The following is a 107,927-nucleotide window of genomic DNA, read 5'->3' as shown; positions in this document are numbered from 1 at the left end:
ATCTTCCTGCTCGGCTCGTCCGATTACAGCGCCCAGCTCGCCGGCGAGATCGGCTGCGGCTTCGGCTTCGCGCAGCACTTCTCCGGAATGCCGGCCGAGGCGCCGATGCTGGCCTATCGCCGCCTGTTCCGGCCGACTCGCCTCGGCGAGCGGCCCCACGCGATCCTGGCCGTTGCGGCGATCTGCGGCGCCACCGATGCGGAGGCCGAGCGTCTGGCGGCGAGCGCGCGGCTGTCGACCCTGCGGCGGGAGCGCGGCGAGTACCGCCCGCTGCCCAGCCTCGAGGAAGCCCTGGCCTACCCGTATTCCGATGCCGAGCGGGCCCAGATCGAGCGCGGCCGCGACAAGCTGCATGTCGGCGGCCCGGAGACCCTGCGGGCGACGCTCACGGATCTCGTCGCGCGGACGCAGGCCGACGAGCTGATGATCGTCACGGCGATCCCCGATCAGGCGGCCCGGCACGACTCCTATACGCGGCTGGCCCAGGCCTGGGGCCTCGGCGCGGTCTCGGAAGCAGCTTAGGGGGATTCCAAAGGGCGAGCTTTTTGGTGGGGTATCGGGGCGAAGCCCCGATGAACCAGGGCTCCGCCCTGGACCCGCACAAGGTCCCGGACCTTGTGGATCCAGGACCTCGACCAGCGTCAGCGACCGAGCAGGCGGCCGAGGCGCCCGAGCAGGCCGGGAGCCTTCTCGCCAGCGGACGGCGCGGCGGCGGCTGCCGGGGCGGCCTCGCCCTTCGGCGCCAGGACCAGCCCGAGGGCGGCCGTGTCGGTGGTCTCCCGGTCGATCAGGATCAGGCTGCCGGTCTCGCGGTTGGCCGCGTAGGCATCCACCGCCACCGGCCGGTCGAGGCGCAGGGCCACGTCCGCGATGTCGTTGGCGGCGAGGCGCTCGGCCGGACCCGGATTGCCGGTCTCGGGATCGATCCGCGAGACGATCCGCTCCACCGTGGCGTTGACCGTGGCGGTGCCGATCTTGGCGAGCAGGCTCGCCCCCGGCGCAAGCTCGGTCTCGGCCGCCCAGAACAGGCGGGCCTCGAACTGCTCCGCCACCCGCAGCGGCGCGCCAGACGCCGCGATCACCTGCCCGCGGGAGGCGTCGATCTGGTCGGCCAGCACGAGGGTCACGGATTCGTCCTCGCCGGCCTCGGGCAGGTCGCCGTCGGCGGTGTAGATCCGCGCCACCGTCGAGGTCCGGCCGGAAGGCTGGATCGTGATCGCATCGCCGGGGCGAACCCGGCCGCTGGCGATCCGCCCGCTATAGCCGCGGAACTCGGAATTCGGCCGGTTGACCCACTGGATCGCCATGCGGAACGGGGCGTTGAGCGCCTCCGCGTGCACCGGCACGGTCTCCAGGTATTCGAGCAGGGTGCCGCCGGTGTGCCAGGGGGCGGCGATGCCCGGCTCCACGACGTTGTCGCCGTTCTTGGCCGAGAGCGGGATCGCCTTCACCTCGGTGAAGTTCAGCCCGCGGGCGAAGTCGGTGAAGCCCGCCCGGATCGCGTCGAACTTGTCCTGCGACCAGCCGACCAGATCCATCTTGTTCACCGCCAGCACCACCCGGCGGATGCCCAGCATCGAGACCAGCAGGGCGTGGCGCCGGGTCTGGCGGATCAGGCCCTGGCGGGCATCCACCAGGATCACCGCCACGTCCGCGGTCGAGGCGCCGGTGGCCATGTTGCGGGTGTACTGCTCGTGGCCGGGGGTGTCGGCGACGATGAACGAGCGCTTGTCGGTGGAGAAGAACCGGTAGGCGACGTCGATGGTGATGCCCTGCTCGCGCTCGGCCTGGAGGCCGTCGACCAGCAGGGCCAGGTCCATCTCCTGCCCCTGCGTCCCGTGGCGACGGGAATCGCGCTGGAGCGCCGAGATCTGGTCGTCGAAGATCTGCTTGGTGTCGTGCAGGAGCCGGCCGATCAGGGTCGACTTGCCGTCATCCACGGAGCCGCAGGCAATGAAGCGCAGCACGGCCTTGTTCTGGTGGGCGGCCAGGAACGCCTGATAGGTGGCGGCACGGTCGCTGAACGCGGTGGGAGCCTGGTGCACCGTCATCAGAAATAGCCTTCCTGCTTCTTGCGCTCCATGGCGCCCGCGCCGTCCTTGTCGATCACCCGGCCCTGGCGCTCCGAGGTGCGCGCCGCCAGCGTCTCGCCGACGATCTCCGGGAGGGTCGCCGCGTCGCTCTCCACCGCGCCGGTGAGCGGGTAGCAGCCGAGCGTCCGGAAGCGGACGAGGCGCTGCTGCGGAACCTCCCCGGGCTCCAGCGGCAGGCGGTCGTCGTCGACCATGATCAGCTGGCCGTCGCGCTCCACCACCGGGCGTTCGGCGGCGAAGTAGAGCGGCACGATCGGAATGTTTTCCTGCTCGATGTAGAGCCAGATATCGAGCTCGGTCCAGTTCGACAGCGGGAACACCCGGAGGGACTCGCCGCGCTTCTTCTTCAGATTGTAGAGGTGCCAGGGCTCGGCGCGCTGGCGCTTGGGATCCCAGCGGTGCTGCGCGGTGCGCAAGGAGACGATCCGCTCCTTGGCGCGGCTCGCCTCCTCGTCCCGGCGGGCGCCGCCGAAGGCCGCGTCGAACTTGTGCTTGTCGAGCGCCTGGCGCAGCGCCTGGGTCTTCATCACGTCGGTATGGACCTCGGAGCCGTGGCTCACCGGCCCGATGCCGCGGGCGAGCCCGTCCGGGTTGGTGTGGACCAGGAGGTCGAGGCCGAGCTCCTTCACCCGGGCGTCGCGGAAAGCGATCATCTCCCGGAACTTCCAGGTCGTGTCGACGTGGAGCAGCGGGAACGGCAGGGTGCCGGGCGCGAAGGCCTTGAGCGCCAGGTGCAGCAGCACCGAGGAATCCTTGCCGATCGAGTAGAGCATCACCGGGTTCTCGGTCTCGGCGACCGTCTCCCGGAAGATGTGGATGCTCTCGGCCTCGAGCCGCTTCAGGTGGCTGAGGCGGTCGGCGGGGGCGCCCGGGGGCACGGGGGCGAGGGCGGCGCTCATCGGGCGAATTCCGGCTGGCGGGTCTTCACGTCTGGATTGCTCTCGAAAATCGCGGGCTCCTGGCCCGGCTGGATCGACGCGGCGGGGCGGCCGACATGCAGGCCGCACTCCTTCTTCTCTTCCTGCTCCCACCACCAGCGCCCGGCGCGTTCCGGCTCGCCGAGCTTCACGGCGCGCGTGCAGGGGGCGCAGCCGATCGACGGGAAGCCGCGATCGTGCAGCACGTTGTAGGGAATGAAGTTCTCGCGCACGAAGCTGTCAACCTGAGCCCGGGACCAGTCGGCCAGGGGGTTGAGCTTGATCAGGCCGCGGGCGGGATCGAACGCGGCGAGCGGCGTCTCGGCGCGGTTGGCGGACTGGCCGGCGCGCAGGCCGGTGAGCCAGCCGCTCGCCCCGTCGAGGGCGCGGCCCAACGGCTCGACCTTGCGGAAGCCGCAGCAGGCCTGACGGGCCGCGACCGAGCGCCGGAACCCGTTGATGCCCTCCTGGCGGACGAACGCCTCCACGGCTCCCCGTTCCGGCGCATAGGCCGCGATCCGGATGCCGTAGGCCGACTCGGTCTCGGCCCAGGTGTCGTAGGCCTCCGGGAACAGCCGGCCGGTATCGAGGGTGACGATCTCCACGCGGCCCTTCGCCAGCCCGGCCATCGCCAGCCCGTGCGTCAGCGCCTGGTCCTCGACGCCGAGGCTCGTGGTGAAGACGAGGCGGCCGGGGATCTCGGCGGCGATCAGGTGGAGCCGGCCTGGCAGGTCGAGCCCCGACAACCTTTCCGCGAGGGAGTCGGCCATCGTTCGGTCCGGACGGGTCATCGCGACATGTCCTGAGGTTGGATCGTGGGAAAGGGCGCAGACCGCGCCGCACCCTGTTGTCGAAGGGTCGAAATGTTCGCTATAACGAACGAAGTCAAGGCGCCGCGGGTTGCTTGTCGGGCATATCCGGGCGTCCTGGCGTGCGGTGGCGCACCCCGTTCCTCCGCACCCGAGACCCCGCACGACAAAAGATTCTTCTCGGCGGCCCTGTAAAACGCCTACACTTCCCGCGCGCGGCCCAGCGTGGATGGATCCCACGGAGACGACTTTGGACGCCATCGATCTGAAGATTCTGGCCCTGCTGCAGGCGGACGCGACCCTCTCCATCGCGGCGATCGGCGAGCGCGTCGGCCTGTCTCAGACCCCGTGCTGGAAGCGCATCCAGAAGCTGGAGGCCGACGGCGTGATCGACCGGCGGGTCGCGGTGCTCGACCCGGTCAAGCTCGGCCTCGGGCTCACGGTGTTCGTCTCGATCGAGACCGCCGACCACTCCCAGGAATGGCTGCAGCGCTTCGCTGCGACCATCTCGGCCATGCCGGAGGTGCTGGAATTCTACCGGATGGCCGGCGACGTGGATTATATGTTGCGCGTCGTGGTTGCCGACATGCAGGCCTATGACAGCTTCTACAAGCAGCTTATCGCGGTGCTGCCGTTGAAGAACGTCACCTCGCGATTCGCCATGGAGAAGGTCAAGTCCACCACAGCCCTGCCGCTTCCGGCCCCGCCCAAGACCGGACGCCATCTCCCCGGCACCGCCCCGGTCCTCGCCGTCGTTGGAGAATGATCTTCTCTTTTATTGCGGCGCAACGAATGCAATATCCTAGTTCAGGCGCGTTCTGCAAAAAGAACGTTTTCGATTGACACCGGCCCCGTAGGCCACGACATGGTCCCCTGATGGCACGCCAGAATCTCCTTCCGCGCACCGCCCCGTTCGGCGACGGCGAGCGCGCCAGCCTCGATGCCGTGCTCGGCAGCGCGACCCCCGTGCAGCGCGCGTGGCTCGCGGGCTTCCTGGCGGGCCTCGACGCCGCCGGGGGCCAGCCGGCCGCCGTCCCGGCCGCCCCGCCCAAGGCCGCCGAGCCGCTGACGATCGTCTACGCCAGCGAGTCGGGGAATTCCGAGGCGCTGGCCGGCAACGTCGCCAAGCTGGCGCGCAAGCAGGGCTTCAAGCCGAAGGTCGTGGATTTCTCCGATCTCGACGTCGCGACCCTGCCCAAGGCGGGCAAGCTCGTCGCCATCGCGGCCACCTGGGGCGAGGGCGAGCCGCCGGCCCGTGCCGTGCGCGCCTATGGCGAGCTGATGGGGGAGGGCGCCCCGCGCATCGACGGGGTGGAATTCGCCGTCCTGTCCCTGGGCGACACCTCCTACGCGGAGTTCTGCGCCATCGGGAAGGCGCTCGACGCGCGCTTCGAGGCCCTGGGCGGCAAGCGCGCCGCCGAGCGCGCCGACCTGGATCTCGATTTCGAGAAGCCGGCCGCCGACTGGATCAAGAACACCCTCAAGGCCCTCGCGCCGGCCGAGACGCCCGACAACGTCGTGGCGGTGGATTTCGCCCGCGCCGCCGCGGGCGAGGACGACGATGCCGAGCCGAGCCGCGAGCCGCTGGTGGTCGAGGTCGTCGAGCACGTGAACCTCAACTCCTCGCGCTCGGACAAGGAGACGATCCACCTCGCGCTCGCCTTCGAGGACGGGGCGCCCGCCTACGAGCCCGGCGATTCGCTGGAGATCTTCCCCGAGAACGACCCGCAGCTCGTGGACGAGATCCTGGGCGCCGCGGGCCTGTCGGGCGACGAGGCCCTGCGCAAGGCGCTGCTGGCCGAGCGCGACATCACCACCCTGTCGGCCGCCACGATCGAGCGCTTCGTCAAGGCAACCGGCCACGCCGACGCGCAGAAGCTGATCGACAGCGGCGAGGCCCGGGCCTGGATCGAGGGGCGGCACCTGATCGACCTGCTCGCGACCTTCCCGGCCCCGCTGACGCCTGAGCACCTCAACACCATCACCCGGCCGCTGCCGCCGCGCGCCTACTCGATCGCGTCCTCGCGCAAGGAAGTGGGCGACGAGGTCCACCTCGCCATCGTGGCGGTGCGCTACGAGACCCATGGGCGGGCCCGCTCGGGCGTCGCCTCCGTGCATGTCGCCGACCGGATCCGGGACGGCGCCAAGCTGCGGGTGCGGCTGAAGCCGAACCGGCATTTCCGCCTGCCGCAGGATCCGGCCACCGACATCATCATGGTCGGCCCCGGCACCGGCGTCGCCCCGTTCCGCGCCTTCGTGCAGGAGCGCCGCGCCATCGAGGCGCCCGGCCGCTCGTGGCTGTTCTTCGGCGACCGCCACTTCCTGCACGACTTCCTGTACCAGCTCGAATGGCAGGAGGCCCTGGAGGACGGCTCGCTGACGAAGATCGACGTGGCCTTCTCCCGGGACCAGCCGGAGAAGATCTACGTGCAGGACCGGATCACCCACAACGCCAAGGAGCTGGTCTCCTGGCTGGAGGGCGGCGCCCATTTCTACGTCTGCGGCGATGCCAAGCACATGGCCAAGGACGTGCGCGCCGCGGTGGTGCGGGCCTACGAGACCGCCAAATCCTTGAGCCCGGCCGATGCCGAGGCGCAGGTTGCGGCTCTGGAGCGCAGCCACCGCTACCAGCAGGACGTTTACTAGACCGTAGGCCGACGCAGCACGGGTCGGTCCGGGTTTCCAAAGGGCGTGTCGCCCTTTGGCGGGTTGTCAGGGCGGAGCCCTGATGCATCGGGGGGAGCCCGACGGCGGGGCTCGGCCTCGCACCCGCAGACGCTCCCGGACCTTCGAGACCAGGATGTGTGACGATCCCGCCCGCCCAGGGGGCGGGGACGCAGTCAAGACTTTGGAAGTGATCCCATGGACGACCACAGCCCCCGCGACGACGCCCCGGCCCTGGCTCCGACCCCGGCTCCCCGCGTCTACGAGACGCCGCCCAAGGACCGGCCGATCACCGATGCCGAGGCGGCCCGCGCCGCCCAGCTCGCCGCCAACGAGCACATCAAGATCGCCAGCGGCTATCTGCGCGGCGGCTTGGCCGACGGCCTGCTGAAGCACGCCACCGGGGCGATCTCCGAGGATGACGGGCAGCTCGTGAAGTTCCACGGGATGTACATGCAGGACGACCGCGACCTGCGCCCGGAGCGGACCAAGAAGAAGCTCGACAAGGCCTACAGCTTCATGATCCGCCTGCGCATCGCCGGCGGCGTGATCAGCCCCAAGCAGTGGCTGGCGCTCGACGACATCGCGGTCACCTATGCCGGCGGCGCCCTGCGGGCGACCACGCGCCAGACCTTCCAGTATCACGGCGTGATCAAGTCGAACCTCAAGCGCACGATGGCGGCCATCGACGCGGCCCTGCTCGACACGATCGCGGCCTGCGGCGACGTGAACCGCAACGTCATGGCGGCCACCAACCCGGCCCAGGTCGGTGCCCACAAGGCCGCCCACCGGCTCGCCAAGGACATCTCTGACAGCCTGCTGCCGAAGACCAGCGCCTGGCGCGAGATCTGGCTCGACGGCGAGCGCGTGGTCGGCGGCGAGGAGGAAGAGGTCGAGCCGGTCTACGGCCGCACCTACCTGCCGCGGAAGTTCAAGATCGTCGTGGCGGTGCCGCCCTCCAACGAGGTCGACATCTTCGCCCACGATCTCGGCTTCATCGCCATCCTGGACAAGAAGAACCAGGTGACCGGCTGGAACGTCACCGTGGGCGGCGGCATGGGCATGACCCATGGCGAGCCCGACACCTTCCCGCGCACCGCCGACGTGATGGGCTTCGTGGCGCCCGAGGACGCCATCAAGGTCGCCGAGGCGGTGATGACCGTCCAGCGCGACTGGGGCAACCGCAAGAACCGCAAGAACGCCCGGTTGAAGTACACGATCGAGCGCTACGGCTTGGACGCCTTCCGGGCCGAGGTGGAGACCCGGATCGGCAAGACGCTCGGCGCGCCGAAGCCCTTCACCTTCACCAACAACGGCGACCGCTTCGGCTGGACCGAAGGCGATGACGGCCGCCACCACCTGACTCTCTACATCCCCTCCGGCCGGATCAAGGATTACGAGGACGGCCCGCAATTCCTCACCGGCCTGCGCAAGATCGCCGAGGTGCACGAGGGCGATTTCCGCCTCACCGCCAACCAGAACGTGATCATCGCCAACGTCCCCGGGGCCAAGCGCGCCGCGATCGAGGCCCTGGTCGACCAGTACGGCATCACCAAGGGCGCGGGCGCGCTGCGGCGCAACTCCATCGCCTGCGTGGCGCTGCCGACCTGCGGCCTCGCCTTGGCCGAGAGCGAGCGCTACTTGCCGAGCCTGATGACCGAGCTGGAGGAGAGCCTCGCCACGCACGGGCTCGCCGAGGAGGAGATCACGATCCGCTCCACCGGCTGCCCCAACGGCTGCGCCCGCCCGTTCATCGCCGAGATCGGCCTCGTCGGCCGCGGTCCCGAGCGCTATCACCTCTATCTCGGCGCCGCCTTCGACGGCTCGCGCCTGGGCAAGCTCTACAAGGAAGACGTCGCGGCCTCCGACATCCGCGACACGCTGGATCCGCTCTTTGCCGACTTCGCCAAGGGCCGGAAGCCCGGCGAGCATTTCGGCGACTACCTGATCCGGGCCGGCCACGTCGCCCGCACGGTGAACGGGCCGGATTTCCACGACCGGACCGGCGCCCTCAAGCCGGCCGGCCACGCCTGAGCCGACACGGTTCCGGAGCCGGGGCGGCGCCCCCGGCTCCGAACGAGCGGCCTTCTTAAGGTCGGCCGGCCGCTCCGGGGCAGGGGCGGGGTGTTCCGGGGCGAGGCCTCGAACCGGATGCCCTCACCTCACTTGCGTTGACGCGGCGGCCGCCAAGCCAGGATTCGGAAACCATATCGGCTCACGGCCGCCTCCTGAGAACGAACGTTCATTGACGTGAGAATGAGCGTTCATTACGACGGAGAGGCAAGCAGGAGTGAGCCATGGCTCTGTCGCTCGAAGGCCGTTGGTCCGATCTGGATGAGGACCGGTTCGATCCGTCCGGGACGGGGGCCACGCGTCTCCTCACGACCCTTCGGGCGTTCTGCACCCCGGCGAACCTCACCTTCGCGGCCGTGCTGGTCCTCGCCTGGATGGCGCTGATCAGCTGGACCGGGGCGGGCCCGAAAGGCTGGCAGGCGCGCCTCTGCGCGGATCTGAGCCAGACGGCCCAGGCCTGCGCCGCCACCGGCTCCGCGAAGGACCAGAGCCGCGTCGCCGCGGTCGCGCAGTTCGCCCCGTGACCGTCACGGCGAGCGCCGAGGCGCGGCGGGAGCACATCCTCGACGCCGCCGAAGCCTGCTTCGTGCGCAACGGCTTTCACCGGGCCACCATGCAGGACCTCGCCCGCGAGGCCGCGATGAGCCCGGGCAACTTCTACCGCTACTTCGAATCCAAGGAGGCCCTGGTCGTCGGCCTGGTCGAGCGCGAATGCGCGCGCGGCGCCGAGCGCGTCGCCGAGATGGAGCGCAGCGGCGACCGGCGCGGGGCCCTGCTCGACATCATCGCGCGGTACTTCGTGTCGGTCACCCGCGAGGCCGCGGTGCTGCGCATGGAGATCTGGTCCGAGGCCACCCGCAACCCGGCCATCGCCGACCTGACCGCGCGGACCGAGGCGGAGACCCGCGACTGGTTCACCGCGACCTTCGCGGCGCTGGCCACCAGCCCGGATTGTGATCCGGACCATCTCTACGCGCTGCTCGCCCCGCTGATGAAGGGGATCCTGGTCAGCCGCGCGATCCTGCCCGATTACGACCCGGCCCCCGCGGTGGCCCAGCTCCACACCCTGCTGGAGATCGGCCTCGACGGCCGCCTGCCGCGCGCCACCCGCGCCGGGCCGCGGATCACCGCGCTCGCCTGAGCGGCCCCGGGCCCGATCGCCCCACCATCGGGCCCGGCCCGGACGCTCCCCGAGATCGCGCGCCCGGACGCGGCGCGCGGTAGGCCGGCCGGCCTGCAATCCCCCCCTCATGCAGGCCGGCCGGCTGCACCCAGCTGCACGGCGCGCCTCTCCCCGTTACAGGCGTGACCTGCGCCCGACGCTGATTCGAACAGCGTCACTGTTCCGGTGGGATCCGGATCGCAGTGACGGCCGGATCCACGTCTGGACGTGCACCATCGGCGATGCGCACGTTAAAGTAGGCATATCCGGTCGAATTTGAAGTTATTCCAATGGCAACGTGTGACACGCCGGTCACGCTGGATGAGATCCCGTGCCCCTGAGCGCAGCACTTACAATCAAGCATTGAAACGGAACCTCAATCGTACTCAAGGATCGAAGCGCCCCGAGGCGACGATCTTCTTGAGAACGACTAAAAACTATGCCGCAGGGTTACGACAACCGGATTTTTGCTGCAAGAACCGGACGGATTTCTTTCGCGTCTACGCCGCCGGGACTGGCAATCACCCTGCTTCTGGCATCGACGACTGTCGTTCACGCACAATCCAATGCCGTTCAGAACGAGGTCGTCCTCTCGGAGCTGAGCGTCACCGGCACCGGCCCGGCCGTGGAGCGGGCGGACAGCCCGGTCGTGGGCTACCGCGCTACGCGCTCGGCGACCGCGACCAAGACCGACACGCCAGTGCGCGACTCCCCGCAATCGATCAACATCGTCCCGCGCCAGGTAATCATGGACCAGCAGGATCTGCGCCTGACCGATGCCGTGACCAATGTCAGCAACGTGACACCCGGCAGCACCGTCCAGGGGCGCTCGCAGAACTACGTCATCCGCGGTTTCTCCACGCAGGTCTTCGCGGTCGACGGCGTCCTGACCAACCCGGCGATCAACTTCTACCCGGTGGAACGCGACCTCGCGAACGCCGAACGGGTCGAGGTGATCAAGGGGCCGGCCTCCGTGTTGTTCGGCCGGGGCGATCCGGGCGGTGTCGTCAACATCGTCACCCGCCGGCCGACCCTGGAGCCGACCGCGGATGCGAGCGTCCAGGGCGGCAGCTTCGGCTTCCGGCGGTTCCAGGGCTCGGTCTCGAGCGCGATCCCGTCCATCGACGGTCTCGCCGCGCGTCTTACCGTCGCCGCGCAGGAGGATCCGACCTTCCGCAATATCGGCGACAACACCAATCGCCGCGTCTTCATTGCACCGGCCCTGAGCTGGACGCCGAGCGCCGACACCCGGGTCTACATCAACGCGGAAGCCACCAGCCAGCGCACTCAGTACGATGAGGGACTGACCGCCTTTCGCGGGCGCGTGCCGCTCGACAACATCCGCCGCTACTACGGCGAGCCGTCCTCGCGCTATTACGGCGAGTTCAATGCGATCACGATGCGGGCCGAGCACGACGTCAATGAGAACCTGACGCTGCGGCAAGTCATCAACGGGCAATGGGGCGCCTTCAACACGTTTGCGGCCCGCGCCACCGGCGTCACCAATGCCGGCACCCAGGTCACGCGCCGCGACATCTCAGTCGACTCGCATTTCGCCGCCGTGGATACCCAGACCGAGGCGGTGATGAAGTTCGACACGCTCGGCTTCGCTCACACCGCCCTCGTGGGCTTCGAATATACCAACGGTTTTCGCCACGCCTATTCCCAGCAGGGCTCCTACACCCCGGTCAGCTTCTTCAATCCGGTCTTCGGCGGCACGCCCGGAGCGCTCTCGCTCCAGCAAGACCTGAAGCAGCGGCTCGAACTGTTCGGGTTCTACCTGCAGGACCAGATCGCCCTCACGCCCGAGTTGCAGCTCGTGCTCGGCGCCCGGTTCGACCTCGGCACGCAGTATTACTTCGCCCGCGTGCCCGGCTCGAAGACCCAGCCCCCCGAACAGGAGCTGTTCGGCGCCTCGCCGCGCGTCGGCCTGATCTATCGGCCGTTCGAGCCGCTGACCTTCTATGCCAGCTACGCCACCTCCTTCGTGCCCCAGACCGCGAACGTGCTCAACGTCGTCAACCCGGCGCCCGAGACCGGCGAGCAGGTCGAGGTCGGAACCCGCATCGACATCAGCCCCGACCTGACCTTGAGCGCGGCCGCCTTCCGGATCACCCGGGACAACGTCGCCGGCAACGACCCGGTCAACACGGGCTTTTCGGTGATCACCGGCCAACAGCGCTCGGAGGGTGTCGAGGCGGATCTGGCTGGCGAGATCCTTCCGGGCTGGAAAGTCATCGGCGGCGTCGGCTATCTCGATGCGCGGATCACCAAGGACAGGGTCTTCGCGGTCGGCAACCGCCTCGTCGGCGCGCCGGCCTTCAGCGGCAGCGTGTGGACGACCTACGATGTCCAGGCCGGTCCCCTGCGAGGGCTCGGCCTCGGGTTCGGCATCACCCATGTCGGCCAGCGCTTCGGCGACCTCAACAACAGCTACAAGGTCGGGGCATACAATCGGGTCGACGCGGCGGTGTATTACGACATCGACGCGCATTACCGGTTCTCGGTCAATGTCCGCAACCTGACCAACGCGCGTTACATCGAGCAGCCGACCAATCAGTTCAACAATACCCCCGGCGCGCCCTTCACGGTCCTGGCGACGATCACCGCGCGGATGTGAGCCGCGCGGCCGGGCCGGCCAAAGTCGTGGTTCCATAAGGTCTCGGATCTTGTGCGGGTCCAGAGCGGAGTCCTGGTATCTCGGGGCTCCGCCCCTGAACCCCGCCAAAGGGCTGAGCCCTTTGGGAACCCGGTTTTCGCCGCTCTCCTATCGACCGGTGCCGCCGACGGGCTCGCGCTGGGGGCTTGCCGCGCGTATGGGCGGCGCGGGGCGGCGCCGGCGGGCGGCGCGGCGGCGCAGGATGTAGAGGGTCAGGCCGGTGGCGGCGAAGCCCGGCAGGGACAGCGCCGCGAGGCAGAACAGCAGCGCGACCAAGCTGCCGAAGAACCGGCCGCGATGCACTTCCAGGACGTTCTCGACGATGCGCCGCCCCAGCGGCGTGTCGGCGGCGTGCTCGGTGGCGAGCAGCGCCCCCGTGGCGGCGTCGTAGCGCGCCTCGTTGCGGGCGCTCAGGGCGTCGACGCCCCGGGGCAGCCAGCGGATTCGGATCGCCTTCGTGTCGGCCCCGGGCAGGGTGAGGATCACGAGGCCGGCCTCCTGCCCCTCGCCGACCCGGAACGCCGCCCAGGCCCGGTCGAGGGCGGGCTCGGACCCGGCCTCCGGCGCCGGGGACACCTCCCGGCTTCCGGCCCTGCGGGCGGGCTTCGTTCGCTCCGGCGTCCCGGCGAGCAGCCAGGTCACCCCGTCCTTGAACGACGGGTAGGACCAGGTCAGGCCGGTCAGCGCGATCACCAGGTAGACCGGCGTCAGCCAGGTCCCGGCCACGGCGTGCAGGGACCACCAGCGCGGCCGGCCGGGCCGCGACAGGCTCGGCTTGAGCCAGATCCGCCAGCGATGGACCTTGGGCCAGCGCAGGTAGAGGCCGGTGGCCAGGAACACGATCAGCGCCAGGGTGCAGGCGCCCGTGATGGTCCGGCCCCAGCCCTTGGATCCGCCGGGGAGCAGCAGCCAGCGGTGCAGGTCCCGCACCGTCGTGAACGCCGCCTCGAGCCGCACCGGCCCGAGCACCGCGCCGTCATAGGGGTCGGCGTAGACCGAGGGCGGCCGCGCGCGGGTCTCGGGATCCCGGGCGAAGCGCACGAACACGCTGGCCTGCGGGTCGTCCGACAGGGTGAGGACGTTCACCCGGCGGCCGTCCGCCTGGGCATCGATCCGGGCGGCGAGGGCCGTGGGGGCGAGCGGCACCCGGTCCCCCGCCTCGACCCGCGTCCGGTCGCGGTTGGCGAAGGCGGTGATCGCTTCCTCGTAGCTCATCAGCGCCCCGGTCACGCCCATGAGGGCGAGCACGAAGCCGGCGGTGAGGCCGAGCGCCCAGTGCAGGCGGAAGAGAACGGTCCGGGGGGCGGGAATCGGCAGCGTCATGGCAGTGCCGGATGCCTAGCAGAGTCCGGCCGTGCATGCGACGCCCCGCCGCATGCACCCGGGCTTCAGGTGATCGGCGCCGGGTTGAACAGGGTCAGGTCGTTGAACAGGCCCCAGCGGTCGGACCAGGGCTGCTTGCGCCCGCTCGCCACGTCGAGGATCAGGTGGAACAGCTCCCAGCCGACCTGCTCGATCGTGGCTTGGCCGGTGGCGATGCGGCCGGCATCGAGGTCGATCAGGTCGGACCAGCGCTCGGCGAGCTCCGTGCGGGTCGCGACCTTGATCACCGGGGCCTGACTGAGACCGTAGGGCGTGCCGCGGCCGGTAGAGAACACCTGCAGGGTGATCCCCGAGGCGAGCTGGAGCGTGCCGCAGACGAAGTCGCTCGCCGGGGTCGCGGCGAAGATCAGCCCCTTCTCGCGCACCCGCTCGCCCGGCGCCAGGACGCCCGAGATCGCGCCGGTGCCGGATTTGGCGACCGAGCCCAGGGCCTTCTCGACGATGTTGTTGAGGCCGCCCTTCTTGTTGCCGGGCGACGGGTTGGCCCTCCGGTCGGCCTCGCCCTTGGCGAGATAGGCATCGTACCAGGCCATCTCGCGGATCAGGGCCTGGGCGACCTCCGGGTTCTTGGCCCGCGGGGTCAGGAGATGGATCGCGTCGCGCACCTCCGTGACCTCGGAGAACAGCACGGTGCCGCCGCAGCGCACCAGGAGGTCGGCCGCGAAGCCGAGCGCCGGGTTGGCGGTGACGCCCGAGAAGGCGTCGCTGCCGCCGCATTGCAGGCCGACCACCAGCTCGGAGGCCGGGCAGGTCTCGCGCCGGCGCCGGTTCAGCACTTCCAGGCGGGCTTCCGCCATGGCCAGGATGCTGTCGAGCATCGCGGAGAAACCCTGGTGGCGCTCATCCTGGAGGCGGACCACCCCGTCCCCGGCCGCGCCGCCATCGGGCAGCAGCCGCTCCGAGACGAGCTTCTCGCAGCCCAGCCCCACGACCATGACCTCGCCGCCGAAATTCGGGTTCTGGGCCAGGCTCTGCAGGGTCCGGATCGGCACCACCGCCTCGGGGGCGTTGATCGCCACGCCGCAGCCATAGGCGTGGGTCAGCCCGACCACGTCGTCGACATTGGGAAAGCGCGGCAGCAGCTCCTGCTTGATCCGCCGGATCGCCACGTCGAGGGTGCCGGCGACGCATTGCACGCTGATCGAGATCGCCAGGATGTTCTTGGTGCCCACCGACCCGTCCGGGTTGCGGTAGCCCTCAAAGGTGTAGCCCTCGAGCGGCGCTAAGGGGGCCGGCACCCGGGTGGCGAGCTCCAGCGCGTCGAGGGCGGGGGCGACCGGGGTCGCGACCCGGGATTCCTCGACCCAGGCGCCCCGCGGGATGTCCTGCGTGGCGATGCCGACCACCTCGCCGTAGCGGCGCACTTCCCCACCCTCCGGGATGTCACTGAGCGCCACCTTGTGACCCTGCGGCACGAACTCGGTGAGCCGCAGCCCGTCTGGGAAGGTCGTGCCGGCGGGCAGCCCGAAGGCGTTGACCACGATCGCGACATTGTCGCGCGCGCTCAGCCGGATCGTGCGCGGCACGTCCCCGGCCGGGCGCTCGCGGATCGCGCTGTCGGTCTCGGCCTGCATCGGGGGTTCCTCGCTCAGCCTTCGGTGCGGAAGCGGCCGGCCAGCGCCTCGGCGTTGCGCGCGAGCAGCCCCAGATCCGAGCCGACCGCGGTGAACCGGGTGCCGGCCGCGATATAGCGCTTGGCCAGCTCCTCGCTCGGCGTGAGGATGCCGGCATGCTTGCCGGCCTGCACGATCCGGCCGACCGCGTCCTCGATGGTGCGGACCACCTCGGGATGGCCCTGCTGGCCGAGATAGCCGAGGCTGGTGGAGAGGTCGCCGGGCCCGATGAACACGCCGTCCACGCCCTCGACGGCGGCGATCGCGTCCAGATTGTCGAGCGCGCGGCGCGACTCGACCTGCACGATCACGTAGATCTCGGCCTCGCAGCGCGTGTGGTAGTCCGGGATGCGGCCGAACCGGGCGGCCCGGGGGGCCTGCGAGAAGCCGCGGATGCCGCGGGGCGCGTAGCGCGTCGCCGCCACGACCCGCTCGGCCTGCGCGGCATCGTCGATATTGGGGATCATCAGCGATTGCGCGCCGGCATCCAGGATGCGCTTGATGGTGATCGGATCGTCGCTCGGCACCCGCACCACCGGGTTGGTGGCGTTCTCCATCATCGCCTGAAGCTGGACGTAGATATCCCGCAGGTCGTTGGCCGAGTGCTCCATGTCGAGGAGCAGCCAGTCGAACCCGGCGCCGGCGACGATCTCGGTGGAGATCGGGCTGGCGAGGCTGCACCACAAGCCGATCTGCTGGCGCCCCTCGCCGAGGGCGGCCTTGAAGCGGTTGGTGAGTCTGTCCATCGCGATCCCTCCGGGCGGCTCCGGGCGTCTGCGCGCCGTCTTGCCGTATCAGGCGCAGCCTTTCGGCCGCGCGTCAAAGCCAAAGGCTGGATCGATCGATGCCGGAAGCGCATGGATCAGGGCGCGGGCAGCTCCGCCAGGATCGCGACCAGCCGGGCGATCAGCGGCTCGTCCGCGTCGCGCCGCCAGGCCAGGACGAGCTCGGCGGGGCGGGGGGCGGGCAGCAGGAGCGGCCGGAACACCACGCCCTCGAAGCGCAGCCGCTCGGCCGCCGCCGGCACCAGGGCGATGCCGAGATCGGCCCGGACCAGGGCCAGGATCGAGTGAATCTGGGTGAGCCGCTGCACGATCCGGGGCTCCACCGCGGCCTCGGCGAGCAGGGCCTGAACCAGGTCGTGGAAGTAGCGGGCTTCGTTCGGCGCGTAGGCGATGAGCGGCTCGCCGCCGAGCTCGCCCGGGGTGAGATGCGCGCGCACGGCCAAAGCATTTCCGGCCGGCAGCGCCGCCAGCATGGGCTCGGCCAGCGCCCGGACGGCGATCAGGTCCGGATGGGTGACCGGCGGGCGCACCAGCGCGGCGTCGATACGGCCGGCGAGCAGCTCCTCGAGCTGATCCCGGCTGACCATCTCGCGCAGGGCGAGCGTGACGTCCGGCAAGGCCCGCCGGAGCGCGGTGACGAGGCGGGGCAGGAAGTCGTAGGCCGAGGCCGCGGTGAAGCCGAGCTTCAGCACCCCCGCGCGCCCGGCCGCCACCTGGCGGGTGACGTGGGTCGCGGTCTCGGCCAGCCGCAGGATGCGCTGCGCCTCCGGGAGGAAGCTGCGCCCGGCCGCGGTCAGCCGGACGGAACGGCTGGTGCGCTCCAGGAGCTGCACGTCGAGGATCCGCTCCAGCACCTGGATCTGCCGCGACAGGGGCGGCTGGGTCATGTTCAGCCGGGCGGCCGCGCGCCCGAAATGCAGCTCCTCGGCCACGGCGGCGAAGCACCGGAGCTGGCTGAAATCGAACATCGCTCCCCCCTTGGCGCCGCGACGTGGAGCGGGATCATAAGGCTTCGGCGCCCCACGGTCGTTCGACCGATAGAGGTACCCGCCTCCGCCGGGTCGACGCACGGGTCCCGGGATTCCAAAGGGCCCGCGGCCCTTTGGCGGGGCTCGGGGCGCGGCGCCCCGAGAACGGCGCATCCGACCGGGCGTGACCTTACGGCGTCAGCTCGTGGCCGGAATAGTCGATCTTGCCGTCCGGGCCCTTCGTCCAGACATGCATGACGTAGTCGAGCCGGGTGATGTCGCCCTTCGTGTCGTAGGCGATCGGGCCGATGACGGTCTCCACCGGCTTGCCCTGGTGCAACCAGTCGGCCAGCGCCTTGCCGTCGCTGGAGCCGGTCTCGGCCACCGCCTTGGCCAGCACCTGCACCGCCGCGTAGGCGTAGAGGGTGAAGGCCTCGGGATCGATGTTCTTGGCCTTGAACGCGGCCACCGCCGCCTGGGCGTTCGGGTTCTTGCGCGGGTCGGCCGGGAAGGTCATCAGCGTGCCCTCGGCGGCCGGGCCGGCGATCTGGGCGAATTCCTTGTCGGCCACGGCATCGCCGCCCGCCACGATCGCCTTGAGGCCCTGGTCGTGCATCTGCCGGAGGATCAGCCCGGCCTCGGTGTGGTAGCCGCCGTAATAGACCAGATCGACAGTGGCGGATTTCAGCTTGGAGACCAGCGCCGAGTAATCCTTCTCGCCCGGGTTGATGCCCTCGACCATCACGGCCTTGCCGCCCTTGGCCTTGAACGCCTTCTGGGTCTCGTCGGCCAGGCCCTTGCCGTAGGGGGTCTTGTCGTGGACGAAGGCGATGCGCTTGTCCTTGAAGTGATCGGCCAGATACGCGCCGGCGACCGCGCCCTGCTGGTCGTCCCGTCCGCAGGTGCGGAAGGTGTTCCACATCCCGCGGTCGGTGAACTTCACGTTGGTGGAGGCCGGGGTGATCTGGATGATGCCGGCGTCGAGATAGACGTCGGAGGCCGGGATCGACACGCCGGAATTGTAGGTGCCGACCACCATCTTCACCCCGGCGCCGGCGAACTTGTTGGCCACCGAGACGCCCTGCTTCGGGTCGGAGGCGTCGTCGCCGACCACGCTCTCGAAGGTCCGGCCCTTGATGCCGCCGGCCTTGTTGATGTCCTCGATCGCCTGGCTGGCGCCGTTCTTCACCTGCGCCCCGAAGGCCGCGTAGGGGCCGGTCAGCGGCGCGGCGATGCCGATCTTCACCGGTCCGCCCTTGTCCTGCGCCTGCGCGGCGCCCGCCGTCAGGAGCCCAAGGAGACAAAACGCCAGGGTTGCTCTCACGATACGCTCCCAGATCGAACAGGGCGCCCCCGGGGCAGGGCGGGGCGGTTACCCGGAACGCGCCGCAGATCCGGCGGCGCGCGCGTCACGGCGTAGCGCCGGTCCTACGGCGCGATCTCGTTGCCGGCGTAGTCGATCCGGCCGTCCGGGCCCTTCTTCCAGGCATAGATGACGTAGTCGGGCCGGGTGAGGTCGCCCTTCTTGTCGTAGGCGATCGGGCCGACCACGGTGTCGATCGTCTTGCCCTGGTGCAGCCAGTCGGCCAGCACCTTGCCCTCGCTCGAGCCGGTCTCGGCCACGGCGCGGGCGAGCACCTGCACGGCAGCGTAGGCGTAGAGCGTGTAGGCGTCGGGATCGATGTTCTTGGCCTTGAACGCGGCGACCGCCGCCTGGGCGTTCGGGTTCTTGCGGGCATCCGGCGAGAAGGTCATCAGCGTGCCCTCGGCGCCGTCGCCGGCGATCTGCACGAACTCCTTCGGGGCGAGGCCGTCACCGCCGACCATCGTCGCCTTGAGGCCCTGGTCGCGCATCTGGCGCAGGATCAGCCCCGCTTCCGTATGGAAGCCGCCGTAATAGACCACGTCGACATTGGCCGACTTCAACTTGGAGACCAGCGCCGAGTAATCCTTCTCGCCCGGGTTGACGCCCTCGAACAGCACCTCCTTGCCGCCCTTGGACTTGAGCGTCATCTGCGTCTCCTGAGCCAGGCCCTTGCCGTAGGCCGACTTGTCGTGGACGAAGGCGATGCGCTTGTCCTTCAGGTGCGCGGCCAGATACGTGCCGGCCACGACGCCCTGCTGGTCGTCCCGGCCGCAGGTGCGGAACGTGTTCCACATCCCGCGCTCGGTGAACTTCACGTTCGTGGAGGCCGGGGTGACCTGGACGATGCCGGCGTCGAGATAGACGTCGGAGGCCGGGATCGACACGCTCGAGGCGAAGGCGCCGACCACCATCTTGACCCCCTCCGCGGCGAGCTTGTTGGCCACCGAGACGCCCTGCTTCGGGTCGGAGGCGTCGTCGCCGTAGACCGCCTCGAAGAGGCGGCCCTTGATGCCGCCGGCCTTGTTGATGTCCTCGATCGCCTGGCTGGCGCCGTTCTTCACCTGCACGCCGAAGGCCGCGTAGGGCCCGGTCACGCCGGCGGAGATACCGATCTTCAGCGGGCCGCTCTTCTCCTGGGCCTGCACGGCACCGATCGTCAGAAGACCAGCGATGGCCATCGACAGTATTGTTCTCACGCCCGCCCCCGCGCTCAAAGATGAAGCCGCGCCTGCAGCCTGAGGCAACAGCGCGGCCAGACTCGTGGGTCGCCCACCGATCTGCAGCGACACAGGCTTGAGCTTGTTTTCAACCTGACCCGCCGTCAAGGCCGCAAGCATTCGGGATGCCGCGCGCGGGTTTCATCTGACGCGGTTCCGGGGCCGAAGCCGCGACGCGGGCGGGCCTGGCCCGCGGAATGAGGGTGTGGGATGGCGAGCGCCGCTCGGCGGCGGCCCGGCCCGGGAACACCCCCGAGGGCGGGCATTCAGCTCGCGAAAACGCCTCCCCGGCACGAGGCACCGAGGAGGCCCTGTCATGTCCCGTCGTCTGCGAGGGCGAGACCCATCGCGGCCTCAGCCCAGCGCGCCGGCGGTCCGGTCAGCAGCTCAGGCGGCGGCCCTCGCGACGCCCAAAGGTCCGGTAATGCGCCGCGCCGGATTCCATCTGGCCGTTCGACACCGCCCGGCGGACATCCGGGTTGCAGCGCAGGTACTCGCGCTCGTCGAACCCGCCATAGGCGCGCTCGCCGTAGCCGCGATCCCCCCGATAGCCGCGGTCACGCCCCCGGTAATCGTCGTCGCGATCCCGGCCGCCGTAATCCCGATCCCCGTAGCCGTAATCGGGGCCGCGCTGCGCCTGAGCCGGACCGAGTGCGGACATCACGCCGAAGCCGACGGCGACCGCTGCCAAAAACGCTTTCATCGTACCTGTCTCCTATCGGAGGCTTGAAACGCGGTGCGCCGCAGATGGTTCGATCGGCCTCCGGAGCCGTCTCGGGCGCGCCGGATCCGGCGGCGGCGCGGCGCATGAAAAAGGCCCGGCCGCGGTCTCCGCCACGGCCGGGCCTGCGATGGGCAACCCGGGACGCGGCCCGGGCGGCGTCCCGCCTTACATGCGGTGCATCATCTCGCGGCGCATCATGCGGTGACGCATCTCCCGGTGCATCATGCGACGCTCCATGTGCCGGCGCATCATCCGGCGCTCCATGTGGCGACGCTCCATCCGGCGCTCCATGCGGTCCATCTGGACGGTCGAGACGATGTCGGCCGGGGCGGCGACGGCGCCGGGCGCGAGCGGGGTGGCGGAGGCGGGGGTCGCGACGGCGGCGCCGAGGGCGGCCAGCAGGGCCGCGGTGAGGATCGTGGTGCGCAAAGGATGTTTCCTCTCGTGCCGCCATTGGGGGGCGGTGGTTTCTCTAGGAACCGTGAGCGGAGCAAATCCTTCCCGGGTCCAGCCCAGCAAGCCGCAGGCTGCCGAGATGGTTCCGTGGCGGCCCGGACCGGGCGCGACGCCGCGTGCCTGATCGCGAGGTCGTGACGGGCGCGGATCCCCGGCGGCCGCCGGGCCACCGCCGGAGAGGCGGTTGAGGCCGATCAGGCTTCCAGGCGCGGCACCGCGCCGGGGGTCGGCAGCGGGTGGCTCACGCTCGTCGCACCCAGATCGCCACGGGGCTGGCCGTTCAGCTCCGACGGGGCGGGGCGCGGCAGTTCCAGGGCCGGCAGCGTGATGCTTTTCGAGTCGTTGCGCAGCGTGATCTGCTTGACCGCGACGGCTTGCCGGCCCCGCATCAGCGGGTTTTGGCGCACGTAGCTGATGAATTCCTCGGCCGCCCGCAGCTTAGACTTGTTCTGCTCGGCCTCTTCCGCCCGGATCCGCTCGGCCTCGGCTTCCCGGATCTTGGCCTCCTGGGCCTGGTGCTGCAGTTCGAGCGACGCGAAAGCAAGCCCCGTCGCCGCACGATCGAAGACAGAGCTCACGCGCAATGTCGGGCTGGAGAATAAAATATAAATGCTGTTGGCGACCAGAAACGTCGTCACCAAAAACACGCCCAGATCGGCCACGTGCCCGCTGACGGTCCAGAAGACCAGCACGACCGCCAACGATAGGACGGAGAGTCCGAGAAGAATATACCGCAACGCTGACATGATCTAGCCTAAGTTCATTTTTTTGAACCGAATTGATGGAATTTATAAAGGTTTCGGCCCTGAAAGGCAAATCTAGCGGCACCTTCTGCGATCCACAGCCTTCGTTCCCGGCCTCGGCTGCGCGCCCTCGCACGCCCCGCTTCGGTGCGCCGCAGCCCTGCAACGGCCGGCCCTCCGGGACCGAACGCCGCCCCATCCATCGATGCGGACGGCGTCCCGGTCCGACGGCGCGCCGCGCCGCGCCCGAGCCAAGCGCGGCTGTTGCCGACGCGCTCTATTCGCCCGACGATTTCTGTTACATCCGGCTCATAAGCCCACGCAGGTTCAGTAACCGGCAATGCGCGGGCGTACGATACCGATATCGGGGGATATCCTGTTGGACCATTCGGACGATGTCGTCTCCGAGGCGGCCCTGATCGCGGCGCTCGACGCCTCCGGCGGCGTCGGGTTCTGGATGTGGGACATCGTCAACGACGACGCGCGCGCCGATCCGGTCACGGCGCTGCTGTTCAACATCAGCCCGGCCCGGTCGAGGGCCGGGGTGAGCCTGGCCGAGATCCTGAGGGCGGTCTATCACGAGGACCAGGCGCACATCTCGCAGGTCATCCTGGATTGCGTGCAATCCGGCGGCTCCTACACCGCGGAATACCGGGTGCAGTCCCCGGAAGGCCGCCTGCGCTGGCTCTTCACCCGCGGGCATTTCTACCTGGACGAGGCCGGCCATCCCACGACCGGCCGGGGCGTCGTCGTCGAGATCTCGGACAGCAAGCCCACCAGAACCGCCTTCGCGACCCGGGACGGGCGCACGATCGAGGACGCGCTGAACAAGACCGCCGATTTGTGCCTGTCCCTGCACAACGCCGTGTCGGAATTCGGCGACCCGCGCATCGTCGCCCTGACCGAGACCCTGCTGCTCGAGATCGGCAAGCACTTGGCCGACCGGCAGCGCTCCGGGCCGAACCCGTCCCTGCATTGACCGCGACGGGCGCGGGCCGGGGCGGCGCTCAGACCGCGTTACGCTGCTTCAGCCACAAGCCGAATTCCTGGACGACGGCCACGACCTTCTTCAGGCGCAGGCCGTCCTTGGTCAGCGCGTAATCCACCTTGACCGGCGTCGTCGGATACACGGTGCGCTTGATCAGGCCGGCGGCTTCGAGGACGCGCAGATCCAGGGTGAGCATCCGCTGCGAGATGCCCGGCATGTCGCGCCGGAGCTCGTTGAAGCGCTTCGGCCCGTCGATCAGGTAGGACACCAGGAGCAGCCGCCAGCGGCCGCCGAGCAGGTGCATCGCGTGCTCCACGGAGCAGCCCGTCACGGTCTCCCTCATCGGCATGAACCCCGGCCGGGCACAGTATAATTCTTGTGCCCAACGCTCAAACTCTTGCGTTCTTCCGCCATCATCTCGTCTGCGCTAGGCATAACTCAGGAAACCACGGTTTCCGACATCGCCGCAACAGCGCGTTTTCCGAGTCTATCCATGAAGCTGTACTACATCCCCGCGAGCTGCTCGCTCGCGCCGCACATCGTCGCCCACGAGCTCGGGCTCGACCTTACCGTCTGCCGCGTCGATCACGCCACGCACAGGACGGAGGCGGGCGAGGATTACGGCGCTATCAACCCGCACGGCTACGTCCCGGCGCTGGCCCTCGACGACGGCTCGGTCCTGCGGGAGGGCCCCGCGATCCTGCAATACCTGGCCGACTTGAAGCCGGAGGCGCGCCTGGCCCCGGAAAACGGGAGCCTCGCCCGCTACCGCCTCCAGGAAATGCTCGGATTCCTCAATTCCGAGATCCACAAGGGCTTCATTCCGCTGCTCTACGCCCGGCTGGCGGGGCGTTGGGTCGAGACCGCCAAGCCCAGGCTCGCGGCGCGCTATGCCTGGATCGACGCCCAGCTCGCCGGGCGGGACTTCCTGATGGGCGGCACGTTCACGGTCGCCGACGCCTACCTGTTCGCGCTCACCGGCTGGGGCCAGGCCCCGTGGCTGACCTCGTATTACCGGGCCGACATCCAGTTCGACGACCTGCACAACCTCCGGGCCTGGTACGGCCGGGTGCGCGGGCGCCCCGCGGTGCGGCAGGCCCTGCAGGCGGAGGGGCTGCGCTAAGCCCCGGCCGGGGCCTCAGAACGGATAGTAGCGCAGCGAGGCCAACCCGGTGACGAGGTGGGCGGAGGGCTGGGTTCCGGAAGCGCCCCGGAAGGCGTCGCGCTCCGTGTAGGAAGCCTGCGCGCCCGCCACGAGCCGCCCATACGCACCCTTGTACAGGTCGTGCCAGAAGCCCCCGGTGATCTGCCGGATGTCGCGGCTCTCCGCCTGGCAGGTCCCGCTCGCCGCCCCCTCGACGGCGCAGCCCGTGACCACCAGGGTGGGCGCGCCGTAGCCGGTGACGTTGCGGGCCCCGGCCCGCGACGCGTGCTCCCAGCCGGCATAGAGGTAGACGTCGGTGCCGGGCTGGATATGGGCGACCGCGCCGGTCAGCAGCTGGAAGGCCGGGATCGGGGCGATCGACCCGTCGGCCTTGAGGGCGAAGTCCGGCAGCTGCGCGGAGCCGTAGCGGCCGATGCCCTCGCCGACGAGGCCGCTGACCTGGACGTCGAGGACCTTGTCGATCACCGGCAGGGTCGCGGCGCCGCCGATGCCGTAGCCGAGGGCGCTGTCCGAGCGGCCGGGGAGGCGGGTCGCGGCCGTGATGTTCGTCGCGCTCAGGCGGTCGTCGAAGAAACGCACCAGCCCCTTGACCTCGTAATGGCCGAAGCCCGGCTCGACCGCGAGCTTGCCGACGATGTCGGGGGCGCTGTTGTTCGAGTAGGTGGTCGCGGTGTTGAGCAGGCCGGCACCGTCGCCGGTGTTGTTGAGGTTGACCAGGCCCGGCGCGGCGAACGGGCTCGGCGGCAGGACGCTCTGGGGCGATTCCGCCGACAGGCCGGCCCAGAGCCCCGGCGCCAGATCCTTGACCACCCGCACCTGCGGATTGCGGGTCCAGTTGAAGCCCGGCACGTATTGCGCGTCGATCGTGAGCGGGACCTGCTCCTTGAGCGCCGTGATCCCGGCGAGATCCGTGGTGATCAGGCTCCAGGCCTGGCCCGCCAGGACGTGCCAGCCGGAATCCAGGGCGTCGACCGTGGCGAAGATCTGCCGGACCCGCGGCACGTAGCTGTTGCTCTCGCGCGAGTTCGAGGTGGTCCCGGCCGCCAGGAAGTCGATCTCGTAATAGCCCGAGATCTGAAGCGTCGGCTCGACCTTGGCGGTGAACAGGCCGCTCAGCCGGCTCTGCCGGGCCGAGAACCGGAACTCGCTCTCGCGCGCTTGCGGGCTGTTGCGGAACGGGATGCCGTTGAAGTCGCTCGCGACGTCCGAGACGAGGTTGGGATTGCGGAACACGCCCGCCAGCTCGACGAAGCCCCCCGGAGTGAAGCAGATCGCCGGCCCGAGCGCGTAGCTGCCGGCGTTGCAGATCAGGTCGTTGGCGAGGATCACCGGCGTATGCTCGGAGGCGGCCGGCCGCGCCCCGCCGGGGCCGCCCACCTGCGCCACCCGCTGCTGACGCTCGGTCCGTGCGGCGAGGCGCTCCTGCTCGTGCGACAGGGCCCGGCGGGCGCGGGTCTCGCCGGCGAGCGCGCTGCGCTGCGAGCCCGCCTGCCGGCGCAGGGCCGCGAGCTCCTGCTGCATGGCCTGCATCTGCCGCTGCATCGCGTCCATCCGGGCCGCCATCGCGGCGGCGTCCTGGGCGCGGGCGGGGAGGGCGGTGAGGCCGGCGGCGAGGGCCAGGGCCCCCGAAAGACGGACGCGGGACATCGAGCGTCACCCCGTGCAGGCGCGGTCCGGCAGGCGGACCGGAGGTGGGTTTCCGGCCTTGTCGGGCTGGTTCTGCGACGCGGGCGTGACGGCACCACCTTTAATCCCCGCGCCCGGCCGGAAAGCCATCTTCTGCGCGCGGTGACCGGGTCGCTGTGACTCGGAGGCCACGCGCTCGGCGGGCGCGCCCGGGGCCGCTCGGGGCGGAGGCTGCGACCTTCCGACCGGAACTTGGCCGTGACGCCGCGGCGTTGTCCCCAAGATCGGATCGTCACGATCCACAACCATCGCGAGACAGCAGCATGACCTCTGACATACGCTCGATCTACGTCACGGCCCTCAAGAACACCCATGCCGTCGAGATGCAGGCCCTGCAGATCATGGAGCGGCAGGTCGAGCGCCTGGAGCGCTATCCGGAGATGGAGCAGGCCCTGCGCCGGCACATCCAGGAGACGCACGGCCAGCGCCAGCGCCTCGAGGAGGCCCTGCAGAGCCTGGGTGATGGCCCCTCGGCGCTGAAGGAAGGGTTCCTGGGCTTCGTCGGCAACATGATGGCGCTCGGCCACGCGCCCGCCCAGGACGAGATCCTGAAGAACACCTACGCCAACCACGCCTTCGAGAATTTCGAGATCGCGGCCTACGAGTCGCTGCTCACGATCGCGGACGCGGCCGGCCAGCAGGCCCACCGGACCGGCTTCCAGCAATCGCTGAAGGAGGAGCAGGGCATGGCCGAGGCGGTGCGGTCGCTGATCAAGCCGACCACCGAGCGCTACCTCGCGCTGACCACGGCCGGCGAGAAGGCCGACCGCTGACGCGACCGATCCCGGCCGGCCCGCTCCGGGCCGGCCGCCCATATCCCCCGCAGGAACATCGCCGCCCATGCGCGTGAGCGCGGACGCACGGACCGAGACCGGGTCATCGCCCGACGCGCAGGCGGACGACAGCGGAGGATCCGCGACAGAGCCCCTCGGCCGGTCCTGCATGCATCTCTGCGTCGACATGCAGCGCATGTTCGCCGAGCCCACCGACTGGCAGACCCCGTGGATGGCGCGCGTGCTGCCGCAGGTGCGCCGGCTGGCCGAGGCCCATCCCGACCGGACCGTCTTCACCCGCTTCATCCCGGCCGCCCGGCCCGGCGAGGGGCGCGGCACCTGGGCGACCTATTCGGAGCGGTGGTCGGGCATGACCCGCGCCGAACTCGATCCGGGGCTGATCGATCTGGTCCCGGATCTGGCCCGCCTGGTCCCGCCCGCCGCGGTGATCGACAAGACCGTCTACTCGCCCTGGCTCGAATCCGACCTCGACGCGCGCCTCCAGGCGCAGGGCGTCGACACCCTGATCGTCACCGGGGCGGAGACCGATGTCTGCGTGCTGGCCGCCGTGCTCGGCGGCGTCGATTTCGGCTACCGCATCGTGCTGGCCACGGACGGCCTGTGCAGCTCCTGCGACGAGGCCCACGACGCCCTCATGGTGATGTACCGGATGCGCTACGGGCACCAAGTCCTGACCCTCACCACCGACGAGATTCTGGAACGCTGGCCGTAAGCGCGCTGCACTGCACTGTTATAGTCAAGCTCTGACGAGATCAGGCCGGACAGGCCCCGGGGGACGAATACGCGATTCACGCCGCTTGCCGCGCGAAAAACAGTCGCGGACGGCGAACCGAATGGCAGCGTGACCGTTATGTCCTCGAACACTATTTCGGAGGGAAGGACATGGCCAAGCACGAGATCCTCGGGTACTTCGAGCACCGCCGCGACGGGGCCTGGGTGTGCGTCCGGCCGTTCACCCTCACCACGCGCGACGCCAGCGTCGATATCCGCCAGGGCATGCGCTTCGACTACGGCAAGCGCGTCGGCGGCCTCGACCTCGCCGAGTACCTGGAGCAGCTCGGCTCGCAGTTCGGCTCGTAGGAAGCGTCCCGTCCGGCCAGGCGCCGGCGGGCCCTCTTCGGACATCCCGTCTTTCGCGAGGGGCGCCGGGTCGACAGACCCGGCGCCCCTCGCCGTTTCAGGCCCCGCCCCACTGCATCGTGAGGCCGCCATCGACCACCAGCGTGTGGCCGGTGACGTAATCGGACGCGCCCAAGGCGAGATACAGGATCGCCTTGGCGATCTCCTCCGGCTGGCCGGCGCGATGAAACGGGATCCGCTCCAGGGACTGGTCAAGCACCTCGGTCTTCTCGAAGCGGTCGGCGGTCATGGGCGTCTCGATCAGGCCGGGGGCGACGTTGTTGACGTTGATCCGGTCCTCGGCGAGCTCCCGCGACAGGCTGCGGCACAGGGAGCCGAGCCCGGCCTTCGACATGCCGTAGGGGGCGCTCTCGGGCGTCGGCAGGTGCTGGGCCACCGAGGAGACGAACACGATCTTGCCGGCGCCGCCCTGCGACCGGCGCATCCCGATGAACGGGCGCGCGCAGAACAGCGGGCCCATCAGGTTCACGCGCAGGATCCGCTCCAGCACCGCGTCGTCCATCTCGGCGACCGGCATGCCGCTCATCGCCTGGCCGGCATTGGCCACCAGGATGTCGAGCGTGCCCAGCTCGCTGCCGATGCGGTCGTAGGCGGCGTTCACCGCGGCGGGATCGCCGACATCGAGCTGCAGCACCACGGCGCGGCGGCCGGCGGCCTCGACCCGGGCCGCGGTCTCGCGGATGCCGGCCTCGTCGGTGTGGTAGGTGATCGCCACGTCCGCGCCCTCCCGGGCGAACAGCTCCGCGGTCGCCTGCCCGATGCCGGAATCGGCTCCGGTGATCAGGGCTCGTTTGTCCGTCAGCATCATGATGCGCGCCTCGTTCGCTGGCCGCCCTGAAAGCGGCCGGATGCCGGGGCAATGGGTCGGGCCGGGGAGGGTTCCGAACGCGCCGACCCGCCGCAGATAATCGTCAGCCGGGGGTGGCCGGGGGTCTTTGACGCCCGGCGCGCCCGTGCCCTAGTGAGGAGCGTATGTCCCTGGAAGCCCCGACCCCTCTGCTGGCGGAGGAGAGCGCGCCCACCACCCGCTGCCGCATCCTGGCGACGGCGGCGGGCTACTTTCGCGAGATCGGCTACCAGAAGACCACCGTGGCGGACATCGCCCGGACGCTGAAGATGAGCCCAGCCAACGTCTACCGGTTCTTCGATTCGAAGAAGGCGATCAACGAGGCAGTGCTGGAGCGGCTGATCGGCGAGATCGAGGCCCTGGTCTCGGAGATCGCGGCCCGGCCGGGCCTGACCGCCACCGAGCGCCTCGTGGCGGCGATCGACCTCCTGCACCGCGACTGCACGCGGCGCTGCGAGGAATTTCCCCGGCTCCACGAGATGGTCGAGGCGGCCATGGGCGAGAGCTGGGAGGTCTGCCGCCACCACATCGCCCGGATCACCGCCGGGTTCGAGCGCATCGTCCGCGAGGGCGTGGAGCGAGGCGAGTTCGAGGCCGCCGACCCGGCGGAAGCGGCCGCCTGCATCCATGCCGGCATCGTCCGCTACACGCATCCGCTGCTGGTCGGGCAGGCGGCCCTGCAGCCGGTGCCGTCCCTCGAGGCCATGACCGCATTCCTGTTGCGGGGCCTCGCGCCGAGGGGACGATAGTCCGGCACGCGGGCCGCCGACGGAGGGATCTCTTAGATCGCGGGACGCGCCGACCGATCGAACGGCCGTCACCTCACGTCCCGGGCATTCCGTTCGGCGCCTTGACGGCCCCTCGCGCGGCGTGCCGGATCCGGCCGGGATGATCCTCCACCATCCGGATCGCGTGGAGGCAATCGGCCTCGTGATCGGTCCCGCCATGATCGCGGGCTAGCAAGGCCTTCAGCGTCGGCGTGTCGAAGCGGCCGGCCCCCGCCCCGATCCACCAATGCAGCCCGGCCTTGCTCTGGACCGCCGTTGCCCAGGACGACCCCTCGCCCCAGAGGCCGACCACCAGGAACCAATCCGTGGCGCCGATGCGGACGCGATGGTCGATACGGAAATGGTCGCCGATGCGAACATCGCTGCCGATCATGGCCTGCCAGCCGATCGTCGTACCGTCGCCGATGAAGGCGCGGGACCCGATCCTGGCGCGAACGCCGATCCGCGCGTCGACGCCGATATAGGCGCTGGACCCGATCGTGGCGCCGGTTCCGATATCGGCGTCGTTGCGGACGGTGGCACCGTCGCCGATCCGCGCCCTGTCGCCGATCCGGACGCGGGCCTCGATCTCAGCCTTCTCGCCGATGCCGGCGCGGAAACCCACGATGGCGCCGGACCGGATCCTGGCGCCGTCGCCGATGACCGCGTCGCCCAGGCAGGCCTCTTCGTTCACGATGACGTCGGCCCCGATGACGGCGCCGGGCCACACGGTGGCGCGCGCCTCCAGATACGCGGTCGGATGAACGCGGGCCGAGCACCCGACGATTGCGCCGGGCGACCCGTCCGGGTTGGGACGGCGGACGGCGTCGGCCTCGTGAAAGCCACCGAAGCGGTGGCGGAAAGACTCGGGCATGGGGAGCGCCGGGAACGTTGCGACCGGATCCGGCGGAACACCGGATCGAATCACAGTCCGTCCGGCGCCCGCGACGAGCCGGGCCGGTTACGCGACCGCGGGGCCGCAGCCAAGCCGGCATCGCACGGGATATCGACGGCCTGACCAGGCATCTCCTGCACGCGACGTGCCCAGGCAGGCGCGGGCATGCGGCGCGCGATCGCGACCCGATCTTCGACGCCGTCGCCACCGCGCTTCAGGGCCTGTCGATCCCGCACCCGGCCCGTGATGGATAGGCCCCCCTCGGACGGGAAGCCTATTCCGAGGCCCGCCCCGCCTCCGGCGCCGGCTCGGAGGTGCTCGGCTGCGGGCCGTCATAGCCCTCGATCACCAGGATCTCGGCCTCGACGCCGCCGCGCTGCTTGGCCTTGGCCGCCTGGTAGAGATCCGAGTTCCAGCAGGCGAGGGCGTCGGCGTAGCTCGGGAACTCGATCACCACGTTGCGGGACCGGGGCTGCCCCATCACCGCCTCGAAGGCGCCGCCGCGCACCAGGAAGCGCCCGCCATGCTTGGCGAAGGCGGCGCCGTTGGCGGCCACGTAATCCTTGTAGGCCTCCGCGTCGCGGACATCGACCCGCGCGATCCAGTAGCCCTTCGCCATCCTGCGCCTCATCGGTTGCGGAGGTGAGATGGATTCCGGTTGCCGGAAGGCAATGCCGGGATTCAGGCGAGTTCGGCGACGATCGCCTGCGCGACCGCGCGGGGATCGGCGGCGCCAGTGATCGGGCGCCCGACCACCACGTGGTCGATCCCGACCTTGCGGGCATCGCCGGGGGTCATCACCCGCTTCTGGTCGCCGGCCTCCGCGCCTGCCGGGCGGATGCCCGGGGTGACGATCAGCCGGTCCGGCCCGACGATGCGCCGGACCGAGGCCGCCTCGGCCGCCGAGCAGACCAGGCCGTCGACGCCGATCTCCGCGGCCTGGGCGGCGCGCTTGGCGACCAGCTCGGCCACCGGCAGGCCGTAGCCGGCCTCCGCGGCGTCGGCATCGTCGTAGGAGGTGAGCACCGTCACGGCCAGGATCCTCAGATCCGCCCCCCGCCCGCGCACGGCCGCCCGCATGGTCTGGGGATAGGCGTGCACGGTGAGGAAGGTGGCGCCCAGGCCCGAGGCCGAGCGCACGCCCTCCTCGACGGTGTTGCCGATGTCGTGCAGCTTCAGGTCGAGGAACACTTTGAGGCCGCGCGCCGCCAGCCGCTCGGCGAGCGCCAGGCCGCCCGCATAGCCCAGCCGGTAGCCGATCTTGTAGAAGGTCGCGGCATCCCCGATCCGGTCGATCAGCGCCTCGGCCTCGGCCACGCTCGGGAGATCGAGGGCCACGATCAGGCGGTCGCGGGGGTCTGCACGCACGGTCATCGGGGCGTCCTTCGGGCTGGCGGCACGGATCACGCCGCGGCGATCCCTGTCAATCCGGCCCGGGCGCGTCAGCCGCGCTTGACGGCCCTGGACCGCCGCTTGCCGCGGGCGATCCCCGCGGCCAAAGCCTCGTTCATGCGCGCCTGCCAGCCGGGACCGCCGGCCTTGTAGGCGGCGAGCACGTCGGGATCCACGCTCAGGGTGAGCTGTACGCGCCCGCTCTCAGCCTGCGAGGGGCTCCCCTGGGTCAGCGCGGCGTAGACGGCGGGCGGAAGCACGTCGCGGGCCGGGCGCAGACGCGCAAGTTCCGCATCGGTCAGTTCCTCCGAATCGGGATTGTTGGCGATGGCCGCCTGCAGGAGCGCCTCCTCGGCATCGCTGAGGGGAGGCGCCCTTCGCTTGGTCGTGTCACGCGTCGTCATAGGCCATCCGTTCCTTCCGGCTCGCCGGGCGCAGGCTGATCGCCGAAACCGCCTCGGTTCCGAGCACCGCGAAGGTGAGGGTCACGAGCTGCAAGTCCAGGAAACCGACGGCCTTGAAGCGGCGCCCGCCGGTCTTGCTCGCGTGGGTCTCGCTGACCAGGGCGGTGTCCCATTCGAAACGGGCCTGTGCATCGGCGAAATCCAGGCCATGCCCCTCGGGCGGCGGCCTGAGGTTCCTCTGACGCTTCGGCTCGTCCCAGACCATCCGCACACGATTTTGTAGCGCCCGGATGGCGGCGCCGTCGAGCCTGTTCAGCCCTGCTCCGAGACGTCTCACCCGCCCAGCACCCGCGCCACCTCCGCCTTCAGCACCGGCAGCAGCTCCGCCTCGAACCAGGGCTCGCGCTTGAGCCAGCCGTTGTTGCGCCAGGACGGATGGGGCAGGGGCAGGACCCGGGGGCGGCGGGGCTCGGCGAGGATCGTGCGCCAGCGCCGCACGGTGCCGGTCAGGCCGTCCTCCATCCGGCCCAGATGCCAGGCCTGCGCGTACTGGCCGATCACCAGGATGAGATCGAGGTTCGGCAGGCCGGAGAACAGCTCCGTGCGCCAGCGCTCCGCGCATTCCCGGCGCGGCGGCCGGTCGCCGCCCTTGGCGTCGAGGCCGGGGAAGCAGGAGCCCATCGGCACGATCGCCACCTGCGCGGGGTCGTAGAACCGCGTCTCGTCGAGGCCGAGCCAGCTCCGCAGCCGTACCCCGGACGGGTCGGTGAAGGGCAGGCCGGTGCGGTGGGCCCGGGTGCCGGGGGCCTGGCTCGCCACGCAGAGCCGCGCGCCGGTGCTGCCCTGCACGATCGGCCGCGGCTCCTGGGGCAGGGGCGGCCCGTAGAGCGGGCTGTCCCGGCAGAGGCGGCAGGCGCGCAGGCGGGCGGCAATGTCTTCGAACGGGGCGGGGGACGGCATCCGCCCAAGATGGCGAGCGGCCGCGCGGAAACCAAAACAACCGGCGCCAAAAAAAACGGCGCGGTGTCGCGCCGCGCCGTCGTCAGTCGGGTCTCTTGCCTTGGGGGGAAGGCCCCTCCCTCCTACGCCGGGGCGGACAGGCGCGCCGTGCGATTCGTCACGCGCCCTTCACGCCGGAGAGGTCGAGGGGCAGGGCGCGCAGGCGCCGGCCGGTGGCGGAGAACACCGCGTTGGCGATGGCCGGCGCCAGCACGGGCACGCCCGGCTCGCCGATACCGGTGGGCGCGGCCTGGCTCGGCACGATATGCACCTCGACCTGCGGCATCTCGCTCATCCGGGTCGGCTCGTAGGCGTCGAAATTGTGCTCCTGCACCTGCCCGTCCTTGAGGGTGATGCGGTTGCGCAGGACTGCCGACAGAGCGAAGCCGACCGCGCCCTCGACCTGGGCGCGGATCACGTCCGGGTTGACCGGGACGCCGACATCCACCGCCGCCACGATCCGGTTCACCCGGATCCCGGCCTCCTGCGCGGAGACGTCGGCCACCATGGCGACGTAGGAGCCGAAGGATTCGTGGACCGCGACCCCGAGGCCGCGGCCCTTCTCCTGCGGCTTACCCGTCCAGCCGGCCTTGTCGGCGGCGAGCTTCAGCACGCCGGAAAGCCGCGGCGCCTGCGCGAGCAGCGACAGCCGGTAGGCCACGGGATCGACGGCGGCGGCATGGGCCAGCTCGTCGATCATCACCTCCATGACGTGCGCCGTGTGGGTGTGGCCGACCGAGCGCCACCACAGGACCGGCACGCCCTCGCGGCCGTTATGGACGCCGAAGCGGTAGGCCGGCAGCGCGTAGGGCGTGTCGGAGGCGCCCTCGACGGTGGTCGAGTCGATGCCGTTCTTGACGATCATCGCCTCGAAGGGCGAGCCGATCATGATCGACTTGCCGACCATGACGTGGTCCCAGCCGACCACCGCGCCCTTGGCGTCGATGCCGGCCCGGACCTTGTGCAGCACGGTCGGGCGGTAATAGCCGCCGGCCATGTCGTCCTCGCGGGTCCAGACCAGGTGCACGGGCGTCTTCTCGCCGGTGGCCTTGAGCACGGCGGCGGCCTCCGCGAGGTAGTCGGCGGTGGGCGTCGCCCGGCGGCCGAAGGAGCCGCCGGCCCAGTTGCTGTGGAGCCGGACCCTGTCGGGGGTCACCCCGAGGATCGCCGCCATGGTCGCCTGCTCCACGGTCTGGAACTGGAAGCCGGCATAGACGTCGTAGCCGCCGTCGGCCGCCCGCTCGATCGTGGCGTTCAGGGGCTCCATCGCCGCGTGGGCGAGGTACGGGAAGGTGAACTCGGCCTCGATCACCTTGGCGGCGCCCTTGAGCGCGGCCTGCGGATCGCCGCGCTCCGAGGCGGTGAGACCGGGGCCCTTGGCCCGCTCCCGGTACTCGGCCAAGATCGCCTCGGACGAGCGGGTCTCGGCGGTGCTGTCGTCCCAGGTGACGGTCAGCGCCTCGCGGCCCTTCATGGCCGCCCAGGTGTCCCGGGCGATCACGGCCACGCCGGTGGGGACCTGGACCACGTCGAACACGCCGGCGACCTTCCGGGCCGCGGCGGCGTCGAAACCCTTCACGGTGGCGCCGAAGCGCGGCGCGCGGGCGACGACGGCGGTGACCTGGTTCGGGCGGCGGATGTCCAGGGAATAGATCGCCGAGCCGTTGGTCTTGGCCACGGAATCGAGGCGCGGCACCTTCTGGCCGATGAGTTTCCACTCGCTGGGGTCCTTGAGCCGCGGCTCGGACGGCACCGGCAGGGAGGCGGCCGAGGCGGCGAGCTCGCCGAACCGGGCCTGCCGGCCCGACGCCGCGTGGCGCACCACGCCGTCCGCGACGGTGATCTGCGAGACCGGGACCTTCCAGCGGAAGGCCGCCTCGGCCATCAGCATCTCCCGGGCGGCGGCCCCGGCCTTGCGCAGCTGGAACCAGGAATTGGCCACCGCGGTGGAGCCGCCGGTGCCCTGGATCGGGCCCATCAGGCTGTTGTTATAGAGCGTCGCGTCCGCGGGGGCGAACTCGGTGCGGACCGTCTTCCAGTCGGCGCCGAGCTCGTCGGCCAGGATCGTGGCCAGCCCGGTCGTGTTGCCCTGGCCCATGTCCAGGTGCTTGATCACCACCGTGACGGTGTCGTCCGGGGCGATCCGCACGAAGGCGTTGGGCTGGGCCTTGACGCCCGCGAGGTCCGGGCCGGCAGCGGCCCGGGCGGGTTTCGCGTCCAGCCGGAAGGCGACCACGATGGCGCCGGCGCCGGCCAGGAAGCCCCGGCGGCTGGTCCGGGCGGGGGGCGGGACTCGGTTCGGTCGACGGGCGTTCAGCATGGCGGCGATGCTCCGGTCAGGACCGCGGGGAGGGGCAGGGACTTCACGCGAGGTCGCGCGCGGCCTCGTGGATCGCGGCGCGGATGCGCTGGTAGGTGCCGCAGCGGCAGATGTTGCCGTCCATGGCGCCGTCGATGTCGCCGTCGCTGGGCTTGGCGTTGCCGGACAGGAGCCCGATCGCCGACATGATCTGCCCCGACTGGCAGTAGCCGCACTGCACGACGTCGAGCTTGCGCCAGGCGGCCTGGACGGCCTCGGCCACGCGGCCCGAGACGCCCTCGATGGTCGTCACCTGGGCGGTGCCGACATCGCCGAGCTTGGTCTGGCAGGACCGCACCGGCTGCCCGTCGAGATGGACCGTGCAGGCGCCGCATTGCGCGATGCCGCAGCCGTACTTGGTGCCGGTGGCGTCGAGGCGGTCGCGCAGGACCCAGAGCAGCGGCATGTCCGGGTCGGCGTCGACCTCGTGGGTGACGCCGTTGACGGTGAGCTTCGGCATGGTCGGCGGCCCTCGGTCGACACGCGGAATCCGGCGCGCACCGGATCGCGGCACTCGGCCCGCCACGCGTGTGGTTTACCGTAATCCGCCCCGGCCCGGCAACGATGTGTGGCAGCGCACGGACACCCGGAGCGCCTCGCGCCGGGATGAGCCCGATCCCTAAGATCCGACCGATCTCGGCAGCCGCTTCTTAAGACATCCGCCCCATCCTGGCGCGATCACCACCCCGCCCAGCTGCCTCGCCGCCGCGTTCGAGCCGAGTTTCAAGAGACCCATGTCCGATCTCACCGTCGAGATGGTGCAGCGCGGTCGCGGCCCCTCGACGGAGGAAGCGGCGCGACGCCTCGGTGTCGCCCGCGAGATCCGCTCGGCCCGCGAGAAGCTGACCTCGCAGACCGGCCTGGAGCGGGCCTTCGACCACGAGCTGCTGCGGCATTACGCTCAGTACCGGGCCGGCGCCGGCATCCCGCTGGTCCTGTTCGCCGCGGCGCTGGCCACGGCGGCGACCTTCTGGATCGCGCCCGTCGTCGCCGCCCTCTGGGCGCTCGGCGTGTTCGTGATGATCACGCTCAACACCACGCTGAGCCGCGCCTTCCTGCGGGCCGACGCGGCGACGATCCCGCTCGCCCGCTGGCGCCGCCGGTTCCTGATCGGCGAGGTGCTGCAGAGCCTGTCGTGGTCGGCGATGATCGGGCTCGGCGCCACCGGCGGCTGGACCTTCGCGCTGTTCGGCCTGGTGATCGCGGCGGCCGTCACCACCATGCTGGCCGCCACCGTGCCGGCGGCGGCGGTGACCGCCCTGTTGCCGCTGGGCCTCGCCACCGCGTCGCTGGCCGCCTTCTCCACGGGCATGGACGCGCTGCTGCTGCTGGCGATGGCCGGGGGCGCGCAGATCTTCTTCCTGGGCCTGTCCCGCCGCCTCTACGCCTCGACGGTGGGCGCCCTGCGCTCGCGGGCCGAGAAGGACGCGGTGTTCGGCGAGCTGGAGCAGGCCAAGGCCAATTCCGACGAGGCGCGCCGCCGGGCCGAGGAGGCCAACCTCGCCAAATCCCGCTTCCTCGCCACCATGAGCCACGAGCTGCGCACGCCGCTCAACGCCATCCTGGGCTTCTCGGAGGTGATGAAGAACGAGGTGTTCGGCATCCACACGGCGCCGTCCTACCGCGAGTACTCGAACGACATCCACGACAGCGGGATGCACCTCCTCAACCTGATCAACGAGATCCTCGACCTGTCGCGGATCGAGGCCGGCCGCTACGAGCTCAACGAGGAGGCGGTGCAGCTCGCCCACATCGTGGAGGAGTGCCGCCACATGATGGGGCTGCGCGCCAAGGCGAAGAACCAGACCTTCCACGACCTCGTCGACGGCTCCCTGCCGCGGCTCTGGGCGGACGAGCGGGCCCTGCGCCAGATCGTGCTCAACCTCCTGTCGAACGCCGTGAAGTTCACGCCGCCCGGCGGCGAGATCTGGCTGAAGGTCGGCTGGACCGCCTCGGGCGGGCAATACGTCTCGGTGAAGGACAGCGGCCCCGGCATCCCCGAGGACGAGCTCGGCACCGTGATGTCCTCGTTCGGCCGCGGCTCCCTGGCGATCAAGACCGCCGAGCAGGGGTCCGGCCTCGGCCTGCCGATCGTGAAGGGGCTGGTGGAGCTCCACGGCGGCCAGTTCCAGCTGTCCTCGCGGCCGCGGGAGGGCACCGAGGTGATCGTCACCCTGCCGGCCTCCCGGGTGATGGACACGCTGCCCCCGGTCGATGTCGGCGCCGACGCCTTCATGCCGGCCCGCAACGCCTTCAACCGCGCCGCCTGAGACACCAGGGCTCCGCCCTGGACCCGCAAAAGGTCTCAGACCTTTTGAAACCGGGACCTTACGGGGCCCCGGCGAGGGCGCGGACGCGGTTCCACTCGGCCTCGGTCACAGGCTGCACCGACAGGCGCGAATTGTTCACCAGCACCATGTCGGCGAGCGCCGGATCGGCCTTGATCGCGTCCAGCGTCACCGGCCGGGGCAGGGCCTCGACGGCCTTCACGTCGACCATGCCGAAGCGGCCGGTCTCGTCGGTGTGGTCGGGGTAATAGGGCCGGATCACCTCGACGATGCCGACCACCGCCTTGCCCTCGTTCGAGTGGTAGAAGAAGCCCCGGTCGCCGACCTGCATGGCCATCAGGTGCTTCTTGGCCAGGTGGTTGCGCACGCCGTTCCAGTGCGTCCCGGCCGCGCCGGCCTCGACCTGCTGGTCCCACGACCAGGTCGCGGGCTCGGATTTGAACAGCCAGTACGCCATCACGCCGTCTCTCGAGGGCCGCCCCGTCGCGGCGGCACGGCCCCCATAGCGCAGCTCTCCCCGGGGCGCACAGGCCCCTCCGGCGGCGGTTCACCGTCCGTTGCGGCCGAGCACGAGCCGGCTCGCCCCCGCGAAGGCCCAGGCGCAGAGCCCGCCATAGAGCATCACCCGGTCGAAGCCCCGGACCAGCGCCTGCCGGGCGATCGACTCGGTGAGATCCGCGACCCCGGCCACCGCGAGGTTGCCGGCGGCGACCGCTTCCGCGAGGGCGTCGAGCGCCGTCCCCTGCAGAAGCGGTTCGAGGCCGGATCGGACGCCCTGGAGCAGGAGGAAGCCCATCAGGGCGATGTTGACGGCAAGCGAAATCATCCGCGCGCTCATATCCATGCCCGAGGCCATCCCGGCGCGCTCCGGGGGCAGGGCGCCCGTGGCGGTGTTGGTGACCGGCGTGTTGGTGAGGCCGAGGCCGATGCCGGCCAGGAGGCAGCCGGGCAGCAGCGTCGGCCAGCCCGCCTGCGTGCCAATGACGGCCAGCCGCATCAGCAGGAAGCCGGCGCCGATGGTGAACAGGCCGAGCGGGATGACCAGCCCCGGGCCGTCGCGCAGGAGAAGCCGCTCCGCCAGGGGCGGCACCACCAGGGTCGGCAGCGTATAGGCCAGGAGCGCGAGGCCGGCGCCCAGGCTGTCGTAGCCCAGCACCGCCTGGAAGTAGATCGGCAGGTAGATGACGAACGGCCAGAAGCTGAAATTCATCGCGCTCGATCCGAGCAGGGCGCCCGCGAAGCGGCGGTTCCGGAAAGCCCCGAAGTCGAACATCGGCCGGGCCGCCCGGGTCTCGACGACGACGAACGCCACGAGGCTCACGGCGCCGGCGAGCGCCAGCAGGCTCGCCGGATCGTCCCAGCGGAGCGGCTGCCCGCGGGTGATCAGGTAGACCAGGCTGAACACCGCGAGCGACAGCGTCGCGATGCCGGCACCGTCGACGCGCCTGGCCTGGGGATCGGAGGATTCGACGATGCCGGCCCGTGCCAGGCCGATTGTTACCAGCGCCAGCAGGACGTGGATCAGGAACACCCATTCCCAGCTCACGGCCGCAACGGTGATGCCGCCGATCAGCGGGCCGAAGCCGAGGCCGAAGCCGAACACGATCCCCCACCAGCCGAAGGCCGTCCCGCGCTCGGGCCCGTCCCGGAACTGGTGCGACAGGACCGCGGTCTGGCAGGCCAGCATCGCGGCGGCGCTCGCCCCCTGGAGGGACCGGGCCGCGATCAGCACCGGGGCGCTCGGCGCCAGGCCGCAGGCCAGGGAGGCCGCCCCGAACGCCGCCACGCCGATCAGGAAGACGCGCCGGCGCCCGAACCGGTCGGCCAGGGTCCCCATGGCCATCAGGCAGGTGGTCATGGCTACCGTGTAGGCGTTCATGATCCACTGGAGCTGCCGGAAATCCGCCCCCAGGACCCGCTCCAGGGTCGGCAGGATCGACGGGATGCTGGAGATCTCCAGCCCCAGCATCAGGGCGGACAGGCATAGGGCCGCCAGCGCCAGGCTGTTTTCGGTCTTGCGATCGACCCGAACGGGATCCGGCCCGGCCCCGCACAGGGAATCGCGAACGTCTTGAAGGTCACTGAGCTTGCTCGTCATGATCCGCACCGTCGCCGGAGATACGAGGACGCGGCGGAGCCTGGCGCGCGGTTGATCACAACACAATCGAATGCCAATCTATTTCAGTGATGACGAAACTGGATGGTTCCGGTGCTCACCCTCGACGTCGACGCGGTCCGGACCTTCGTGACGGTGGCGGACCACAGGAGCTTCACCCGGGCCGCCGAGGCGCTCGGGGTGACGCAGGGCGCGGTCAGCGTGAAGCTGCGGCGGCTGGAGGACCGGCTCGGCCAGCGGCTGATCGAGCGCACGCCCCGTCAGGTCCGGCTCTCGGCACAGGGCGAGATCTTCATCGGCGCGGCGCGGGAGTTTTTGGCCGCGCATGAGCGGGCCGTGGCGGGCCTCGCGGAGCCGCGCCGCCGGTTCCGGCTCGGGATTGCCGCCCACGTCATGGGCCCGGAGGTGCCGGGCCTGCTCGCCCGGCTGAAATCCCTCGACCCGGCGCTGGCGATCGAGGTGCTGCTCGACAATGCCCGCCCCCTGCTCGACGGCTTCGAGGCCGGCACGATCGACGCGGCGATCATCCGCAGCGACGACGACCGGCGCGACGGCGAGATCCTGGGGCCGGAGCATTTCGGCTGGTTCGCGGCGCCGCATTTCGAGCACCGGCCCGGCGATGCGTTGCGCCTGGCCGCGACCTCGCCCTGCTGCTCCATCCGGGACGTCGCCACCCAGCTCCTGGACCGGGCCGGCATCCCCTGGACGGAGGTGTTCCTCGGGGGCACCGCGGCAATCAGCGCCGCCCTGTCAGCTGGGCTGGCGGTCTCGGCCTTCCCGCGCCGGCTCGCCCCGGCCGACGCGATCGATGTCGGCGACGCGCTGGGCCTGCCGCCGATCCCCTCCCTCGCCCTCGTGCTGCACTCGTCCCTGACCGACCCGCGCAGCAAGGACGCGCTCCGGGCGATCACGGCGGCGTTCCGGGAGCACCGGAAGGGATAGCGGCCGGAGCCTTCCCGCTTGAGGTGCGCGATCCACCGGACCCTGAGAACCCAGAGCCTTAACCCAATCAGCTTGGCCGTAATGAAGTCTGCGGAGGGTGGATTTGCGACTGTCTGCTTATGAGTAGCGCAAACTCATAAGCAGACGCTGCTCAGGAACTCGCAGTCCGTCAAGCCATACCTGTACGTGTATGCCGGATCGGCAGGCTTGAGCTGCCCCCGATCCTATGGCGACGGTACCGTCAAAACCAATGGACCATTGCGGGTCGCGATGACCGTGTGCTCGTATTGCACGGTTGGTGCTCTAGGCTGGCTATAGAGAGTCCATCCATCGTCACCATCCTCGGCGAAGTTCGCGCCGAGAGACAAGAATGGCTCGACGGTGAAGACGAGCCCGTCCGTCATGACCCGGCGCTCGGAGGCGTCGGGCCAAGTTGCGATCTCAGTTGGCTCCTCATGCAGCGACAAACCGACCCCGTGGCTGGCAAGGTTGCGCACGAGCGTGTAGCCGTTCTGCCGAGCGAAGGTGCCGACCGCTCGACCGATGCCAGCGAACGGCTTGCCGGTGCTGACCTGACGCAACCCAGTCCACATCGCGCGTCGCCCGTCCCGGCAGAGCCGTTCAACCGCACGCGCCACCGGCGGCACAGCGAACGACGCGCCCGTATCCGCGAAGTAGCCGTCCTTCTCAGCAGAGACGTCGATGTTGACGAGGTCGCTTGCCCGGACACGACGATCGCCGGGTATTCCATGCGCGATCTTCTCGTTGACGCTGATGCAGGTCGCGCCCGGGAAGCCGTAGACCAGTTCGGGAGCCGGACGGGCACCGGCCGCACTCAGGTAATCCCTGCCGATTTGATCCAGCTCTCGTTCGGTGATGCCAGGCTCGATGGCTCGGCCCATCACCTCAAGCGTTTCGGCGACAATGCGTCCGATCTTCTTGAGCCCCACGAGGTCATCGTCACTCGATACGGTCATGCGGTATCTCTGTACAGCCCAGAAGAGGCTGTAGCGGAACGAACCTCGAAAGTCTGCGATCTGACACGATGCTGCTGCGCGACCGCCGCGCAGAGCCTACAGAAAGCGCTCATCCTAGATGACCGCTTCGGGGAACCGCTGGCGTCCGTCCACATGGCTGTTGTGGGTCGAAAGCAGCAACCTCATGGTCAAGCTGCGTAAACTCAGACCCTAATCCGTCTCGCCGCGGAGCGGCCGGGCCAGCAGGCCGGCGATCACGTCCTCGACGCCGGCCTGGCCGGCCACGATCGCGGCCACGGCCTGGGCCACCGGCATCTCGATGCCCCGGGCTGCCGCCAAGCCGGCGAGGGCTGCGGCCGTGAAGGCGCCTTCGGCGAGCTTGCCGCCGGCGGCCGCCTCCGGGGTCGCCCCGGCGCCGAGGCGCTGGCCGAAGGCGAAGTTGCGCGATTGCGGCGAGGAGGCGGTGAGCACGAGATCGCCGAGGCCCGACAGGCCCATCAGGGTCTCGGGCCGGCCCCCGAAGGCGCGGGCGAAGCGCATCAGCTCGGCGAAGGCGCGGGCGATCAGCGCCGCCCGGGCGCTCTCGCCCAGCCCCCGGCCGGCCACGATCCCGCAGGCGATGGCCAGCACGTTCTTGCCGGCGCCGCCGATCTCGACGCCGCGCACGTCATCGGTGTGGTAGAGCCGGAAGCTCGGGCCCGAGAGCAGCGTGCTCAAGGCGGCGGCGAGCCCGGGATCGGCCGCCGCCAGGGTCACGGCGGTGGGCAGGCCGCGGGCGACGTCGGCCGCGAAGCTCGGGCCGGACAGGACCGCCACCGGCGTTCCCGGGGGCAGGACCTGCGCGGCCACCGCGCTCAGGAAGCTGTCGGTGCCGCGCTCGATCCCCTTGGCGCAGAGGATCACCGGCCCGGCCGAGGCCAGGGGATCGCGCAAGGCCTCCAGCACGCCGCGCACGGTCTGGGCCGGCACCACCAGCAGGGTCGCCCGGGCGCCGGCGAGCTGTTCGGGGAGCGCCGTCGCGGCGATCCGGGCATGAAGCGGCACCCCCGGCAGGTAGCGCGGGTTCTCCCGCTCGGCCTCGAGCCGGGCGGCGGCCTCCGGGTCGCGCAGCCAGAGGGAGACCGGGTGCCCGGCGGCCGCGGCGGCGTTGGCCAGCGCCGTCCCCCAGGCGCCGCCGCCGACGACGTTGATCGGTGCGCTCATGCCGAAACCCCCGCTTGGTCGAGCCGATAGAGGACGTGGCTGCGCAGCGGCCCCTCGGGCACCGCCGGATGCGCGAACGTTTCCGCCCGCACCATGCCGAGGCGCTCCATCACCGCCTGCGAGCGGCGATTGCCGGACGCGGCATAGGCCACGACCGTCCGGATGCCGCAGCGCCCGGCGAGGTCGGCCAGCGTCAGCCGCGCGGCCCGGGTGGCCAGCCCGTGGCCCCAGGCATCCCGGGCGAGGCGCCAGCCCAGCTCGATCGTCGCGCCGATCCGCTCGCCCCCCGGGAACGGCATGGACCGCATGATCCGGAAGGCGCCGACGAAGCCGACGAACCGCCCGTCCCATTCCAGAGCCCAGGGGCCGAACCCGTCCGCGACGAAGCGCCGGTCATAGCTGCCCGCCTCGGCGGCGCTCTCCGGCTCCGTCCGCAGCCGCGCGAAGAATTCCATCACCACCGGGTCGGCGTTGAGCGCCGCGAAGGGGGCCGTGTCCGCCGGGCGCCAGCGGCGCAGGAGCAGGTCGCCGTCGTGGAGATGGTCCGGCACCGGGGCGGTGGCGACCTTGCCGCGCCAAATCTTGCCGCGCCAAATCTTGCCGCGCCAAGCCAGGGAGCGGCGGTTGAGCAGGGCGAGGTCGGCGCGGCCGTCGAGCACCGCCTCGCCGAGCTCGATGGCGCGCTCCAGGCCGTCGGCCGGCATGTTGACATGGGCGGGCGGGGCCACGCTGTCGCGCCAGGGGCCGCCGCAGGCATTGTCGAGGAGGATGCGGGCGAAGCAATGGTCGAGATGGACCGGCCAGCCGGGCCGGGCGGCCTCGGGCAGGCGGCGCGCGACGAGATCCCGCCAATGCGCGCGCCGATCCGCGGCCGCGCTCATCCGGCCGGGACCGCGTCCCGGGCCGGGTCGGCGGCGAGCGGCCAGCGGGGGCGGGCCGGGGCGGTCAGGTCGTCCACGAGCCCGAGGCGCAGCCGCTCCAGCCCGGCCCAGGCGATCATGGCGCCGTTGTCGCCGCAGAGCGGCAGGGGCGGGGCGACGAAGCCGAGGCCGGCCTCGCCGGCCAGCGCCGCGAGCGCTCGCCGGATCGCGCCGTTGGCCGAGACGCCGCCCGCCGCCACCAGGGCGGTGGGCCGGCCGGCGACCCCCGAGAAGGCGCGCAGGGCCACCCGGGCGCGGTCCACCACCACGTCGACCACGGCGGCCTGGAAGCTGGCGCACAGGTCGGCGACGTCGCGCTCGGCCAGCGGCGCGATCCGCTCGGCCTCGATCCGCAGGGCGGTCTTGAGGCCCGACAGGGAGAAATCGGCCTCGCGCCGGCCCAGCATCGGCCGGGGCAGGGCGAAGCGCTCGGGATCTCCCGCTTCGGCCATGCGCTCGACCTCGGGGCCGCCGGGATAGCCGAGGCCCAGCAGCTTGGCCGCCTTGTCGAAGGCCTCGCCGATGGCGTCGTCCACCGTCGAGCCGAGGCGCACGTAATCGCCGACCCCGCGGACGGCGACGAGCTGGGTATGGCCGCCCGAGGCCAGCAGCAGGAGATACGGGAAGGGCAGGTTGTCGGTGAGCCGCGCGGTCAGCGCGTGGGCCTCCAGATGGTTGACCGCGAGCAGCGGCTTGCGGGTCACCAGCGCCAGGGTCTTGGCGGTGACGAGGCCGACCAGCACGCCGCCGATCAGCCCGGGCCCGGCCGCCACCGCGATCCCGTCGAGGCCGGAGAAGCCGATCCCGGCCCGGTCGAGGGCGCGGGCGATCAGCCGGTCGAGCACCTCGACATGGGCGCGGGCGGCGATCTCGGGCACGACGCCGCCATAGGCGGCGTGCTCGGCGATCTGGCTCAGGACCTCGTTGGCGCGGATCTGCCCGGCGCCGTCCTCATCGACGGACACCACGGCAGCGGCGGTCTCGTCGCAGGTGGTCTCGATGCCGAGCACGGTCTTCACGGGCCACTCCCTCGATCAACGGACCTGCAGGCCCCCGCCCGGAAGCCTGCCGGGCGGGCGTAATCCGGGCGCCGGGCGGGCGCAATGACCGCCCGGGCGCCGAACGGCCGCTCAGTCGACCGCGATCATCACGTCGGAGGCCTTCACCACCGCGTAGGCCGGGCCGCCGGCCACGAGCTTGAGCGAATCGACCGCCTCGTTGGTGATCGAGGCGGTGATCACCTGGCCGGGGCTGATCTCGATCTTCACGTGGGCGGTGGTCGAGCCCTTGTCGACCGACACCACCGTGCCCTTGATGACGTTGCGCGCGCTGATCTTCATGCTGTGCCGCAAAGCTCCCTGGAAAGCCCCCCTGGCCGCACCGGGCGGCGTCCGGGGCGTCTCCTACAACATGGCGCGGGTCGGCGCGACCACCCCGGGGCGGCGCCGCCGGGCCGAGGCCAGCCCGGGGCAAGCCCGCGCCGAGCGGCATCAGCCCCGCAGGGCGGCGGCCTGTGCCTCGAAGCTCGCCAGGTCGAAATAGTCCCGCCATTCCGTGATCGCGCCGCCGACGACGCGCAGGCTGCCCATGGTCGGCAGCGCGATCCGGCCGCCCTGCGCGTCGGTGAACAGATCGAATCGCTCGGTCAGCACGGTATCGCCGTCCTGGGCCAGGCGCAGGAGCCGCCACTCGACCCGGATGCGGCTGCCGATCCCGAAATCCTTATGGAAGCGCCGGGCGTTCTCCCGCCCCCGGATCTCCGGCAGCGGGATGTTGTGGTAGAGGACATCCTCGGCCAGGAGGTCGATCGCCTCGTCGAACCGGTCGGCGTTGATCCGGTCGAAGAAGCGCCGCACCAGGGCGGCTTCGGGCATGTCCGTGGGCATCGGCGGTCTCGTGTCCTGGGTCCGGGATCGGGGGCGGGGCCGGGCGGCCTAGCCCCGGATGAAGGCGAGGATGTCGGGGTTCAGCGTCTCGGCCGCGACGGTCAGCATCCCGTGGCTGAAGCCCGGATAGGTCTTCAGGGTCCCGTTCGGCAGCAGCTTGATCGCCGCGCGGGCGGCGGCGTCGATCGGCACGATCTGGTCGTCCTCGCCGTGCAGGACCAGCGTCGGCACGGTGATCGCCCGGAGGTCCGCGGTCTGGTCGGTCTCCGAGAAGGCCTTGATGCCGTCGTAATGCGCCTTGGCGCTGCCCATCATGGCCTGGCGCCACCAGTTCCGGATCACGCCCTGGTGGATCGTCGCGCCGGCGCGGTTGAAGCCGTAGAACGGGCCGGTCGGCACATCGAGGAAGAACTGCGCCCGGTTGGCGGCGAGCCCCTGGCGGAACCCGTCGAACACCGCGACCGGCAGGCCGCCCGGATTGTCGGCGGTCTGGAGCATGAGCGGCGTCACGGCGCTGACCAGCACGAGCTTGGCGACCCGGCCCTCCGGCTGGCCGTACCGGGCGACGTAGCGCGCCGCCTCGCCGCCGCCGGTGGAATGGCCGATATGGATGGCCGCGCGCAGGTCGAGATGCCGGACGACGGCGGCCGCGTCGGCGGCGTAATCGTCCATCGTGTGGCCCTCGGAGACCTGGGCCGACCGGCCGTGACCCCGCCGGTCATGCGCGACCACGCGGAAGCCCTGCGCCGCGAAGAACAGCATCTGCGCGTCCCAATCGTCGGCGGAGAGCGGCCAGCCGTGGTGGAAGACGATCGGCTGCGCGTCCCGCGGGCCCCAGTCCTTGAAGAAGATCTCGACGCCATCGGGGGTGGATACGAAGGGCATGCGGGTACTCCTTGCCGCTTTCCGGATCGACGCGGGCCGATGACCAGTAGAGCGCCGATCGTTTCAGGACGATGATGGTGCGGGCACCCAGGGCGGGGGATCCACAATCGATGCCGGGATCAGGCGGATTGGCCGCCGTCGACGTTCAGCGTGGCGCCGGTCACGTAACCGGCATCGGGACCGGCCAGGAACGCCACCGCGGCCGCGATGTCCTCCGGCTGGCCGTAGCGGCCGAGCGCGGCGAGCCCCTTCAGCGTCTCGGCGAAGGGTCCGTCCTCCGGGTTCATCTCGGTGTTGATCGCCCCCGGCTGCACGAGGTTGACCGTGATGTTGCGGGGACCGAGATCCCGCGCCCAGCCCCGCGTATAGGCCGCCACGGCGGCCTTGGTGGCGATGTAATCTGCCGCCCCCGCGAACGGGACGTGGTCGGCGCCCGTGGTGCCGATCGAGACGATGCGGCCGCCCGCCGTCATCAGGGGCGCGGCGGCCCGGACCGCGGCGGCGACGCCCGTCACGTTGATGGCGAGCTGCCGGTCGAAGGCGGCGCGGTCGACGTTCGGGTCGTCGACCAGGCCGGTGACGAAGACGCCGGCCGAGTTGACCAGGATGTCGAGCCGCCCGAACGCGGCGTGAACCTGCCGGACCAGGCCGGCGACCGCGGCGATGTCGGCCTGGTCGGCCTGGATGGCGAGCGCCCGGCGCCCGAGCGCCGCGAGCTCCCCGGCGATCCCGTCGGCCCGCCCCCGCGAGGCGGCGTAGCTGAAGGCCACGTCGGCGCCGTCCCGGGCCAGGCGGCGCACGATGGCGGCGCCGATGCCGCGCGATCCGCCGGTGACCAGGGCCACCTTGCCCGCGAGGGGTCGAGAATCCTGGCCCACGGCGTCACTCCTGCTGCTCCGGTGACGCCGGTATGGCCGATGCATTCCCCCGTGGTGTAGCCGGAATGCACTTGGTACACCTTCAACCAACGATTGAAGGTGCCATCGTGGAAACCCTCGCCAACCTGGAATCCTTCATCCGCAGCGCCGAGCACGGCAGCTTCTCGGAGGCCGCCCGGCGCCTGTCGCTGACGCCGGCCGCGGTCAGCCGGAACGTCGCCATGCTGGAGCGGAATCTCGGCGTGCGGCTGTTCCACCGCTCGACGCGAAAGCTCAGCCTGACGGAAGCGGGCGAGACCTTCCGCCTCGCGATCGCCGACAACCTGGAGGGTCTCCAGGCGGCGATTGCCGGGCTCGCCACCCTGGGCGGCGAGCCGGCCGGGACCCTGAAGGTCAGCATGGCGCCGACCTTCGGCACGATGCATCTCCTGCCGCTGCTGCCCGGCTTCCTCGCCCGCCATCCGCGGATCCGCCCGGAATGGCACTTCGAGAACCGGCGGGTCGATCTCGTCACCGAGGGCTACGACGCCGCGATCGGGGCCGGGTTCGACCTGTCCCCCGGCCTCATCGCACATACCCTGGCCCCGGCCCACGTCATCGCGGTCGCCGCGCCCGCCTACATGGCCGGTCGCGCGCTGCCCGCCGACCCGACCGGGCTTCAGGCGCTGCAGGGCATCGTCATGCGCTCGCTCCGGACCGGCCGCCTCCAGCGCTGGACCATGCGCAACGCCGCGGGCGCGGAGAGGCCGGCGCCGCTGCCGGCCTCGATCATCGTCAACGACCCGGACGCCATGCAGCAGGCCGCCCTGCTCGGGCTCGGCGTCGCCATGGTGGCGGTGCCCGACGTCGTGGAGACGCTCAAGAGCGGCCGCCTGCTCCGGCTCGCGCCGGACTGGTACGCCGATGCGGGGGCGATCTCGCTCTACTATGCCAGCCGGACGCTGCTGCCGGCCAAGACCCGGGCCTTCGTGGACTGGGTCACCGATTCCTTCCGGGAGCAGCGCCTGGCCGAGCGTTTCTCGGGGCTTTCGGCGTCTTGAGCCGGCCCCGTGAGGTCAGGCGGCCCGGGCCTTGGTGACGAGGTCGTCCAGGATGCCGAGGATCGCGGCCGGCGTGTCGATCGCCGCCATGTCCGCCCCGATCGCCCGCGCCCGCGCGCCGTAGGACGGCTCGGACAGGATCCGCTCGACCGCCGCGCGCAGATCTTCGGACCCGGGCCGCTGCGCGGGGATCTCGAGCCCCACGCCCGACCAGGCCACCCGCGCGCCGACCTCGGCCTTGTCCTCGGTGCGCCCCGCCGCCACGATCGGCACCCCGGCCCGCAGGGCGAGCTGCACCGTCCCGTAGCCGCCGTTGGTGACCAGCACGTCGACCTTCGGCAGCAGCGCCGCGAAATCGAGGAACTCGGCGAGCCGGGCGTTCTTCGGGATCGGTCCGCGCACGTTCTCGATCGGCCGGCGGCCGGTGGTGACCAGCACCAGCAGGTCGTCGCGCCCGGCCAAGGCCGCGAGGGTCGGCTCGACGAGCTCGCCGAGATCGACGTTGGCGACGGTGCCCTGGGTCACGAGCACGACCTTCTTCGATCCGTCGAGCTCGCCCCACCAATCCGGCCGCGCGGCATCCCGCTGCGGCGGGGGCGGGGGCAGGGCGCCCACGAACCGGACATGGCCGGCCAGCGACCCGAAATCGTACTCGAAGGCCGGGACGGTGGTCTGCAGGAACGCGTCGGCCATGAGATGGCGCGAGTGCAGCACCGAGCAGGGCAGCGGCGGCAGCCCCATCCCGGCGAGCTTGGCATCCGCGTAGGCGCGGACCGGCGCACCGAACACGGCCTCGGCGCCGGCCGCCATGGCCGCGTAGGTCTCCCGCGTGGCCGCGTCGCGCGCCGGCGGCAGCCCGATCATGCTCGGGGCGCCGTCCGGCCTGTCCGCCACCATGATCGTGATGCTGCAGGCGACGATCGGTGGCCGGGGCCTCGCGCGATCCAGGAACAGGGGCGTCGTGCCGAAGAACAGATCGTCGACCACGACGATGTCGGGGCGGTCCGTCGCGATGATCCGGCGCAGCGTCTCGGCCTGCGCCGGCATCGGATCGAGGAAGAGGCGCTCGAAATTGTAGCGCAGCTGCTCCGGCCCCGGGGGCAGGCTGGCGCGCTCGGGCAGCACGTCCTCGATCCGGGTGAGGTCGAGATCCGCGCCGGGATCGAACGGCAGGAAGCGGGCGCCCGAGGCCTCGACGGCGGGCCGGAGATACGTGGCCGTGGCGACCACCGCCTCGTCGCCGCGCGCCAGGACCATGCGCGCGATGGCGAGCAGCGGGTTCAAATGGCCGGCGACCGGTGTGGCGGCGAACAGGATCTTCATGCGGTACCCGCTGCTGTGACGGAGCGGGCGATGACGAGGCCGCGCGCCGCGCCGGCCTGCGCGCGGCGCCGGGCGACCGGTCCCGCTCCTGTCCGGGGTCTGCGCCGCGCAGGCTACGGCAGCGTTTCGCCCGCCCGGGATCCGGTTACAGGCGTAACGCCGGGCTAATCCGGGTCCCCCTCGGGATCGGCCTCGGCCTCCTCCTCCGGGATGGGGGCGGCGCCCCAAGCGATCAGGGCCGCGTTGAGGTCGTCGAGGACGAAGTGCCGGGCGCTGTCGCGGTCGTAGCCCTCGCCCAGGAGCTCGTCGTAATCGGTGAAGACGTGGCGGGCATAGGTCACCAGAGCCAGGCGGGCGGCCGTCTCGGGGGCGGCGCCGCGCAGGCCCGGGCTCGCCAGCGCCCGGTCGAGGGTGGCGTCGGCCTCGAAGGCGGGCAGGCGCGGGGCGATGCGGGCGAGCGCCTCGGCCACGGCCTCGCGGCGGTTCCGGGGCGGGGGCAGGGGGGCGCTCACCGGGCGGCCTCCGGCCCGGGCACCATGATTTCGCCGCCGCGGGCGGCTACAGCGCGCGCCGTCCCAGCGGATGTCGCTTCGGCACGCGCCAGCGCATCACGACAAAGGCTTAGCGCCGCATCCAATTGCAACGCGCTCTGATGCGGCACTAATGTCATCGGCAGTTGAGGCGGGGCAGGCAGACAACCCGCCGTCGGGGAGATCAGGTCCATGGCAACGATCCGTCACGCGGTGATCCTGGGCGTCCTGCTCGGGGCGGCGCCGGCCCTGGCCCAGAGCCCGGCCAATCCGGACGGCGCCCGGGTCGGCCGCCGGATCACCGCGACGGGCCAGACCAAGCCGCCGAGCCCGGCCGTCACGGGCACGTCCCGGCCGGTCAACGAGGTCGCGATGATCAAGGCGCAGAAGGCCGCGGAAGCCCGCTCCAAGGCGTGGGACAGCAAGATGCGCCACACGATGGGGACGATCTGCAACGGCTGCTGAGCCCGCATACGACAAGGGGCCGCCCCTGCGGGCAGCCCCTTTCTTGTTCGTCGACGTTCCGAAACACACCCCGCCACCGGCTCGGCGCCGGGGTGTGATCCCAAAAATCAGCGGGAGTAGAACTCGATGACGAGGTTCGGCTCCATCTGCACCGGGTAGGGCACCTCGGACAGGCTGGGGATGCGGGTGACGCGGGCGGTCATCTTGGCGTGATCGGCCTCGATGTAGTCCGGCACGTCGCGCTCGGGCAGCTGGGTCGCCACGATGACGATCTCGAGCTGGCGGGACGACTCCTTGACCTCGATGAGGTCGCCGGCCTTCACCTGGTAGCTCGGGATGTTGACCCGGACGCCGTTGACCTTGACGTGGCCGTGGTTGACGAACTGGCGCGCCGCGAACGGGGTCGCCACGAACTTCGCCCGGTACACCACGGCGTCGAGGCGCCGCTCGAGCAGGCCGACCAGGTTCTCGCCGGAATCGCCGCGCAGGCGGATCGCCTCGGCGTAGTAGCGGCGGAACTGCTTCTCGGTGATGTTGCCGTAATAGCCCTTGAGCTTCTGCTTGGCGCGCAGCTGCGTGCCGAAGTCGCTCATCTTGCCCTTGCGGCGCTGGCCGTGCTGGCCGGGGCCGTATTCGCGGCGGTTGACGGGGCTCTTCGGGCGGCCCCAGATGTTCTGGCCCATGCGGCGGTCGAGCTTGTGCTTCGCCTGAATCCGCTTCGACATTTCTTCGCGTCCTCTCGAGACCGAGATTGAGGAACGCGCCCTCCTTTTCCCGGACATTCAGGTCGGGGACGACAGGGCGGGAGAATCCCGCCCACGGGTGCGCGTGAAAACGCGACGGGGCCCCGTGCGGAGCCCCATCGACGGCCGGGTCTTTAGGGTAAGGACCGGTCGGGGTCAACCACAGGAGGTTTATTGGGCGTGGCCGAGACTTTCGGAATCCGGCGCGGGGCGCCAACCGACGCGGCGGCGATCCGGGCGCTGGTGGATGCGGCCTACGCCAAGTGGATTCCGCTGATCGGCCGTCTGCCGACCCCGATGCAGGCCGATTACGCGCAGGCCGTGCGGCACCACCGCTTCGACCTGCTCCGATCCGGCGAAGGGTTGGCGGCGCTGATCGAGACACTGCGCAGAGACGACGATCTGCTGATCGTCAACGTCGCGGTCCATCCGGGTTGTCAGGGCCGCGGCTACGGCACCGCGCTCCTGACCCACGCCGAGTCGATCGCCGCCGAGGCCGGGCTCCCGCGGCTGCGCCTCTACACGAATAAAAAATACACGGCGAACCTGCGCCTCTACGCCACCCTCGGCTACCGGGTGGAGCGGGAGGCGCTCTACGACGGCCCGGGCCGGACGCTGGACGACGACATCACCGTATACATGGTCAAGGATTTCGGCCCAGGACAGCATCAGCTCTGAATCCCCGATGCTGTCATCGGATGGCAGCGACGTGGGTGTAGACGCGCCCGATGTCCCGCTCGGAACGCCTGTTCGATCTGCTCCATGTCCTGCGGCGGCACCGGCGACCGGTCAGCGGGCGCGTGCTGGCGGAGGAGATCGGCGTGAGCCTGCGCACCCTCTACCGGGACATCGCGAGCCTCCAGGCGATGGGCGCGTCCATCGAAGGGGAGCCCGGGATCGGCTACGTCCTGAAGCCGGGCTTTCTGCTGCCGCCGCTGATGTTCAGCCCGGAGGAGATCGAGGCCCTGGTCCTCGGTTCGCGCTGGGTCGCCGACCGCGCCGACGACCGGCTGAGTGGCGCGGCGCGGAGCGCGCTCGCCCGGATCGGCGCGGTCCTGCCCGACGACCTGCGCGAGACCTTCGAGAGCGCGGCGCTGCTGGTCGGTCCCGGTACGTCCGCTCCGACTGAGACGGTCGATCCCGCGCTGCTGCGCCGGGCGATCCGCACCGAGCGCAAGCTGGCGCTCCGCTATAGCGACGGGGCGGGTGCGGTGTCCGAGCGGATCGTCTGGCCGTTCGCCCTGGCGTTCTTCGACACCGTCCGCATCCTGCTGAGCTGGTGCGAGCTGCGCCAGGGCTTCCGGCATTTCCGCACCGACCGCATCGCCGACGCGGACCTGCTCGATGCCCGCTACCCGAAGCGCCGGCAGGCCCTGCTCAAGGACTGGCGGCGCGCCGAGGGGATCACCGACCCGGCTGCTTGATGCTGCCGGAATCTGGCAGCTACGCCGGATATCGAGGTTGCGCCCTCACCGACAGGAGCGACCGATGACGGACCCCAGCAACATCCTTCTCTACGTCACCGACCCGGAGGCCAGCGCACGCCTCTACGCGCGCCTGCTCGGCCGGGAGCCGGTCGAGGCGAGCCCGACCTTCGTACTGTTCGCACTGCCCTCGGGGTTGGCGCTGAGCCTCTGGGCGCGGAACGGTGTCGTGCCGGCCCCCACGCAAGCGGGCGGTGGCGGCGAGATCGGCTTCCGGGTGGACACGGCCGCACGCGTGGACGCGATCCATGCCGACTGGCAGGCCGAGGGGGCCGAGATCCTCCTGCAGCCCACGGATCTCGATTTTGGCCGGAGCTTCGTCGCCGTCGATCCGGACGGGCACCGGTTGCGGGTCTACGCCCGCGCCGAGGCACAATAAGCGCTGCTATCGGGCTCCGCCCCGATACCCCGCCAAAGGGCTGAGCCCTTTGGAAACCCGGAATTCTTAGGTCACCACGCTCGGCTCGGCCCGGCCGGTGCGGGGTTCGATCTCCGCGAGGGCGCGGGCCGCCGCCACCACCGGGGCCAGCACCTCGGCGACCGGCAGATCGAGCCGGGCCGGATCGGCCTCGTAGCGCTCCAGATAGACCCGGAGCGTCGCCCCGGCGGTGCCGGTGCCCGACAGGCGGAAGACCACGCGGGCATCCTCGGCGAAGCCGATCCGGATGCCCTGGCGCTCGGTCAGCGAGCCGTCCACCGGGTCGCGATAGGCGAACTCGTCCGCCGTCGAGACCGTGAGGTCGCCGATGCGGGTGCCCGGCAGGCCGGCGAGCTTCTCGCGCAGCGCCTCCATCAGGCCGTTGGCGGCGTCGGACTCGACCTCCTCGTAATCGTGACGGGCGTAGTAGTCGCGCCCGTGGGTCCGCCAATGGGCCCGCACCAGCGCGTCGGCACGCTCGCCGGTGGCGGCCAGGATGTTGAGCCAGAGCAGCACCGCCCAGAGCCCGTCCTTCTCGCGCACGTGGTTCGAGCCGGTGCCGGCGCTCTCCTCACCGCACAGGGTGATCAGGCCGGCATCGAGCAGGTTGCCGAAGAACTTCCAGCCGGTCGGCGTCTCGTAGGCCTGGATGCCCAAAGCCGCCGCGACCCGGTCGGCGGCGCGGCTCGTGGGCATCGACCGGGCTATGCCGGCCAGCCCGCCCGCATAGCCCGGGGCCCGGTGGGCATGGGCGGCGAGGAGGGCGAGACTGTCGCTCGGGGTCACGAACAGGCCCGGGGCCACGATCATGTTGCGGTCGCCGTCGCCGTCCGACGCCGCGCCGAAATCGGGGGCGTCCGGCCCCTGCATCAGGTCGAACAGGTCGTGGCAATGGACCGGGTTCGGATCCGGGTGATGGCCGCCGAAATCTTCTTTCGGAACAGCGTTGACCACCGTGCCGGCGGGCGCGCCGAGCATCCCTTCCAAGATCGCGGTGGCGTAGGGGCCGGTCACCGCGCTCATCGCGTCGAAGCGCATGCGGAAGCCCGAGGCGAACAGGCGCGACACCGCGTCGAAATCGATCAGCGTCCGCATCAGTTCGGCGTAATCGGCCACCGGGTCGATGACCGCGACCGTCATGGCGCCGAGCCGGGTCTCGCCCAGGGTGTCGAGGTCGAGATCCGGGGCCTCGACCAGGCTGTAGCGGGTGAGCGCCTTGGCGCGCTCGAAGATCGCGTTGGTCACCGTCTCGGGCGCCGGGCCGCCATTGGCGGCGTTGAACTTGATGCCGAAATCGCCGTCCGGCCCGCCCGGATTGTGGCTCGCCGACAGGACGATGCCGCCGATCGCCCCGGACTTGCGGATCACGCAGGAGGCGGCCGGGGTCGAGAGTAGGCCGCCGCGCCCGACCAGCACCCGGCCGAAGCCGTTGCCGGCGGCGAGCCGGAGGGTCTTCTGCACCACCTCGCGGTTGAGGAACCGTCCGTCGCCGCCCAGAACCAGGGTCGCGCCCGCCTTGTCGGGCAGGGTGTCGAAGATCGCCTGGACGAAATTCTCGACGTAGTTCGGCTGCCGGAACACCGGCACCTTCTTGCGCAGCCCGGAGGTGCCCGGCTTCTGGTCGGGGAAGGGCGTGGTGTCGACGGTCGTCGGAGTCGTCATGGACGGGCGTCTCCCTGGATCTGCCGCCTCAATGCCTGCCCTGGGACCTGGCGTCACCAGCCCCAGCGACAGGGACGGGCGTTTTTCACGGCGTTTCGCCGGATTGTGGGGTGGATCCGCCGCTTATCGGCCCGGCCGGCGCCGCAGGGCGTTGCGCCGGCCGGGAGCGCCCGGTTGAATCTCCCGAGCCGCCAGACAAGGAGGGACGGAGGACACCATGACGGACAGACCAGCGCAGACCGATCCAAACCGGACGTAGCCGGGTGAGCGGGGCAACGGCTGCCTAGAACCGGCAGCACCACTCTTTAGATGTCAATTTTCTCGCGCCGAACTTGGCGGACTTCAGTGTCATTGAACGGAGTGCCGCCGCAGCGCCATCTCACGAGATGACAGATTATATATCTGCCAGCTAGACGCGACGACCAAGACACATTGTCATAAAATTAAAGCATTGACTTTTGCCCACACGTCACTTTGAATTGAAGGATGTGCGATAGCCCCGCCCCTGCGTTTCCTTATGAGTACGTCGCTTATATAGATGAAGCAGGCGATCCAGGCCTCAGCCGGGTCAAACCCAACTTCACAAATGGCGCCAGTGAATGGCTGATCGTGTCTGCCGTCGTAGTAGCGCGTCCACGTGAGAATGAAGTCGGTGACTGGGTCCGGTCAATGATCGGGCGACTGAAAAATCATCAGCGGAAAAGCATCCACTTTGCCGATCTTAATGCAGCAAAAAGATCCTTTGTTTGTGCTGATTTGGCAAACCGTCCGGTGCGCTGCTTCGTAGTTGCATCCAACAAAAAAAACATGCAGGGCTACAAGAACCCGTTTGCAGAAAAAATATCAATGGATGTCAACTGGTTTTACTGCTGGCTGACGCGATTGCTTCTGGAACGAGTGACTTATTGGGTCGAAAAACAATCCATTTCAAAATTTGGCGAACCTAGGAAAATAAGACTCGAATATAGTGCGCGAGGCGGCCTATCCTATTCTCAGTTGAGCGCTTATTTTGAATTACTGAGAGTTAAGAGCGGCGATCTTAAATTGCCATTGGGCAATTTACACTGGTCTTCAATAGACAGAGATCAAGTATTTATTTATCCCCATGAACAGCGTGCCGGCCTACAACTCGCAGACATAGTAGCAAGCGCGTTCTTCAAAGCTTGCGATGTCTATGACACAGGAGCATGTGATCCGCAATTTGCAAAATTGCTGTCGCCACGCATGGCCCGCGATCCTGATAAAATGTCAGGCAGAGTCTGCGGATTCGGGGTTAAGTTAATGCCAAAATGGAATTTGGCAAAATTGCTACCCGAACAACAAGTAATATTTAATGAATACGGATATCCAGGATCTCAGTGGTGGGACCCGGCCTCGTCTATTCCATGAGCGGCTAAGCCCAGCTTCGGCATTTTGCTGAGCGTCTCACGAATGCCACGGGACTACAAATACCCGCAGCCGAGGGACACCCGGCGCCCCACCACAGTCATATTTAGCGGAAAGACTGAGAAAGTCAACCCGATTATTTGATCTTTGATATTGGGCCAATGACTTGTTCGCATTAGGATTTTGATTTTGTGCCAATCTCGCCGATAGGCCGGGTCGACCGCCTTCAGGACCATCAGCTGCGTGTCTGGGAGAACGGACTGCGTCATCCCTCGGCCAGTTCACGGATCTTGATCGAGGGCAGCTCGGTCGCGTCATTGGGGATGCGGACGACCTTGTAGGTTCTTGTCAACGGGCTCACACCGGTGAACGCGACCCAATGTGCCGCATTCTCGTCACCGGGCCGCAGCAAGCCAAATGTTATCAACCACGCATCGTCGCGTTTATCGAACTCGACTTCCTCGAGCCGCGGATCAGAGATCGGCTCATCCGAGAAGACGGCCCTGAGATGATCGCGGGCCTTCGCGATAGCCTGCTTCACGTCCACGATCGACTCAGCGTCTATCCGTCCGCCTTTCCCGTAATTTATCCGGCGGACGGTTTGGGGCGCAAATGCCTCACGCGGACTGAGCGAGCCTCCTCACTCCGCCGCCTGGCGCGCCGTGTAGCCCAGCCGCTCGTTCAGCGCGCGGATCAGCTTGACCGCGGCCTCGGCGATCACCGTGCCGGGCGGGAAGATCGCCGAGGCGCCGGCCGCCACCAGGGCGTCGTAGTCGCCCGGCGGGATCACGCCGCCGATGGCGATCATCACGTCGTCCCGGCCCTGCTCGGTGAGCGCGGCCTTCAGCTCCGGCACCAGGGTGAGGTGGCCGGCCGCCAGCGACGAGACGCCGACGATGTGCACGTCGTTCTCCACCGCCTGCCGGGCGGCCTCGGCCGGGGTGGCGAAGAGCGGTCCGATATCCACGTCGAAGCCGAGATCGGCAAACGCCGAGGCGATGACCTTCTGGCCGCGGTCGTGCCCGTCCTGGCCCATCTTGGCGACCAGGATGCGCGGCCGGCGGCCATCGTTCTCCTCGAACGCCTCGACCAGCGCCCGGACTTCCTCGACCACTGGCGACATGCCCCCCACCTCGCGCTTGTAGACGCCGGAGATCGACCGGATCTCGGCGCGGTGCCGGCCCCAGGCCTTCTCCAGGGCCTCGGAAATCTCGCCGACCGTGGCCTTGGCCCGGGCCGCGTCGACGGCCAGCGCCAGCAGGTTCTCGTTCGTGTCGGCGGCCTTGGTCAGCGCCTCGAGCCGGGCCGTGACGGCGGCCTCGTCGCGCTCGGAGCGTAGGCGCTTGAGCTTGTCGATCTGCAGGCGGCGGACATTGCCGTTGTCGACCCGCAGGAGGTCGATGGCCATGTCGTCGTCGGCCTTGAACTTGTTGATGCCCACGATGGTCTGGCGGCCGGAATCGATCCGGGCCTGGGCCCGGGCGGCGGCCTCCTCGATCCGCAGCTTGGGGATGCCGGCCTCGATGGCCTTGGCCATGCCGCCGAGCTGGTCGACCTCGCGGATATGCTCCCAGGCCCGGGCCACGATGTCGGCGGTGAGCTTCTCCACGTAGTAGGAGCCGCCCCACGGGTCGACGATCCGGGTGGTGCCGCTCTCCTGCTGCAGGAACAGCTGCGTGTTGCGGGCGATCCGGGCGGAGAAGTCGGTGGGGAGCGCCAGCGCCTCGTCGAGGGCGTTGGTGTGCAGGGATTGCGTGCCGCCCTGCGTCGCCGCCATGGCCTCGATATTGGTGCGGGTGACGTTGTTGAACACGTCCTGGGCGGTGAGCGACCAGCCCGACGTCTGGGAGTGGGTGCGCAGCGCCAGAGACTTGTCGGACTTCGGATCGAACCCCTTCACCAGCTTCGCCCAGATCAGGCGCGCGGCCCGCATCTTGGCGATCTCCATGAAGAAGTTGGTCGAGATCGCCCAGAAGAACGACAGGCGCGGGGCGAACTGGTCGATGGTCAGGCCGGCGGCGAGGCCAGCCTTGATGTACTCGACGCCGTCGGCGAGCGTGTAGGCGAGCTCCAGGTCGTTCGTGGCGCCTGCCTCCTGCATATGGTAGCCGGAGATCGAGATCGAGTTGAACTTCGGCATGTTCTTCGACGTATAGGCGAAGATATCGGAAATAATCCGCATCGATCCCTTGGGGGGATAGATGTAGGTGTTGCGGACCATGAACTCCTTGAGGATGTCGTTCTGGATCGTGCCGGCGAGCTTCTGAGGCGGCACGCCCTGCTCCTCGGCGGCGACGATGTAGAGGGCGAGGATCGGCAGCACCGCGCCGTTCATCGTCATCGACACGGTCATCTCGTCGAGCGGGATGCCGGAGAACAGCGTCCGCATGTCGTAGATCGAGTCGATCGCCACGCCGGCCATGCCGACATCGCCCGAGACGCGGGGGTGGTCGGAATCGTAGCCGCGGTGGGTGGCGAGGTCGAAGGCCACCGACAGGCCCTTCTGGCCGGCCGCGAGGTTGCGCCGGTAGAAGGCGTTCGAATCCTCGGCCGTGGAGAAGCCGGCATATTGCCGGATCGTCCAGGGCTGGGTGACGTACATGGTCGGGTAGGGGCCGCGCAGGAACGGCGCGATGCCGGGATAGGTGTCGAGGAACTCGATGCCCTCCCGGTCCTCCGGCCCGTAGCGACCCTTCACCGGAATCCCCTCCGGGGTCATCCAGGGCTCACTGAGGGCCGGCGACGCCACCGCCAGCGGCTCGCCGACCAAAGGGATCTCGGCGAAGTTCGGGATGCGGGTGGTCATGGCGGTGACTCGTTGTGGCGTTTGTCACCTCATTATAGACGGCCCCGGAAACCGGGCTACTCCCCCACAGGTCTAGAGGTCCGGCGGCCGCGCAGGATGATGGAGATCACCGCGCCCGCCAGCATCAGCGCCATCCCGTACCAGGTCAGGGCGTAGACGAGGTGGCTGTTCGGAAAGGCGATCACCGTGAGCCCGCCCACCGGCAGGCCGCCGGGATTGGGCGTCGCGTCGGCATCGACGAAGTAGGGGGCGACGTCGGTCAGGCCCCGGGCGGCCGCGATGGCGGCGACGTCCCGCGAGTACCAGCGCCCGTCCCCGGGGTCGTTCGCCCGCAGGAAGGCGCCGCCGGGCTCGGTCAGCCGCAGGAGGCCGGTCACCCGTGCCTCCCCCGCCACCTGCCCGGCCTGACGGGTCGCGGGGTCCCGGTTCGCCCCCGGCACGAAGCCGCGATTGACCAGGACGATCGTGCCGTCGGGCCGGCGGAGCGGCGTCAGCACCCAGAACCCGCCGCCCCGCTCGGTGACGGCCTGCACCAGGGTCTCGCGATCGTGCAGGAAGGTGCCGGACAGCCAGACATGCCGGTAGGCGTCGTCGGGGCCGATGCGCGGCCATTCGGCGGGGCCGGGGGCCGGCACGGCCGGGGCGTGGACCCGGGCATCGACCCGGGCGATCAGGTCGAGCTTCCAGGCCCGGCGCTGGACCTGCCAGGTCCCGAGGCCCAGCAGGACGACGAACACGACGCCCACGGCCACGCCGAACACGACGCGCCGCAGCAACGAGAGCGGGGCCGGGGAGGGGGCCGATCCCGGATCAGCCCCCCCTCCCGACCCCGCGGGCCTCATCTCCGGACGCGCGCTCAGCGGGCGTTGTTCATGACGTCGTGGGCATCCATCGGCATCATGTTGTGATTGAGGTGGTACATCACCCACACCGAGCCCGCGAGCATGATCACCACCACCATGATGGTGAAGATCAGCGCCAGGAAGGTCCAGCCGCCCTCCGACTTCGTGTTCATGTGCAGGAAGTAGATGATGTGCACGACCATCTGCACACCGCCCAAGGCCAGGATCACCAGGGTGGTGACGAGGCTGTTGTCGAGCACGTTGCCCATCACCAGCCAGAACGGGATCACCGTCAGGATCACCGACAGGACGAAGCCGGTGATGTAGCTGCCGAAGGAGCCGTGCCCGCCCTCGCTGTGGGCGTGGGCGTCGTGGGTGTCCTGACCGTGACCGGTCAGGTGGTGCGCGTCGGCGCTCATTCGAGCACTCCCATCAGGTAGACGACGGTGAACACCCCGATCCAGATCAGATCGAGGAAGTGCCAGAACATTGACAGGCACATCAGCCGGCGCTTGTTCTCGACGATCAGGCCGTGCTTGCGCAGCTGCACCAGCAGCACGACCAGCCAGAGGATGCCCACCGAGACGTGCAGGCCGTGCGTCGCCACCAGGGTGTAGAACGACGACAGGAAGGCGCTGCGCCAGGGCGGGGCGCCCTCATGGAACAGGTGGACGAATTCCCGGATCTCCAGGGCCACGAAGGCCACGCCGAACAGGCCGGTGATCGCGAGCCAGATCTGGGTCTGCTTGATCCGGTCCCGGTCCATCTCCAGCATGGCGAAGCCGTAGGTGATGGACGAGAACAGCAGCATCGCGGTGTTCACCGCGATGCCCGTCAGATCGAACAGGTCCTTGGGGGTCGGCCCAGCCGCGTAGCTGCGGCCGAGCACGCCATAGGTCGCGAACAGGGTCGCGAAGATGAGGCAATCGCTCATCAGGTAGAGCCAGAACCCGAGCATCGTCGAGCCCTCGGAATGATGGCCCTCCTCGTCGGTCTGGTAGAAGACCGGCGCCGCGGCGCCGGGGGGTGCAGTTTCCGCGTGCATCATCGGATCACGCCATCTCCAGCTCGCGCGTCCTCTGACCTTCCGTCCGACTGACCGTGTCGGCAGGAATGTAGTAGTCGCGATTGTAATTAAAGGTGTGAAGGATCGCGACGAGGATGATCGCCACGAAGCTGAGCGCCGCCAGCCACCAGACGTACCAGACCATGGCCAGGCCGAAGGTGAAGTTCAGACCGGCCAGGATGGCGCCGGCGGCGGTGTTCTTGGGCATGTGGATCGGCTTGTAGCCGGTCATCGGCCGGGCGAAGCCGCGGTTCTTCATGTCCCACCACGCGTCGGAATCGTGCACCACCGGGGTGAAGGCGAAGTTGTAGTCCGGCGGCGGCGAGGAGGTGGACCATTCCAGGGTCCGGCCGCCCCACGGATCGCCGGTCAGGTCGCGCAGCTTCTCGCGGTTGCGGATCGAGACCACGAACATCACGATCTGCGAGGCGATACCCAGGGCGATGAGCCCCGCGCCGCAGGCCGCGATGACGAACCAGATCTGCAGCGACGGGTCGTCGAAGTGCTGCATGCGCCGGGTCACGCCCATCAGGCCGAGCACGTAGAGCGGCATGAAGGCGACGTAGAACCCGCTCACCCAGAACACGAGGGCCATCTTCCCCCAGAACTCGTCGAGCTTGAACCCGAAGGCCTTGGGGAACCAGAAGGTGACGCCGGCGAACATGCCGAACAGCACGCCGCCGATGATCACGTTGTGGAAGTGTGCGATCAGGAACAGCGAGTTGTGGAGCACGAAGTCGGCCGGGGGCACCGCCAGCAGGACGCCGGTCATGCCGCCGATCACGAAGGTGACGATGAACGCCACCACCCACATCATCGGCACCTCGAACCGGATCCGGCCGCGGTACATCGTGAACATCCAGTTGAAGATCTTCGCGCCCGTGGGGATCGAGATGATCATCGTCGTGATCCCGAAGAACGAGTTCACGTCGGCGCCCGAGCCCATGGTGAAGAAGTGGTGCAACCAGACCAGGTAGGCGAGGATGGTGATCACCACCAGCGCGTAGACCATCGAGGTGTAGCCGAACAACCGCTTGCCGCAGAAGGTCGAGGTGATCTCGGAGAACACCCCGAAGGCCGGCAGGATCAGGATGTAGACCTCCGGGTGACCCCAGATCCAGATCAGGTTGAAGTACAGCATGGCGTTGCCGCCAAGGTCGTTCGTGAAGAAGTGCGTGCCGACGTAGCGGTCGAGCGACAGCATCGCGAGAACGGCCGTCAGGATCGGGAAGGCGGCCACGATCAGGATGTTGGTGCACAGCGACGACCAGACGAAGATCGGCAGCTTCATCATGGTCATGCCGGGCGCGCGCATCTTCACGATGGTCGCGATCAGGTTGATGCCCGAGAGCAAGGTCCCGATACCCGCGATCTGCAGCGCCCAGATGTAGTAGTCGACGCCGACGCCGGGGCTCATCGCGGCTCCGGAGAGCGGCGGGTAGGCGAGCCAGGTGGCGCGCGAGAACTCGCCGACGAACAGCGAGACCATCACGAGGATGCCGCCGGCCACCGTCATCCAGAAGCTGAAGTTGTTCAGGAACGGGAAGGCCACGTCGCGCGCGCCGATCTGCAGCGGCACCGCGAAGTTCATCATCCCCGTGACGAACGGCATCGCCACGAAGAAGATCATGATCATACCGTGGGCGGTGAAGATCTGATCGTAGTGGTGCGGCGGCAGGAAGCCCTGCTCCGAGCCGAACGCGATCGCCTGCTGCGAGCGCATGAGCAGCGCGTCGGCAAAGCCGCGCAGCAGCATGATCAGCGCGAAGATGCAGTACATGATACCGATCTTCTTGTGGTCGATGGACGTGACCCAGTCACGCCACAGCGGCCCCCAGAAGCGGAAATACGTGATCACGCCGAGGACGGCGAGGCCGACCACGGCCACGCCGGCGAAGGTCGCCTGCAGGATGGGCTCGTGATACGGGATCTGCTCGATCGTAAATCGGCCGAGGATCAACTGTTGTAGGTCCAGGTTTGCGAACATGGGATCGGCCCGTTCAATGGGTTCGACGGCGACCGCCGGTTTTGGGTGTGGGGCCCGCGTTCACGCGAGCGTTCTTACTGGTTGAGCTGCTTGGGCGCGATCTGCCCGCCCTCTTTCTGGCCCTGGCTGTCCGGCGCCTTGACCTCGGGCGCCTTCTCCTGCCCGGGCAGCGCGCTTTCGCCCTGACCCCGCGAGTCCGGGTTGCCCATGTCGGGCCGGGGCTTCATGCCCTGCGGCTGCGTCTGCCCGTGCGGGCCGGTCCCGGATGCCGGGCCCGTCGCGCCCGGGGCCTCGTTGCCGCGATCGGCCATGCGGTTGTCATACTGCAGCCGGTCGTAGTTGGCCTGGGCCTCCGCCCCCGAGGCACCGCCCCGGGCGTCGATCTTCACCATCTCGCCGACGCACATCTGCTCCGGCCGCGGGCACATGCCGATGATCCGGTCGAACAGGCCCTTCGCGTAGGACTTGTAGAACCGCGCCGGCTCGGACTCGCTCGGCTTCTCCAGCTCGAGATAGGCCTCCTGGGTCAGCTCGCCGCCCTGGGCCTTGGTCTTGGCGACCCACTGGTCGAAGGCCTGGTCGGTCACGCCGTTGAACTTGAAGAACATGTTCGAGAAGCCGGCACCGCTGTAATGCGCCGAGCGGCCCTCGTAGGAGCCCTCGCGGTTGATCACCGCGTGGAGCTGGGTCTGCATGCCCGGCATCGCGTAGACCATGCCGGCCAGCGTCGGGACGTAGAACGTGTTCATCACGTCGGTGGCGGTGATCTTGAACTGGATCGGCCGGTCCACCGGGGCGGCGAGCTCGTTCACCGTGGCGATCCCGTATTGCGGGTAGAGGAACAGCCACTTCCAATCCATGGCCACCGCCTCGACCTGGAGCGGCTCGACGCCGGCCGGGATGTCGCGCTTCGCGTCGATCTTGCTGAGCGGCCGGAACGGATCCAGGGTGTGGGTTCCGATCCAGGTGAGCGCGCCCAGCGCGATGATGATCATCAGCGGCGCCGTCCAGATCAGCACCTCGAGCTGGGTCGAGTGGTGCCATTCGGGATCGTAGACCGCGTCCTCGTTGGTGGCGCGGTAGCGCCAGGCGAAGAACAGGGTGAAGAAGATGACCGGGATGATGATCAGGAGCATCAGCCCGGTGGCGGCGAGCACGAGGTTGCGCTGCTGCTCGGCGACGTAGCCGGCCGGGCTCATGACCACGAGGTTGCAGCCGCCCAGCATCGCCAGGACCGGCGGCAGGGCGAGGAGCGGCAAGAGGCGCCGCGCAGGGCCGCCCCGGCTCTTGGCGGGCTCGATCCTGTCCGGGAAAGGGGTCGAAGAGGTCACAGCACTCGTCTCTTTATCCCAAGCCGCAGGCGCGGCGTCCCTGCCGTGCCGCGCGTGACGCGGCAGTCCCGGCAGATTCTGGAAGGAGGCCGCGCAGCCTTCGCCGCGCGGCGGCCGACTACATCTGGCGCATTTCCGAGCGGTCGAAGAACAACGCCGCGAGGGTGCAGGCTGCGCCCGACAGGAGGTAGACCCCGACCATGGCCAGGCCGTAGCGCTGCGACAGGAACAGCGCCACCAGCGGGGCGAAGCCGGCGCCGACCAGCCAGGCGAAGTCGGAGGTCAGCGCGGCGCCGGTGTAGCGGTAGTGGTTGCCGAGCCGGGCGGTGACCGCGCCGGCGGTCTGGCCGTAGGCGAGGCCGAGCAGCATGAAGCCGATCGTCACGTAGATGGTCTGGCCGATCGCGCTCTCGCCGAACAGGAGCGGGGCGATGATGCTGCCGACCGCGAAGAAGGCGATCAGCGAGGCGCTCATGATCAGGCAGTTGCGGCGGCCGATCTGGTCGGCGATCAGCCCGGAGGCCGCGATCGCGCCGGCGCAGACGATGGCCCCGGAGAACTGCACGATCAGGAACTCGCCGGGCGAGCGGTGGGTGTTGTTGAGCGCCAGCCAGGCGATCGGGAAGATCGTCACGAGATGGAACAGCGCGAAGCCGGCGAGCGGCACGAAGGCCCCGCGGATCACGTCGCCCGCATGGTGCCGGAACAGCTCCAGCGCCGGGACCGGCCGGAGCCGATCGAGATCCATCATCCGGGCGAACTCGTCGGTGGCCACCAGGCGCAGCCGGGCGAACAGGGCGACGACGTTGATGGTGAAGGCGCAGTAGAACGGGAAGCGCCAGCCCCAGTCGATGAAGTCGGCCTCGTCGAGGTTGACCAGGAAGAACGCGAACAGCGCGCTCGCCACCATGAAGCCCAGGGGCGCACCGAGCTGCGGGATCATCGCGTACCAGCCGCGGCGCTCCCGGGGTGCGTTCATGGCCAGCAGCGAGGCCAGCCCGTCCCAGGCGCCGCCCAGCGCCAGGCCCTGCAGCACCCGCAGCACCGCCAGGATGTAGACGGCCGAGATGCCGATGCTATCGTAGCGCGGCAGGAAGCTGACCGCGGCGGTGGCACCGCCCAGGAGGAACAGCGCGATGGTGAGCTTGACGCTGCGGCCGTGCCGACGGTCGATCGCCATGAAGATCACCGACCCGATCGGGCGGGCGATGAAGGCGAGAGCGAAGATCGAGAAGGCGTAGAGTGTTCCGGTCAGCGGATCGACGAACGGAAAGAACACCTTCGGGAACACCAGCACGCATGCGATGCCGAAGACGAAGAAGTCGAAGTATTCGGACGCGCGGCCGATGACCACGCCGATGGCGATCTCGTTCGGGTGGACCTTGTGGTCTCCCATCGCCTGCTGAGCGTCGCGCTCAAGGACTGTGGCCGAGGCCATTGGGGTGTTCGCACTCATTGTTGACTGCCGCCCTCGCCGTGCGCCCGTTCGGGCGCCATGGCCGGAACCGCCTCATGCGGCATGTCCAGAGGTATCGCAACCGGCTTCCGACGCAAGTTCACCCACTGACGCATGCATGGCACCCCCATGCCAGCCCTGCTGTCGACACATGCGGGGCGGCCTGCCGCGGCGGGCGGACCCCGTCTCGGCGCGGCCGGCCAGGTCCGCCTTCCTAGACGCGGTAATGCGCCGAGTTCCGTGACAGGTTGATGTTGTAGTAGGGGTCCGCCCGGAGTTCCGGGCCCCACCGGTCGAGCATGGTCAGCACCTCGCCCTCGAAGCGCTTGCGCTTCTCCGGCGTGTCCTCGGCGCCGCGGCTCTTCGATTCGTGGTGGATCAGCTTGGCGAACGGCGTCCAGATGATGCGGTAGCCGGCCCGGCGGATCTTCAGGCACAGGTCCACGTCGTTGAAGGCCACCTTTAGGGCCTCGGCATCGAAGCCGCCGACCGATTCGAACACGTCGGCGCGCATGGCCAGGCAGGCGCCCGTGACCGCCGAGACCTCGTGGGCGATGACCATGCGGCAGAAATAGCCGGGATCCTCGTCCGGCACGCCGAGATGGCTGTGCCCGGCGACGCCCCCGATCCCCAGCACGATGCCGCCGTGCTGGATCGTGCGGTCGGGATAGAGCAGCTTCGCGCCGACGGCGCCGATTTCGGGCCGCACCGCGTGCCGGACCAGCTCCCCGAGCCAACCGGGCTCCAGCACCTCGACGTCGTTGTTGAGGAACAGCAGCACCGGGCCGGTGGCGGCGGCGGCCCCGCGATTCGACAGGTCGGAGAAGTTGAAGGCCCCGGGGACCGGCACGATGCGCACCCGTGGGTCGTCGCGATACCGGGCGAACAGGGAAGCGGTCTCGGGCTCCCGGCTGTCGTTGTCGACGATCACCACCTCGATATCGGGGTAGTCGGTGCCGGCGAGGAGACCGTCGAGGGTGACCGACAGGATCTCGGCGCGATCCCGGGTCGGGATGATCGCCGAGACCCGGGGGGCCGGCTCCGGAAGCGGGCGGATCAGGCGGTTGAAGCCCGAGGGGCCGCGCTCGGCCCGGCCGCCCCAGGGCGCCACGACCTCGTCGAGGGCGCGCAGGCGCGCCGCCTCGGCCTTGGCCAGGGCCCGGTCCGAGAAGGTCCCGGAGCCCTGCGCGGCGCGCCAGTGGTAGAGCACCCGCGGGATGTGGCGGATGCGGGCCGGGTCGAGCCCGTCGGTGAGCCTCAGCAGCAGGTCGTGGTCCTGGCTGCCCTCGAAGCCCGGACGCAGGCCGCCGACCGCCCGCAGCGCGTCGGTCCGCACCACGGTCAGGTGGTTGATGTAGTTCTGGGCGTAGAGCAGCTCGCGGTCGAAGCCCGACTTGAAATGCGGGTCGAACCGGCGGCCGCGCCCGTCGATCTTGTCCTCGTCGCTGTAGATCAGCACCAGATCCGGATCGAGGCGGAGCGCGCGGGCGACCTCGTAGAGGGCGTCCTCGGTGAGCACGTCGTCGTGGTCCATGAAGGCGCAGGCGACGCCGCGGGCGAGGCCCAGCGCGTCGTTGGTCGCCCGGGCGATGTGGCCGTTCTCGGACCGGGCGAGCACCCGGATGCGCGGGTCGGCCTCGGCGGCGCGCTGCAGGATCTTCGGGATCGCGGGCCGGGTCGAGGCGTCGTCGACGACGCACAGCTCCCAATGGGGGTAGAGCTGCGCGCGCAGGGAGGCGAGGGCGGCCTGCAGCACCTTCGGATCCGGGTCGTGCACCGGCATCAGCACCGAGATCAGGGGCGGGTCGGCCCAGGCGGCGATCTCGGCGGCGATCCCGTCCCGCTCCGCCCGGCGGTAGCCATGGGCGCGGATCCAGGCCTCGTATCCGGTCACCCGTCGGTGGGCCAGCGCCCGGCCGAGGAAGCCCCGGGCCCGCACCTTCTTGCCGAGGATCCGCCAGTACAGCGCCTGCAGGGCCAGCGCCGGCTCGCGCAGGAGCGCGCGGGGGACGAGGACCGGCCGGTCGAGACGGCGCACCGTGACCCGGCGCAGCCGCGCCGGGATCCGGCCGGCGGGATCGGCCACGCGCAGCGCGACGATTCCCTCGGGGAGGCGGCCGATCCAGGTGAAGTCGCCGCCGCCAATCGCTTCCTGGGGCAGCAGCGGCCCCGGACGCCCCTCCGGGCCCGCGAAGGCCATGCCCGGGACCGTGTCGAGCCCCTCGGTCGGGTCGTTGGCCAGGGTGATCTCGAGCCAGCGACCGGAAAGGCCCGCGAGGTCGATCCGCATCCCGTCCGCCGCCGCCCGCACCGGCAGGGGGCGCCGCTTGCGCCCGGCTCCGGTCAGGTGCGCCGGCGGCAGGCGCGTCCCGGGCGCCCCCGTCTCGCTCGACCGCACCATCAGCTCCAGCTCTTGTCGATCGAGTCCTTCACGGCATCCGACATGGCGACGTCGAAGACCAGCATCTCCTCCACCGCCTTGACCGTGCGCAGGCGCTCGGCCAGCGCCTGGGTCTCGGCCGGGATCGGCGGCGGCACCGGCACCGGGGCGTTGATGCCCAGCTGATCGAACAGGGTCGACGCGAAGGCGTGGTAGCGCGTCCGGTGGCCGACGATGCCGACCCGGGCCAGGATCTCGATCGCGGCGATCGAATTGCCCGGATGCAGGCGATCCTCCGGCATGCGGGTGCCGAGCTGGCGGGTCAGCGGGTTGTAGAGCAGCCGGTAGGCCGGCTCCGGCAGCATGCGGAAGTAGCGCTTCAGGCTCTTCACGTCGGTGAAATCGTACTCATCCGAGAAGGAAGCGGCCTCGGCGAGCGGCCCGAGCCGCCAGCCGCGCGTGGGGTCCAGGGCGTCGCCGGCGCGCGCCTTCAGCCAGCGCATCCGGGTCGCCATCTCGGTGTAGGGGTCCTGCACCAGGATCGCGGTGATCATCAGGTCCGGCGTCATGAAGTTCTCATAGCGCGGAACCGTCACGGCCCCCGACAGGAAGGCCGAGGGCGCGGCCGGCCCGGTCAGGACGCAGGTCAGGATCTCGTCCGGCAGCTTGTGGACGCCGAAGTAGCAGTGCTGGAAATGCGGGAACAACGCCGCCTGCAGGGCGGTCTCGGGCTCGATGCTGGTGTTGATGAGCATGGTCCGCAGCCGCACCAGCCCCTCCTGAGGCATGCGGCGGTAGATCAGGACGTTGGTGTCGGCGTCGTAGAGTTCGAGGCGCGGGATGTCGGGCAGCCCCGGCACCTCGGCCGCCGTCAGCACGAAGGTGCATTGGCCGGTGGCGTGCCAGCCGTTGCGCTTGAAGGCCTCGTCGATGACGCTGGCCGGAACCTCGGCCACGCGCTGGCCGGCGACGGAGACCATCACCCGGCTGATCGCGAGGGGGTTGTCCGGAACGATCCAGCCGCGGATCGAATCGCCGTGATCGTGATCGATGAAGTAGCGCATGTCCCGAAGCTTGAGGCGGCGGAATGCCGGAACCGCCTCGGCGGCCCGGTCGGATGCCGGCCGGCAGGCCCATAGCGCATTTTCTGCCCCGCGTGCACCATCGCGGCCCGGGACCGTGGGCCGGGCACCGCAACGTTCCGCTTGCGCCCCCGCCAGGCACCGGCTATAGGCCCGGCCCACCGGTGCTCGACCAGCACCGGCCCGGGCGCGTAGCTCAGCGGGAGAGCACTACCTTGACATGGTAGGGGTCACAGGTTCGATCCCTGTCGCGCCCACCACTTGCCGCTCCGATGTCACTGGATATTTCCAGAGCGAGCGTTGCAGAAGTTAAAATGATGGCAGGTTCACCGAACCTGGGCCGAGTTTGACGAACTCGTCCGCGCAATCAAGTGATCCTCAAAACAAGCTCAAATATGCAAAGCGTCGCGACGTAAGCGGCGGCGTCCGCGCATTTGCGGAGGCCGTTGCCGCGCGACGACACAAGGCGCGTCTGGTTTGGACTAGTCTCATGGCTCGCCATACCGAGGATGCGCACAGCATGGCCAACAAGCATTTCGTTCACCCCACCCCGCACCCGAAAGCGACCATCAGGCTCGGCGGCTTCGACGTTCCCTGCGCGATCCTGGCATCCGACGAGGGCAGCGCCCATGTGCGCGTGATCACGGCCGGCGGGATTCCGGAGCATCTGACGTTCGTTCGCGGGGGCGAAATGCTGCGGGCGCGGGTCGCGATCCGCAAACAGGGCCCGCTGGGTCTGGATCTCTGGCTTGACCTGCAGGGCGCGCGAGACGCACAGGCCGCTTAGAGGCGGGTCGCTCACGGCGCTGCGTCGAGGATCGATCCTCAGAGGAGTCGAAGCCTTCACATGAGCTCGGTCCCGTCGCCGGCCTGGCCCCGGCCCGATCCCCTCCGGGTCTCGGAGACTTCCGCATGACGACGAATCCCGTCCAGGACATCGACACCCGATACATCCGTCAGATCCAGCAGCAGCAGATCGAGCTGGCGCTGATCAAGGCGGAGCGCGACACGGCGGTGCGGGACCGCGATCGGGCGCAGGCGCATTCCGATGCGATGGCCAAGCTGGTCGAGGCCCTGTTGGCGAGCCTGCGGCCCTACGGGTTCAGCCGCAAGCGGTTCGTGCTCGCCATTCGCCGCGCGGCGCGCACCGTCCCGGACCGCGAGCCGGATTCGCTCCAGCACGCCGTCCTGTTCGAGGGCTCGAACAGGATCCTCGGGGGCCAGTCCCTCGGTGGCGCGCGTCTTTAGAGCGCCCCCGAACTCCCGCATCGGTCTCATGCAGAAGGTGGAACACAGGGCCATGGATGTCGAGCTCCTGACGGTGTTCAACGCCTTGATCGATCTCAGGAACAACCTGGACGACAAGCCCCATCTCCTGGGATCCGAGATCGAGTTCCTGGCCTTCGCCACGAAGATGGCCCCGTATTCCAACGCGCAGCTGCTGCAGGACCTGTGGGTCCTGTACGAGCTGAAGGAGAAGCGGCACGGCTATTTCGTCGAGTTCGGCGCCTGCGACGGCATCAGCCTCAGCAACACGCTCCTGCTCGAGAAGACCTTCGGCTGGCAGGGCGCCCTCGCAGAGCCGGCCCGGGCCTGGCACGCCGCGCTATACGCGAACCGAACCTGCTACATCTCCGACAAATGCGTCTACAAGACCGACGGGGTCGAGGTCCTGTTCAACGAGGTCGATATCGGCGAGCTGTCGGGCATGAACGACCTGGTGGAAGGCGATTTCCACGCGCAGTTCCGCCAAGAGGGCCGGCAATATCCGGTGCGGACGATCTCGCTGGAGCGCTTCCTCGCGGAGGCCCGCGCGCCCAAGCGGATCGACTACATGAGCATCGACGTGGAAGGCGGCGAGTTCGACGTGCTGAACAGCTTCGATTTCACCCGCCACGACATCGCGCTGATCAGCGTCGAGCACAACTTTTCGGACAGTCGCGAGAAGATCCACGCGCTGCTGACCGGCCTGGGCTACCGCCGCCGGTTCCGGCAATTGTCCCTGTTCGACGATTGGTACGCGCGGCCCGATCTCGTGACCTCCGGCGCTTGAGGGGCCGGCATCGTGTCCGCGCAGAACGCCATCGCGATCCTCGACTCGATGTTCGACCTGTTCAAGCAGATGGGCGGCGGCATCGCGCTCGACCTGCAATGGCTCGAGATCACGCGGCGCCTCCAGCTGGTCCGCCGGGAGGTCGCCTGGTCGGCCGACATGGCCTTCGTGGCGGCGAAGCTGAAGGCGCATGCCGCCCATTATGCCGCCACCTACCGGCCGCACGAGGGCTCGGAACGGATCCGGACGGCGAATACCGAGAAGCTCGACAAGGTCGTCGAGCAGTATTCGATTCTTCGCGCCCATCTCGAGCAGCAAGTGCCGGCCGCGTAGGCCCGGAGCAGGCCGTCCGCGGCCGGATGCCCCCGGTGGGTCGACGCGGTGCCGGCTCGAACGGCCTGACAAGTCCCCAGCTCCGACAGCCGAGCCGCTGCGGCCCCGTTGACTGGTTTCGGCCAGTCGCTATCGAAGCGTCGAGATACAGAGAGTCCGCGCACGAACGCGGACCCTGAGGAAACGCCGGGCCCGCGTGCCCAAATCAGGAGGGCCGCCCATGTCGTCTCCATTTCGCTTGTCCCTGTCCCGTCGCCGGTTCCTCGCGACGGGCTCGACGGCGATCCTCGCCGGGGGCGTGGCCATGCCGCACGTGGCCCGGGCGCAGCGCGCGGACTTCACCTACAAATACGCGAACAACCTGCCCGACACGCATCCGATGAATGTCCGCGCCCGCGAGATGGCGGAGGCGTTGCGCGTCGAGAGCGGCGGCCGGTTCGATCTGAAGATCTTCCCCACGAGCCAGCTCGGCTCGGACACCGACACGCTGAGCCAGCTGCGCTCGGGCAGCGTCGAGTTCTTCACGATGTCGCCGCTGATCCTCTCGACCCTGGTGCCCAACGCCTCGATCAACGGCATCGGCTACGCCTTCCCGGATTACGACGCCGTCTGGCCGGCGATGGACGGCGAGCTCGGCGCCTGGGTCCGCCAGCAGATCGCCAAGGCCAACCTCGTCGCCATGGAGAAGATCTGGGACAACGGCTACCGCCAGACCACCTCCTCGACCCGGCCGATCGCCAGCCCGGACGACTTCAAGGGCTTCCGGATCCGCGTGCCGGTCTCGCCGCTCTGGACCTCGATGTTCCGGGCCTTCGAGGCCGCCCCCGCCTCGATCAACCTGAACGAGACCTACTCGGCCCTCCAGACCAAGATCGTCGAGGGCCAGGAGAACCCGCTGGCGGTGATCGCCACGACCAAGTTCTACGAGGTGCAGAAATACTGCTCGCTCACCAACCACATGTGGGACGGCTACTGGTTCCTGGCGAACCGCCGGGCCTGGGAGCGGATCCCCGAGGATCTGCGCACGATGGTCGCCCGCCACATCAACGCGGCCGGGATGAAGGAGCGGGCCGACGTCGCCAAGCTCAATGCCAGCCTGCAGGAAGACCTGACCAAGAGCGGCCTCGTGTTCAACAAGCCCGATCCGGAACCCTTCCGCGAGAAGCTGCGCAAGGCCGGCTTCTACGCCGAATGGAAGGGCCGCTACGGCGAGGAGGGCTGGTCCCTCCTGGAGAAGGCCTGCGGGAAGCTGGCGTGAACGGCCCGACGGGGCCGGCGCCGCGCGGCGGCGTCGCGCCCTGTTCGCGGCGGGTGATGAACCTCGCCCATTTCCTGCGCCGGGCGGCCCGCCGCTGGCCGGACGCGATCGGCCTCGCCTGGGGCGACCGGAGCTGGAGCTGGGGCGCCCTCGATGCCCGGGTCGACGCCATGGCGGCGGCGCTGGCGGCCCGGGGGATCGCCAAGGGCGACCGCGTGCTGGTCCAGGCCCGCAACGGCAACCTGCTCTTCGAATCGATGTTCGTCTGCTTCCGGCTCGGCGCCGTCTGGGTGCCGACGAATTTCCGGCAGACGCCCGCGGAGGTCGCCTATCTCGCCCGCGCCAGCGGCGCCTCGGCGCTGATCTGCGGCACGGAATTTCCCGACCACGCCGCCGCGATCCGCGCCGCCGCGCCCGAGCTGGGCCTCGTGGTCGAGATCGGCGGCTCGGCCTTCGGGCTGGATTACGACGCCCTGGTCGGCGCGCATGCGGGGGAGGCGGCCCCGACCGCCGATGTCGAGCATGACGACCCGTGCTGGTTCTTCTTCACCTCGGGCACCACCGGCCGGCCCAAGGCGGCGGTGCTCACCCATGGCCAGATGGCCTTCGTCATCACCAACCACCTCTGCGATCTGATGCCGGGGACCACCGAGGCCGACGCCTCCCTGGTGGTCGCGCCACTCTCGCACGGCGCCGGCATCCACCAGCTCGCCCAGGTCGCGGCCGGCGCGAAGACCGTGCTCACCGGCGGCACGCGCCTGGACCCCGCGGAGGTCTGGTCCCTGGTGGAGCGGTGGCGCATCACCAACCTGTTCACGGTGCCGACCATCGTGAAGCTCATCACCGAGCACCCGGCGGTGGCGGCCCACGACCATACGAGCCTGCGCCACGTGATCTATGCCGGCGCGCCGATGTACCGGGAGGACCAGAAGCGGGCGCTGCGGGCGCTCGGACCGGTGCTGGTCCAGTATTTCGGGCTCGGCGAGGTGACCGGCAACATCACCGTGCTGCCGCCCCGGCTCCATGCCGCCGAGGACGGGCCGGGCGTGAAGGTCGGCACCTGCGGCTTCGAGCGCACCGGCATGCAGGTGCAGATCCAGGACGGGGCCGGGCGGGAATTGCCCGCGGGCGAGACCGGCGAGATCTGCGTCTGCGGCCCGGCGGTGTTCGCGGGCTACTACGACAACCCGGAAGCGAACGCGGCCGCCTTCCGGAACGGCTGGTTCCGGACCGGCGATCTCGGCCATCTCGACCCGGAAGGGTTCTTGTTCATCACCGGCCGCGCCTCCGACATGTACATCTCGGGCGGATCGAACGTGTATCCGCGCGAGACCGAGGAGAGGCTGCTGCGGCACCCTGCCATCGCCGAGGCGGCGATCCTGGGGGTGCCCGACCCGGCCTGGGGCGAGGTCGGCGTGGCGGTTTGCGTCACCCGTCCCGGCACTGAAGTCGGCGAGGCGGAACTGATCGCGTGGCTCTCCGGCGAGGTCGCGCGCTACAAGCTGCCGAAGCGGGTGTTCTTCTGGGACGCATTGCCGAAATCCGGCTACGGCAAGATCACCAAGCGGGCGATCCGCGAGGGGCTCGAGGCCCGCGGCTGCCTGCCCCTCGATGCCGGTCCCCCTGCCGGACGGTAACGGACCCGGAATCTGCATTCGCTGCACCGCACCCGGCCGAGACCGTAGGCGCACCGGGTCGGTGAAGATTTCGTGCGCGCTTCATGCTTTTCCTGCATGGCAGGCCGGGCAAGAGACCTCTCACGCGCGATCCCGGGCAGGCGCATATTGCACCGCAGCAACCGGGCGCCCATGCCCGGCCCTTGTTCGGGATCGGGCACGATGACCACCCTCGCGTATCTCGTCGGCTTCCGCTCGGAGCGCTCGCTCCTCGGCCAGGTCGCCGGCCGCCTCGAAGGCGCGCTGAAGCGCGTCGCCGCCGGCCGCTACGCCGAGCAGCGCGAGCGCGTCGCGCGCACCGGCGGCGCCGGGATGATCTGACCGGCCGACAGCGTCAGGCGAGGCGCGCCCGCGCAGCCTCGACCACGGCTTCGGCGGTGATGCCGAAATGGCGGAACAGCGCCTCCGGCGCCCCGGAGGCGCCGAAGCCAGTCATGCCGACGAAGCCGCCCTCCTCGCCGATCCAGCGGTCCCAGCCGAAGCGCAGGGCGGCCTCCACGGCGATCCGGACCGTGTCCCGCGGGATGACCTGCCGGCGATAGGCCTCGTCCTGCGCCGCGAACGCCTCCCAGGATGGCATCGAGACCACCGCGGTCGGCACGCCCTCCGCCTGGAGCGCGTCGCGGGCCGCGAGCGCCAGCGCCACCTCCGAGCCGGTGCCGATCAGCGTGACCCGCCGCGTCCCCTCGGCTTCCGCCAGCACATAGGCGCCCCGGGCGCTGCGATTCTCGGGGCCGCCCGGCCGGCGTAAGGCGGGAAGCGGCTGCCGGGAGCAGATCAGCGACGACGGCCCGTGCCGGTTGGCCAAGGCCATCTCCCAGCACTCCGCCGTCTCGACCGCGTCCGCCGGGCGCAGCACCAGCATGTTCGGGATCGCCCGGAGCGCGGCGAGGTACTCCACCGGCTGGTGGGTCGGGCCGTTGCGGCCGATGGCGATCGAATCGTGGCTGTAGACCGTGATGACCGGCAGGTTCATCAGCGCCGCCATCCGCAGCGACGGGCGCATGTAATCCGAGAAGACCAGGTAGGTGGCGCCCACCGGCACCAGGCCGCGATGGGCCGCGATGCCGTTCATCATCGAGCCCATCGCGTGCTCGCGGATGCCGTAATGCAGGTAGCGCCCGCAGCGGTCCTGCGCCGTGAAGGCGTGGAGTTCACCCTTGTGCCGGGTCGGCCCTTCGAGATCCGGGGCGCCGGAGAACAGCTCTGGGATCGCCTCCGACAGGGCAGCGACGATCTCGGCGGAGACCTCGATGCTCGGGCGCGCCGCGCCGGCGGCGGCGAGGCGGTCGCGCTGGGTCCGGAGCGCGTCGCGCCAGGTCTCCGGCAGGCGGCCGGCGCTCACCCGGTCGAACTCTGCCCGGACCGGGGCGGGCAGGGCCTCGCGCCGGGCCTGCCAGGCCGCATAGGCGGCGCGGTTGCGCTCGGCGGCGCCGCTGCGCCACGCCGCGGCGACGTCGTCCGGCACCGTGAAGGCCGGATGGTCCCAGCCCTTCGCGGCCCGGGCCTCGGCGAGGTCGGTCTCGAACACCCGCCCGCCATGGGCGCCGCGCTGACCCTCCAGCCGCGGCAGGCCGCGGCCGATCACGGTGCGGCAGGCGATCAGGGTCGGGCGCGGGTCGGACTGGGCGAGGCGGATCGCGGCGGAGACGGACTCGACGTCGTGGCCGTCCGCGTCGATCACCTGCCAGTCGGCGGCGCGGAAGCGGGCGCGCACGTCCTCCGAGATCGACAGGTCGGTGGCGCCGTCGTCGGTGATCCGGTTGTCGTCCCACAGGAAGGTCAGCTTCGCCAGGCGCAGATGGCCGGCGAGCGAGATCACCTCGTGGGCGATGCCCTCCTGCAGGCAGCCGTCGCCGACCAGCGCATAGGTGCGGTGATCCACGAGGCCGGGCCCGAATTCCGCGGCGAGCTTGGCCTCGGCCACGGCCATGCCGACGGCGTTGGCGATGCCCTGCCCGAGGGGCCCGGTGGTCGCCTCGATGCCGAGCTCGGGGGCGATCTCCGGGTGGCCGTGGGTGTGCGAGCCGAGCTCGCGGAAGCGGCGGATCTGCTCCATCGGCAGGCCGGCATAGCCGGCGAGGTGGAGCGCGGAATAGAGCAGCATCGAGCCGTGCCCGTTCGAGAGCACGAAGCGGTCGCGGTCCGGCCATTCCGGGTCGGCCGGGTTGCACTTCAGGTGGCGGGTGAACAGAGCCACCGCGATCTCGGCGCAGCCCAGCGGCGCGCCGGGATGCCCGTCGCCCGCCCGCTCGATGGCGTCGAGGGACAGGAAGCGAATCGCGTCGGCCATCCGGGCGGTGAGGGCTTCTCGGGTCTCTGGCATGGCGGTGGCTCGAGGTTCAGGCATGCGTCGGGGTTTCCAAAGGGCTCAGCCCTTTGGCGGGGTATCGGGGTGGAGCCCTGATGAAGCGGTCTTGGCTGCGCAGCAGGGCTTTGCCCTGCACCCACGAAAGGTCTCGGACCTCTTTCGGATCCGGGATTTTCAGAGGAACCCGATCGAGAACCAGGGGACCAGGATGATGACGACGAGGCCGACGAGCAGGGCCAGGATGTAGCCGACGATCGGGCGCATGCCCGCGTCCGGGTGGATCCGGCTGATCGCGCAGGCGGCGTAGTAGCCGACCCCGAAGGGCGGGGCGAACAGGCCGATGCCCATCGCGAGGATCACCACCATCGCGTAGTGGACCTCGTGCACGCCGACCTGCCGGGCGATCGGGAACAGCAGCGGGCCGAACAGCACGATGGCCGGGATGCCCTCCAGCACCGAGCCCAGGATGATGAAGGCGCCCGCCGACACGAACAGGAAGCCCACGGGTCCGCCGGGCAGGCTCTTCATCGCCACCGCGAGCGTCTGCGAGAAGCCCGACTGGGTCAGCGCCCAGGCCATGCCGGTGGCCGCGCCGATGATCAGCAGGATCGCCCCCGACAGGGTCGCGGTCATGACCAGCATCGGGTAGAGCCGCCGCCAGTCGAACTGGCGGTAGATCAGGAGCCCCGCCAGCACCGCGTAGACGATGCCGATGGTCGAGACCTCGGTGGCGGTGGCGATGCCCTCGACCACCGCGAAGCGGATCACGAAGGGCAGGGCCAGGGCCGGCACCGCCACCACGAGGGCGCGGCCGATCACGCCCCGCGACGGCCGGGCGACATGGCTCAGGTCCTCCCGGCGGTAGCGCCACCAGACCAGGGCACAGAGGGTCACGGCCAGAACCAGGCCCGGCATCAGGCCGCCGGTGAACAGGGCGGTGATCGACACGCCGGTGACCGAGCCGATGGTGATCAGCACGATGGAGGGCGGGATCGTCTCGGTCTGCGCGCCGGTGGTGGCGAGCAGGGCCACGAGGTCGCCCTCCTTGGCGCCCCGGGCCTTCATCTCCGGAAACAGCACCGGCGCGACCGCGGCCATGTCGGCGGCCTTCGAGCCGGAGATGCCCGAGACGAGGTACATGGCGCCGACCAGCACGTAGTGCAGGCCGCCGCGGACATGGCCGAGCAGCGAGGCCAGGAACCCGACCATGGCCCGGGCCATGCCGGTCATCTCGATCAGCAGGCCGAGGAACACGAACAGCGGCACGGCGAGGAGGATGAGGTGGCTCATGCCCTCGTCCATGCGCCCGACCACCACCATCGACGGGGCGTTGGTGGTGAGCGTGATGTAGGCGTAGGTGGACAGCCCGAACGCGAAGGCGATCGGCACGCCGGAGAAGACCAGGGCGCCGACGCCGAGCACGAAGAACAGCAGCAGGTTGAGGTTGCCGAGCCCCGCGAAGACGGGCTGGAGCGCGACGAGCCCGGCGGCGATGCCGCCGCCGAGCGCCAGGGCCCCGACGGTGAGGCGCCAGTCGGCGGTCTCCAGCAGGCGGATCAGCGCGACGAGCAGCATCAGGCCGAAGCCGATCGGCAGGGCGGCGGCCCGCCAGGCGTTGTTGAGCGCCAGCGCGGGGGTCTGGACGAAGGTCTCCTCGCTGGCGAATTCGAAGGCCGGCTCCAGCACCAGAGCCACGAAGATCAGGCCGGCCACCAGGGCGACCGTCTCCAGGAAGGCGCGCAGGCGCGGGCCGCACATCGCCACGATGGCGGTCATGCGCATGTGCTCGGCCCGGCGGAAGGCGACCACGGCGCCCAGCATGGCGAGCCACAGGAACAGGATCGCGGCCAGCTCGTCCGACCAGACAAGCGGCTCGCGGAACACGTAGCGGCTGACCACGCCGCCGAACAGGACGGCGATCTCGGCCAGAACCAGCAGCGCCGCCGGGATCTCCACCAGGTAGCCCAGGGCCACGTCCAGCTTGCGCAGCCAGGACCGGGCGCGCAAGGGCGGCCCCGCCAGCTCAAGCCCGGCCGCGCTCTCGACGGCCGCGATGTCGATCTGCATGGCGGTCGTTCCTCAGGTGAGTTTGCCGGATACGTCTTCGAGATGCGACCACGCCGCATCGCCGTACTTGGCCTTCCAGTCCCGGTAGAAGCTCGTCCGGCCCAGGGCCTCGCGGAAGCGCGCGCGGTCGACGTCGACGAAGCCGATACCCTTGGCGGCAAGGCTCTCGCGCAGGGACAGGCTGAGCTTGGCCACATCCGCGCGCTGGTCGGTGCCGGACCGGTCGAGCTCGCTGGAAACCGTCCGGCGCAGATCCTCCGGCAGGCGCTGCCAGGCCTTCTTGTTGCCCAGGATCCAGTAGCCGTCCCAGACATGCCCGGTCAGGCTGCAGGATTTCTGCACCTCGTAGAGCCGGGCGGTGGCCGTGATGGCGAGCGGGTTCTCCTGGCCCTCGACGACCTTGGTCTGGAGGGCGGAGTACAGCTCGTTGAAATTGATCGGCGCCGCGCCGGCATCGAGCGCCTTGAACAGCGAGGTCAGCATCGGCGCCGGGGGCACGCGGATCTTGAAGCCCTTCAGGTCCTCGGGGGTCCTGATCTCGCGGGTCGAGGAGGTGATCTGCCGGAAGCCGTTGTCCCAGACCTTCGAGACGGTGAGGATCGGCGTCTTGGCGATCTCGGCCCGGACGTAGTCGCCGAGCCCGCCATCCATCGCCGCCCAGACCGCGTCGTAATCCTTGAAGGCGAAGCCGGTGTTGGGCAGGCTCGCGGCCGGCACGAAGGTGGCGAGGATCGAGGTGGCGAGGTTGAAGAACTCGACGCTGCCGTTGCGCACCTGCGCCAGCAGGTCGGTGTCGGAGCCGAGTTGGTTGGCCGGGAACAGCTTGATCTCCAGTCGCCCGCCGGTCGCCTCGCGGATCCGGTCGAGGGCCTCCTGCGCCCGGACGTTGACCGGGTGGGTCGGGTCCTGGCCGGTGGCGAGCTTGTAGGAGAACTCGGCCGCCTGCCCGCGCCGGGTCAGGATGCCGAAGACCGGAACGGCGGCCGCGCCCGCGAGCAGGCTGCGGCGGCTGAAACGCGTGTGGCGCATGGTTTCACTCCCTGGGTCGTCCCGAGCCGCGCGATCCCCGCCGTTAACCGGTCGTGTGGATCGTGCGGCCCTTCAGTCTTCGCGGCCCGGTACTGGTACCGGCGGACCGCTTCTGTGCGTCTCACGCGCCGTTTCTGCTCCGGCGCCAATCATCCAGGCTCAGCGGCGCGGGGACAAGCCGTGGCGGCGCACAAACGCCGACACTTCACCGCCCACTGACCGATCCGCTCAGTCCCCGTTGAGGGCGCGATAGGCGCGCACCACCTGGCTGTCGTCGGCGGCGCCGTCGCCCCGGCCCGAGGTCGAGACGAAGAGCTGATGGGCCAGCGCCGCCAGCGGCAGGGCCGCGCCGGCGCTGCGTCCGGCCTCCAGCACGATGCCGAGATCCTTGACGAAGATGTCGACCGCGCTGGTCACCTCCGGCTCCGCCGCCAGCATCCGGGGCCCGCGGTCGCGCAGCATCCAGCTCGCGGCCGAGGAGCCCGAGAGGATCTCCAGCACCACCGCGCAATCGACCCCGACCCGCCCGGCCAGGGCCATCGCCTCGGCGGCGGCCGCGATATGGACGCCGCACAGGAGCTGGTTCACCGCCTTGACGGTGGCGCCCTGGCCCGGCCGCTCGCCGACATGGAAGATCCGGTCGCCGAGCGCGTCGAGGACCGGGCGGATCGCCGCCAGGGTCGCGGCCGGGGCCGCGGCCATGATCGTGAGCTTGGCGGCCTTCGCGCCGACGACGCCCCCCGAGACCGGGGCATCCACGAACCGGCGGCCGGTGGCGCGGACGCGTTCCGCGATGGCCTCCACGGCCCCCGGCGGACAGGTCGCCATCAGGACCACGATCCCGTCCGGGGCGAGGGCGTCGAGGGCGCCGTGCGCGAACAGCACGTCCTCGGCCTGGGCGGCGTTCACCACCATCAGGAGGAGCGCGTCGGCGCCGTCAGTCGCCTGCGCCAGGGTCTCGGCCGGCGCCCCGCCCAGGGCCGCGACGGCCGCGCGGCTCTCCGCCCGGACGTCGTAGCCGCGCACGGAAAACCCCGCGGCGACGAGGTGGCCCGCCATCGGCAGGCCCATGGCACCGAGGCCGACGAAGGCGAGGCGGCTCACAGCCATCCGCGGATGCTCCGCGCCATGGCGGCCGCCGAGATCCCGTAGCGGTCGTGGAGCGTCGGCAGGGCGCCGGCGTCGAGGAATTCGTCCGGGAGGCCGATCTGGCGGAAGCCGCGCTCGGGCATCGTGCCGTTGCGCATCAGCAGGCCGGCCACCGCCTCGCCGAGGCCGCCGATCACCGTGTGGTTCTCGGCCACCACCACGAGCCGGCCGCCGCGCCCGGCCTCGCGCAGGATCGTCGCCTCGTCCAGCGGCTTGATCGTCGGCACGTGCAGGACCGCCACGTCGATCCGGTCGTCGCGCAGGGCGTCGGCCACCTCCAGCGCCCGCATGGTCATCAGTCCGGAGGCGATCACGAGCACGTCGCGGCCGTCGCGGATCGTCTTGGCCTTGCCGAGCTCGAACGTGTAGCCGTACTCGTCGAGCACCAGGGGGACGTTGCCGCGCAGGAGCCGCAGGTAGACCGGCCCCTTATGGGCGGCCATGGCCGGCACGACCTGCTCGATCTCGTGGGCGTCGCAGGGGTCGATGATCGTGAGGTTGGGCATGCCGCGGAAGATCGCGAGGTCTTCCGTCGCCTGGTGGCTCGGGCCGTAGCCGGTGGTCAGGCCGGGCAGGGCGCAGGCGATCTTGACGTCGAGATTCTCCTCCGCGATCGCCAGGCAGATGAAGTCGTAGGCCCGCCGCGCCGCGAACACCGCGTAGGTTGTGGCGAACGGCGTGAAGCCTTCCCGGGCGAGCCCGGCCGCCGCGCTCATCAGGAGCTGCTCGGCCATCCCCATCTGGTAGAACCGCTCGGGATGGGCCTGCGCGAAGATGTGCAGGTCGGTGTATTTCGACAGGTCCGCCGACAGGCCGACGATGTCGGACCGCGTCTTGGCGAGCTCGACCAGGGCATGGCCGAAGGGCGCAGCCTTGGTCCGCTGCCCGGGGGCGGCGAGCGAGGCGATCATCGCCGAGGTCTTGAGGCTGCCGCCCTCGCGGGGCGCGGGCTTCTCGTATTTCGAGCGTCTCACCGCACCCTCCCTTCGTCCAGGATTGCCAGCGCCCGCTGCCACTCGTCCGGCTCGACGCGCAGGAAGTGGTTGCGCTCGCGCGCCTCCAGGAACGGCACGCCCTTGGCCATGCGCGTGTCGCAGATGATGATCCGGGGCTGCGGCCCCGGGTGGTTCCGGGCGGCGTCGAAGGCCGCCACCAGCGCGTCGAGGTCGTTGCCGTCGACCCGCTGCACGAACCAGTTGAACGCCTCGAATTTCGGGGCCAGCGGCTCGAAGTTGAGCACCCCCGTGGAGGCGCCGTCGGCCTGCATGCCGTTCACGTCGACGAGGCCGATCAGGTTGTCGAGCTTGAACGAGCCCGCCGACATGGCGGCCTCCCAGGTCGAGCCCTCGTCGAGCTCGCCGTCGGAGAACAGGTTGTAGACAAAGCTCGTCGAGCTTTTCCGCTTGAGGCCCAGCGCCATGCCGACCGCGATCCCGAGCCCGTGGCCGAGCGAGCCGCCGGTGATCTCCATGCCCGGCGTGTAGGCGGCCATGCCGGACATCGGCAGGCGGCTGTCGTCGCCGCCATAGCTCGTCAGCTCGTCCTCCGGGATGATCTCCGCCTCGATCAGCGCCGCGTAGAGGGCGATGGCGTAGTGGCCGATCGAGAGCAGGAACCGGTCGCGGCCCTCCCATTCGGGATCCTCGGGCCGGTAGGTCATGGCGTGGAAGTAGCTCACCGCCAGCACGTCGCTGATGCCGAGCGCCTGGGCGATGTAGCCCTGGCCCTGGACCTCGCCCATGCGCAGGGCGTGGCGGCGGATGCGGTAGGCGCGCTCGCTGAGCGGGACGTTGGACCCCGCGCGGGGCCGTTCGGTCGGCAGCCTCTCGGTCGGCATGGGACTCCCCCCTCAGTGGATCAGCATGCCGCCGTTCACGTCGATCACCGCCCCGGTGATGTACGCGGACAGGTCGGAGGCCAGGAACAGGCAGGCCTTGGCGACGTCGTCGGCCACCCCGAGGCGCCCGAGCGGGATGCCCTTGGCGATCTCGACCTTGAGCTCGGGGGTGAGCTTGCCGCCGGTGATGTCGGTCTGGATCAGGCCGGGCGTCACGGAATTCACCCGGATCCCGTCGGGGCCGAGCTCCCGGGCCATGGCCTTGGCGAGGCCGAGCACGCCGCCCTTGGCGGCGCTGTAATGTGGGCCGCCGAAGATGCCGCCGCCGCGCTGGGCGGAGACCGAGGACATGCACACGATCGCCCCCGAGCCCTGGCCGCGCATCCCCGGGATCACGGCTTGGCTCATGTAGAGGGTGCCGCGCAGGTTCACGTCGGTGACCGCGTCGTAGTTCTCCGGCGCGATCTCCATGATCTTGAGCGGCTGGGTGATGCCGGCATTGTTGACCAGCACGTCGATGCGCCCGAGCCGGGCGACGATCTCCTCGGCGGCTCGGTCACAGGCGGCCCGGTCGGTCACGTTGCAGGCGAGTCCGATATGGCCGGGGCCGATGTCGCGGGCGGCCTCCTCGGCCTGGCCGGCATCGAGGTCGAGCACGGCGATGCGGGCGCCGTAGGTCGCAAACAGGCGCGCCGTGGCCTTCCCGATGCCGCGGGCGGAGGCCGCCCCGGTGATCACGCAGACCCGATCGTTCAGCAGCATGGGACCCTCCCGGCGATCCGCGCGCGTGCGGGATCGAAGCCTGTCGTCGCGACGGAGGCTGAGGCCGGCGACCGCGATCCGGGGATCGGCGGCCTCGCGGTGACGTTTCCTCGCGTCTTGTTCGTTGCGGCGACATTGGCCCGGGGCGGTCCGCGCGACAAACGCGAATCCTGCACCCGCAGGTGAATGGGATTCACCTGCCCTCGGGCCTCAGGCCAGTTCGGCGTCCAGCTCGATCGCGAGCTCCCGGGCGAGCCAGCGGGCGAAGACCCGCAGCGGCGCCCGGCGGCGGGCATCGGCCGGGCAGACGAAATGGTGGCCTGTGTAGCTGATATCCTCCGCCCGCCCGGCCAAAGGCACGACCAGGCGGCCGGCGGCGATCTCCCGCTCGGCGAGCCGGGTGGATTCGAGGGCGACGCCCAACCCGTCGGCTGCCGCCGCCAGGGCCAGGAAGCTCCGGTCGAAGCGGATCGCGGCGGTGGGCGGCGCGGTCAGCCGGTTGCGCTCGAACCAATGGGTCCAGCGCACCTGCTTGTTGTCGCTCTGGATCAGGGTCTGCGCGAACAGGTCGGCGGGGCCGGTGATCCGGGCGGCGCGCTCGGGATCGCAGAGCGGCGTCACGGTCTCGAGCCCGAGCGGCATGCGCACCAGCCCCTCGCCCCGGGGCGGCCCGTAGACGATGTCGGCGTCGAACTCGTCGGTGATGAACCGGGCGTAGTCCATGCCGGCGGCGAGCCGCACCTCGAAGCCCGGATGCTCGCTGAGGAAGCGCGCCAGACGCGGCGCGAGCCATTGCGCGGCGAAGCTCGGGGCGCAGTGCAGCCGCAGCAATTGCGGCCCGCGATTCGCCACGAGGTCGAAGCCGCGGTTCAATTCGGCGAAGGCCCGGCCGACATGGTCGCACAGGGCCTCGCCGGCCGGGGTCGGGGTGATGCCCTGGCCAGTCCGCTCGAACAGGGCGACGCCGAGGGTCTCCTCCAGCTTGCGCACGGCGTGGCTGACCGCGCTCGGCGACAGGTTCAGCTCGCCGGCCGCCGCCTTGAACGAGCGCCGCCGCGCGGCGGCCTCGAAGATCCGCACGGCGGACAGGGGAACGGGCGAACGCATCCGCGGCAGGATGGGCCCGCGCTCAGGGTGCTGGCAATGGCCGCGGGGCGGATCCCGGCCGGCGGAACGGCCTCACGCCGCCAGGGCCGCGCTTCCGTCCCGGCCGTGGGCCTGATCCATGATCTCGCCCATCCGCTCGCCGACGGCGATCGCGATACGCTCGGAGGCGGCGCCCTCGGAGCCCTGCTGGCAGATCCGGGTGAGGACGTCGGTGACGCGCTGTTCCATGACGGCCAGGATGGCCGCGGCGGCCGCGGGCTGGGCGCCGCGGAGCACGGCCGCGAGGTCGCAATAGGCGTCCTGCAGGAGCCGCAGCGTCAGGCGCTCGACAGCCTGCTCGTCTTCCGCCTTCAAGGCACCCATGCCACGCCTCCCTCAGGTCGCTCGCGGCAACTTGGGCAGGACCCGTTAACGGCGCGTAAACCGAGCGCGACCGGAGAGGCAATCGGCTAACCATGCCGGACCGCGGCGGTCCTGGATCAGCACCCGGAGCAGATGCCGCCCGCCGCATTGCGCCCGCCCTTGAGCAGGCGGTCCATCATCGCCTCACGGTCGTAGGTCCGGGGCGCGGCCCCCGACGGCGCCGGCTGCCCCGCCGCCGCGAGAGCCGGCGGCTTCAGGAGATCCCCGGGGTGCAACGCCTCCCAGGTCATGCGGCTGCGCCGGGACGAGTCGAGGACCGCGTTCGGGTTCAGCCCGCGCGGCTCGAAAGCCGCGACCGGGACCGTCAGGGTGCCGGGGATAACGATGCGAGGCAGGGCGGCCGGCGCCTCGACCGGAGCCTCCGGAAGCGTCGCCACCGGCGCCGCGGCACCCGATGAAACCGTGCGCGGCAAGGCGCTGTAGGCCGTCGGGACATTCGGCAGACGCGCGCACGCCCCCGTCACGAGCACCAAGCCGAGAGCCGCCATCCGCCTTACACCGTTCATGAGTACCCTGATGCCAGACTCGGCCCTAATCGTCGGCCGCGATCCGTGGAATTAACCATATATCCGGCCGTTTGTCGAGGCTGAGCGCCGGAAACGACCGGGAAACAACCCAACAATACTTCAGGATATTGCAAAATAGCGTGATCATCTCGAGGAGATCAGCCACGGCAACCGGAAGCATCGCGGGCGCCGCCGTTCCGATGGCGCGCCCGCGGCGTGCGTATTGAATACCGACGGCCCAAGAAAACGGTTTGCTCGGCCGCACCGACACGGCAACAGGAAGCTTGGCGGCTTTTGGCGACCGCCGAGATGGGTCATGACGCGCGTTGCACACTCTTGGATGGCGGCGCTTTCTGCATTCGCCATCGCGTTGCCGAGCATCAGCGCGGCCTTGCCCGCGATCCGGAGCGCGGACCATGCCGGTGCGGGCATCGATCGCGCCGGGCTCATCGCAGAGAGACAGCAGCAGCGCTGGCAGCAGCTTTCGCTCTCCATCTGCACGGGCTGCATCACGGCGGCCAACCGCGTCGCCCCGGTCAGCTACGACAAGCCGAGCCTGGCCGAGCTGGCGCGGCCGAATCCGCGCGTGACGATGGCCGCGCGCCGCCCGCGGGCGAAGGTCCGGCTCGCCCAGCTGCGCAAGCGCTACGCCCGGCTCCAGCGGCACGACCGCCGCAGGGTCGCCGCGCGGGCGCGTCCGGTCCGGCTGGCGAAACGCCTGCCCCCGCGGAAGCTCGCGCATCTCCAGACGGCGCCGGTGGCATGGCCGGTCGGGTCGATCCCCGTCGCGTACCGGCTGCCCGAGCGTCCGGTCGAGCGCCCGTGGGTGCCGCAGGACGACAATCGCTGGCACGCGACGATCCTGCCGGCCTCGTCGCTGCGCCCGCGGCGATCCTGACGCGTTCCGAGACGGCACCGCATCGGACGCCGGGACCGGGCCCAATACGCCGCACCGCAGGCGCGGCGGGCGGTTGAACCGCGCCGCCCGCGTCACGTTGTGCCGGCGGAGTCCCCCATGATCGTCATCCGCCTCCTCGTTGCCGGCTTGGCCGTCGCGCTCAGCCTCGGCGCCGCGTGGGCGGTCGATCGCGATCCGACCAGCGGCATCGCCCCTCCCGCCGCGGTCGAGCCGGTCCAGGATGCCGCCATCGTCGGAGACACCGCGCGGAACCTCGCGGTCACGCTGCCGGAGCAGAGCGTGACCACCACGGCGGCGCCGAAACCGCCGCCGCCGCTGAAGCCCCTGCCGAAATGGGATCCGCGCGTCTGCATCGGCTGCTGAGCCGCCGTCATCGCGGCCGGAACCGGCGCGCGGCCCGTCCCGACAGGGCTGCCCCGATGCATCAGGTCGCTGGTTGTCGGCGGAACTTGGCAGCGCCCGGGCGCGTCGGCTCCGTGAACCCCCACACGCTTCAGAGCCTGACCATGCGCATCCTTCTCCTCGCCGGCCTCTGCCTGTCGCCGCTCGTCTCGACCCCGGTCCTGGCCCAGGTCCAGCAGAACAACCCGAACGCCGCGAACCAATCCATGGAGTACAACAGCCAGATGCGCTCGCTGCGGCAGGAGCAGACGACGCAGGGCAACACGCTCCAGATGAACATCGAGCGGAACCAGGCCGCGACGCCCAGCCCCAATACCGGGCCGAACGCGATCGCCCCGATCGGCGGCGGCACCGGCGTGGGCGTCGGCCGCTGACCCGACCGGTCGAAGAACCGCAGGTTCACCGCCCGGGCCAGCCGGGGCGGTGAACCTGCGATCGCATGGCGTCCGCGGATGTCGCGCCGCCGATAACCGTCACGCCGCCGCGGGCAGGGCGGGGCGGGTCTCGATCGCCTTGCGCACGATCGCCTCGACCGCTTCCCGCCGCGCCCCGGACAGGGGCTTGCGCGGGCCCCGCACGTGCTCGGTCGAGTTGATGGCGAGGGCTTCGGCGAACTTGATGTTCTGGACCAGGTAGGTCGAGACATCGAGGTCGAGGAGCGGCCGGAACCAGCGGTAGATCGCCAGCGCCTCCTTGAGGCGGCCGGCCTGCATCAGGCGGTAGATCGCGACCGTCTCGGCCGGGAAGGCGCAGACGAGGCCGGCGACCCAGCCGCAGGCGCCGACCGCGAGGGCTTCGAGAGCGAGGTTGTCGACGCCGGTGAGCACGGCGTAGCGGTCGCCCAGCCGGTTGATGATCTCGGTGGTCCGGCGGATGTCGTCGGAGGATTCCTTGATGGCGACAAAGCGCGGATCCGCGGCCAGTTCCTCCATGATCTCCGGGGTGACATCGACCCGGTAGGCGACGCGGTTGGAATAGATCATCACCGGCAGATCGCCCGCGGCCGCAACGGCCCGCAGGGTCTCGACCGTCTCGGCCGGGTCGGTGTGGTAGATCGGGCTCGGCACCACCATGAGGCCGCTGGCCCCGGCCTTGGCCGCCTTGGCGGCGAGTTCGCAGGCCTCGCGGGTGCCCGCCTCTGCCACGGTCAGCAGGGTCGGCTTGCCCTTGGTGACCGACTGGGCCCGCTGGAGCACCGCGATGCGCTCGTCGTGGGACAGCATCGGCCCCTCGCCCAGCGAGCCGCACACGATGATGCCGTCGCAGCCCGCCTCCATCTGGACGCTGAAGCAGCGCTCCATCTCGGCGTGGTCGAGGCTGCCGTCGGGCTTGAACTTGGTCGTGACGGCCGGGATGACACCTGTCCACATGGTCGAAGATCCTTCTGCATCGAGGGGTTGAACGGCACCGCGCCTGGGCCGCGCGGCCATGGCTTCGCCCACGCCTCGTGCGGCGCGGCGGCGAACTCGGACTGCCCGTCGGGGCAGGGGGCGTGGCTCAGGCCGCCTCGGCGGCCGGCGCGCGCTCGCGGGTGGCGGTCAGGACCGGGCGCCTCTTGCCCCGCTCGGCCCGGCGCCGGCGCAGGTGCAGGAACTCGCCGACGACGCCGCGCCGGAAGAACGAGACGCAGACGATGAAGATCAGGCCGATCACCACGGTGACGAGGTCGCCGATGGTCGCGAGGTAGTTCTGCAGCCCGACCACCAGCCCGGCCCCGAGCAGCGGCCCGAAGATCGTGCCGACACCCCCGAGCAGGGTCATCAGCACCACCTCGGTCGAGGTGTGGAGCGAGACGTCGTTGAGGGAGACGAGCTGGAACACCAAAGCCTTCATCGCCCCGGCATAGCCGGCCACCGCCGCCGAGATCACGAAGGCCAGAAGCTTGAACCGGTCGGTGTCGTAGCCGAGCGAGGTCGCCCGGGCCTCGTTGTCCCGCACCGCCTGCAGGATCTGGCCGAAGGGCGAGTGGACGACGCGGTCGACGAACAGGAACCCCGCCGCGAACAGCGCCAGCGTCACGTAGTACATCGCCGTGTCGGAGGAGAGGTCGAGCCCGAACAGGCTGCCGCGCGGGATGCCCTGGAGCCCGTCCTCGCCGCCGGTCCAGCGGAACTGCACCGCCAGGAAGTAGACGATCTGCGAGAGCGCCAGGGTGATCATCGCGAAGTAGATGCCCCGCCGCCGGATCGCGAGGCCGCCGATGGCGAAGCCGACGAGCGCCGCCGCGGCGACGCCCGCCACGAAGGCCGCCGGCATCCCCAGCGGGTGGTTGCCGAACCGGATCATCAGGGCGCCGGTGACGTAGCCGGCGCTGCCCAGGAAGGCGGCATGCGCGAAGGAGACGAGCCCGGTAAATCCCAGGAGCAGGTTGAAGGCGCAGGCGAACAGCCCGTAGCACATCACCTTCATCACGAAGACCGGGTAGATCAGCCCCGGCACGAACGGCACGACCAGGGCGAGCCCGACCAGGACGAGAAAGATCTTGACGGTGTTCGACATCGGCTCCCCTCAGGCTTCGCGGCCGAACAGGCCGGCCGGGCGCACCAGCAGGGCCAGCGCCATGATGACGAACACCACCACGGTGGAGGCCTCGGGGTAGACCACCTTGGTCAGCCCCTCGATCAGCCCGAGGGCGAGGCCGGTCATCATCGCGCCGAGGATCGAGCCGAGCCCGCCGATCACCACCACGGCGAAGACGATGTTGAGCAGGTTGCCGCCCATGAGCGGCGTCACCTGCATGATCGGGGCGGCCAGCACCCCGGCGATGCCGGCGAGCGCCACGCCGAACCCGTAGGTGAGGGTGATCATCACCGGCACGTTGATGCCGAAGGCCTGGAGCAGGCGCGGGTTCTCGGTGCCGGCGCGCAGATAGGCGCCGAGCTTGGTCCGCTCGAACAGGTACCAGGTGCCGAAGCAGATCAGCAGCGAGGCCACGACCACGAAGACGCGGTATTTCGGCAGCAGCATGAAGCCGACATCGACCGGCCCCTGCAGGATCTCCGGCGGCTCGTAGCCCTGGCCGGAGACGCCGAACGCGTAGCGGAACGCCCCCTCCATCACCAGAGCCACCCCGAAGGTCAGGAGCAGGCCGTAGAGGTGGTCGAGATGGTAGAGCCGGCGCAGCAGCGTGCGCTCGATGACCATGCCGAACAGGGCGACGCAGAGCGGCGCCAGCACCAGCGCAACCCAGAAATTGATCTGGAAGTCGGGATAGCCGAGCCAGGGCCCGATCTGGGTCAGCCCGATCCAGGCCAGGAAGGCGGCCATCATGAACTGCGCCCCGTGGGTGAAGTTGATGATGTTGAGCAGCCCGAAGATGATCGCGAGCCCCATGCTCAGCAGGGCGTAGAAGCAGCCGCCGATCAGGCCGATGGTGAGCTGGGCCAGGAAGGCCTGGAGGGTGATGTCCATCGCGGGGTCACCGGCGGGTTGGAGGGGTCGAACGGTCTTTTCGGGGCTGCGCCACAAGGGCTACGGCTCCACAGGGTCGAGGCACCGTCGCTCTTGCAGGGCTCGACGTGCCCCCTCTCCCGAGCGGGAGAGGGGGCCCGCGCCTTCGACGGCGCAAACCTCTGGAGTCCGCGGCCACACCGGGTAGGGGACGCACCATCCCGAAGGCCGGTGCGCGCCCTTGCGCGACAGCGTTTCACCCCTTGGCGTTGAGCGGGCAGGCATCGGACGGCTTCGGGAACACCTCGTCGCCGCTCAGGACCGCCCGGACGTTGTAGAAGTCCCAGTCGCGCTTGGATTCCGACGGCTTCTTCACCTGCAGGAGCAGCATGTCGTGGACGAGGGCGCCGTCGGCGCGCAGCCTGCCGTTGCGGATCACCGCGTCGTCGATGGTCATGGTGCGCAGCTTGGCCATCACGGCGCCGGCCTCGTCGGTGCCCGCCGCCTGGATCGCCTTGAGGTAGCTCAGCACCGCCGAGTAGACCGCCGCCTGGGACGCGCTCGGCATGCGCTTCATCTTGGCGAAGTACTTCTCCGCGAAGGCGCGCGAGCGGTCGTCGTAATCCCAGTAGAAGGCTTCCGTGAGGTACATGTCCTGGGCCTTGGCCAGCCCGAGGCTCTTCACGTCGGTGATGTAGGTCAGCAGCGGGGCGATCACCTGCTTGTCGCTGCGCCCGATGCCGTACTCGGCGGCCTGCTTGACGGCGTTGACCGTGTCGCTGCCGGCATTGGCGAGCGCGATCACCTGCGCGCCGCTCCCCTGGGCCTTCAGCATGAAGGAGGAGAAGTCGCCGCCCGGGAAGGGGTGGCGCGAGACGCCCAGAACCTTGCCGCCCTCGGCCTCCACCACCGCGGAGGCGTCCTTCTCGAGGGAATGGCCGAAGGTGTAGTCGGCGGTCACGAAGTACCAGGTCTTGCGGCCGGTCTTCAGCAGCGCCTTGGCGGTGCCGGCCGCGAGCGCGTAGGTGTTGACCATCCACTGCGCGTTGAGCGGCGAGCACTTCTCGTTGATCGCCGCCATGGCGACCCCGGCCGAGAGCATCGTCACCCGGTTCTTCTGCTTGGCGATCTCCATCACGGCGAGCGCCGTCGAGGAGGTCGGGAAGTCGGCGATCATGTCGACCTTGCCCTGGTCGAACCATTCCCGGGCGAGGTTGGCGGCGATGTCGGGCTTGTTCTGGTGGTCGGCCGCGATGAGCTCGACCGGGGCGCTCAGCACCTTGCCGCCCATCTCGTCGATGGCGATCTGCGCCGCCACGGCCGAGCCGCGCCCGGTGAAGTCGGAATAGATCCCCGACAGGTCGTTGAGGATGCCGATCTTGACGACGCCGTCGCTGACCGCCTCGGCGGCAAGCGAAGGCAGGGCGGCCGACGCGAGCGACGCGCCGAGCACGCAACCGATGAACCGTGACCGCATGTTCCCGCCTCCTGTTCGTCCCGCCAATTCTTCCCCGCCGGGGGTTTGACTGTGCATCGTCTTGTTCCGAAAGCCGGCAGCCACCTTTCGGGACGACGCTCTAGACGCCGAGCAGGCGCCCGACCTCGGCCTCCCTGGCCGCCACCTCGCCCGCCGGGATCTCGGCCGCGACGCGGCCGTTCTCGATCACGTAATGGCGGTCGGCGAGGTGGCGGGCGAAGTGGAAGTTCTGCTCCACCAGCACGATGGTGAAGCCGCGGCTCTTGAGCAGGGCCACCGCCCGCCCGAGCGCCTCGACGATGACCGGGGCCAGCCCCTCGGTGATCTCGTCGAGCAGCAGGATGCGGGCCCCCGTGGTCAGGATGCGGCCGAGCGCCAGCATCTGCTGCTCGCCCCCCGAGAGCCGGCCGCCGCCGCTCTCGGCCCGCTCGGCGAGGTTCGGGAACATCGCCAGCACCTCGGCCACCGACATCCCGTCGGGCCCGAGGCGGGGCAGGAGGGTGAGGTTCTCCTGCGTCGTGAGCGAGCGGTAGATGCCGCGCTCCTCCGGGCAGTAGCCGAGGCCGAGCCGGGCGATCCGGTGCGTGCTGAGCCGGATCGTCTCCTGCCCGCGGACCCGCACCGAGCCGGCGCGGCGGTCGGTCAGGCCGAGGATCGCCTTGAGGGTGGTGCTGCGCCCGGCGCCGTTGCGCCCGAGCAGGGTCACGCACTCGCCCTCGCGCACGGTGAGGTCGATCCCGTGCAGGACGTGGCTCTCGCCGTACCAGGCTTCGAGCCCGCTTATCTCCAGGGCGGCGGCGGATCCGGGCACGTCCATCTCAGGCATGCCCGCCCCCGAGATAGGCCGCCTTCACCCCGGGATCGGCGGAGACCTCGTCGTAGCGGCCCTGCGCCAGGATCTCGCCGCGCTGGAGCACGGTGATCGCGTCGCAGAGGTCGGCCACCACCGACATGTTGTGCTCGACCATCAGGATGGTGCGGCCCACGGCGATCCGCCGGATCAGGCGCTTGATCCGGTCGACATCGTCGATGGCCATGCCCTGGGTCGGCTCGTCGAGGAGCAGCAGGGGCGGATCCAGCGCCAGCGTCGTGGCGATCTCCAGGGTGCGCTTGCGCCCATAGGACAGGTCGGCGGCATTCGCCTCGGCGTAGTCGGCGAGCCCCACATCGGACAGGAGCGCCATGGCCTCGTCGTCCAGCACCGACAGCGACCGGATCGAGCGCCAGAACGCGTATTGCGTCCCGAGGCGCCGCTGCAGCGCGACCCGGACGTTGTCGCGCACGCTCATGTGCGGGAAGGTCGCCGAGATCTGGAACGAGCGCACGATCCCCCGCCGGGCGATCGCCGCCGCGCTGTCGTGGGTGATGTCGGCGCCTTCGTAGAGGATGCGCCCGCCGGTCGGCGTGTGGACCTTCGTCAGCAGGTTGAAGAACGTGGTCTTGCCGGCGCCGTTCGGGCCGATGAGTGCGTGAATTGCATGGCGCCGGACTGCGAAGTCGACGTTGCGCACGGCCGTGAAGCCTCCGAACGCCTTGGTCAGCCCCTCTGTCACCAATGCGTGCTCGGCCACGGCGCCCTCACCGGTTCATATTTGTAGATTGTATAAAATCTGCGGACGCGTCAAGGCCCTCGTTTCGAGGCGTCTGAAGGGGGTCGCTCACCCGGCATGGGCCTGCCGATAGATCGCCACGAGCGAGACGGCGGCGTGCGCGATATGCGCCCGCAGCAGATCGGCGGCAGCATCGACCTGGCCGACCTCGCAGAGTGCCACGATCTGCGTGTGCTCGTGGTCGGCGCGCGCGGTATCCCCCGAGGCCGAGAGCTGCAGCCGGGTCGGGCGATCGCAATCCTGGAGCAGGCTAGAGACGATGCTCAAGGAGCGGGGGCGGTCGGCGTAGCGCAGGAGATCCAGGTGGAAGCTCCGGTTCAGCTCGCCCCATCGCTCGACCTGGCCGGCCTCGAGCGCTGCGCCGTACTCATCGGTCAGGCTGCGCAGCCGCCGGTAATCCGCCGCCGCGAATCGGCGGGCGGAGAGCGCCAGCAGCGGCGGCTCGAGCTGCTCGCGCAGGCGGAAGATGTCTTCGACCTCCTCCACGGACAGGCCGGTGACCACGGCCCCGCGATGCGGGACGATCTTGACCAGGCCCTGCGCCTCCAGCTGCAGCAGCGCCTCCCGGACCGGGATGCGGCTGATGCCGAACTCCTCCGCGAGCGCATCCTGGCGCAGCTGGATTCCGGGCGCGAACTCGCCGTTCAGGATGCGCTGACGAAGCGATTCGGTGACGGCCGCCGAGACCGTCTTGTGACGCAGGCGATCGGGGGCGGGCGGCGGAGCAGCCGAAGCGGACATGGGCACCTCAGGAGAATGGTAGATTTTATCCAGAAACCTGGCGCCGGGACAAATCGCAGGGGTGGGACTGTGGATTTTTGGCCGATCTTAGAGCCCGTCCGATAATGATCCGAGGCGGGGTTGAGTGGCCGGGATGGCGATGATTCCAGGCGGGTTGCTGAAGCCGAACCTGGAAGCGCCATGTGGACCCCGACCACCCGGCGGCAGCAGAGCCGCGCAGGCCTTCGCTATGAAACCGACCTGACCGATGTCGAGTGGGCGGTGATCGAGCCGCTGATGCCGAGGCCCGAGCCGCGCGGGCGGCCTCCGGTCTGGACGCCGCGGGAGATCTTGAACGCGATCGTCTCAGTTCTGCGCGGCGGCATCGCAGGGCGGCTGATCCCCAAGGATCTGCCGCCGCGATCGACCACGTTCGGCTCCTTGAGCCGCTGGCGCGACGCAGGGCTGTTCGGCCGGATCAATCACCACCTCGTCCTGGCCGATCGCGAGCGTGTCGGACGCGAAGCCTCGCCGTCCGCCGCAGTGCTCGACAGCCAGACCGTCAAAACCACGGAGAGCGGCGGGCCGCGCGGCTACGACGCCGGTAAGAAGGTCAAAGGCCGCAAGCGCCAAGCGCCGGTCGATACGGACGGGCGTGCGCTCGTCCGCGATCCGCAGCCGGCCGACGTGCAGGACCGGGACGGAGCCGTGCCGGTCCTGCGCCTGTCGCGCCGGAGCTTCCCGTTCATCGTCAAGGCCTTCGCCGACGCAGGCTATGCCGGCGACAAGCCCGCGACCGCCACGATCATCGCCGTCGATATCGTACGCAAGCCGCCGGATCAGGTCGGCTTCGCTGTGCATCCGCGCCGGTGGGTCGTTGAGCGGTTCTTCGCCTGGATCAGTAGCAACCGGCGCCTCTGGAAGGCCCCCGAAGCGACCCTCGCCTCCGCCAGAGCCTTCCTCTACGCCGCAGCCATCATGATCCTCGTTAGACGCCTCGCCCGATCACCCTGACTTCTCGGACGGACTCTGAGTGATGGCGCGCCAAGGGGAATGAAACTGCGAGCACCTATATGATTGAGGTTGCAAGATGACTTTCGAAGGTATCCTGTCAGATAATTCTGGCAGCGACCTGCCCGAACCGCAGCGGATCACTCCAAACCCGACATTCAGCTTTCCGCCCATCCCGGTCATTCAGCCCGTTTCGAGACAGCTCCGAACCGGACATCGCATCAGCAAAGATCCCGGGCCGGGAAAGCTCCTGCACGGCGAGACTGTTCGCGCCTTCGACCGGTCGCCGCTCGCAGGTATCGGCACGGATCAGGCTGGCGCCGACCGCGAAGGTCCCGCCATCGACCAAACGCTCGCCGATGCGGTGCGGCACAGGGATCTTGAACACCGCTCGCGGTCGGCCGTCCCCCCTTTGCTACATCCGGCAGCAGCCACGCTTCACAGCCCCCCTCACGGGCTGGTCGGCACCACGGCCTCGACACGTGCCGCCCGACCTTTCAGCCGTGCGGCGGCCGCGGCGTAGCCTCCGCCAGCGCCATCGATGAAGTGCATGTGCCCGCTGCTCGGGACCGGAGGGCTGATGCAGGTCAACTGCGCAGCCGATTGCCGTTCCAGGCCGAAATGGCAGATCCCCTGTGCCTCTGCAGCGGCGAGCTGCGCCTCCAGCCGATCCGCGAAGGCCTCGGTGCAGTCCAGGGTCATCCGCAGCGCATCGTCGTATTTGCGGAAGTCCGTATTCCCGACGATCTCGTGCCGAAACGCGGCGGGATCGAACGCGCCTAGCCGCAAGCCTGTGCGATAGAGCAGGTATTCCGGAATCGATCGTGCCACGAGCCGGAGCTTGCGCCGGAGGCGGCTCTTACGGGAGCCCGGCATGGCGCGCAGCTCGAGATCCAGCCCCATCCACGGTCCGTGCATCTGCGGTCCGTCGTCCTGCATCGGACGTGCGACCTCGGCACTGATCTCCAGGCTGTACAGGAGCTCTTGCACGAGTTGCCGGAAGGCCGGCGCATCGCCGCTGTGCTGCGGCACGAGCATGAGCGAGAGCATCAATGCGTGGCGGGGACGGATCTCCTGCCAGCGGCAGGAGAGGCCGGTCAGGTCAGGCTGGCTGCCGGGCTCGGCCGGTACGACGGCATAGTCGCCGGCCTTCATGGCGGCCTCTGCCCAGGGCAGACCGCCTCCGCTGAACATCGCATAGGAAACGTGAGCACTGGGCGCGTAGCGGGCCACGCGCACGTCGAGCCCGCGATCGCGCACGGCTGAGACGGGCAGGAGAGCGGTGCGCAGCTCGAGCTGCAGCGCCTCACGGACCCAGACGGCCGTTGCCGCCAGCGCTTCTCGAGCAATATCAACGTCTTCCGGGCCAATGGCGAAGCTTGCCCCATCGCCGCCGAAGACGAAGGGAAACTCGCGCCGGCCGAGAGCATTGGAGACGGCCGCGATGATGGCTGCGCCGGCCGCATTGACCGCCTTGTAGCGGCCCAGCCCGATCTGCTGCTGGGAGCCGACGACATCGGCCACACCAAGCCACCACGTCGTGGGCAGCGGCCGATAGAGGGCTGGATCCATGAGGCTGGAGAAGGCGGTGAACCGCGGCAGGCTCCCGTAGAAATCAGGAGGCGTGAGGTGCTTGGCGGGTTCGTCCCGCCGAGCTGCATCCGCCGGTTTCCGCGTCGCCGCCATCGCCCTGCTCCCCGGCGCAGACTCCGGCCGCGTGACGCGCCCGGATCCCGGCACTGACATCATCCTTGGTGGAACCACCATCACCACGGTCACGTGCACGCCTACAAGCGAACGCGCGACGGCGGCGACACACTCGCGACCGCTCCGCGCAGGAGCGAGCGACACCTCTAACGCGGTTGCGGCTCCAGTTTCGATATTCGCGCGGCGTCTTCGGGACGAATGGGGCGGGGGTGCCGTCACGCAGTCCGTCGTCACAGCAAGCGGTGGTGTGCCGAGGTGGGCCAACCGGCCGCCGCTGCGTGTGCAGCGGCGGCCGATCTCTGGCCGAGGGCTCAAAGAGCCGAGACGGAAGCTCCGTCAGCTGCAGACGCGCTCGTGTCCGAAGAACAAAGGGTTGTAGACGAAGCGGCAATCCCCGAAATCCGAGCTGAGGAAGTAGCGGCCTGCGGGATAATCCCAGTTGAACCCGCCGAAGCGCCGACGGAATCCACGGTGGTGGAAGTATCGATGGTGGCCAAATCCGCCGTACCCGAATCCGCGATGGCCAAAACCGCCCTGATGGCCGAAGCCGCCGTGACCGAACCCGCGGGCGTCGGCGCTGGCAGCACCGCCGGCCAGTGTCGCGAGCGCGAGCCCCGCGACCATCATCGTCGTCGTCGAAATCGTCTTCATCGTGCTTCTCCCTGTTGGGGTGACAGCACTCTGCGCCCGACGATGGCCGGTCGCTGTGATCCCGGTCACAGAGAGCCGGACGCCCGGCGTGGCGCGGGATCTACGGCAGCGGCGCAGGTTCACGCTTCAACCAAAGCTCGATGGGTTGGAACCGTCCGCGGATGGCCACCGTCCGCCGCGCGTCGAAGAGCCCGCCGGGCTCAGCGATACCGGCAGCCGTCAGGAGATCGGCGCTGACGGCGAGGCAGTCTCATCCACGGGATCGTGGAATGTTTTGAAGCGGGCGCGGGTGGGGACCGGGCCGAGGCGCTCACGCGTCGGACCGGTGAAGCCGGTGAGATCGATGAAGAGCACCGGGATCGCGCGCGTGAGGGGCGCAGCCAGATAGGTCGGGTCCGTAACGCATTCGGGGGCGTCTGCGAACAGGCCCTCGTCAACGTCAGCCAATACTTCCTGTGTGACGACGATCACAGTCACGCAAGCCGAAGTCATGGAACATCCACCTGAAGTCCCGCGGCTCATGAGCTTCGTCGCGGGCTCCGCAGTGATGCCGGGAGAAGCCGTGCTGTTCCTCAGCAACGGCCGCGCGGCAGTAGAAGGACTCCATATATCGTGAGCCAGTCTCGTCTCGAAGATCGCGATTCATCGCGGCGCGCGCAGGAGAACCAGCACCGCTTGGTCGCGGAGCTGCGGTCGCAATACGACGTCATCATTTGCGGCGCCGGATCCTCAGGCTCGGTCGTGGCGCGGCGCCTCGCGGAGAATGCCGATCTGCGCGTGCTGCTGATCGAAGCCGGGGGCAGCGACGATGCCGAGACGGTGCTCGACCCTGCCCAATGGCCGGCCAATCTGGGCAGCGAGCGGGATTGGGGATTTCAGGCGCAGCCGAACCCCCACCTGAACGGCCGTGCCCTGTCGATGGCGATGGGCAAAGGTCTCGGGGGCGGCTCCAGCATCAACGTGATGGTCTGGGCGCGCGGGCACCGCAGCGACTGGGATTACTTCGCTGCGGAGGCTGGCGATGCCGGGTGGAGCTACGACAACGTCCTCCAGATCTATCGTCGAATCGAGAACTGGCAGGGTTCGCCGGATCCCCGGTATCGCGGCGTTTCCGGACCGGTCTGGGTCCAGCCTGCTTCGGATCCCAGCCCCATCGCACACGCGATGCTCGATGCGGCCCGCGAGATCGGCATCCCGACATTCGCGCATCCGAATGGCGTGATGATGGAGGGGCCGGGCGGCGCGTCGATCTCGGACATGCTGGTTCGCGACGGCCGGCGCCAATCGCTCTACCGGGCCTATGTCCGCCCTTGGCTCGACCGCCCCAACCTGACGGTCCTCACCGACGCGACCGTGCGGCGCGTCCTGATCGAGCAGCAGCGCGCGGTCGGCGTCGAAGTAATTCGCGCCGGGCAGATCCTGGAGATCAGAGCCCGGGCCGAGGTGGTGCTGTCGCTGGGGGCCATCCAGACGCCCAAGGTTCTGATGCATTCCGGCATCGGGGACCATGCGGAGCTGACGCGCTTCGGCATCCCGGTGGTGCAGCACCTGCCGGGCGTCGGGCAGAATTTTCAGGACCACGTCTCGTTCGGATGCATCTGGGATTATGCCGAACCCATCGCCCCCCGGAACAGCGGCAGCGAGGCGACCCTGTACTGGACGAGCCGCCCCGGGCTCGATGCGCCGGATGTGCTCTTCTGCCAGGTCGAATTTCCCGTGCCGAGCGATCGGACCGCGGCGCGCGGTGTGCCGGCGCAGGGCTGGACGATGTTCGCCGGTCTGGCGCGCCCGGCGAGCCGCGGCCGGCTTCGGCTGACGAGTGCCGATCCCTCGGTGCCGTTGGCGATCGAGGCCAACATGATGTCCGATCCCGCGGATATGGCGACGGCCGTCGCCTGCGTGGATCTGTGCCGCGCGTTGGGCAACGCACAGGCGTTTCGGCCGCATGTCCGCGGAGAGGCCATGCCGGGCGACATCAAGGGAGGCGCGCTCGAAGACTTCATCCGTGATGCCGCCGTGACGTACTGGCACCAGAGCTGCACGGCCAAGATGGGCCGCGATGCCCTGTCGGTGGTCGATGCATCGCTGAACGTCTACGGGATCGACGCTCTGCGCATCGCGGATGCTTCGATCATGCCGCGTGTGACAGCGGGAAACACGCAGGCCCCCTGCGCCATCATCGGAGAGCGGGCGGCCCAGATGATCGCCCAGGCTCACGGCCTGTGATCACCCTGCGGGTCGCGGCCCGGCATGGTTCCGAGGCTGCCGGGTCGGGCTCCTCTCCTTCGGGCGCCACGCCGCGTCGTGGTGATCATCACTCGGGCGGTCGCCGATGACTTTCCAAGCCATTGAACGCACGCTGCGGCAGATGGGCGATGCGGCGCGAGGCCTTGCCGCGATCGGCGCCGCGTTACGCCTGCGGCGGGAGGCGATGGAGGTTCCTCCCGAGGTCGCGCACCGGTTGCACGACGTGGTTGCGGCCCTGGTGCCGGGGGGCCTCGGCGAGCTCGATCAGGCGCAGGTCTCCGCGTCCCTGGCATCCGTCACGCACGCGCTGCAGGAGGCGCGGGATCTGTTGGATGGTCTGGAACGACCGGCAGTCTGGCAGGTCCGCGATCCTGCGATGTTGCAGGCCCAAGGCCAAGCCTCACGCGTCGTCGTACGGCACTTGGCGGTTTTGGGGGCCGAGCGCCCGGCGCTCGCAGCCGCACTCACCGGGCGCTTCCTGGATGTCGGCACGGGTGTGGGCGGCATCGCTCTCGAAGCCGCAGCGCAGTGGCCCGCGCTGCATATCGTGGGCCTGGACATCTGGGAGCCGGCTCTCGAACTGGCCCGTGCGAACGTTGCAGCAGGCCCGTTCGGCAGCCGTATCGACTTCCGCCTGCAGGATGTGACCCAGTTCGATGATCCGGCCGGCTACTCGCTGACGTGGCTCCCGGCACCCTTCCTCTCAGAGGACGCGGCTCGGACGGCGCTCGACCGTCTGACGGCTGCCCTCAAGCCGGAGGGATACCTCGTCGTCGGACTTTACGCGCCGCCTCCGGATCCGGTCGGCGCCGCGCTTGCAGCCCTGCGGCTGGTCCGCAACGGCGGCCACCTATGGGCGTGCGCTGACATGGAGGATGAACTCCGCTCCCGTGTATTTACCGCCATCGAGACCTGTGCGGGACAGCCGGTCACGCTCGTGATGGGACGACGCGCGTAGAACGCTCTCCGTCGAGGCGGCGCATCGAGCCCGCCGGGAGCGGCCGGGTCCAGTTGCAACGCGATCAGGGCCTGTGATCGGGCGACTCGCGAGGCGCTGCCGCGTCGCGCCTTCGGATGTCTTTCCAAGCCGCGATCCGGTTGATGGGGCGCACCCTGAGGCCCCTGCCAGGACCGCTTCAAGAGTCCGCTCCCGTGCGGTTGGCGCCCGAAGCGGACCGGCCGCTTCCGGCCAGCCTCTGCCAGCGTGTCGAGCCGACGTGAGCGTCTCAGATGGGTGGATGTCCGCCGGTCCGCTTCGGGGCGGCAATGCGTGGAAGCGGACGATGTCTTTGATCCCCCTCACGGCCCACAGCGGACGCCTATCAGCCATTCAAGGGTGGAGGCCCGGCTACAAGGGTATCATCAGACCGGTGAAGAGGAGGTCCGGACGCGGGCTCCACCGGGGCGGGGTACAGGGTCGCGGGGCAAGTGCCCACAGAATCCCTATCTAGGAGCATGGCGGAGCCTACGGAGGACAACATGGCGAGCGAGAGAGCGGTGCTGGCGGGCGGCTGTTTCTGGGGCATGCAGGACCTGATCCGGCGTCAGGACGGTGTGCTGTCGACCCGTGTCGGCTACACCGGTGGCGATGTGCCGAACGCCACCTACCGCAACCACGGCACCCATGCTGAAGCGATCGAGATCGTCTACGACCCGGCCAGGACGAGCTTCCGGCGCATGCTGGAATTCTTCTTTCAGATCCACGACCCGACGACGCCGAACCGTCAAGGCAACGACCGCGGGCTGAGCTACCGTTCGGCGATCTACTACATCGACGACGACCAGCGTCGGGTTGCGGAGGATACCATCGCCGACGTCGACGCGTCCGGCCTGTGGCCCGGGAAGGTCGTGACCGAGGTGGCGCCCGCCGGACCGTTCTGGGAGGCCGAGCCCGAGCACCAGGATTACCTGGAGCGGCGGCCAGACGGGTACACCTGCCACTTCGTCAGACCGAACTGGATCCTTCCCGTACGGTCTGCGGCCACGCAGAACGCCTGATCGCGGCTAGAGGCGTTGGTGCTCCCGAGCGCCAACGCCTCGCCGATGGGGCCGCGATTATCGTAAAGTCGCGGATTCCCCGTCCTTCAGGCGTCGCTCCTCACCATCGGGGCCGCCCTGCGCGACATGGTCGTTCAGGCGGCCCAAGTGCTCGAAGACGTGTTCGAAGGCTGCGACGGCAGCCGTCTCGAAGGCGCCATCGCCCTTGCCTTGGGCGTCCTTGAGGGCGCCCAGCAGGGCGCGGTGCTTCTCAGTATCGGTAGACATGCGCTTCTCCCGGCCGGCGACCGTACCGACTCGGTGAGCCAAGCTCCTTCATCGGTGCCGGTTCCTGCGGGGCGGCTCACGCTCCGACCGCAGGGCGCCGTTCACCACCGACCATGCCGAGAGCGGGTCCTGACCGAACAGCCCGTGCCGATAACGCTCGACCCCGGCAAACCTAGGCGGAGCCGTTGCCGCCCGTCGCGCCGTGGACCTCGCCGGTGACGTAGCGCACCTCTTGGCTTGCCAGGAAGACGTAGACCGGGGCGAGCCCCACCGGCTGGCCAAAGCGGCCAAGCGACACTTCAGCCTTTAGCGTGTCGACCGCGTCCTGCATCTGACTGCCGGAGTGGTAGGCGGCCGATGCCGACCTCGTCGATGAGCCGAACGTCTCGAGCAGGTCCGACGACGCCCGACGATCGGTATTCCATTCCGTTAAAGAGCGCGCAGGCCTCGCGCCGCGACTTCTGTCGTCGCGCCGCGGCGTTTAGGGCGGCTGGATCGCACTGGGCGCTGCGCGGAGTTCTGTATTGCTCTTCCGATTCCTCGCACTTCCTGTCGCCGACTTGCCGTCCAGGCGTAGTTCATCGCCACCGTAAGCAGCATGGCATTCTGGGCGATCCTGGCGTTCAACCGAAACGCCTCATCGGCCAGCCGAGCGACCTCGTCGTAGAGCATTTTGGTCTCCGATCTGGGTTAGGCACCGCAGGCTGCCCCGAAATCCAATCGGCTCACAGGTGTGCCTAGGAGAACGCACAATCCTGCGGCCCGACCGCCGTTCGGTCACCGAGGACACTGCGGCCAGACGCGATGATTTGTACGGTCTGCCGGCGATCACAGGCGGTCCGCGCCAGGACCTCTAAATCGCGCAGGTAGGAGATCAGCAATTCGTGGGGAATTTCATCTGTGTTAAGGGCGTCACCAACCTTGGATGACACGGTACGCTCAAGCTCAGTCCAGAACGTGGGGGAAAGTTCCGCTTGGTGATTCATGGCTGCCGCTCGACCCGAATGTGTCGAACTCATTTTGGACTCTCCTGGCCCGGCAACTCCATCGAATGTTAGATTTTGTTCGTTTTGACGAATGATTTTACTGCTCGCCAGCGCGCCGAGTTCACCGCCGGGATCAAGACCGGCCGCCATAGGCCAGGTTCTGCAGCGAGCGGATACGGAGATTCACGTAAGGTGCTGATAGACCATTACTCCGTGTCCGCGATTGAACTCAGATAGTTTGGAGAGCGCCCCACGCTTTCTGCGGCCTCAGGCCGTCGCAAGGCATGGGAGCAGCTGAACCCTATGAACTTAGATCTCGCAAATGTGCTGAAGGTGATTGGGCCGGCAGCGTCGCTCATTTTCGCGGCCTGGATTTTCGTGGGCTTTCTTCAAACCAGATACGATGCCGCCGTAGAACGCTACCGAGACATAATCGAAACATATAGAACGTCCGATCTATCTGGGAGCAGAAAATCCAACATGATAGATCAGATCGTGCACTATAAGCGTCGCTGCGAGCTGATGAGCAGGGCAACAGGATGTGGATTGGTGTCCGCAATTCTATTGATCTTTACCTTGATATCCGGCGGCATCGCTTTATCATTCCCGGAGGTTGAATCCCTGAAATTTTTAAGTGCCGGATCCGCATTGCTCGGCTTGCTGCTCGTTATTGCGGGCACCATCATCGTGATGTTCGAAGGAAGGATAATTTATCGGCAAATACATACCGAGTTGCTCGACCTGCCGGACCTTGCAGAGAGCATAGGAGAGGAAGCCGGCGCCGTAACCGATCCGAAGCGGCACGCCCATAATACGGAGCGAAGTCGGTCGTGAGGCCGCTGCTCTGGCACTCGCGAGCTTTGGGAGCGGCCCGCCAGTCGGGTTCATGGGGGCTCGAGCATGTTCGAAGTCATCCCCGGCCCCCGTCTGTGCCGCCGCGCCTCTGATGGGGCTGGGCCGCAAGCTTGCTCAGCACGAGGTCCAGGACCGGCGCAGGCACATGAACGAGGCACTGCTACGCCCGACGCCGCCATCTGATCGCATTCCGGGGCGTGGGGTTAGCCGGGATGAGGCCGTCGTCCAGCCCTCAAGAGGGCGCTACGTACCCGCACGCGGAATGTGCCACGCGCCCTTTAAGTCGAGCGAGGCGGAGTAAACCACCGCTCCGCCCTCGTTCCGGACACGCACTGCGAAGGTATGACGATCCCGGTCTGGGATCTTGTTGCGTGCCATATCCGGAAGGGCATCAAGTGCCTCGATACGGGCCGCGTCAACGCTCGGTAATTCGAAACCTTCCTCATCCTGAAAGCGGAAATCCCCGTCATCGGTATCGAAGAAAAAATGCGGCATTGTATGTCCAGTCTTCACGCAGGCGGGAGCATTCGCATCTCTCTGCCGTTAACGCCCAGATATTCGTCGACAGTATATTCTTTTACGCCAACGCACAAAACGGAAAACTATCATACGTCATTCATAAGTTCGAATGACAGATAGAACAATGTCAAACAGCGGCAAAATCTTAAATATCAAAATTATCAGAGATGTTTTGCATTCCGGCCCTAAAGTTAAGTATGGTCTGATCAGATCAGATGCGCTCTGGTCGAGGGCCGCACCACGCCTTCACCCATCGAACCTCGTCGTACGAGCCGATCCGCCTTCATTCAAATGCTGAAGCTTCGTCCGGCGGATGCTGTGCATCTGCGCTTCGCTCCGTCCGATAGCGAACAGTTGTAAAGCCCCAGTCACCTGCCTGCTGCAGACCGCGAATATCCATCATATGACAAGGTTTTTATTGAAAGTTGGACGTAAGGACGCAGCCCCCCTTCGCTGCCGTGGTCCGATGCAAGATGCGCTGATCCGCAAGCTTGAGAGCTTCGAGGAACTGACGAACGCCGACCGGGAGGCGTTGCGCGGGTTCGCTTCGCGGGTTCGGCAGGTGGGGGCTCGAACGGACCTGATCCGAGAGAACGACGTCCCCGGCAACGTCCATCTCATCCTCAGCGGCTATGCCTGTCGCTACAAGGTCCTGGCGGACGGCCAGCGCCAGATCATGGCCTACTTCGTGCCCGGGGATTTCTGCGACCTCAACGTGTTCATCCTTGACCAGATGGACCACAATATCGGCACGGTCTCAGCCTGTCAGGTCGTAGAGATCCCACGGCAAGCCATCGAAGAGATCACGGCGCGCCACCCGCGGGTGATGCGGGCTTTGATGTGGTGCGCTCTCGTGGATGAGGCCGTGCTGCGCGAGTGGCTCGTCAACCTCGGCAGCCGTCCGGCCGACCAGCGCATCGCGCATCTGTTCTGCGAGTTGCTGCTGCGCCTGGAAGCGGTGGGGCACGTCAACGACAACAGCTATCTGTTCCCGTTCACCCAGACCGATATTGCCGATACGATGGGCCTGTCGGACGTTCACGTGAACCGAACGATCAAGGAGTTGCGCCGGCTCGATCTCATCACGCTGAAGAGCCGGGTCCTCACGGTCTTGGACGTCGAGCAGCTCAAGACGTATTGCGGGTTCAATCCCAATTACCTCCATATCAGGAACGCGCGTTGGAGCGGCCGCCGGCAGGTGCCTTGGTTGAGCAGCGCTCTAGGAGGGTAGAGGTGGCAGGCCGGGACAACGTCGAGACCCTGGTCGTTCTCCAGCCCATCTCGGTCGACACGGCGAGCCCGGACCAGGTCGGCATGCTGGTGATCGCCAACGGGCTGCTCGTGGCGGTTCTGGTCCGTCTCGACGCACCGGAGCATGCGCGCTGCGGGAGCTGGTTCCTGGAGGTTGGATTGGGCCGTCTCGCGGGAGCGCGCGCCCCCACGTTCGACACGCTTGAGGACGCCACGCGCTGGATGCGACAACGGCTTAAGCGCTAGTTAACGCCGAACGCCGTGCAGCCATCGAAGGACCGCCTCGGGAATACGCGAGCGGTTGCCATGCTGCTGGAAAGTAACGCCGTGAAATTGGCAGCGCCGCAACAAGACCGGACAGTTTCCTCACTGATGAGGACCCGAGACGTCACGATAGTATCTAAGCTCGTTCCTTCGTCAGCGTATCTCAAACGGGTGCTGCCGCCTCGGGGAGCCGTGCGCTTGCGCCTGCAACGCAAGGCCCGGGCCGCGACGCGCTCCGGCACCGGTCGGGGCCCGGATCTCAGGCGACCGCCCGAATGGCCGACTCCGACGCGCGCGCCACGGCGGCGATCACCTGATCGGGCGCGAGGTGGTGGATCATGTGGCCCATGCCGGGGACGACCATGAACGTGCTGCCGGGCAGTTCCCGATGGAGCCGCTGCGATTGCCGGCCGACATCGGCGATCTGATCGTCCCCGCCCGTGATGATCACGACGGGGATCCTTAGGTCCCGGTAATGGTGCTGAAGCTCCGCGGCCGCCGGCGTCATCGTGGCGGCATCCTCCGCCGAGGCACGCAGCTGCAGCGGGCGCAGCATCATGTCCTTCGGGAAGGCGTGATCGAAGCGCTCCGAGACGGCTGCCGGCGCGAACATCCCCTTGATCAGGGCGGGCAGCATCAGGCGCCCGGCCAACGGCGACACCGTGTAGCGCATCAGGTCGCCAATTCCGGGGATCGCCACCGGAGCGGTGAGGATCACGTCGGCGCGCAGTGTGGGATAGTAGTAGCCCGAGGCCAGGACGAGGCTGCGCACCAGGTGCGGGGCCTGCAGTGCCAGGGCGACCGCCACCAGCGTGCCCCAGGAATGGCCGAGCACGACGGCTCGCGACACGTCGAGCCGCTCCAGCGCCTTCTCGAACAGGGTGGCGTGGGCGCGGGGCGTCCAGAGGCCCCGGGGCCGGTCGCTGTAGCCGTAGCCGGGCCGGTCGAAGATGATGACGCGGTGGCGCTTGGCGAGATCGTCGACGATGCCGCTCACCAGGAAATCCTGGATCAGGGTGCCGTTGCCGTGGATCAGGACCAGCGGTTCCCCGTGACCGCGCTCGATGTAATGCAGGCGCAGCCCATCGATAGTCATGAACTGGCCGATCGGCGGGGTGCGCCGCTCCGCCTTGCGGGTCGCCGCCAGCGCGTAGAGGGCCGAGGCGCCCAGGGCCGCGACCGAACCCACCAGGGTCGGGACGAGCCAGGGGCGGGCGGGAGAACGACGCGTCATGATCTGATCCTGAAAGGTGAGGCCGTGCTCCTGATCAACCGGATCAATCCGAAGCGATGCCGTCCGGGCGGGGAGCGCGACGGCTGACGCGTCGCGCAGCGTGTTGTGGGACGCGGTTCTACGGCAGCGCGCCGATCATGCCCTTGGCTTCGGTCATCGTGTGCTCGCAGGCGCGCTGCTGGCCGGCGCGATCCTCGTCCACCGCCCGGCCGATGAGCCGCCGCGCGTCGGAGATGTGGGGCGCCGTCGAGATCATGTGCGCGTCGCTCGGCGCGCCGGCCGGCGCCTGCGCCAGGGCCTTCGGCGACTTGCTGCTGCGGATCGTGTGGCCGTCCTGAAGGCCGGCCACGTGGATGGCGCCGGCGCTGTCGAGGCGGCGTTCGATCGTCCCGATCTGCTCGGCGCAGGAACTGGCTTGGACCGGCAGCTGCGAGAGACCGAGCAAGAGGACGGAGGCCCCGAGGGCGAGTGTGAGACGCATAGGCGATCCTTGAGGTGCGGGGTTCGGGCTCGCGGGGCGAGCCAGGCCGGCGATGGCGCGGCCGGAACCGAAAACGGGATGCAGCCGCGATTGACCCTGACCCAGCAAACTGGTCCGCGTCGAGCGCAAGTTTTTCGGGCATCCTGAACCCTGAAGGAGGGTGGATGCCATGCCTCGCAAACGCTTCACGAACGAGCAGATCGCCTTTGCCCTGCGGCAGGCGGAGAACGGTGCGACGGTGGACGAGGTCTGCCGGAAGATGG

Annotated in this window: 115 protein-coding genes and 1 tRNA gene (1 of these 116 running past the window's edge); 40 read left to right on the top strand and 76 right to left on the bottom strand. The window is 69.4% G+C overall.

Translation table 11 applies throughout. The features are described from left to right. Positions 1 to 522 carry the 3' portion of an LLM class flavin-dependent oxidoreductase gene (locus BMZ47_RS15990; RefSeq protein WP_091863386.1) on the top strand. It extends 504 nt beyond the left edge of the window, so only the last 522 of its 1,026 coding nucleotides appear in the window; the start codon falls outside the window, past its left edge; its stop codon occupies positions 520 to 522. A gap of 119 nt (positions 523 to 641) precedes the next feature. Here BMZ47_RS15990 and cysN read toward each other — a convergent pair whose 3' ends face one another. From cysN to BMZ47_RS15975, 3 genes are read right to left on the bottom strand one after another with little or no spacing between them, the layout of a single operon-like run. Further along, on the bottom strand, positions 642 to 2,051 hold the full coding sequence (cysN, locus tag BMZ47_RS15985; protein ID WP_091863385.1) for a sulfate adenylyltransferase subunit CysN: 1,410 nt from the start codon (positions 2,049 to 2,051) through the stop codon (positions 642 to 644). Then, positions 2,051 to 2,992 carry a sulfate adenylyltransferase subunit CysD gene (gene cysD, locus BMZ47_RS15980; RefSeq protein ID WP_091863384.1) on the bottom strand — a complete coding sequence of 314 codons (942 nt, stop codon included), beginning with the start codon at positions 2,990 to 2,992 and terminating at the stop codon, positions 2,051 to 2,053. The genes cysN and cysD overlap by 1 nt, the downstream gene beginning before the upstream one ends. After that, entirely contained in the window at positions 2,989 to 3,801 is an 813-nt protein-coding gene (locus BMZ47_RS15975; protein WP_050735753.1) for a phosphoadenylyl-sulfate reductase, read from the bottom strand. The genes cysD and BMZ47_RS15975 overlap by 4 nt, the downstream gene beginning before the upstream one ends. Before the next feature lie 268 nt (positions 3,802 to 4,069). Between BMZ47_RS15975 and BMZ47_RS15970 the strand changes: the two genes are divergently transcribed. The 6 genes from BMZ47_RS15970 (at position 4,070) to BMZ47_RS15945 (ending at position 12,338) form a co-directional block, all read left to right on the top strand. Further along, positions 4,070 to 4,585 (top strand): Lrp/AsnC family transcriptional regulator, encoded by a 516-nt coding sequence (locus tag BMZ47_RS15970; RefSeq protein WP_039902897.1) that lies wholly within the window; start codon positions 4,070 to 4,072, stop codon positions 4,583 to 4,585. A gap of 110 nt (positions 4,586 to 4,695) precedes the next feature. Beyond that, a complete protein-coding gene (locus BMZ47_RS15965) occupies positions 4,696 to 6,465 on the top strand; it encodes a diflavin oxidoreductase (protein WP_091863383.1) in 1,770 nt (589 codons plus the stop codon). Positions 6,466 to 6,681: 216 nt separating this feature from the next. Next, positions 6,682 to 8,517 carry an NADPH-dependent assimilatory sulfite reductase hemoprotein subunit gene (locus tag BMZ47_RS15960; RefSeq protein WP_091863382.1) on the top strand — a complete coding sequence of 612 codons (1,836 nt, stop codon included), beginning with the start codon at positions 6,682 to 6,684 and terminating at the stop codon, positions 8,515 to 8,517. Positions 8,518 to 8,780: 263 nt separating this feature from the next. Further along, positions 8,781 to 9,080 (top strand): hypothetical protein, encoded by a 300-nt coding sequence (locus tag BMZ47_RS15955; protein ID WP_091863381.1) that lies wholly within the window; start codon positions 8,781 to 8,783, stop codon positions 9,078 to 9,080. Then, positions 9,077 to 9,697, top strand: coding sequence for a TetR/AcrR family transcriptional regulator (locus BMZ47_RS15950; RefSeq protein WP_091863380.1), 621 nt, complete (start codon positions 9,077 to 9,079; stop codon positions 9,695 to 9,697). Before BMZ47_RS15955 ends, BMZ47_RS15950 begins: the two co-directional genes overlap by 4 nt. Positions 9,698 to 10,367: 670 nt before the next feature. Beyond that, positions 10,368 to 12,338, top strand: a complete 1,971-nt coding sequence (locus BMZ47_RS15945) for a TonB-dependent siderophore receptor (RefSeq protein WP_244536836.1) — start codon at positions 10,368 to 10,370, stop codon at positions 12,336 to 12,338. Between the two features lie 147 nt (positions 12,339 to 12,485). Here BMZ47_RS15945 and BMZ47_RS15940 read toward each other — a convergent pair whose 3' ends face one another. From BMZ47_RS15940 to BMZ47_RS15900, 9 genes are all read right to left on the bottom strand, one after another. Continuing rightward, complete coding sequence (locus tag BMZ47_RS15940; protein WP_091863378.1) at positions 12,486 to 13,700, bottom strand: PepSY-associated TM helix domain-containing protein; 1,215 nt, start codon at positions 13,698 to 13,700, stop codon at positions 12,486 to 12,488. 65 nt (positions 13,701 to 13,765) lie between these two features. After that, positions 13,766 to 15,334: a galactarate dehydratase gene (garD, locus tag BMZ47_RS15935; protein ID WP_091863377.1), complete on the bottom strand. Its 1,569-nt coding sequence runs from the start codon at positions 15,332 to 15,334 to the stop codon at positions 13,766 to 13,768. Between the two features lie 14 nt (positions 15,335 to 15,348). After that, entirely contained in the window at positions 15,349 to 16,119 is a 771-nt protein-coding gene (locus tag BMZ47_RS15930) for an HpcH/HpaI aldolase family protein (protein ID WP_091863376.1), read from the bottom strand. Between the two features lie 116 nt (positions 16,120 to 16,235). After that, positions 16,236 to 17,126: a LysR family transcriptional regulator gene (locus BMZ47_RS15925; protein ID WP_007563327.1), complete on the bottom strand. Its 891-nt coding sequence runs from the start codon at positions 17,124 to 17,126 to the stop codon at positions 16,236 to 16,238. 190 nt (positions 17,127 to 17,316) lie between these two features. Then, positions 17,317 to 18,450 carry a branched-chain amino acid ABC transporter substrate-binding protein gene (locus BMZ47_RS15920; RefSeq protein WP_091863375.1) on the bottom strand — a complete coding sequence of 378 codons (1,134 nt, stop codon included), beginning with the start codon at positions 18,448 to 18,450 and terminating at the stop codon, positions 17,317 to 17,319. Between the two features lie 104 nt (positions 18,451 to 18,554). After that, positions 18,555 to 19,670, bottom strand: coding sequence for a branched-chain amino acid ABC transporter substrate-binding protein (locus BMZ47_RS15915; protein ID WP_208601061.1), 1,116 nt, complete (start codon positions 19,668 to 19,670; stop codon positions 18,555 to 18,557). Between the two features lie 418 nt (positions 19,671 to 20,088). After that, the gene (locus BMZ47_RS15910; RefSeq protein ID WP_007563333.1) at positions 20,089 to 20,412 is read right to left on the bottom strand and encodes a hypothetical protein; all 324 of its coding nucleotides are present in this window, start codon (positions 20,410 to 20,412) and stop codon (positions 20,089 to 20,091) included. Positions 20,413 to 20,598: 186 nt separating this feature from the next. Continuing rightward, on the bottom strand, positions 20,599 to 20,862 hold the full coding sequence (locus tag BMZ47_RS15905; RefSeq protein WP_091863374.1) for a hypothetical protein: 264 nt from the start codon (positions 20,860 to 20,862) through the stop codon (positions 20,599 to 20,601). 221 nt (positions 20,863 to 21,083) lie between these two features. Then, the gene (locus BMZ47_RS15900; protein WP_039902899.1) at positions 21,084 to 21,590 is read right to left on the bottom strand and encodes a hypothetical protein; all 507 of its coding nucleotides are present in this window, start codon (positions 21,588 to 21,590) and stop codon (positions 21,084 to 21,086) included. A gap of 421 nt (positions 21,591 to 22,011) precedes the next feature. On the opposite strand from BMZ47_RS15900, the gene BMZ47_RS15895 reads away from it, so the two are divergent. Next, positions 22,012 to 22,611, top strand: coding sequence for a PAS domain-containing protein (locus tag BMZ47_RS15895; protein ID WP_007563339.1), 600 nt, complete (start codon positions 22,012 to 22,014; stop codon positions 22,609 to 22,611). Positions 22,612 to 22,639: 28 nt separating this feature from the next. Here BMZ47_RS15895 and BMZ47_RS15890 read toward each other — a convergent pair whose 3' ends face one another. Beyond that, a complete protein-coding gene (locus BMZ47_RS15890; protein WP_091863471.1) occupies positions 22,640 to 22,963 on the bottom strand; it encodes a winged helix-turn-helix transcriptional regulator in 324 nt (107 codons plus the stop codon). Between the two features lie 150 nt (positions 22,964 to 23,113). Between BMZ47_RS15890 and gstA the strand changes: the two genes are divergently transcribed. Further along, on the top strand, positions 23,114 to 23,743 hold the full coding sequence (gene gstA / locus BMZ47_RS15885; RefSeq protein WP_091863373.1) for a glutathione transferase GstA: 630 nt from the start codon (positions 23,114 to 23,116) through the stop codon (positions 23,741 to 23,743). A gap of 15 nt (positions 23,744 to 23,758) precedes the next feature. Here gstA and BMZ47_RS15880 read toward each other — a convergent pair whose 3' ends face one another. Continuing rightward, positions 23,759 to 25,432 carry a hypothetical protein gene (locus tag BMZ47_RS15880; protein WP_091863372.1) on the bottom strand — a complete coding sequence of 558 codons (1,674 nt, stop codon included), beginning with the start codon at positions 25,430 to 25,432 and terminating at the stop codon, positions 23,759 to 23,761. A 302-nt stretch (positions 25,433 to 25,734) separates the two neighbouring features. On the opposite strand from BMZ47_RS15880, the gene BMZ47_RS15875 reads away from it, so the two are divergent. The 3 genes from BMZ47_RS15875 to BMZ47_RS15865 all read left to right on the top strand — a co-directional run bounded on the left by BMZ47_RS15875 (position 25,735) and on the right by BMZ47_RS15865 (position 27,345). Further along, a complete protein-coding gene (locus BMZ47_RS15875; protein WP_007563347.1) occupies positions 25,735 to 26,244 on the top strand; it encodes a ferritin-like domain-containing protein in 510 nt (169 codons plus the stop codon). Between the two features lie 169 nt (positions 26,245 to 26,413). Then, the gene (locus tag BMZ47_RS15870) at positions 26,414 to 26,977 is read left to right on the top strand and encodes a cysteine hydrolase family protein (protein ID WP_091863371.1); all 564 of its coding nucleotides are present in this window, start codon (positions 26,414 to 26,416) and stop codon (positions 26,975 to 26,977) included. 170 nt (positions 26,978 to 27,147) lie between these two features. Next, positions 27,148 to 27,345, top strand: a complete 198-nt coding sequence (locus tag BMZ47_RS15865) for a hypothetical protein (protein ID WP_007563351.1) — start codon at positions 27,148 to 27,150, stop codon at positions 27,343 to 27,345. Between the two features lie 97 nt (positions 27,346 to 27,442). Here BMZ47_RS15865 and BMZ47_RS15860 read toward each other — a convergent pair whose 3' ends face one another. Continuing rightward, positions 27,443 to 28,213: an SDR family NAD(P)-dependent oxidoreductase gene (locus BMZ47_RS15860; protein ID WP_091863370.1), complete on the bottom strand. Its 771-nt coding sequence runs from the start codon at positions 28,211 to 28,213 to the stop codon at positions 27,443 to 27,445. A gap of 164 nt (positions 28,214 to 28,377) precedes the next feature. Here BMZ47_RS15860 and BMZ47_RS15855 point away from each other — a divergent pair, with 164 nt between their 5' ends. Continuing rightward, positions 28,378 to 29,001 (top strand): TetR/AcrR family transcriptional regulator, encoded by a 624-nt coding sequence (locus tag BMZ47_RS15855; RefSeq protein ID WP_007563356.1) that lies wholly within the window; start codon positions 28,378 to 28,380, stop codon positions 28,999 to 29,001. 73 nt (positions 29,002 to 29,074) lie between these two features. Here the strand turns inward: BMZ47_RS15855 and BMZ47_RS15850 are convergent, their stop codons facing one another. The 8 genes from BMZ47_RS15850 to BMZ47_RS15815 form a co-directional block, all read right to left on the bottom strand. Continuing rightward, complete coding sequence (locus BMZ47_RS15850) at positions 29,075 to 29,893, bottom strand: hypothetical protein (protein ID WP_091863369.1); 819 nt, start codon at positions 29,891 to 29,893, stop codon at positions 29,075 to 29,077. A 295-nt stretch (positions 29,894 to 30,188) separates the two neighbouring features. Continuing rightward, entirely contained in the window at positions 30,189 to 30,533 is a 345-nt protein-coding gene (locus BMZ47_RS15845) for a DUF1330 domain-containing protein (protein ID WP_007563362.1), read from the bottom strand. Between the two features lie 62 nt (positions 30,534 to 30,595). After that, entirely contained in the window at positions 30,596 to 31,288 is a 693-nt protein-coding gene (gene pyrF / locus BMZ47_RS15840; protein WP_091863470.1) for an orotidine-5'-phosphate decarboxylase, read from the bottom strand. Positions 31,289 to 31,356: 68 nt separating this feature from the next. Further along, entirely contained in the window at positions 31,357 to 31,710 is a 354-nt protein-coding gene (locus tag BMZ47_RS15835) for a BrnA antitoxin family protein (protein WP_007563366.1), read from the bottom strand. Next, positions 31,697 to 32,047, bottom strand: a complete 351-nt coding sequence (locus BMZ47_RS15830) for a BrnT family toxin (protein ID WP_342029066.1) — start codon at positions 32,045 to 32,047, stop codon at positions 31,697 to 31,699. The genes BMZ47_RS15835 and BMZ47_RS15830 overlap by 14 nt, the downstream gene beginning before the upstream one ends. Then, complete coding sequence (locus tag BMZ47_RS15825) at positions 32,044 to 32,670, bottom strand: uracil-DNA glycosylase family protein (protein ID WP_091863367.1); 627 nt, start codon at positions 32,668 to 32,670, stop codon at positions 32,044 to 32,046. Before BMZ47_RS15825 ends, BMZ47_RS15830 begins: the two co-directional genes overlap by 4 nt. Before the next feature lie 157 nt (positions 32,671 to 32,827). Next, complete coding sequence (locus tag BMZ47_RS15820) at positions 32,828 to 35,029, bottom strand: xanthine dehydrogenase family protein molybdopterin-binding subunit (protein ID WP_091863366.1); 2,202 nt, start codon at positions 35,027 to 35,029, stop codon at positions 32,828 to 32,830. Positions 35,030 to 35,072: 43 nt separating this feature from the next. Continuing rightward, entirely contained in the window at positions 35,073 to 35,528 is a 456-nt protein-coding gene (locus BMZ47_RS15815; RefSeq protein WP_007563374.1) for a (2Fe-2S)-binding protein, read from the bottom strand. A 274-nt stretch (positions 35,529 to 35,802) separates the two neighbouring features. On the opposite strand from BMZ47_RS15815, the gene BMZ47_RS15810 reads away from it, so the two are divergent. Next, the gene (locus tag BMZ47_RS15810) at positions 35,803 to 37,338 is read left to right on the top strand and encodes a sensor histidine kinase (RefSeq protein ID WP_091863365.1); all 1,536 of its coding nucleotides are present in this window, start codon (positions 35,803 to 35,805) and stop codon (positions 37,336 to 37,338) included. Between the two features lie 58 nt (positions 37,339 to 37,396). On the opposite strand, the gene BMZ47_RS15805 is transcribed toward BMZ47_RS15810, so the two are convergent. Then, the gene (locus tag BMZ47_RS15805) at positions 37,397 to 37,813 is read right to left on the bottom strand and encodes an EVE domain-containing protein (RefSeq protein WP_091863364.1); all 417 of its coding nucleotides are present in this window, start codon (positions 37,811 to 37,813) and stop codon (positions 37,397 to 37,399) included. A 90-nt stretch (positions 37,814 to 37,903) separates the two neighbouring features. Then, complete coding sequence (locus BMZ47_RS15800; protein WP_091863363.1) at positions 37,904 to 39,454, bottom strand: MFS transporter; 1,551 nt, start codon at positions 39,452 to 39,454, stop codon at positions 37,904 to 37,906. Between the two features lie 102 nt (positions 39,455 to 39,556). Between BMZ47_RS15800 and BMZ47_RS15795 the strand changes: the two genes are divergently transcribed. Continuing rightward, complete coding sequence (locus tag BMZ47_RS15795; protein ID WP_091863362.1) at positions 39,557 to 40,414, top strand: LysR family transcriptional regulator; 858 nt, start codon at positions 39,557 to 39,559, stop codon at positions 40,412 to 40,414. 224 nt (positions 40,415 to 40,638) lie between these two features. On the opposite strand, the gene map is transcribed toward BMZ47_RS15795, so the two are convergent. The 8 genes from map to BMZ47_RS15755 all read right to left on the bottom strand — a co-directional run bounded on the left by map (position 40,639) and on the right by BMZ47_RS15755 (position 47,208). Further along, positions 40,639 to 41,391 (bottom strand): type I methionyl aminopeptidase, encoded by a 753-nt coding sequence (gene map / locus BMZ47_RS15790; RefSeq protein ID WP_007559409.1) that lies wholly within the window; start codon positions 41,389 to 41,391, stop codon positions 40,639 to 40,641. A 210-nt stretch (positions 41,392 to 41,601) separates the two neighbouring features. After that, positions 41,602 to 42,594 carry an NAD(P)H-dependent glycerol-3-phosphate dehydrogenase gene (locus BMZ47_RS15785; RefSeq protein WP_007558478.1) on the bottom strand — a complete coding sequence of 331 codons (993 nt, stop codon included), beginning with the start codon at positions 42,592 to 42,594 and terminating at the stop codon, positions 41,602 to 41,604. Further along, complete coding sequence (locus tag BMZ47_RS15780; RefSeq protein ID WP_091863361.1) at positions 42,591 to 43,475, bottom strand: GNAT family N-acetyltransferase; 885 nt, start codon at positions 43,473 to 43,475, stop codon at positions 42,591 to 42,593. The genes BMZ47_RS15785 and BMZ47_RS15780 overlap by 4 nt, the downstream gene beginning before the upstream one ends. Beyond that, entirely contained in the window at positions 43,472 to 44,533 is a 1,062-nt protein-coding gene (gene tsaD / locus BMZ47_RS15775) for a tRNA (adenosine(37)-N6)-threonylcarbamoyltransferase complex transferase subunit TsaD (RefSeq protein ID WP_091863360.1), read from the bottom strand. Before tsaD ends, BMZ47_RS15780 begins: the two co-directional genes overlap by 4 nt. A 111-nt stretch (positions 44,534 to 44,644) precedes the next feature. Next, positions 44,645 to 44,854 carry a TOBE domain-containing protein gene (locus BMZ47_RS15770; protein ID WP_007558473.1) on the bottom strand — a complete coding sequence of 70 codons (210 nt, stop codon included), beginning with the start codon at positions 44,852 to 44,854 and terminating at the stop codon, positions 44,645 to 44,647. Positions 44,855 to 45,004: 150 nt separating this feature from the next. Next, positions 45,005 to 45,400, bottom strand: a complete 396-nt coding sequence (locus tag BMZ47_RS15765) for a limonene-1,2-epoxide hydrolase family protein (RefSeq protein WP_091863359.1) — start codon at positions 45,398 to 45,400, stop codon at positions 45,005 to 45,007. Positions 45,401 to 45,448: 48 nt separating this feature from the next. Then, on the bottom strand, positions 45,449 to 46,285 hold the full coding sequence (locus BMZ47_RS15760) for an alpha/beta fold hydrolase (protein ID WP_091863358.1): 837 nt from the start codon (positions 46,283 to 46,285) through the stop codon (positions 45,449 to 45,451). Positions 46,286 to 46,404: 119 nt separating this feature from the next. Then, entirely contained in the window at positions 46,405 to 47,208 is an 804-nt protein-coding gene (locus BMZ47_RS15755) for an SDR family oxidoreductase (protein WP_091863357.1), read from the bottom strand. Between the two features lie 62 nt (positions 47,209 to 47,270). On the opposite strand from BMZ47_RS15755, the gene BMZ47_RS15750 reads away from it, so the two are divergent. Then, positions 47,271 to 48,203 carry a LysR family transcriptional regulator gene (locus BMZ47_RS15750; RefSeq protein WP_091863356.1) on the top strand — a complete coding sequence of 311 codons (933 nt, stop codon included), beginning with the start codon at positions 47,271 to 47,273 and terminating at the stop codon, positions 48,201 to 48,203. A 15-nt stretch (positions 48,204 to 48,218) separates the two neighbouring features. On the opposite strand, the gene BMZ47_RS15745 is transcribed toward BMZ47_RS15750, so the two are convergent. The 3 genes from BMZ47_RS15745 to BMZ47_RS28045 form a co-directional block, all read right to left on the bottom strand. Continuing rightward, positions 48,219 to 49,526 carry a glycosyltransferase gene (locus BMZ47_RS15745; RefSeq protein ID WP_091863355.1) on the bottom strand — a complete coding sequence of 436 codons (1,308 nt, stop codon included), beginning with the start codon at positions 49,524 to 49,526 and terminating at the stop codon, positions 48,219 to 48,221. Positions 49,527 to 49,690: 164 nt separating this feature from the next. Further along, entirely contained in the window at positions 49,691 to 50,038 is a 348-nt protein-coding gene (locus BMZ47_RS15740) for a DUF2293 domain-containing protein (protein WP_091863354.1), read from the bottom strand. Then, on the bottom strand, positions 50,035 to 50,250 hold the full coding sequence (locus tag BMZ47_RS28045; RefSeq protein WP_128754916.1) for a hypothetical protein: 216 nt from the start codon (positions 50,248 to 50,250) through the stop codon (positions 50,035 to 50,037). Before BMZ47_RS28045 ends, BMZ47_RS15740 begins: the two co-directional genes overlap by 4 nt. On the opposite strand from BMZ47_RS28045, the gene BMZ47_RS15735 reads away from it, so the two are divergent. Continuing rightward, on the top strand, positions 50,249 to 50,521 hold the full coding sequence (locus BMZ47_RS15735) for a hypothetical protein (RefSeq protein WP_050736313.1): 273 nt from the start codon (positions 50,249 to 50,251) through the stop codon (positions 50,519 to 50,521). The genes BMZ47_RS28045 and BMZ47_RS15735 overlap by 2 nt on opposite strands. 107 nt (positions 50,522 to 50,628) lie before the next feature. On the opposite strand, the gene rpsD is transcribed toward BMZ47_RS15735, so the two are convergent. Continuing rightward, a complete protein-coding gene (gene rpsD, locus BMZ47_RS15730) occupies positions 50,629 to 51,246 on the bottom strand; it encodes a 30S ribosomal protein S4 (protein ID WP_007558459.1) in 618 nt (205 codons plus the stop codon). Positions 51,247 to 51,444: 198 nt separating this feature from the next. On the opposite strand from rpsD, the gene BMZ47_RS15725 reads away from it, so the two are divergent. The 3 genes from BMZ47_RS15725 (at position 51,445) to BMZ47_RS15715 (ending at position 53,127) form a co-directional block, all read left to right on the top strand. After that, entirely contained in the window at positions 51,445 to 51,942 is a 498-nt protein-coding gene (locus BMZ47_RS15725; RefSeq protein WP_091863469.1) for a GNAT family N-acetyltransferase, read from the top strand. A 50-nt stretch (positions 51,943 to 51,992) separates the two neighbouring features. Beyond that, entirely contained in the window at positions 51,993 to 52,688 is a 696-nt protein-coding gene (locus BMZ47_RS15720) for a helix-turn-helix transcriptional regulator (protein WP_091863353.1), read from the top strand. 64 nt (positions 52,689 to 52,752) lie between these two features. Beyond that, positions 52,753 to 53,127: a VOC family protein gene (locus BMZ47_RS15715; RefSeq protein ID WP_091863352.1), complete on the top strand. Its 375-nt coding sequence runs from the start codon at positions 52,753 to 52,755 to the stop codon at positions 53,125 to 53,127. Between the two features lie 66 nt (positions 53,128 to 53,193). Here the strand turns inward: BMZ47_RS15715 and BMZ47_RS15710 are convergent, their stop codons facing one another. Beyond that, entirely contained in the window at positions 53,194 to 54,828 is a 1,635-nt protein-coding gene (locus BMZ47_RS15710; RefSeq protein ID WP_091863351.1) for an alpha-D-glucose phosphate-specific phosphoglucomutase, read from the bottom strand. Between the two features lie 486 nt (positions 54,829 to 55,314). On the opposite strand from BMZ47_RS15710, the gene BMZ47_RS15705 reads away from it, so the two are divergent. Then, on the top strand, positions 55,315 to 56,217 hold the full coding sequence (locus tag BMZ47_RS15705) for a DUF3800 domain-containing protein (RefSeq protein ID WP_091863350.1): 903 nt from the start codon (positions 55,315 to 55,317) through the stop codon (positions 56,215 to 56,217). A gap of 262 nt (positions 56,218 to 56,479) precedes the next feature. On the opposite strand, the gene BMZ47_RS15700 is transcribed toward BMZ47_RS15705, so the two are convergent. The 10 genes from BMZ47_RS15700 to BMZ47_RS15655 all read right to left on the bottom strand — a co-directional run bounded on the left by BMZ47_RS15700 (position 56,480) and on the right by BMZ47_RS15655 (position 69,146). After that, positions 56,480 to 56,761, bottom strand: a complete 282-nt coding sequence (locus BMZ47_RS15700) for a hypothetical protein (RefSeq protein ID WP_091863349.1) — start codon at positions 56,759 to 56,761, stop codon at positions 56,480 to 56,482. 93 nt (positions 56,762 to 56,854) lie between these two features. After that, positions 56,855 to 59,020 (bottom strand): methylmalonyl-CoA mutase, encoded by a 2,166-nt coding sequence (gene scpA, locus BMZ47_RS15695; protein ID WP_091863348.1) that lies wholly within the window; start codon positions 59,018 to 59,020, stop codon positions 56,855 to 56,857. A 56-nt stretch (positions 59,021 to 59,076) separates the two neighbouring features. Then, complete coding sequence (locus BMZ47_RS15690) at positions 59,077 to 59,862, bottom strand: SURF1 family protein (protein WP_091863347.1); 786 nt, start codon at positions 59,860 to 59,862, stop codon at positions 59,077 to 59,079. A 14-nt stretch (positions 59,863 to 59,876) separates the two neighbouring features. Next, the gene (cyoD, locus tag BMZ47_RS15685; protein ID WP_007558446.1) at positions 59,877 to 60,281 is read right to left on the bottom strand and encodes a cytochrome o ubiquinol oxidase subunit IV; all 405 of its coding nucleotides are present in this window, start codon (positions 60,279 to 60,281) and stop codon (positions 59,877 to 59,879) included. Next, entirely contained in the window at positions 60,278 to 60,910 is a 633-nt protein-coding gene (cyoC, locus tag BMZ47_RS15680) for a cytochrome o ubiquinol oxidase subunit III (protein WP_007558445.1), read from the bottom strand. Before cyoC ends, cyoD begins: the two co-directional genes overlap by 4 nt. A 4-nt stretch (positions 60,911 to 60,914) precedes the next feature. Then, positions 60,915 to 62,915, bottom strand: a complete 2,001-nt coding sequence (gene cyoB / locus BMZ47_RS15675) for a cytochrome o ubiquinol oxidase subunit I (RefSeq protein ID WP_007558443.1) — start codon at positions 62,913 to 62,915, stop codon at positions 60,915 to 60,917. A gap of 74 nt (positions 62,916 to 62,989) precedes the next feature. Then, the gene (gene cyoA / locus BMZ47_RS15670; protein WP_091863346.1) at positions 62,990 to 64,246 is read right to left on the bottom strand and encodes a ubiquinol oxidase subunit II; all 1,257 of its coding nucleotides are present in this window, start codon (positions 64,244 to 64,246) and stop codon (positions 62,990 to 62,992) included. A 118-nt stretch (positions 64,247 to 64,364) separates the two neighbouring features. Then, complete coding sequence (locus tag BMZ47_RS15665; RefSeq protein WP_007558438.1) at positions 64,365 to 65,702, bottom strand: MFS transporter; 1,338 nt, start codon at positions 65,700 to 65,702, stop codon at positions 64,365 to 64,367. Between the two features lie 214 nt (positions 65,703 to 65,916). Further along, positions 65,917 to 68,103 carry a glycosyltransferase family 2 protein gene (locus BMZ47_RS15660; RefSeq protein WP_091863345.1) on the bottom strand — a complete coding sequence of 729 codons (2,187 nt, stop codon included), beginning with the start codon at positions 68,101 to 68,103 and terminating at the stop codon, positions 65,917 to 65,919. Continuing rightward, positions 68,103 to 69,146 carry a hypothetical protein gene (locus BMZ47_RS15655; protein WP_007558434.1) on the bottom strand — a complete coding sequence of 348 codons (1,044 nt, stop codon included), beginning with the start codon at positions 69,144 to 69,146 and terminating at the stop codon, positions 68,103 to 68,105. Before BMZ47_RS15655 ends, BMZ47_RS15660 begins: the two co-directional genes overlap by 1 nt. Positions 69,147 to 69,349: 203 nt before the next feature. Between BMZ47_RS15655 and BMZ47_RS15650 the strand changes: the two genes are divergently transcribed. From BMZ47_RS15650 to BMZ47_RS28620, 8 genes are all read left to right on the top strand, one after another. Beyond that, positions 69,350 to 69,424: transfer RNA gene (locus tag BMZ47_RS15650), tRNA-Val, on the top strand. 260 nt (positions 69,425 to 69,684) lie between these two features. Beyond that, complete coding sequence (locus BMZ47_RS15645; RefSeq protein WP_091863344.1) at positions 69,685 to 69,951, top strand: hypothetical protein; 267 nt, start codon at positions 69,685 to 69,687, stop codon at positions 69,949 to 69,951. A 125-nt stretch (positions 69,952 to 70,076) separates the two neighbouring features. After that, positions 70,077 to 70,412, top strand: coding sequence for a hypothetical protein (locus BMZ47_RS15640; protein WP_091863343.1), 336 nt, complete (start codon positions 70,077 to 70,079; stop codon positions 70,410 to 70,412). 52 nt (positions 70,413 to 70,464) lie between these two features. Beyond that, entirely contained in the window at positions 70,465 to 71,217 is a 753-nt protein-coding gene (locus BMZ47_RS15635) for an FkbM family methyltransferase (protein ID WP_091863342.1), read from the top strand. 12 nt (positions 71,218 to 71,229) lie between these two features. Next, complete coding sequence (locus BMZ47_RS15630; protein ID WP_091863341.1) at positions 71,230 to 71,550, top strand: hypothetical protein; 321 nt, start codon at positions 71,230 to 71,232, stop codon at positions 71,548 to 71,550. A 220-nt stretch (positions 71,551 to 71,770) separates the two neighbouring features. Beyond that, positions 71,771 to 72,808, top strand: coding sequence for a TRAP transporter substrate-binding protein (locus tag BMZ47_RS15625; RefSeq protein WP_091863340.1), 1,038 nt, complete (start codon positions 71,771 to 71,773; stop codon positions 72,806 to 72,808). Continuing rightward, the gene (locus BMZ47_RS15620; RefSeq protein WP_091863339.1) at positions 72,805 to 74,445 is read left to right on the top strand and encodes an acyl-CoA synthetase; all 1,641 of its coding nucleotides are present in this window, start codon (positions 72,805 to 72,807) and stop codon (positions 74,443 to 74,445) included. Before BMZ47_RS15625 ends, BMZ47_RS15620 begins: the two co-directional genes overlap by 4 nt. A gap of 201 nt (positions 74,446 to 74,646) precedes the next feature. Then, complete coding sequence (locus tag BMZ47_RS28620; RefSeq protein ID WP_167369053.1) at positions 74,647 to 74,805, top strand: hypothetical protein; 159 nt, start codon at positions 74,647 to 74,649, stop codon at positions 74,803 to 74,805. Between the two features lie 13 nt (positions 74,806 to 74,818). Here the strand turns inward: BMZ47_RS28620 and tkt are convergent, their stop codons facing one another. The 10 genes from tkt to BMZ47_RS15570 form a co-directional block, all read right to left on the bottom strand. Then, complete coding sequence (tkt, locus tag BMZ47_RS15615) at positions 74,819 to 76,810, bottom strand: transketolase (protein WP_091863338.1); 1,992 nt, start codon at positions 76,808 to 76,810, stop codon at positions 74,819 to 74,821. Positions 76,811 to 76,969: 159 nt separating this feature from the next. Then, a complete protein-coding gene (locus tag BMZ47_RS15610) occupies positions 76,970 to 78,862 on the bottom strand; it encodes a TRAP transporter large permease (RefSeq protein ID WP_091863337.1) in 1,893 nt (630 codons plus the stop codon). Positions 78,863 to 78,874: 12 nt separating this feature from the next. Then, positions 78,875 to 79,891 (bottom strand): TRAP transporter substrate-binding protein, encoded by a 1,017-nt coding sequence (locus BMZ47_RS15605; RefSeq protein WP_091863336.1) that lies wholly within the window; start codon positions 79,889 to 79,891, stop codon positions 78,875 to 78,877. A 228-nt stretch (positions 79,892 to 80,119) separates the two neighbouring features. After that, the gene (locus tag BMZ47_RS15600) at positions 80,120 to 81,001 is read right to left on the bottom strand and encodes an NAD(P)-dependent oxidoreductase (RefSeq protein WP_091863335.1); all 882 of its coding nucleotides are present in this window, start codon (positions 80,999 to 81,001) and stop codon (positions 80,120 to 80,122) included. After that, positions 80,992 to 82,014: a transketolase family protein gene (locus BMZ47_RS15595; protein WP_091863334.1), complete on the bottom strand. Its 1,023-nt coding sequence runs from the start codon at positions 82,012 to 82,014 to the stop codon at positions 80,992 to 80,994. The genes BMZ47_RS15600 and BMZ47_RS15595 overlap by 10 nt, the downstream gene beginning before the upstream one ends. Further along, positions 82,011 to 82,877 (bottom strand): transketolase, encoded by an 867-nt coding sequence (locus BMZ47_RS15590; protein WP_091863333.1) that lies wholly within the window; start codon positions 82,875 to 82,877, stop codon positions 82,011 to 82,013. The genes BMZ47_RS15595 and BMZ47_RS15590 overlap by 4 nt, the downstream gene beginning before the upstream one ends. Positions 82,878 to 82,889: 12 nt before the next feature. Further along, on the bottom strand, positions 82,890 to 83,639 hold the full coding sequence (locus BMZ47_RS15585) for an SDR family NAD(P)-dependent oxidoreductase (RefSeq protein WP_091863332.1): 750 nt from the start codon (positions 83,637 to 83,639) through the stop codon (positions 82,890 to 82,892). A 210-nt stretch (positions 83,640 to 83,849) separates the two neighbouring features. Next, positions 83,850 to 84,746: a LysR substrate-binding domain-containing protein gene (locus BMZ47_RS15580; protein WP_091863331.1), complete on the bottom strand. Its 897-nt coding sequence runs from the start codon at positions 84,744 to 84,746 to the stop codon at positions 83,850 to 83,852. A 72-nt stretch (positions 84,747 to 84,818) separates the two neighbouring features. Then, a complete protein-coding gene (locus BMZ47_RS15575) occupies positions 84,819 to 85,109 on the bottom strand; it encodes a hypothetical protein (RefSeq protein ID WP_007558605.1) in 291 nt (96 codons plus the stop codon). 116 nt (positions 85,110 to 85,225) lie between these two features. Then, positions 85,226 to 85,546, bottom strand: coding sequence for a hypothetical protein (locus tag BMZ47_RS15570; protein WP_244536834.1), 321 nt, complete (start codon positions 85,544 to 85,546; stop codon positions 85,226 to 85,228). Between the two features lie 445 nt (positions 85,547 to 85,991). Here BMZ47_RS15570 and BMZ47_RS15565 point away from each other — a divergent pair, with 445 nt between their 5' ends. The 3 genes from BMZ47_RS15565 to BMZ47_RS15555 all read left to right on the top strand — a co-directional run bounded on the left by BMZ47_RS15565 (position 85,992) and on the right by BMZ47_RS15555 (position 87,370). Further along, positions 85,992 to 86,573: a hypothetical protein gene (locus BMZ47_RS15565; RefSeq protein ID WP_139221003.1), complete on the top strand. Its 582-nt coding sequence runs from the start codon at positions 85,992 to 85,994 to the stop codon at positions 86,571 to 86,573. Between the two features lie 117 nt (positions 86,574 to 86,690). After that, on the top strand, positions 86,691 to 86,957 hold the full coding sequence (locus BMZ47_RS15560) for a hypothetical protein (protein ID WP_091863329.1): 267 nt from the start codon (positions 86,691 to 86,693) through the stop codon (positions 86,955 to 86,957). Positions 86,958 to 87,100: 143 nt separating this feature from the next. Then, positions 87,101 to 87,370, top strand: a complete 270-nt coding sequence (locus BMZ47_RS15555) for a hypothetical protein (RefSeq protein WP_039902018.1) — start codon at positions 87,101 to 87,103, stop codon at positions 87,368 to 87,370. A 99-nt stretch (positions 87,371 to 87,469) separates the two neighbouring features. On the opposite strand, the gene BMZ47_RS15550 is transcribed toward BMZ47_RS15555, so the two are convergent. The 7 genes from BMZ47_RS15550 to BMZ47_RS15520 form a co-directional block, all read right to left on the bottom strand. Then, positions 87,470 to 88,366: a dihydrodipicolinate synthase family protein gene (locus tag BMZ47_RS15550; RefSeq protein ID WP_091863328.1), complete on the bottom strand. Its 897-nt coding sequence runs from the start codon at positions 88,364 to 88,366 to the stop codon at positions 87,470 to 87,472. A 127-nt stretch (positions 88,367 to 88,493) separates the two neighbouring features. Beyond that, complete coding sequence (locus BMZ47_RS15545; protein ID WP_091863327.1) at positions 88,494 to 89,495, bottom strand: branched-chain amino acid ABC transporter permease; 1,002 nt, start codon at positions 89,493 to 89,495, stop codon at positions 88,494 to 88,496. 9 nt (positions 89,496 to 89,504) lie between these two features. Next, positions 89,505 to 90,407, bottom strand: coding sequence for a branched-chain amino acid ABC transporter permease (locus BMZ47_RS15540; protein ID WP_007558590.1), 903 nt, complete (start codon positions 90,405 to 90,407; stop codon positions 89,505 to 89,507). Positions 90,408 to 90,642: 235 nt separating this feature from the next. Next, complete coding sequence (locus BMZ47_RS15535) at positions 90,643 to 91,863, bottom strand: ABC transporter substrate-binding protein (protein ID WP_091863326.1); 1,221 nt, start codon at positions 91,861 to 91,863, stop codon at positions 90,643 to 90,645. Between the two features lie 100 nt (positions 91,864 to 91,963). Further along, positions 91,964 to 92,689 (bottom strand): ABC transporter ATP-binding protein, encoded by a 726-nt coding sequence (locus BMZ47_RS15530; RefSeq protein ID WP_091863325.1) that lies wholly within the window; start codon positions 92,687 to 92,689, stop codon positions 91,964 to 91,966. Then, on the bottom strand, positions 92,682 to 93,434 hold the full coding sequence (locus tag BMZ47_RS15525) for an ABC transporter ATP-binding protein (protein WP_007565917.1): 753 nt from the start codon (positions 93,432 to 93,434) through the stop codon (positions 92,682 to 92,684). The genes BMZ47_RS15530 and BMZ47_RS15525 overlap by 8 nt, the downstream gene beginning before the upstream one ends. An 87-nt stretch (positions 93,435 to 93,521) precedes the next feature. Further along, complete coding sequence (locus tag BMZ47_RS15520; RefSeq protein ID WP_091863324.1) at positions 93,522 to 94,214, bottom strand: GntR family transcriptional regulator; 693 nt, start codon at positions 94,212 to 94,214, stop codon at positions 93,522 to 93,524. 180 nt (positions 94,215 to 94,394) lie between these two features. On the opposite strand from BMZ47_RS15520, the gene BMZ47_RS15515 reads away from it, so the two are divergent. Further along, positions 94,395 to 95,207 carry an IS5 family transposase gene (locus tag BMZ47_RS15515; protein WP_091863323.1) on the top strand — a complete coding sequence of 271 codons (813 nt, stop codon included), beginning with the start codon at positions 94,395 to 94,397 and terminating at the stop codon, positions 95,205 to 95,207. Between the two features lie 97 nt (positions 95,208 to 95,304). Here the strand turns inward: BMZ47_RS15515 and BMZ47_RS28040 are convergent, their stop codons facing one another. The 4 genes from BMZ47_RS28040 to BMZ47_RS15500 form a co-directional block, all read right to left on the bottom strand. Next, positions 95,305 to 95,592, bottom strand: coding sequence for a hypothetical protein (locus BMZ47_RS28040; RefSeq protein ID WP_139221002.1), 288 nt, complete (start codon positions 95,590 to 95,592; stop codon positions 95,305 to 95,307). A gap of 62 nt (positions 95,593 to 95,654) precedes the next feature. After that, positions 95,655 to 96,890, bottom strand: coding sequence for a DUF3095 family protein (locus BMZ47_RS15510; RefSeq protein ID WP_208601060.1), 1,236 nt, complete (start codon positions 96,888 to 96,890; stop codon positions 95,655 to 95,657). Positions 96,891 to 97,247: 357 nt separating this feature from the next. Beyond that, positions 97,248 to 97,562 (bottom strand): hypothetical protein, encoded by a 315-nt coding sequence (locus BMZ47_RS15505; protein ID WP_091863322.1) that lies wholly within the window; start codon positions 97,560 to 97,562, stop codon positions 97,248 to 97,250. A 219-nt stretch (positions 97,563 to 97,781) separates the two neighbouring features. Further along, positions 97,782 to 98,039: a hypothetical protein gene (locus tag BMZ47_RS15500; protein ID WP_139221001.1), complete on the bottom strand. Its 258-nt coding sequence runs from the start codon at positions 98,037 to 98,039 to the stop codon at positions 97,782 to 97,784. 135 nt (positions 98,040 to 98,174) lie between these two features. Between BMZ47_RS15500 and BMZ47_RS15495 the strand changes: the two genes are divergently transcribed. The 3 genes from BMZ47_RS15495 (at position 98,175) to msrA (ending at position 101,807) form a co-directional block, all read left to right on the top strand. Then, a complete protein-coding gene (locus BMZ47_RS15495) occupies positions 98,175 to 99,788 on the top strand; it encodes a GMC family oxidoreductase (protein WP_091863320.1) in 1,614 nt (537 codons plus the stop codon). A 106-nt stretch (positions 99,789 to 99,894) separates the two neighbouring features. After that, positions 99,895 to 100,767, top strand: coding sequence for an SAM-dependent methyltransferase (locus BMZ47_RS15490; protein WP_091863319.1), 873 nt, complete (start codon positions 99,895 to 99,897; stop codon positions 100,765 to 100,767). A gap of 521 nt (positions 100,768 to 101,288) precedes the next feature. Continuing rightward, positions 101,289 to 101,807, top strand: a complete 519-nt coding sequence (msrA, locus tag BMZ47_RS15485) for a peptide-methionine (S)-S-oxide reductase MsrA (protein WP_007557781.1) — start codon at positions 101,289 to 101,291, stop codon at positions 101,805 to 101,807. Positions 101,808 to 101,864: 57 nt separating this feature from the next. Here msrA and BMZ47_RS15480 read toward each other — a convergent pair whose 3' ends face one another. The 4 genes from BMZ47_RS15480 to BMZ47_RS28030 all read right to left on the bottom strand — a co-directional run bounded on the left by BMZ47_RS15480 (position 101,865) and on the right by BMZ47_RS28030 (position 103,210). After that, positions 101,865 to 102,074: a hypothetical protein gene (locus tag BMZ47_RS15480; protein ID WP_007557779.1), complete on the bottom strand. Its 210-nt coding sequence runs from the start codon at positions 102,072 to 102,074 to the stop codon at positions 101,865 to 101,867. Positions 102,075 to 102,246: 172 nt separating this feature from the next. Then, positions 102,247 to 102,405, bottom strand: coding sequence for a hypothetical protein (locus tag BMZ47_RS28615; protein ID WP_165486525.1), 159 nt, complete (start codon positions 102,403 to 102,405; stop codon positions 102,247 to 102,249). A gap of 98 nt (positions 102,406 to 102,503) precedes the next feature. Beyond that, positions 102,504 to 102,746, bottom strand: coding sequence for a hypothetical protein (locus BMZ47_RS28035; RefSeq protein WP_139221000.1), 243 nt, complete (start codon positions 102,744 to 102,746; stop codon positions 102,504 to 102,506). A gap of 65 nt (positions 102,747 to 102,811) precedes the next feature. Then, complete coding sequence (locus BMZ47_RS28030) at positions 102,812 to 103,210, bottom strand: hypothetical protein (RefSeq protein ID WP_139220999.1); 399 nt, start codon at positions 103,208 to 103,210, stop codon at positions 102,812 to 102,814. Positions 103,211 to 103,363: 153 nt separating this feature from the next. Between BMZ47_RS28030 and BMZ47_RS28025 the strand changes: the two genes are divergently transcribed. Next, on the top strand, positions 103,364 to 103,894 hold the full coding sequence (locus BMZ47_RS28025; protein WP_139220998.1) for a DUF2721 domain-containing protein: 531 nt from the start codon (positions 103,364 to 103,366) through the stop codon (positions 103,892 to 103,894). A 264-nt stretch (positions 103,895 to 104,158) separates the two neighbouring features. Here BMZ47_RS28025 and BMZ47_RS15470 read toward each other — a convergent pair whose 3' ends face one another. Continuing rightward, complete coding sequence (locus tag BMZ47_RS15470) at positions 104,159 to 104,410, bottom strand: DUF6894 family protein (RefSeq protein ID WP_091863317.1); 252 nt, start codon at positions 104,408 to 104,410, stop codon at positions 104,159 to 104,161. Positions 104,411 to 104,900: 490 nt separating this feature from the next. Here BMZ47_RS15470 and BMZ47_RS15465 point away from each other — a divergent pair, with 490 nt between their 5' ends. Further along, positions 104,901 to 105,665, top strand: a complete 765-nt coding sequence (locus BMZ47_RS15465; RefSeq protein ID WP_091863316.1) for a Crp/Fnr family transcriptional regulator — start codon at positions 104,901 to 104,903, stop codon at positions 105,663 to 105,665. A 2-nt stretch (positions 105,666 to 105,667) separates the two neighbouring features. Further along, the gene (locus BMZ47_RS15460) at positions 105,668 to 105,931 is read left to right on the top strand and encodes a hypothetical protein (protein WP_091863315.1); all 264 of its coding nucleotides are present in this window, start codon (positions 105,668 to 105,670) and stop codon (positions 105,929 to 105,931) included. A 277-nt stretch (positions 105,932 to 106,208) separates the two neighbouring features. On the opposite strand, the gene BMZ47_RS15455 is transcribed toward BMZ47_RS15460, so the two are convergent. After that, positions 106,209 to 107,183, bottom strand: a complete 975-nt coding sequence (locus BMZ47_RS15455; protein WP_091863314.1) for an alpha/beta fold hydrolase — start codon at positions 107,181 to 107,183, stop codon at positions 106,209 to 106,211. Positions 107,184 to 107,301: 118 nt separating this feature from the next. Continuing rightward, entirely contained in the window at positions 107,302 to 107,664 is a 363-nt protein-coding gene (locus tag BMZ47_RS15450) for a hypothetical protein (RefSeq protein WP_091863313.1), read from the bottom strand. A gap of 169 nt (positions 107,665 to 107,833) precedes the next feature. Here BMZ47_RS15450 and BMZ47_RS15445 point away from each other — a divergent pair. Beyond that, positions 107,834 to 107,927: transposase (locus tag BMZ47_RS15445; RefSeq protein WP_091863312.1), on the top strand; the 94-nt coding region annotated here is incomplete at its 3' end.

The organism is Methylobacterium brachiatum, assembly GCF_900113845.1.
In the GTDB taxonomy this organism is placed as follows: domain Bacteria; phylum Pseudomonadota; class Alphaproteobacteria; order Rhizobiales; family Beijerinckiaceae; genus Methylobacterium; species Methylobacterium brachiatum.
This window is presented reverse-complemented; position numbering and strand designations above follow the sequence as displayed.

What these genes read in the sequence shown, in the direction of transcription:
- BMZ47_RS15850 (WP_091863369.1), bottom strand. Translation starts at nt 29,893, where the DNA reads ATGCCCGAGTCTTTCCGCCACCGCTTCGGTGGCTTTCACGAGGCCGAC.
- rpsD (WP_007558459.1), bottom strand. Translation starts at nt 51,246, where the DNA reads ATGTCGAAGCGGATTCAGGCGAAGCACAAGCTCGACCGCCGCATGGGC.
- BMZ47_RS15465 (WP_091863316.1), top strand. Translation starts at nt 104,901, where the DNA reads ATGCAAGATGCGCTGATCCGCAAGCTTGAGAGCTTCGAGGAACTGACG.
- scpA (WP_091863348.1), bottom strand. Translation starts at nt 59,020, where the DNA reads ATGACCACCCGCATCCCGAACTTCGCCGAGATCCCTTTGGTCGGCGAG.
- BMZ47_RS15975 (WP_050735753.1), bottom strand. Translation starts at nt 3,801, where the DNA reads ATGACCCGTCCGGACCGAACGATGGCCGACTCCCTCGCGGAAAGGTTG.
- BMZ47_RS28025 (WP_139220998.1), top strand. Translation starts at nt 103,364, where the DNA reads ATGAACTTAGATCTCGCAAATGTGCTGAAGGTGATTGGGCCGGCAGCG.
- BMZ47_RS15770 (WP_007558473.1), bottom strand. Translation starts at nt 44,854, where the DNA reads ATGAAGATCAGCGCGCGCAACGTCATCAAGGGCACGGTGGTGTCGGTC.
- BMZ47_RS15580 (WP_091863331.1), bottom strand. Translation starts at nt 84,746, where the DNA reads ATGCGTTCGCCCGTTCCCCTGTCCGCCGTGCGGATCTTCGAGGCCGCC.
- BMZ47_RS15625 (WP_091863340.1), top strand. Translation starts at nt 71,771, where the DNA reads ATGTCGTCTCCATTTCGCTTGTCCCTGTCCCGTCGCCGGTTCCTCGCG.
- BMZ47_RS15795 (WP_091863362.1), top strand. Translation starts at nt 39,557, where the DNA reads ATGGTTCCGGTGCTCACCCTCGACGTCGACGCGGTCCGGACCTTCGTG.
- tkt (WP_091863338.1), bottom strand. Translation starts at nt 76,810, where the DNA reads ATGCCAGAGACCCGAGAAGCCCTCACCGCCCGGATGGCCGACGCGATT.
- BMZ47_RS15585 (WP_091863332.1), bottom strand. Translation starts at nt 83,639, where the DNA reads ATGCTGCTGAACGATCGGGTCTGCGTGATCACCGGGGCGGCCTCCGCC.
- cyoB (WP_007558443.1), bottom strand. Translation starts at nt 62,915, where the DNA reads ATGTTCGCAAACCTGGACCTACAACAGTTGATCCTCGGCCGATTTACG.
- BMZ47_RS15855 (WP_007563356.1), top strand. Translation starts at nt 28,378, where the DNA reads ATGTCCCTGGAAGCCCCGACCCCTCTGCTGGCGGAGGAGAGCGCGCCC.
- map (WP_007559409.1), bottom strand. Translation starts at nt 41,391, where the DNA reads ATGACCGTATCGAGTGACGATGACCTCGTGGGGCTCAAGAAGATCGGA.
- BMZ47_RS15600 (WP_091863335.1), bottom strand. Translation starts at nt 81,001, where the DNA reads ATGGCTGTGAGCCGCCTCGCCTTCGTCGGCCTCGGTGCCATGGGCCTG.
- BMZ47_RS15765 (WP_091863359.1), bottom strand. Translation starts at nt 45,400, where the DNA reads ATGCCCACGGACATGCCCGAAGCCGCCCTGGTGCGGCGCTTCTTCGAC.
- BMZ47_RS15510 (WP_208601060.1), bottom strand. Translation starts at nt 96,890, where the DNA reads ATGGCGGCGACGCGGAAACCGGCGGATGCAGCTCGGCGGGACGAACCC.
- BMZ47_RS15480 (WP_007557779.1), bottom strand. Translation starts at nt 102,074, where the DNA reads ATGTCTACCGATACTGAGAAGCACCGCGCCCTGCTGGGCGCCCTCAAG.
- BMZ47_RS15515 (WP_091863323.1), top strand. Translation starts at nt 94,395, where the DNA reads ATGTGGACCCCGACCACCCGGCGGCAGCAGAGCCGCGCAGGCCTTCGC.
- BMZ47_RS15715 (WP_091863352.1), top strand. Translation starts at nt 52,753, where the DNA reads ATGACGGACCCCAGCAACATCCTTCTCTACGTCACCGACCCGGAGGCC.
- BMZ47_RS15910 (WP_007563333.1), bottom strand. Translation starts at nt 20,412, where the DNA reads ATGAAAGCGTTTTTGGCAGCGGTCGCCGTCGGCTTCGGCGTGATGTCC.
- BMZ47_RS15560 (WP_091863329.1), top strand. Translation starts at nt 86,691, where the DNA reads ATGATCGTCATCCGCCTCCTCGTTGCCGGCTTGGCCGTCGCGCTCAGC.
- BMZ47_RS28030 (WP_139220999.1), bottom strand. Translation starts at nt 103,210, where the DNA reads ATGGCGGCCGGTCTTGATCCCGGCGGTGAACTCGGCGCGCTGGCGAGC.
- BMZ47_RS15470 (WP_091863317.1), bottom strand. Translation starts at nt 104,410, where the DNA reads ATGCCGCATTTTTTCTTCGATACCGATGACGGGGATTTCCGCTTTCAG.
- BMZ47_RS15690 (WP_091863347.1), bottom strand. Translation starts at nt 59,862, where the DNA reads ATGAGGCCCGCGGGGTCGGGAGGGGGGGCTGATCCGGGATCGGCCCCC.
- BMZ47_RS15800 (WP_091863363.1), bottom strand. Translation starts at nt 39,454, where the DNA reads ATGACGAGCAAGCTCAGTGACCTTCAAGACGTTCGCGATTCCCTGTGC.
- cyoC (WP_007558445.1), bottom strand. Translation starts at nt 60,910, where the DNA reads ATGATGCACGCGGAAACTGCACCCCCCGGCGCCGCGGCGCCGGTCTTC.
- BMZ47_RS15605 (WP_091863336.1), bottom strand. Translation starts at nt 79,891, where the DNA reads ATGCGCCACACGCGTTTCAGCCGCCGCAGCCTGCTCGCGGGCGCGGCC.
- BMZ47_RS15660 (WP_091863345.1), bottom strand. Translation starts at nt 68,103, where the DNA reads ATGGTGCGGTCGAGCGAGACGGGGGCGCCCGGGACGCGCCTGCCGCCG.
- BMZ47_RS15940 (WP_091863378.1), bottom strand. Translation starts at nt 13,700, where the DNA reads ATGACGCTGCCGATTCCCGCCCCCCGGACCGTTCTCTTCCGCCTGCAC.
- BMZ47_RS15890 (WP_091863471.1), bottom strand. Translation starts at nt 22,963, where the DNA reads ATGAGGGAGACCGTGACGGGCTGCTCCGTGGAGCACGCGATGCACCTG.
- BMZ47_RS15550 (WP_091863328.1), bottom strand. Translation starts at nt 88,366, where the DNA reads ATGTGGACAGGTGTCATCCCGGCCGTCACGACCAAGTTCAAGCCCGAC.
- BMZ47_RS15845 (WP_007563362.1), bottom strand. Translation starts at nt 30,533, where the DNA reads ATGGCGAAGGGCTACTGGATCGCGCGGGTCGATGTCCGCGACGCGGAG.
- BMZ47_RS15815 (WP_007563374.1), bottom strand. Translation starts at nt 35,528, where the DNA reads ATGCCGAAGCTCACCGTCAACGGCGTCACCCACGAGGTCGACGCCGAC.
- BMZ47_RS15505 (WP_091863322.1), bottom strand. Translation starts at nt 97,562, where the DNA reads ATGAAGACGATTTCGACGACGACGATGATGGTCGCGGGGCTCGCGCTC.
- BMZ47_RS15705 (WP_091863350.1), top strand. Translation starts at nt 55,315, where the DNA reads ATGTGCGATAGCCCCGCCCCTGCGTTTCCTTATGAGTACGTCGCTTAT.
- BMZ47_RS28035 (WP_139221000.1), bottom strand. Translation starts at nt 102,746, where the DNA reads ATGCTCTACGACGAGGTCGCTCGGCTGGCCGATGAGGCGTTTCGGTTG.
- BMZ47_RS15645 (WP_091863344.1), top strand. Translation starts at nt 69,685, where the DNA reads ATGGCCAACAAGCATTTCGTTCACCCCACCCCGCACCCGAAAGCGACC.
- BMZ47_RS15825 (WP_091863367.1), bottom strand. Translation starts at nt 32,670, where the DNA reads ATGCCGTCCCCCGCCCCGTTCGAAGACATTGCCGCCCGCCTGCGCGCC.
- gstA (WP_091863373.1), top strand. Translation starts at nt 23,114, where the DNA reads ATGAAGCTGTACTACATCCCCGCGAGCTGCTCGCTCGCGCCGCACATC.
- BMZ47_RS15520 (WP_091863324.1), bottom strand. Translation starts at nt 94,214, where the DNA reads ATGTCCGCTTCGGCTGCTCCGCCGCCCGCCCCCGATCGCCTGCGTCAC.
- BMZ47_RS15955 (WP_091863381.1), top strand. Translation starts at nt 8,781, where the DNA reads ATGGCTCTGTCGCTCGAAGGCCGTTGGTCCGATCTGGATGAGGACCGG.
- cysD (WP_091863384.1), bottom strand. Translation starts at nt 2,992, where the DNA reads ATGAGCGCCGCCCTCGCCCCCGTGCCCCCGGGCGCCCCCGCCGACCGC.
- BMZ47_RS28045 (WP_128754916.1), bottom strand. Translation starts at nt 50,250, where the DNA reads ATGGACCTGATCTCCCCGACGGCGGGTTGTCTGCCTGCCCCGCCTCAA.
- BMZ47_RS15780 (WP_091863361.1), bottom strand. Translation starts at nt 43,475, where the DNA reads ATGAGCGCGGCCGCGGATCGGCGCGCGCATTGGCGGGATCTCGTCGCG.
- BMZ47_RS15785 (WP_007558478.1), bottom strand. Translation starts at nt 42,594, where the DNA reads ATGAGCGCACCGATCAACGTCGTCGGCGGCGGCGCCTGGGGGACGGCG.
- BMZ47_RS15455 (WP_091863314.1), bottom strand. Translation starts at nt 107,183, where the DNA reads ATGACGCGTCGTTCTCCCGCCCGCCCCTGGCTCGTCCCGACCCTGGTG.
- BMZ47_RS15865 (WP_007563351.1), top strand. Translation starts at nt 27,148, where the DNA reads ATGGCCAAGCACGAGATCCTCGGGTACTTCGAGCACCGCCGCGACGGG.
- BMZ47_RS15545 (WP_091863327.1), bottom strand. Translation starts at nt 89,495, where the DNA reads ATGTCGAACACCGTCAAGATCTTTCTCGTCCTGGTCGGGCTCGCCCTG.
- BMZ47_RS15930 (WP_091863376.1), bottom strand. Translation starts at nt 16,119, where the DNA reads ATGGACAGACTCACCAACCGCTTCAAGGCCGCCCTCGGCGAGGGGCGC.
- BMZ47_RS15925 (WP_007563327.1), bottom strand. Translation starts at nt 17,126, where the DNA reads ATGTTCGATTTCAGCCAGCTCCGGTGCTTCGCCGCCGTGGCCGAGGAG.
- BMZ47_RS15590 (WP_091863333.1), bottom strand. Translation starts at nt 82,877, where the DNA reads ATGCCGACCGAGAGGCTGCCGACCGAACGGCCCCGCGCGGGGTCCAAC.
- BMZ47_RS15575 (WP_007558605.1), bottom strand. Translation starts at nt 85,109, where the DNA reads ATGGGTGCCTTGAAGGCGGAAGACGAGCAGGCTGTCGAGCGCCTGACG.
- BMZ47_RS15665 (WP_007558438.1), bottom strand. Translation starts at nt 65,702, where the DNA reads ATGAGTGCGAACACCCCAATGGCCTCGGCCACAGTCCTTGAGCGCGAC.
- BMZ47_RS15820 (WP_091863366.1), bottom strand. Translation starts at nt 35,029, where the DNA reads ATGCTGAACGCCCGTCGACCGAACCGAGTCCCGCCCCCCGCCCGGACC.
- BMZ47_RS15870 (WP_091863371.1), top strand. Translation starts at nt 26,414, where the DNA reads ATGCATCTCTGCGTCGACATGCAGCGCATGTTCGCCGAGCCCACCGAC.
- BMZ47_RS15745 (WP_091863355.1), bottom strand. Translation starts at nt 49,526, where the DNA reads ATGAAGATCCTGTTCGCCGCCACACCGGTCGCCGGCCATTTGAACCCG.
- BMZ47_RS15875 (WP_007563347.1), top strand. Translation starts at nt 25,735, where the DNA reads ATGACCTCTGACATACGCTCGATCTACGTCACGGCCCTCAAGAACACC.
- BMZ47_RS15710 (WP_091863351.1), bottom strand. Translation starts at nt 54,828, where the DNA reads ATGACGACTCCGACGACCGTCGACACCACGCCCTTCCCCGACCAGAAG.
- BMZ47_RS15535 (WP_091863326.1), bottom strand. Translation starts at nt 91,863, where the DNA reads ATGCGGTCACGGTTCATCGGTTGCGTGCTCGGCGCGTCGCTCGCGTCG.
- BMZ47_RS15880 (WP_091863372.1), bottom strand. Translation starts at nt 25,432, where the DNA reads ATGTCCCGCGTCCGTCTTTCGGGGGCCCTGGCCCTCGCCGCCGGCCTC.
- BMZ47_RS15450 (WP_091863313.1), bottom strand. Translation starts at nt 107,664, where the DNA reads ATGCGTCTCACACTCGCCCTCGGGGCCTCCGTCCTCTTGCTCGGTCTC.
- BMZ47_RS28615 (WP_165486525.1), bottom strand. Translation starts at nt 102,405, where the DNA reads ATGCAGGACGCGGTCGACACGCTAAAGGCTGAAGTGTCGCTTGGCCGC.
- BMZ47_RS15915 (WP_208601061.1), bottom strand. Translation starts at nt 19,670, where the DNA reads ATGGCCATCGCTGGTCTTCTGACGATCGGTGCCGTGCAGGCCCAGGAG.
- BMZ47_RS15540 (WP_007558590.1), bottom strand. Translation starts at nt 90,407, where the DNA reads ATGGACATCACCCTCCAGGCCTTCCTGGCCCAGCTCACCATCGGCCTG.
- BMZ47_RS28620 (WP_167369053.1), top strand. Translation starts at nt 74,647, where the DNA reads ATGACCACCCTCGCGTATCTCGTCGGCTTCCGCTCGGAGCGCTCGCTC.
- BMZ47_RS15965 (WP_091863383.1), top strand. Translation starts at nt 4,696, where the DNA reads ATGGCACGCCAGAATCTCCTTCCGCGCACCGCCCCGTTCGGCGACGGC.
- BMZ47_RS15805 (WP_091863364.1), bottom strand. Translation starts at nt 37,813, where the DNA reads ATGGCGTACTGGCTGTTCAAATCCGAGCCCGCGACCTGGTCGTGGGAC.
- BMZ47_RS15555 (WP_039902018.1), top strand. Translation starts at nt 87,101, where the DNA reads ATGCGCATCCTTCTCCTCGCCGGCCTCTGCCTGTCGCCGCTCGTCTCG.
- BMZ47_RS15655 (WP_007558434.1), bottom strand. Translation starts at nt 69,146, where the DNA reads ATGCGCTACTTCATCGATCACGATCACGGCGATTCGATCCGCGGCTGG.
- msrA (WP_007557781.1), top strand. Translation starts at nt 101,289, where the DNA reads ATGGCGAGCGAGAGAGCGGTGCTGGCGGGCGGCTGTTTCTGGGGCATG.
- BMZ47_RS15610 (WP_091863337.1), bottom strand. Translation starts at nt 78,862, where the DNA reads ATGCAGATCGACATCGCGGCCGTCGAGAGCGCGGCCGGGCTTGAGCTG.
- BMZ47_RS15735 (WP_050736313.1), top strand. Translation starts at nt 50,249, where the DNA reads ATGGCAACGATCCGTCACGCGGTGATCCTGGGCGTCCTGCTCGGGGCG.
- BMZ47_RS15760 (WP_091863358.1), bottom strand. Translation starts at nt 46,285, where the DNA reads ATGCCCTTCGTATCCACCCCCGATGGCGTCGAGATCTTCTTCAAGGAC.
- pyrF (WP_091863470.1), bottom strand. Translation starts at nt 31,288, where the DNA reads ATGACCGTGCGTGCAGACCCCCGCGACCGCCTGATCGTGGCCCTCGAT.
- cysN (WP_091863385.1), bottom strand. Translation starts at nt 2,051, where the DNA reads ATGACGGTGCACCAGGCTCCCACCGCGTTCAGCGACCGTGCCGCCACC.
- BMZ47_RS15960 (WP_091863382.1), top strand. Translation starts at nt 6,682, where the DNA reads ATGGACGACCACAGCCCCCGCGACGACGCCCCGGCCCTGGCTCCGACC.
- BMZ47_RS15635 (WP_091863342.1), top strand. Translation starts at nt 70,465, where the DNA reads ATGGATGTCGAGCTCCTGACGGTGTTCAACGCCTTGATCGATCTCAGG.
- garD (WP_091863377.1), bottom strand. Translation starts at nt 15,334, where the DNA reads ATGCAGGCCGAGACCGACAGCGCGATCCGCGAGCGCCCGGCCGGGGAC.
- BMZ47_RS15530 (WP_091863325.1), bottom strand. Translation starts at nt 92,689, where the DNA reads ATGCCTGAGATGGACGTGCCCGGATCCGCCGCCGCCCTGGAGATAAGC.
- BMZ47_RS15755 (WP_091863357.1), bottom strand. Translation starts at nt 47,208, where the DNA reads ATGCATCGGCCATACCGGCGTCACCGGAGCAGCAGGAGTGACGCCGTG.
- BMZ47_RS15835 (WP_007563366.1), bottom strand. Translation starts at nt 31,710, where the DNA reads ATGACGACGCGTGACACGACCAAGCGAAGGGCGCCTCCCCTCAGCGAT.
- BMZ47_RS15640 (WP_091863343.1), top strand. Translation starts at nt 70,077, where the DNA reads ATGACGACGAATCCCGTCCAGGACATCGACACCCGATACATCCGTCAG.
- BMZ47_RS15490 (WP_091863319.1), top strand. Translation starts at nt 99,895, where the DNA reads ATGACTTTCCAAGCCATTGAACGCACGCTGCGGCAGATGGGCGATGCG.
- BMZ47_RS15810 (WP_091863365.1), top strand. Translation starts at nt 35,803, where the DNA reads ATGTCCGATCTCACCGTCGAGATGGTGCAGCGCGGTCGCGGCCCCTCG.
- BMZ47_RS15720 (WP_091863353.1), top strand. Translation starts at nt 51,993, where the DNA reads ATGTCCCGCTCGGAACGCCTGTTCGATCTGCTCCATGTCCTGCGGCGG.
- BMZ47_RS15565 (WP_139221003.1), top strand. Translation starts at nt 85,992, where the DNA reads ATGACGCGCGTTGCACACTCTTGGATGGCGGCGCTTTCTGCATTCGCC.
- cyoD (WP_007558446.1), bottom strand. Translation starts at nt 60,281, where the DNA reads ATGAGCGCCGACGCGCACCACCTGACCGGTCACGGTCAGGACACCCAC.
- BMZ47_RS15860 (WP_091863370.1), bottom strand. Translation starts at nt 28,213, where the DNA reads ATGATGCTGACGGACAAACGAGCCCTGATCACCGGAGCCGATTCCGGC.